Annotated in this window: 105 protein-coding genes and 3 tRNA genes (2 of these 108 cut by a window edge); 47 read left to right on the top strand and 61 right to left on the bottom strand. The window is 62.9% G+C overall.

What is annotated here, in order from left to right:
- On the top strand, nucleotides 1-560 hold the 3' end of the coding sequence (locus FHS84_RS00295; RefSeq protein ID WP_166929065.1) for a site-specific integrase. The gene continues 661 nt to the left of window position 1, outside the view; the window shows 560 of its 1221 coding nt (coding positions 662-1221); its start codon lies off the left edge, out of view; the stop codon is at nucleotides 558-560.
- A 101-nt stretch (nucleotides 561-661) separates the two neighbouring features.
- On the opposite strand, the gene FHS84_RS00300 is transcribed toward FHS84_RS00295, so the two are convergent.
- Nucleotides 662-738: transfer RNA gene (locus FHS84_RS00300), tRNA-Asp, on the bottom strand.
- 392 nt (nucleotides 739-1130) lie between these two features.
- Nucleotides 1131-1667, bottom strand: a complete 537-nt coding sequence (locus tag FHS84_RS00305; protein ID WP_166929073.1) for an EF-hand domain-containing protein — start codon at nucleotides 1665-1667, stop codon at nucleotides 1131-1133.
- Nucleotides 1668-1878: 211 nt separating this feature from the next.
- Between FHS84_RS00305 and fliK the strand changes: the two genes are divergently transcribed.
- Both fliK and FHS84_RS00315 read left to right on the top strand, forming a co-directional pair.
- A complete protein-coding gene (fliK, locus tag FHS84_RS22120; RefSeq protein ID WP_166929076.1) occupies nucleotides 1879-2796 on the top strand; it encodes a flagellar hook-length control protein FliK in 918 nt (305 codons plus the stop codon).
- The gene (locus FHS84_RS00315) at nucleotides 2793-3059 is read left to right on the top strand and encodes an EscU/YscU/HrcU family type III secretion system export apparatus switch protein (protein ID WP_166929078.1); all 267 of its coding nucleotides are present in this window, start codon (nucleotides 2793-2795) and stop codon (nucleotides 3057-3059) included. The genes fliK and FHS84_RS00315 overlap by 4 nt, the downstream gene beginning before the upstream one ends.
- A 10-nt stretch (nucleotides 3060-3069) precedes the next feature.
- Here FHS84_RS00315 and FHS84_RS00320 read toward each other — a convergent pair whose 3' ends face one another.
- Together FHS84_RS00320 and FHS84_RS00325 are read right to left on the bottom strand one after the other, a co-directional pair.
- The gene (locus tag FHS84_RS00320) at nucleotides 3070-3930 is read right to left on the bottom strand and encodes a sulfotransferase domain-containing protein (protein ID WP_166929080.1); all 861 of its coding nucleotides are present in this window, start codon (nucleotides 3928-3930) and stop codon (nucleotides 3070-3072) included.
- Nucleotides 3923-4765 (bottom strand): hypothetical protein, encoded by an 843-nt coding sequence (locus FHS84_RS00325; protein WP_166929082.1) that lies wholly within the window; start codon nucleotides 4763-4765, stop codon nucleotides 3923-3925. Before FHS84_RS00325 ends, FHS84_RS00320 begins: the two co-directional genes overlap by 8 nt.
- A gap of 172 nt (nucleotides 4766-4937) precedes the next feature.
- Here FHS84_RS00325 and FHS84_RS00330 point away from each other — a divergent pair, with 172 nt between their 5' ends.
- The 4 genes from FHS84_RS00330 to FHS84_RS00345 all read left to right on the top strand — a co-directional run bounded on the left by FHS84_RS00330 (nucleotide 4938) and on the right by FHS84_RS00345 (nucleotide 7180).
- Nucleotides 4938-5468, top strand: a complete 531-nt coding sequence (locus tag FHS84_RS00330; RefSeq protein WP_166929084.1) for a phage tail protein — start codon at nucleotides 4938-4940, stop codon at nucleotides 5466-5468.
- Between the two features lie 15 nt (nucleotides 5469-5483).
- Nucleotides 5484-6038, top strand: a complete 555-nt coding sequence (locus FHS84_RS00335) for a phage tail protein (RefSeq protein WP_166929086.1) — start codon at nucleotides 5484-5486, stop codon at nucleotides 6036-6038.
- A gap of 13 nt (nucleotides 6039-6051) precedes the next feature.
- Nucleotides 6052-6606: a phage tail protein gene (locus FHS84_RS00340; RefSeq protein ID WP_166929088.1), complete on the top strand. Its 555-nt coding sequence runs from the start codon at nucleotides 6052-6054 to the stop codon at nucleotides 6604-6606.
- A 106-nt stretch (nucleotides 6607-6712) separates the two neighbouring features.
- Nucleotides 6713-7180: a GNAT family N-acetyltransferase gene (locus FHS84_RS00345; RefSeq protein WP_166929090.1), complete on the top strand. Its 468-nt coding sequence runs from the start codon at nucleotides 6713-6715 to the stop codon at nucleotides 7178-7180.
- On the opposite strand, the gene FHS84_RS00350 is transcribed toward FHS84_RS00345, so the two are convergent.
- A complete protein-coding gene (locus tag FHS84_RS00350) occupies nucleotides 7159-7452 on the bottom strand; it encodes a DUF6916 family protein (RefSeq protein WP_166929092.1) in 294 nt (97 codons plus the stop codon). The two genes, FHS84_RS00345 and FHS84_RS00350, sit on opposite strands and share 22 nt — an antisense overlap.
- Nucleotides 7453-7723: 271 nt before the next feature.
- Between FHS84_RS00350 and FHS84_RS00355 the strand changes: the two genes are divergently transcribed.
- Nucleotides 7724-8146: a lasso peptide biosynthesis B2 protein gene (locus tag FHS84_RS00355; protein WP_166929094.1), complete on the top strand. Its 423-nt coding sequence runs from the start codon at nucleotides 7724-7726 to the stop codon at nucleotides 8144-8146.
- Nucleotides 8143-9882, top strand: a complete 1740-nt coding sequence (locus FHS84_RS22125; protein ID WP_166929096.1) for an ATP-binding cassette domain-containing protein — start codon at nucleotides 8143-8145, stop codon at nucleotides 9880-9882. The genes FHS84_RS00355 and FHS84_RS22125 overlap by 4 nt, the downstream gene beginning before the upstream one ends.
- Nucleotides 9883-9891: 9 nt before the next feature.
- Here FHS84_RS22125 and FHS84_RS00365 read toward each other — a convergent pair whose 3' ends face one another.
- Nucleotides 9892-11019, bottom strand: a complete 1128-nt coding sequence (locus FHS84_RS00365) for a nucleotidyltransferase domain-containing protein (protein ID WP_166929097.1) — start codon at nucleotides 11017-11019, stop codon at nucleotides 9892-9894.
- Nucleotides 11020-11085: 66 nt separating this feature from the next.
- Entirely contained in the window at nucleotides 11086-12186 is a 1101-nt protein-coding gene (locus FHS84_RS00370) for a DMT family transporter (protein WP_208393587.1), read from the bottom strand.
- 99 nt (nucleotides 12187-12285) lie between these two features.
- Here FHS84_RS00370 and FHS84_RS00375 point away from each other — a divergent pair.
- Nucleotides 12286-12360, top strand: a tRNA-Val gene (locus FHS84_RS00375).
- A gap of 35 nt (nucleotides 12361-12395) precedes the next feature.
- Here the strand turns inward: FHS84_RS00375 and FHS84_RS00380 are convergent.
- The 7 genes from FHS84_RS00380 to FHS84_RS00410 form a co-directional block, all read right to left on the bottom strand.
- Nucleotides 12396-13550 (bottom strand): aminotransferase class V-fold PLP-dependent enzyme, encoded by a 1155-nt coding sequence (locus tag FHS84_RS00380; RefSeq protein ID WP_166929099.1) that lies wholly within the window; start codon nucleotides 13548-13550, stop codon nucleotides 12396-12398.
- Between the two features lie 150 nt (nucleotides 13551-13700).
- Nucleotides 13701-13973, bottom strand: a complete 273-nt coding sequence (locus FHS84_RS00385; RefSeq protein ID WP_166929101.1) for an HU family DNA-binding protein — start codon at nucleotides 13971-13973, stop codon at nucleotides 13701-13703.
- A 247-nt stretch (nucleotides 13974-14220) separates the two neighbouring features.
- Entirely contained in the window at nucleotides 14221-16641 is a 2421-nt protein-coding gene (gene lon / locus FHS84_RS00390; protein WP_166929103.1) for an endopeptidase La, read from the bottom strand.
- A 286-nt stretch (nucleotides 16642-16927) separates the two neighbouring features.
- On the bottom strand, nucleotides 16928-18196 hold the full coding sequence (clpX, locus tag FHS84_RS00395; protein WP_166929105.1) for an ATP-dependent Clp protease ATP-binding subunit ClpX: 1269 nt from the start codon (nucleotides 18194-18196) through the stop codon (nucleotides 16928-16930).
- Between the two features lie 188 nt (nucleotides 18197-18384).
- The gene (locus tag FHS84_RS00400) at nucleotides 18385-19014 is read right to left on the bottom strand and encodes an ATP-dependent Clp protease proteolytic subunit (RefSeq protein WP_166929107.1); all 630 of its coding nucleotides are present in this window, start codon (nucleotides 19012-19014) and stop codon (nucleotides 18385-18387) included.
- 158 nt (nucleotides 19015-19172) lie between these two features.
- Nucleotides 19173-19463, bottom strand: coding sequence for a NadS family protein (gene nadS / locus FHS84_RS00405; protein WP_166929109.1), 291 nt, complete (start codon nucleotides 19461-19463; stop codon nucleotides 19173-19175).
- Entirely contained in the window at nucleotides 19460-19816 is a 357-nt protein-coding gene (locus FHS84_RS00410; protein WP_208393591.1) for a type II toxin-antitoxin system RelE/ParE family toxin, read from the bottom strand. Before FHS84_RS00410 ends, nadS begins: the two co-directional genes overlap by 4 nt.
- A 130-nt stretch (nucleotides 19817-19946) precedes the next feature.
- Here FHS84_RS00410 and FHS84_RS00415 point away from each other — a divergent pair, with 130 nt between their 5' ends.
- Nucleotides 19947-20897 carry an SAM-dependent methyltransferase gene (locus FHS84_RS00415; RefSeq protein ID WP_166929111.1) on the top strand — a complete coding sequence of 317 codons (951 nt, stop codon included), beginning with the start codon at nucleotides 19947-19949 and terminating at the stop codon, nucleotides 20895-20897.
- On the opposite strand, the gene FHS84_RS00420 is transcribed toward FHS84_RS00415, so the two are convergent.
- From FHS84_RS00420 to FHS84_RS00435, 4 genes are read right to left on the bottom strand one after another with little or no spacing between them, the layout of a single operon-like run.
- On the bottom strand, nucleotides 20894-22183 hold the full coding sequence (locus FHS84_RS00420) for a hypothetical protein (RefSeq protein WP_208393593.1): 1290 nt from the start codon (nucleotides 22181-22183) through the stop codon (nucleotides 20894-20896). The two genes, FHS84_RS00415 and FHS84_RS00420, sit on opposite strands and share 4 nt — an antisense overlap.
- On the bottom strand, nucleotides 22176-22409 hold the full coding sequence (locus tag FHS84_RS00425) for a helix-turn-helix domain-containing protein (RefSeq protein WP_166929113.1): 234 nt from the start codon (nucleotides 22407-22409) through the stop codon (nucleotides 22176-22178). Before FHS84_RS00425 ends, FHS84_RS00420 begins: the two co-directional genes overlap by 8 nt.
- Before the next feature lie 2 nt (nucleotides 22410-22411).
- Nucleotides 22412-23080 (bottom strand): DUF2975 domain-containing protein, encoded by a 669-nt coding sequence (locus tag FHS84_RS00430; protein WP_166929114.1) that lies wholly within the window; start codon nucleotides 23078-23080, stop codon nucleotides 22412-22414.
- Between the two features lie 9 nt (nucleotides 23081-23089).
- On the bottom strand, nucleotides 23090-23335 hold the full coding sequence (locus tag FHS84_RS00435) for a hypothetical protein (RefSeq protein WP_166929116.1): 246 nt from the start codon (nucleotides 23333-23335) through the stop codon (nucleotides 23090-23092).
- A 200-nt stretch (nucleotides 23336-23535) separates the two neighbouring features.
- On the opposite strand from FHS84_RS00435, the gene FHS84_RS00440 reads away from it, so the two are divergent.
- Complete coding sequence (locus FHS84_RS00440) at nucleotides 23536-24621, top strand: alpha/beta hydrolase fold domain-containing protein (protein ID WP_166929118.1); 1086 nt, start codon at nucleotides 23536-23538, stop codon at nucleotides 24619-24621.
- Nucleotides 24622-24754: 133 nt separating this feature from the next.
- Entirely contained in the window at nucleotides 24755-25297 is a 543-nt protein-coding gene (locus FHS84_RS00445) for an aldo/keto reductase (RefSeq protein ID WP_166929122.1), read from the top strand.
- Here FHS84_RS00445 and FHS84_RS00450 read toward each other — a convergent pair.
- From FHS84_RS00450 to FHS84_RS00485, 8 genes are all read right to left on the bottom strand, one after another.
- Nucleotides 25266-26651 carry a M1 family metallopeptidase gene (locus FHS84_RS00450; protein ID WP_166929125.1) on the bottom strand — a complete coding sequence of 462 codons (1386 nt, stop codon included), beginning with the start codon at nucleotides 26649-26651 and terminating at the stop codon, nucleotides 25266-25268. The genes FHS84_RS00445 and FHS84_RS00450 overlap by 32 nt on opposite strands.
- A gap of 122 nt (nucleotides 26652-26773) precedes the next feature.
- Entirely contained in the window at nucleotides 26774-27127 is a 354-nt protein-coding gene (locus tag FHS84_RS00455) for a UrcA family protein (RefSeq protein WP_208393595.1), read from the bottom strand.
- A 292-nt stretch (nucleotides 27128-27419) separates the two neighbouring features.
- Nucleotides 27420-27788 carry a UrcA family protein gene (locus FHS84_RS00460; protein WP_166929127.1) on the bottom strand — a complete coding sequence of 123 codons (369 nt, stop codon included), beginning with the start codon at nucleotides 27786-27788 and terminating at the stop codon, nucleotides 27420-27422.
- A 330-nt stretch (nucleotides 27789-28118) separates the two neighbouring features.
- A complete protein-coding gene (locus tag FHS84_RS00465) occupies nucleotides 28119-28556 on the bottom strand; it encodes a hypothetical protein (RefSeq protein WP_166929130.1) in 438 nt (145 codons plus the stop codon).
- Between the two features lie 178 nt (nucleotides 28557-28734).
- On the bottom strand, nucleotides 28735-30168 hold the full coding sequence (gene tig, locus FHS84_RS00470) for a trigger factor (RefSeq protein ID WP_166929141.1): 1434 nt from the start codon (nucleotides 30166-30168) through the stop codon (nucleotides 28735-28737).
- Between the two features lie 140 nt (nucleotides 30169-30308).
- Nucleotides 30309-30393, bottom strand: a tRNA-Leu gene (locus FHS84_RS00475).
- A 145-nt stretch (nucleotides 30394-30538) separates the two neighbouring features.
- The gene (locus tag FHS84_RS00480) at nucleotides 30539-31204 is read right to left on the bottom strand and encodes a bactofilin family protein (protein ID WP_166929144.1); all 666 of its coding nucleotides are present in this window, start codon (nucleotides 31202-31204) and stop codon (nucleotides 30539-30541) included.
- Between the two features lie 89 nt (nucleotides 31205-31293).
- Nucleotides 31294-31794: a GNAT family N-acetyltransferase gene (locus tag FHS84_RS00485; RefSeq protein WP_166929147.1), complete on the bottom strand. Its 501-nt coding sequence runs from the start codon at nucleotides 31792-31794 to the stop codon at nucleotides 31294-31296.
- Nucleotides 31795-31850: 56 nt separating this feature from the next.
- On the opposite strand from FHS84_RS00485, the gene FHS84_RS00490 reads away from it, so the two are divergent.
- Nucleotides 31851-32279: a hypothetical protein gene (locus FHS84_RS00490; protein ID WP_166929150.1), complete on the top strand. Its 429-nt coding sequence runs from the start codon at nucleotides 31851-31853 to the stop codon at nucleotides 32277-32279.
- Here FHS84_RS00490 and FHS84_RS00495 read toward each other — a convergent pair.
- Both FHS84_RS00495 and FHS84_RS00500 read right to left on the bottom strand, forming a co-directional pair.
- Entirely contained in the window at nucleotides 32270-32908 is a 639-nt protein-coding gene (locus FHS84_RS00495; protein ID WP_166929152.1) for an NUDIX hydrolase, read from the bottom strand. The two genes, FHS84_RS00490 and FHS84_RS00495, sit on opposite strands and share 10 nt — an antisense overlap.
- A gap of 4 nt (nucleotides 32909-32912) precedes the next feature.
- Nucleotides 32913-34403: an NAD(P)H-hydrate dehydratase gene (locus FHS84_RS00500; RefSeq protein WP_166929154.1), complete on the bottom strand. Its 1491-nt coding sequence runs from the start codon at nucleotides 34401-34403 to the stop codon at nucleotides 32913-32915.
- 342 nt (nucleotides 34404-34745) lie between these two features.
- Here FHS84_RS00500 and FHS84_RS00505 point away from each other — a divergent pair, with 342 nt between their 5' ends.
- The 3 genes from FHS84_RS00505 to FHS84_RS00515 all read left to right on the top strand — a co-directional run bounded on the left by FHS84_RS00505 (nucleotide 34746) and on the right by FHS84_RS00515 (nucleotide 37412).
- A complete protein-coding gene (locus FHS84_RS00505) occupies nucleotides 34746-35084 on the top strand; it encodes a P-II family nitrogen regulator (RefSeq protein WP_166929156.1) in 339 nt (112 codons plus the stop codon).
- A 50-nt stretch (nucleotides 35085-35134) separates the two neighbouring features.
- Nucleotides 35135-36544: a type I glutamate--ammonia ligase gene (gene glnA, locus FHS84_RS00510; protein WP_166929158.1), complete on the top strand. Its 1410-nt coding sequence runs from the start codon at nucleotides 35135-35137 to the stop codon at nucleotides 36542-36544.
- Nucleotides 36545-36764: 220 nt separating this feature from the next.
- Nucleotides 36765-37412 (top strand): DUF1349 domain-containing protein, encoded by a 648-nt coding sequence (locus FHS84_RS00515; RefSeq protein ID WP_166929160.1) that lies wholly within the window; start codon nucleotides 36765-36767, stop codon nucleotides 37410-37412.
- Nucleotides 37413-37418: 6 nt separating this feature from the next.
- Here the strand turns inward: FHS84_RS00515 and FHS84_RS00520 are convergent, their stop codons facing one another.
- From FHS84_RS00520 to FHS84_RS00535, 4 genes are all read right to left on the bottom strand, one after another.
- The gene (locus FHS84_RS00520) at nucleotides 37419-37910 is read right to left on the bottom strand and encodes an HXXEE domain-containing protein (RefSeq protein WP_166929162.1); all 492 of its coding nucleotides are present in this window, start codon (nucleotides 37908-37910) and stop codon (nucleotides 37419-37421) included.
- Nucleotides 37911-38025: 115 nt separating this feature from the next.
- Complete coding sequence (locus tag FHS84_RS00525) at nucleotides 38026-38277, bottom strand: carboxymuconolactone decarboxylase family protein (protein WP_166929164.1); 252 nt, start codon at nucleotides 38275-38277, stop codon at nucleotides 38026-38028.
- Complete coding sequence (locus FHS84_RS00530; protein ID WP_166929166.1) at nucleotides 38274-38876, bottom strand: RNA polymerase sigma factor; 603 nt, start codon at nucleotides 38874-38876, stop codon at nucleotides 38274-38276. The genes FHS84_RS00525 and FHS84_RS00530 overlap by 4 nt, the downstream gene beginning before the upstream one ends.
- Nucleotides 38877-39000: 124 nt before the next feature.
- Complete coding sequence (locus FHS84_RS00535) at nucleotides 39001-39705, bottom strand: epoxyqueuosine reductase (RefSeq protein ID WP_166929169.1); 705 nt, start codon at nucleotides 39703-39705, stop codon at nucleotides 39001-39003.
- A gap of 85 nt (nucleotides 39706-39790) precedes the next feature.
- On the opposite strand from FHS84_RS00535, the gene FHS84_RS00540 reads away from it, so the two are divergent.
- Together FHS84_RS00540 and FHS84_RS00545 are read left to right on the top strand one after the other, a co-directional pair.
- Nucleotides 39791-40372 (top strand): TetR/AcrR family transcriptional regulator, encoded by a 582-nt coding sequence (locus FHS84_RS00540; RefSeq protein WP_166929173.1) that lies wholly within the window; start codon nucleotides 39791-39793, stop codon nucleotides 40370-40372.
- A 155-nt stretch (nucleotides 40373-40527) separates the two neighbouring features.
- Complete coding sequence (locus FHS84_RS00545) at nucleotides 40528-41661, top strand: radical SAM protein (protein ID WP_166929176.1); 1134 nt, start codon at nucleotides 40528-40530, stop codon at nucleotides 41659-41661.
- A 140-nt stretch (nucleotides 41662-41801) separates the two neighbouring features.
- Here the strand turns inward: FHS84_RS00545 and FHS84_RS00550 are convergent, their stop codons facing one another.
- The 5 genes from FHS84_RS00550 to FHS84_RS00570 form a co-directional block, all read right to left on the bottom strand.
- Complete coding sequence (locus FHS84_RS00550) at nucleotides 41802-42494, bottom strand: NYN domain-containing protein (RefSeq protein ID WP_166929180.1); 693 nt, start codon at nucleotides 42492-42494, stop codon at nucleotides 41802-41804.
- A gap of 188 nt (nucleotides 42495-42682) precedes the next feature.
- Nucleotides 42683-42835, bottom strand: a complete 153-nt coding sequence (locus FHS84_RS00555) for a hypothetical protein (protein WP_166929182.1) — start codon at nucleotides 42833-42835, stop codon at nucleotides 42683-42685.
- Nucleotides 42836-42869: 34 nt separating this feature from the next.
- Nucleotides 42870-43055, bottom strand: a complete 186-nt coding sequence (locus FHS84_RS00560; RefSeq protein ID WP_166929183.1) for a hypothetical protein — start codon at nucleotides 43053-43055, stop codon at nucleotides 42870-42872.
- Between the two features lie 24 nt (nucleotides 43056-43079).
- Nucleotides 43080-44510, bottom strand: a complete 1431-nt coding sequence (locus FHS84_RS22130) for an ATP-binding protein (protein WP_166929185.1) — start codon at nucleotides 44508-44510, stop codon at nucleotides 43080-43082.
- 81 nt (nucleotides 44511-44591) lie between these two features.
- Nucleotides 44592-46037: a sensor histidine kinase gene (locus tag FHS84_RS00570; protein WP_166929187.1), complete on the bottom strand. Its 1446-nt coding sequence runs from the start codon at nucleotides 46035-46037 to the stop codon at nucleotides 44592-44594.
- A 142-nt stretch (nucleotides 46038-46179) separates the two neighbouring features.
- On the opposite strand from FHS84_RS00570, the gene parE reads away from it, so the two are divergent.
- Together parE and FHS84_RS00580 are read left to right on the top strand one after the other, a co-directional pair.
- Nucleotides 46180-48141 (top strand): DNA topoisomerase IV subunit B, encoded by a 1962-nt coding sequence (gene parE, locus FHS84_RS00575; RefSeq protein WP_166929189.1) that lies wholly within the window; start codon nucleotides 46180-46182, stop codon nucleotides 48139-48141.
- Nucleotides 48142-48221: 80 nt separating this feature from the next.
- Entirely contained in the window at nucleotides 48222-48425 is a 204-nt protein-coding gene (locus FHS84_RS00580) for a hypothetical protein (RefSeq protein WP_166929192.1), read from the top strand.
- 6 nt (nucleotides 48426-48431) lie between these two features.
- Here the strand turns inward: FHS84_RS00580 and FHS84_RS00585 are convergent, their stop codons facing one another.
- The 4 genes from FHS84_RS00585 to FHS84_RS00600 form a co-directional block, all read right to left on the bottom strand.
- Nucleotides 48432-49130: a hypothetical protein gene (locus tag FHS84_RS00585; protein ID WP_166929194.1), complete on the bottom strand. Its 699-nt coding sequence runs from the start codon at nucleotides 49128-49130 to the stop codon at nucleotides 48432-48434.
- 66 nt (nucleotides 49131-49196) lie between these two features.
- Complete coding sequence (locus FHS84_RS00590; RefSeq protein ID WP_166929204.1) at nucleotides 49197-51155, bottom strand: DEAD/DEAH box helicase; 1959 nt, start codon at nucleotides 51153-51155, stop codon at nucleotides 49197-49199.
- A 131-nt stretch (nucleotides 51156-51286) separates the two neighbouring features.
- On the bottom strand, nucleotides 51287-53176 hold the full coding sequence (locus FHS84_RS00595; protein ID WP_166929206.1) for an NPCBM/NEW2 domain-containing protein: 1890 nt from the start codon (nucleotides 53174-53176) through the stop codon (nucleotides 51287-51289).
- 34 nt (nucleotides 53177-53210) lie between these two features.
- A complete protein-coding gene (locus tag FHS84_RS00600; protein ID WP_208393597.1) occupies nucleotides 53211-55817 on the bottom strand; it encodes a glycoside hydrolase family 31 protein in 2607 nt (868 codons plus the stop codon).
- Between the two features lie 149 nt (nucleotides 55818-55966).
- Between FHS84_RS00600 and FHS84_RS00605 the strand changes: the two genes are divergently transcribed.
- From FHS84_RS00605 to FHS84_RS00640, 8 genes are all read left to right on the top strand, one after another.
- Nucleotides 55967-56452 carry a hypothetical protein gene (locus tag FHS84_RS00605; RefSeq protein ID WP_166929208.1) on the top strand — a complete coding sequence of 162 codons (486 nt, stop codon included), beginning with the start codon at nucleotides 55967-55969 and terminating at the stop codon, nucleotides 56450-56452.
- A gap of 420 nt (nucleotides 56453-56872) precedes the next feature.
- Nucleotides 56873-58594, top strand: coding sequence for a DEAD/DEAH box helicase (locus FHS84_RS00610; protein ID WP_344470343.1), 1722 nt, complete (start codon nucleotides 56873-56875; stop codon nucleotides 58592-58594).
- A gap of 35 nt (nucleotides 58595-58629) precedes the next feature.
- Nucleotides 58630-58839: a hypothetical protein gene (locus FHS84_RS00615; RefSeq protein WP_166929212.1), complete on the top strand. Its 210-nt coding sequence runs from the start codon at nucleotides 58630-58632 to the stop codon at nucleotides 58837-58839.
- A gap of 82 nt (nucleotides 58840-58921) precedes the next feature.
- Nucleotides 58922-59971 (top strand): diguanylate cyclase, encoded by a 1050-nt coding sequence (locus FHS84_RS22135; protein WP_166929214.1) that lies wholly within the window; start codon nucleotides 58922-58924, stop codon nucleotides 59969-59971.
- Nucleotides 59972-60111: 140 nt separating this feature from the next.
- Nucleotides 60112-62178 carry a M13 family metallopeptidase gene (locus FHS84_RS00625; RefSeq protein ID WP_166929216.1) on the top strand — a complete coding sequence of 689 codons (2067 nt, stop codon included), beginning with the start codon at nucleotides 60112-60114 and terminating at the stop codon, nucleotides 62176-62178.
- 929 nt (nucleotides 62179-63107) lie between these two features.
- A complete protein-coding gene (locus FHS84_RS00630) occupies nucleotides 63108-65168 on the top strand; it encodes a M13 family metallopeptidase (protein ID WP_166929218.1) in 2061 nt (686 codons plus the stop codon).
- Between the two features lie 92 nt (nucleotides 65169-65260).
- On the top strand, nucleotides 65261-66157 hold the full coding sequence (locus tag FHS84_RS00635; RefSeq protein WP_166929220.1) for a formylglycine-generating enzyme family protein: 897 nt from the start codon (nucleotides 65261-65263) through the stop codon (nucleotides 66155-66157).
- A 195-nt stretch (nucleotides 66158-66352) separates the two neighbouring features.
- A complete protein-coding gene (locus FHS84_RS00640) occupies nucleotides 66353-66529 on the top strand; it encodes a hypothetical protein (RefSeq protein ID WP_166929222.1) in 177 nt (58 codons plus the stop codon).
- A 3-nt stretch (nucleotides 66530-66532) separates the two neighbouring features.
- Here FHS84_RS00640 and FHS84_RS00645 read toward each other — a convergent pair whose 3' ends face one another.
- Nucleotides 66533-67294: a hypothetical protein gene (locus FHS84_RS00645; protein WP_166929224.1), complete on the bottom strand. Its 762-nt coding sequence runs from the start codon at nucleotides 67292-67294 to the stop codon at nucleotides 66533-66535.
- A gap of 75 nt (nucleotides 67295-67369) precedes the next feature.
- On the opposite strand from FHS84_RS00645, the gene FHS84_RS00650 reads away from it, so the two are divergent.
- Nucleotides 67370-68554 (top strand): MFS transporter, encoded by a 1185-nt coding sequence (locus FHS84_RS00650; RefSeq protein WP_166929226.1) that lies wholly within the window; start codon nucleotides 67370-67372, stop codon nucleotides 68552-68554.
- On the opposite strand, the gene FHS84_RS00655 is transcribed toward FHS84_RS00650, so the two are convergent.
- Genes FHS84_RS00655 through FHS84_RS00695 form a run of 9 tightly spaced genes read right to left on the bottom strand, consistent with a single transcriptional unit; the run spans nucleotide 68532 to nucleotide 75928 of the window.
- The gene (locus FHS84_RS00655) at nucleotides 68532-68894 is read right to left on the bottom strand and encodes a HesB/IscA family protein (protein ID WP_166929228.1); all 363 of its coding nucleotides are present in this window, start codon (nucleotides 68892-68894) and stop codon (nucleotides 68532-68534) included. The genes FHS84_RS00650 and FHS84_RS00655 overlap by 23 nt on opposite strands.
- Before the next feature lie 5 nt (nucleotides 68895-68899).
- Nucleotides 68900-69262 carry an SUF system Fe-S cluster assembly protein gene (locus FHS84_RS00660; RefSeq protein ID WP_166929230.1) on the bottom strand — a complete coding sequence of 121 codons (363 nt, stop codon included), beginning with the start codon at nucleotides 69260-69262 and terminating at the stop codon, nucleotides 68900-68902.
- A complete protein-coding gene (gene sufU, locus FHS84_RS00665) occupies nucleotides 69259-69723 on the bottom strand; it encodes a Fe-S cluster assembly sulfur transfer protein SufU (RefSeq protein ID WP_166929233.1) in 465 nt (154 codons plus the stop codon). Before sufU ends, FHS84_RS00660 begins: the two co-directional genes overlap by 4 nt.
- Before the next feature lies 1 nt (nucleotide 69724).
- Entirely contained in the window at nucleotides 69725-70939 is a 1215-nt protein-coding gene (locus tag FHS84_RS00670; protein ID WP_166929235.1) for a cysteine desulfurase, read from the bottom strand.
- Nucleotides 70936-72072, bottom strand: coding sequence for a Fe-S cluster assembly protein SufD (sufD, locus tag FHS84_RS00675; RefSeq protein ID WP_166929238.1), 1137 nt, complete (start codon nucleotides 72070-72072; stop codon nucleotides 70936-70938). Before sufD ends, FHS84_RS00670 begins: the two co-directional genes overlap by 4 nt.
- Nucleotides 72069-72818: a Fe-S cluster assembly ATPase SufC gene (gene sufC / locus FHS84_RS00680; RefSeq protein ID WP_166929240.1), complete on the bottom strand. Its 750-nt coding sequence runs from the start codon at nucleotides 72816-72818 to the stop codon at nucleotides 72069-72071. The genes sufD and sufC overlap by 4 nt, the downstream gene beginning before the upstream one ends.
- Nucleotides 72818-74269 (bottom strand): Fe-S cluster assembly protein SufB, encoded by a 1452-nt coding sequence (gene sufB / locus FHS84_RS00685; RefSeq protein ID WP_166929242.1) that lies wholly within the window; start codon nucleotides 74267-74269, stop codon nucleotides 72818-72820. The genes sufC and sufB overlap by 1 nt, the downstream gene beginning before the upstream one ends.
- A 9-nt stretch (nucleotides 74270-74278) precedes the next feature.
- Nucleotides 74279-75427: a cysteine desulfurase family protein gene (locus FHS84_RS00690; RefSeq protein ID WP_166929244.1), complete on the bottom strand. Its 1149-nt coding sequence runs from the start codon at nucleotides 75425-75427 to the stop codon at nucleotides 74279-74281.
- A gap of 21 nt (nucleotides 75428-75448) precedes the next feature.
- Nucleotides 75449-75928 carry an Rrf2 family transcriptional regulator gene (locus FHS84_RS00695; protein ID WP_166929246.1) on the bottom strand — a complete coding sequence of 160 codons (480 nt, stop codon included), beginning with the start codon at nucleotides 75926-75928 and terminating at the stop codon, nucleotides 75449-75451.
- Between the two features lie 282 nt (nucleotides 75929-76210).
- On the opposite strand from FHS84_RS00695, the gene FHS84_RS00700 reads away from it, so the two are divergent.
- Complete coding sequence (locus FHS84_RS00700) at nucleotides 76211-76867, top strand: alpha/beta hydrolase (RefSeq protein ID WP_166929249.1); 657 nt, start codon at nucleotides 76211-76213, stop codon at nucleotides 76865-76867.
- A 109-nt stretch (nucleotides 76868-76976) separates the two neighbouring features.
- Nucleotides 76977-78236 carry a tyrosine--tRNA ligase gene (gene tyrS, locus FHS84_RS00705; RefSeq protein WP_166929251.1) on the top strand — a complete coding sequence of 420 codons (1260 nt, stop codon included), beginning with the start codon at nucleotides 76977-76979 and terminating at the stop codon, nucleotides 78234-78236.
- A 238-nt stretch (nucleotides 78237-78474) separates the two neighbouring features.
- Here the strand turns inward: tyrS and FHS84_RS00710 are convergent, their stop codons facing one another.
- A complete protein-coding gene (locus FHS84_RS00710) occupies nucleotides 78475-78669 on the bottom strand; it encodes a Thivi_2564 family membrane protein (protein WP_166929253.1) in 195 nt (64 codons plus the stop codon).
- A 424-nt stretch (nucleotides 78670-79093) separates the two neighbouring features.
- Here FHS84_RS00710 and FHS84_RS00715 point away from each other — a divergent pair, with 424 nt between their 5' ends.
- Nucleotides 79094-79528, top strand: a complete 435-nt coding sequence (locus tag FHS84_RS00715; RefSeq protein ID WP_166929256.1) for a hypothetical protein — start codon at nucleotides 79094-79096, stop codon at nucleotides 79526-79528.
- A 26-nt stretch (nucleotides 79529-79554) separates the two neighbouring features.
- Here FHS84_RS00715 and FHS84_RS22140 read toward each other — a convergent pair whose 3' ends face one another.
- Complete coding sequence (locus FHS84_RS22140) at nucleotides 79555-82953, bottom strand: YhdP family protein (protein WP_166929258.1); 3399 nt, start codon at nucleotides 82951-82953, stop codon at nucleotides 79555-79557.
- Between the two features lie 127 nt (nucleotides 82954-83080).
- Here FHS84_RS22140 and FHS84_RS00725 point away from each other — a divergent pair, with 127 nt between their 5' ends.
- The 3 genes from FHS84_RS00725 to FHS84_RS00735 all read left to right on the top strand — a co-directional run bounded on the left by FHS84_RS00725 (nucleotide 83081) and on the right by FHS84_RS00735 (nucleotide 85654).
- Nucleotides 83081-83545 (top strand): peroxiredoxin, encoded by a 465-nt coding sequence (locus FHS84_RS00725; protein WP_166929260.1) that lies wholly within the window; start codon nucleotides 83081-83083, stop codon nucleotides 83543-83545.
- Nucleotides 83546-83694: 149 nt separating this feature from the next.
- The gene (locus FHS84_RS00730; RefSeq protein WP_166929262.1) at nucleotides 83695-85110 is read left to right on the top strand and encodes a peptidoglycan DD-metalloendopeptidase family protein; all 1416 of its coding nucleotides are present in this window, start codon (nucleotides 83695-83697) and stop codon (nucleotides 85108-85110) included.
- Complete coding sequence (locus FHS84_RS00735; RefSeq protein ID WP_166929264.1) at nucleotides 85097-85654, top strand: bactofilin family protein; 558 nt, start codon at nucleotides 85097-85099, stop codon at nucleotides 85652-85654. Before FHS84_RS00730 ends, FHS84_RS00735 begins: the two co-directional genes overlap by 14 nt.
- Nucleotides 85655-85708: 54 nt before the next feature.
- On the opposite strand, the gene prfB is transcribed toward FHS84_RS00735, so the two are convergent.
- The 5 genes from prfB to FHS84_RS00760 all read right to left on the bottom strand — a co-directional run bounded on the left by prfB (nucleotide 85709) and on the right by FHS84_RS00760 (nucleotide 95696).
- A protein-coding gene (gene prfB, locus FHS84_RS00740; protein ID WP_425061550.1) for a peptide chain release factor 2 occupies nucleotides 85709-86840 on the bottom strand; the annotation gives its coding sequence in 2 pieces (ribosomal slippage) (nucleotides 85709-86773 and nucleotides 86775-86840; 1131 coding nt in all).
- Between the two features lie 1008 nt (nucleotides 86841-87848).
- A complete protein-coding gene (locus tag FHS84_RS00745) occupies nucleotides 87849-88391 on the bottom strand; it encodes a glycine zipper family protein (RefSeq protein ID WP_166929268.1) in 543 nt (180 codons plus the stop codon).
- Nucleotides 88392-88542: 151 nt separating this feature from the next.
- On the bottom strand, nucleotides 88543-91188 hold the full coding sequence (locus FHS84_RS00750) for a penicillin-binding protein 1A (RefSeq protein WP_166929270.1): 2646 nt from the start codon (nucleotides 91186-91188) through the stop codon (nucleotides 88543-88545).
- A 30-nt stretch (nucleotides 91189-91218) separates the two neighbouring features.
- Complete coding sequence (locus FHS84_RS00755; protein WP_166929272.1) at nucleotides 91219-92526, bottom strand: N-acetylmuramoyl-L-alanine amidase; 1308 nt, start codon at nucleotides 92524-92526, stop codon at nucleotides 91219-91221.
- 134 nt (nucleotides 92527-92660) lie between these two features.
- Nucleotides 92661-95696, bottom strand: a complete 3036-nt coding sequence (locus FHS84_RS00760; protein WP_166929274.1) for a TonB-dependent receptor plug domain-containing protein — start codon at nucleotides 95694-95696, stop codon at nucleotides 92661-92663.
- Nucleotides 95697-96363: 667 nt separating this feature from the next.
- Between FHS84_RS00760 and FHS84_RS00765 the strand changes: the two genes are divergently transcribed.
- The 7 genes from FHS84_RS00765 (at nucleotide 96364) to FHS84_RS00795 (ending at nucleotide 103719) form a co-directional block, all read left to right on the top strand.
- Nucleotides 96364-99222, top strand: coding sequence for an Rne/Rng family ribonuclease (locus tag FHS84_RS00765; protein ID WP_166929276.1), 2859 nt, complete (start codon nucleotides 96364-96366; stop codon nucleotides 99220-99222).
- A 334-nt stretch (nucleotides 99223-99556) separates the two neighbouring features.
- The gene (locus tag FHS84_RS00770; RefSeq protein ID WP_166929278.1) at nucleotides 99557-100180 is read left to right on the top strand and encodes an OmpW/AlkL family protein; all 624 of its coding nucleotides are present in this window, start codon (nucleotides 99557-99559) and stop codon (nucleotides 100178-100180) included.
- A 323-nt stretch (nucleotides 100181-100503) separates the two neighbouring features.
- Nucleotides 100504-101580: a LacI family DNA-binding transcriptional regulator gene (locus tag FHS84_RS00775; RefSeq protein WP_166929280.1), complete on the top strand. Its 1077-nt coding sequence runs from the start codon at nucleotides 100504-100506 to the stop codon at nucleotides 101578-101580.
- An 11-nt stretch (nucleotides 101581-101591) separates the two neighbouring features.
- On the top strand, nucleotides 101592-101963 hold the full coding sequence (locus FHS84_RS00780; RefSeq protein ID WP_166929282.1) for a hypothetical protein: 372 nt from the start codon (nucleotides 101592-101594) through the stop codon (nucleotides 101961-101963).
- A 34-nt stretch (nucleotides 101964-101997) separates the two neighbouring features.
- A complete protein-coding gene (locus tag FHS84_RS00785; protein WP_166929284.1) occupies nucleotides 101998-102261 on the top strand; it encodes a hypothetical protein in 264 nt (87 codons plus the stop codon).
- A 78-nt stretch (nucleotides 102262-102339) separates the two neighbouring features.
- Complete coding sequence (locus tag FHS84_RS00790; RefSeq protein ID WP_166929286.1) at nucleotides 102340-103227, top strand: alpha/beta hydrolase; 888 nt, start codon at nucleotides 102340-102342, stop codon at nucleotides 103225-103227.
- A 78-nt stretch (nucleotides 103228-103305) separates the two neighbouring features.
- The gene (locus FHS84_RS00795; RefSeq protein ID WP_166929288.1) at nucleotides 103306-103719 is read left to right on the top strand and encodes a hypothetical protein; all 414 of its coding nucleotides are present in this window, start codon (nucleotides 103306-103308) and stop codon (nucleotides 103717-103719) included.
- Between the two features lie 62 nt (nucleotides 103720-103781).
- Here the strand turns inward: FHS84_RS00795 and pflA are convergent, their stop codons facing one another.
- From pflA to FHS84_RS00810, 3 genes are all read right to left on the bottom strand, one after another.
- Nucleotides 103782-104516 carry a pyruvate formate-lyase-activating protein gene (gene pflA / locus FHS84_RS00800; protein WP_166930114.1) on the bottom strand — a complete coding sequence of 245 codons (735 nt, stop codon included), beginning with the start codon at nucleotides 104514-104516 and terminating at the stop codon, nucleotides 103782-103784.
- A gap of 28 nt (nucleotides 104517-104544) precedes the next feature.
- Entirely contained in the window at nucleotides 104545-106815 is a 2271-nt protein-coding gene (gene pflB, locus FHS84_RS00805; RefSeq protein WP_166929290.1) for a formate C-acetyltransferase, read from the bottom strand.
- A 534-nt stretch (nucleotides 106816-107349) separates the two neighbouring features.
- On the bottom strand, nucleotides 107350-108006 hold the full coding sequence (locus tag FHS84_RS00810) for a class I SAM-dependent methyltransferase (protein ID WP_166929292.1): 657 nt from the start codon (nucleotides 108004-108006) through the stop codon (nucleotides 107350-107352).
- Nucleotides 108007-108187: 181 nt separating this feature from the next.
- Here FHS84_RS00810 and ahcY point away from each other — a divergent pair, with 181 nt between their 5' ends.
- From ahcY to FHS84_RS00830, 4 genes are all read left to right on the top strand, one after another.
- Complete coding sequence (gene ahcY, locus FHS84_RS00815) at nucleotides 108188-109588, top strand: adenosylhomocysteinase (protein ID WP_166929294.1); 1401 nt, start codon at nucleotides 108188-108190, stop codon at nucleotides 109586-109588.
- A gap of 233 nt (nucleotides 109589-109821) precedes the next feature.
- Complete coding sequence (locus tag FHS84_RS00820) at nucleotides 109822-110385, top strand: NADPH-dependent FMN reductase (RefSeq protein ID WP_166929296.1); 564 nt, start codon at nucleotides 109822-109824, stop codon at nucleotides 110383-110385.
- 244 nt (nucleotides 110386-110629) lie between these two features.
- Nucleotides 110630-111436, top strand: a complete 807-nt coding sequence (locus tag FHS84_RS00825; RefSeq protein ID WP_166929298.1) for a GH12 family glycosyl hydrolase domain-containing protein — start codon at nucleotides 110630-110632, stop codon at nucleotides 111434-111436.
- A 329-nt stretch (nucleotides 111437-111765) separates the two neighbouring features.
- A protein-coding gene (locus tag FHS84_RS00830; protein ID WP_166929300.1) for a PAS-domain containing protein crosses the window boundary here: on the top strand, nucleotides 111766-113578 show its 5' portion. The gene runs 593 nt beyond the window's last position; the window shows 1813 of its 2406 coding nt (coding positions 1-1813); it begins with the start codon at nucleotides 111766-111768; the stop codon falls past the right edge of the window.

A 113578-nucleotide genomic window follows, 5' to 3' on the forward strand; every position in this document is an offset into this window, starting at 1 on the left:
AGGTCGTCTATGCCTATTACGAGTTCGCCTTCTCGACCGGGCTTCGGACGAGCGAACTGATCGCCCTGCGGTGGGGGAGCATCGATTGGCATCGCAAGAAGGCGATGATCTCGCGCGCCCGGGTGCGCCACAAGGACAAGGGAACCAAGACCCATCACGCCCGCGAGATTGACCTGCACGAACGGGCCATCGCCGCACTCGTGGTGATGAAGAAGCACACGCTCCTCAAAGGCATGAATGAGCCGGTCTTCTGCCACCCCAATGGCAAGCCCTGGCCCAGCGACCGCATCCAGCGTGAGGAGTATTTCTACCCCGTCCTGAAGGATCTGGGGCTGCGCCAACGCCGGGCCTACAACACACGGCACACCTACGCCACCCTCGCCCTGATGAGCGGTGTGAACCCTGCCTACGTCGCAAAGCAACTTGGCCACACCGACACCACGATGCTTTTCAAACATTACGCAAGGTGGATTGAGGGGGCGGACAAGGGGGCCGAGGCCCGCAAAATGGACGCTGCTTTGGCTAAGAAATTAGTCCTGCCCGAAAGCGGCACGCGATGAGAAATCGAAGGGATTTGAGATCGGGACGGTGGGCAATATCCCCAGCACGTCCCCAGCGCCTATTTTACAATCGCATAAAACCAGGTTTTCCCTGGAATTTATGGCGGGAGCGACGGGGCTCGAACCCGCGACCTACGGCGTGACAGGCCGTCACTCTAACCAACTGAGCTACGCCCCCGCGGGCGTTTCGCGAGCCGGGAAAGCCGGACACCGCGAAAGGACGGCCGATGTAGGGCGCCGGCTTTGCTAAGTCAAGCCGGGCAGTTGCGGGTTTTTGTCAGGTGTCCAAAACGCCGCTACCCGGCCCTGCCGGGGGTCTGGTTGGGGCCTCCGGCGGTCCGGCGCGAAAGGCAAATTCGCCAGGGCGGCGCTGTCCGATTGGGCGGAAATCGCCCCGGAACGAAGCAGACCGCCTGCACAACTTCTTGAAGTCCGAAGGCGCGTTGGGCGCCCCCTTGGCGCAGGGCTGTGCTCACGTCTTGAAGCCGACCGGGGCAAATGCCGCTCCGGCTATCGCGCGTTCGGACGCGCCAAGCAGCCGCTGTTGGCGGGCCGTCTATCCCGAAGTCTTCAGTTGCCGCCCGGAGGTCCGCGGCGGTCGCCGTCGGGACGCCCGCCCCGCTCGCCGCCCTGGCTGGGTTGACCACCCTCGCCCTTATTGCCCGGTTCGGGACCGAGGCCGCGCGCGGCGCGCAGCCGGTTGACCGACAGCACGCCGGTGTGTTCGGGATCGAGTTCGTTGAACAAAGCCCGCGCCGCGGCGGCGTATTCGCTGAAGTCGATCACGCCGTCGCCGTTCCAGTCCTGCAGCGGCGAAACGGCGGAGCGGTCGTCGTTCCAGCGCTGCTGGTTGACGGCACGCGCCTCGTCGGGCTCGAGCACGCCGGAATGGTTGAGATCGGCGACCGCAAAGTCGCGGCGCAGGCCTGCTTCCATCTGGGTGCGTGTCAGGCGGCCGTCGGGCCCCACGTATTTCAAGAGAAGCTGCGACACCGGCGCGTGCCATTCCTCTTCGCGATGGCCGGGCATGGGAAAGTCCGGACGCCCGCCGCCGCAGGCGGTGACGATCAGGCACAAAAGCGAAACGCCGACAATGGTGACGCGCATGGTCTGGTCCTTCCCCTGACCTACCCTAACCAGAAAAAAGCCCGCGAAGATACGTTAATCGCGGTTCACCATTCGCACTGAGCGGTTGTTAAGACCGAGGCACTAGCCTTGCGGCATGGTCCTGCCTCCGGTCACCGCGATGCCCGTACCAGGCCCTGCCGCGAGTCCGGCCGGGTCTGCGACCGGCGCTGCCGCCGCAACCGCAGCCCCCGTGCCTCCGGCGACCGTCCCGGCCCCAGGGCAGGCATTGCAGGCGACGCTCGCAGCCGTCCGGCTCGAAGCCGCGGCCACGCAGGACGGTCTGGCGAGCCTCATGGCGAACGTGCTGCGCGCCACGGCGGCGGGAAATCTTCCGCCGGCGGTGCAAACCGCGATGCAGCAGTTGATGGCGCTGCACATCGCGACCGACAAAACGCCCGACGCGGCCGCGGTGAAGAACGCGATGCTCAACTCGGGTCTGTTTACCGAAGCGATGCTGGCCGCGGGAATGGCTCCGGCCGATCTCAAAGCCGCGCTCGGGCAACTGCAACAGGCCGCGCAACGCTGGCTCGGCAAGGCGCAGGCCAACGCCCAGCAGTCCGGCGCGCCCAACGTGCCGCCGCCGGTCCGGGGCGGAGCGCCGATGGCGCAATATCCGGCGCAACCGAGCCTGCCGGAGAATGCCGATCCGGCGCTGACGGCAACGCTGCTCGCCAACGGCAGCGAGGCGGCGCTGGCGCGCGAGACCCTGATGCAGATGGCGTCGCTGCCGGAGCAGAACAAGCCGGGCGAAACCCGCTGGATGTTCGACGTTCCACTGATGACGCCGCACGGCGCGGCGGTGGCGCAAATGATCGTCACCCGCGATCACAAAGGTTCGTCGCCCGACGCACCCGACCCGGTATGGCGGGTCGGTCTCGCCATCAACATCGAGCCGCTGGGACCGGTACGCGCCAACCTCGCGCTGTCGGGCGATCATGCCTGGGTGACGATCGGCGCCGACCGGCCGGAAAGTCTCGACAAGCTTGCGCGCAATTCGTCGTGGCTGACCGATGCACTGACCGCCGTGACGCTCGACGCCGACATTGCGTTCCAGTCCGGCGCAGGCACGCCGCGGGCCTATGGATCGCTGGTGGATCGCGCGTCATGACGGCACCGAAGCCCAATCCGATCGCCGTCGCGCTGAAATACGAGCGCCAGCATGCCCCGCGCGTGGTGGCGTCGGGACGCGGCGCGGTGGGTGAAGCGATCATCGCCAAGGCCAAGGAAGCCGGCGTACCGATCCAGCAGAACCCTGCGCTCGCCGAAGCGCTGGCGACGATCGAAATCGATCAGGAAATTCCCGAAGCGCTCTACAAGGCGGTAGCCCAGGTGCTCGCCTTCATCATGCGCACCGCCGGACATTTGCGCTGATGCCTGCCCGTCAAATCGGATTTCCGCCGCCGTCGAGATAGCCGAAGCGCGCCATCGCGGACCCGTGCACATCGATCAGTCTACGGACGAGATCGGGAGGCAGCTCCTCGCGCCACGATCCGATGCGTCCACGGCGAAAGAAGAGCGAGCGCGCCTGCGACGGCCGTTCGCAGAAGCCGAGGTCGCGCTCGCGCTGCTGCAGGCGCGCGAATCCGGCCACTTCGACGGCTCGCGCAATGGTCTCGCCATTGGCGGACCAGCCGAGAAATGCCAGCACATCCGCCAGCACGTGCGCGGCATCGGCGATGAGATCCTCGTAGCGCACGACCAGCAACCGAAGTCCGGATCTCTCTACCCAGCTTGCGGCGTGATCGCTCCAGCGCCCCGGCACCTGCCGCAGTCCTGGCGCCAGCGCATTGGGATCGGCCATCAACGCGAAATCCGGATCGCACAGACGGCGGACCGCTTCGGCGCAATCCACATTCCAGTGATCGGCGGCCGACGGCACCACATCGAGCACGTTGCGCACGATGTAGATCGCCCCGGTGGTGATATCGGGCGGGAACAGCGGCTCGCCCTTGGGCGTGAACCGCCAAGCGTCGTGAACCTTGAGAACCAGCGGAATCGGCACATGCGCAGCAAGCACACGGAAGATCTGCGGCCGCAGGTTTTCGTATGCGGCAACCGGCAAATTCGAAGACTTGAAGCCGCAATACTGGTCGAACACGACGCGCGAAAAGGCGCCCGACAGTCCGTATTGCGGTAGCGCGTCGATGTCGGCCTCGCCTCCGGCGCGGACATTGGCGAGCAGGATACGCAGCCAGGTGTTGCCGGATTTCGGATAGGAGGCGAGCCAGAAGATTTCAGCCATGAGACAAATCCGCGATGATGCGCTCCGCGAGATCATCCATTTCGGTCACGGCCGTTTGCGGGAAGGCGAGCGTGCGTGTCTCTCCGATCGCGTGGCGAAGGCGGGATAAGGCCGCCGGATCGCTCAGTGCCACCGCGAGTTCGGGCTGATACGGCAGCAGCGCGTCCACGCCGTTGCTCTCCGCGGCGCCTTCGAGACGTTCGGGCCGGAGCATATAAAGCCGTTTCAACGGCATCGGCTCGCGGCAATAGCGCTCGCGCGCGATCGTGCGCCGGGGGATTTCGCCGGCCGCATCGCCGAGCCATGCCGGCGCGCGACCGAACAGGATATCGACCGCTTCCTGCCACAGGATCATTTCCGGCCATACGGGATAGACGCTTACCGTTCCATCGGGATCGACAACGAGCGGAGCGGCATCGTCGGCCATCAGGCGCCAGCCGCGCTTCATCAAAGCCGCCGCCAAGGTGGACTTGCCGCTCACGGTACGTCCCATCACCACGATGGCACCGTCGGGACCGGCCAAGGCCGCTGCGCTGGTGCCGAAGCCGCCCCGCAACAGCATCAGCACCATCAAAGGCGTGCTGCGCAGATACGGCCCCAGCACCGCGGCGATGTCGTGGCCGAGCGGCTGGACCGTGAGGACATCGCGGCGAATATGAAGACGCGCAATGCCGGGCACATCGAGCAGGGCTTCGGATCTGCTGGCCTCGTACAGCACGCCGCGCACGATCGCGTCCGGCAGATAGCGCGGGACGTCGCCGTAAACGACCCGCACGTCCGCAACAACGGCGGGAAGCTCCGCGGCCAGATCACTGCCAGCACATGGCGATGTCATCGACGAAGTATCCTGCGCCGGAGGGATAGCGCCAATCCCGCTCGATGCGCCCCGAATAAGAAGTGGAATCACTCTAGTTCCTGATTTTCACTCTCATAACGCGAATCATTGGACACGATGCACGTACAGGTATATTCCGTATAGTTAATTTCCTCCTGGATGGAGCACAAGCATGAGTGATCCCTATATCGGTCAGATCCTATGTGCCGGGTTCGACTATGCCCCCACCGGATACGCGCTCTGTAACGGAGCGAGCATGCCGATAATGCAGAACCAGGCTCTCTATTCGCTACTGGGTATCGCCTACGGAGGCAGCGGGACCAACTTCAACCTTCCCGATCTGCGCGGCCGCACCTTCTTCGGCTGCGGCACGAGCCCGCTGTCGGGGGCCGTGTACGCGCGCGGACAGTCCGGCGGCGCCGAAGCGGTGACGCTGATCGACGCGCAAATGCCGGGGCATCAGCACACGGTGATTGCGTCGTCGGCAGCGGGAACGGTGGCGCCTCCGGGCAACATCTATTCCTCGGTCGGCCCGGTGCAGAGCGGATCGACGTATCCGCTGTATGCGGTACCGCAAACCGTCGTTCCGCTGGTCAATCCGGTTTCGACGTCCGGCGGAAGCCAATCCCATCCCTCCATGCAGCCGTTCCTGGTCGTGAATTTCGCCATCGCAACGAACGGCTATTACCCGCAGCGGACCTAGCCGGGAGGAAACGCCATGTCCGATCAATTCCTGGGCGAAATTCGCCTCTTCGCGTTTCAAAGAACGCCGGTCAACTGGCTTCCCTGCAACGGGCAGTCGATCAGCATCGCCACCTACAATGCGCTTTACGCTCTGCTCGGTACGACATACGGCGGCGACGGCAGCACGACCTTCGCACTGCCGAACCTGAACGGCCGCGTGCCGGTCGGCCAAGGGCAGAACACCGCCACGGTGCCCCCGCTCACCGCGCGCACGATCGGTCAGTCCGGCGGGACCGACTACGTGACACTCACCACGGCGCAAGTACCCGCACATACCCACGCGCTGCAAGCGACGACCGCCGGCGACAGCACCGGTACATTGGGTCCGACGGTGACGTTCGGGTCCGATACGACCAACACGGAGAAGCACTACCTTTATCCCGTGCCAACCGGAATTACCTTCAAAGATCTCGCGTCGACGGCCGTGGACATGCAGGGCGGCAGTGCAGCCCATCTCAACGTCATGCCGGGGCTGGGCTTGATGTATTTCATCTGCACCCTCGGCGGTGTCTATCCGACCAGGTCGTGACAGGAGAGCGGAAATGTCTGATCCCTACGTTGGTGAAATCAAGATCTTCCCGTACGACTTCGTGCCTTACGGCTTCCTGGCGTGCCAGGGTCAAAGCCTTAGCGTCAACCAGTTCCAGGCATTGTTCAGCCTGCTCGGTGCCAATTTCGGCGGCGACGGCCGGACCAATTTCAACACGCCCAACCTCGCAGGGTTGGCGCCGGTCGGTCTCGGCGTGGCGCCGAATGGTGGCACGTACAACTGGACGCTGGCCGCGGTGCACGGTCAGGAGAAAGTGGCGCTCGTCGCCAGCCAGTATCCGGCCCACAATCATACGATCTCGCAACCCGGCGGACCGACCGCCGCCGCCAACGCCTACGCTGCGCAGGCCGGTTCGCTGATGACGAACGCCAATCCGGCTCAGTACTTTGCCGCACCGCCGACAGCCGCCAATACGACGATCCATCCGGCGGCGCTGGCACCTTACGGCGGCGGAGCAAGCGCCGTACAGCCGCACGAAAACCGCCAGCCATTCCTCGTGCTGACGCCGTGCATTGCCTGGGCGGGCGTTTATCCCATCTTCACCTGATACCGTGCGTATTCCCGCCTCCCCTCAGCAGCCCCCCGCTGCTCTCTTCGCCGACCTGCCCGTCGTCATAGGGCAGGTCGCGCTTTTGCGGGAGACGGCCGAGGACGTGCCATTCCTGCGCCGCCTCTACCGCTCGACGCGCGAGGAAGAACTCGCACTGACGGGCTGGCCCGAGACGATGAAGCAATTGTTTTGCGACAATCAGTTCGATCTGCAACGCGCCCATTACCGGCGCCAGCATCCGCTGGGCGAATTCCTCGTCATACGCGCCGGCGCCGAACCGGTGGGGCGGCTTTATCTCGATGCCGGCGGCGAGACGGTCCACCTCATCGACATCGCACTTCTGCCGGCGTGGCGCGGCTGCGGCATCGGCTCCTCGCTGTTGCAGTGCCTGCAAGCGCGCGCCGCGGCGGCGGGAAAAGCGATGAGCCTGAACGTCCTCACCCGGAACCGGCGCGCCATCGCGCTCTATCGCCGTCTCGGCTTCGCCGACGAAAGTGTCGCCGCATCGCACATGAGCATGTGCTGGCGCGAAACGGCTGCCGGACAGATTCAGTTGAAGACCGCCTCGTAAACGATGCCGTCGCGGTCGCGGCTTCTGGGAACGATGAAGATCGCAAGCGTCCCCAGAGCGTCGTTTTTGAAGGAGTAGATGCGCTGAGGAAGAATGGTCTGCATGGCGCATTTGAAGATGAGGCTGAACGGATCGCGGCGCATGCCCGGATACGGATGGGGCGTGAGCCGGGCGACGTGCACCAGCCGCATGTCGATATTCGAGTCACCGAGCTCGAGCGAAAACACTTCGTTGGCGCGCGGGGCGAAAGTCTCAAACTGCAGGAGCTGCATGGTTCCGCAATCCGGTGGATTCGATCACGGCCAATGCTAATCCAAAGGAGTACCGTCAAAAAGAAAGCCACGATTTTTATTTGAACTGAACATCGTTACATTTGATCTATCTCACAGAATACTTACGCCTTGTCCGGCACCAAACCCGGCAAGACCCGGTGGATGTTTGTGCCGATTTTTGTGCGCGCTTGTCCGCCGCGCTCGGAATTCCGCCAAATCGTGTTAGGTTCCGGACACGACGGGACCTCTCCCGTTACGAAGAACGGACGGCATGATCGCAAAGATCCGATACTGGCTTGGCGCAGCGGAGACGGTTCCGACCTTGGCCATCGCATGGGCGCTGGTGTTCGTCGTTCCGTTCCGGTGGACGGCGCGCTGGTTCGGCGGAGCGGTTGCGCCGTCGATGCAAATGGCGATGTCCGAACGGCGGATCGCCAATGCCCGCTATGTCGCGCGACGCCTACAGCGGGTTGCCGCGCATATGCCGTGGCGAACGACCTGTCTGGTGCGGGCGATCGCCGGCGCACTCATGCTGAAGCGCCGCGGCATTCCCTCGACGATCCGGTTCGGCGTCAACCGAGCCGACGGCGGACTTTCCGCGCACGCCTGGCTGCTGGTCGGCGATACCATCGTGTTGGGCGGCGAAATCGCGCCCGAATACCAGCCGCTGGCCGATATGGGAGACAAATCGTGAGGTTCGCGGCCGGAGAAGGACTGGCGGCCTCGCTGACCGTTCTCGTTCGCGACGTCTCCGCCTACGCCGGCCGCAAAGGCATTCGCGCCGGTGTTCTGGTCCTGTCCGGCGCGATGCTGGAAGGCATCGGACTGGCGCTGATCGCCCCCATGCTGGCGGTCTTGTTCGGCGGCAGCAACGGCAACGGGCGGCTGCAGCGCGTCAGTGCAATGCTGTTCGACTGGACCGGCCTGACCACCCTGCCCGCACGGCTTGCGCTCCTCCTCGGCGTCTTCGTCGTCGCCATGATCGTGCGCGCGGTGGTGCTCATGGCGCGCGATGCGACGCTCGCAGAACTGCGCATCGGCTTCGTCGAACAGCAGCGCTGCCGCGTCGCCGAAGACCTCGCCGCAGCGTCGTGGAGCAAAGTGGTCCGCCTGCGCCATGCCCGCGTCATCCAGGTGATGAGCGGCGACATCCAGCAGATCGGCGTGGCAGCGTTCTTTCTCACCCAGTGCCTGACATCGGTGGTGATGCTGGCGGCACAATGCGTGCTGGCGCTTTGGCTGTCGCTGCCGCTGGCGCTGCTGTCGTTCGTGCTGCTGATCGCCAGCGGACTGGCGCTGTTTCCGACCATGCGGCGGGCAAACGCCCTGGGCAAAGTATTCACCAACGCCAGCCAGATCCTGTTGCACGGGACCTCGCAATTTCTCGGCGGCCTGAAACTGGCGGTCAGTCAAAACCTGCAAAGCGGCTATCTCGCCGAATTCCGCGCGACCATTGCCGAACAGAGCGAACAGCAGATCCGCTATCTGCGTCAGCAGACCGCCTCGCGGCTGGTGATCGCAACGGTCTCGGCCGTGGTCGGCGCGCTGCTCGTCCTGGCCGGATTGACGGTGTTCCACGTCGCGCCCGCGATGCTGGTTGCCCTGCTTCTGGTGGTGGCGCGCATGAGCGGACCATCGGGACAGATTCAGCAAGGCGCCCAGATGCTCGCCAACGCGCTGCCGGCCTACGATGCGGTTCGCAGCCTGCGGCACGATCTCGAAGACGGCGCGATGCCCATCGTAGCGGCCGACGACGCGCAGCCGGTATCGGGCGAAATCCGTTTCGATCAGGTGACGTTCGCCCATCCGCAGGACGGCGGCGGCGAAGCCCACGGCGTGCACGATCTCACGCTGACGATCGCACCCGGCACCTGCCTCGGCATCAAAGGCGCGTCCGGTGCCGGCAAAACCACCTTCGCCGATCTTCTCGCCGGACTGTATCCGCCGCAATCCGGCACCATCACGGTCGACGGCGAGCCGTTGGGTGCGATGCTCGGCCGCTGGCGCAACAGCATTGCCTACGTCGCCCAGGATCCGTTCCTGTTCTACGACACCATCCGGCGCAATCTCGCCTGGGCCGATCCGTCCGCCGACGAAAGCCGCATGTGGCAGGCGCTCGATCTGGTCGAGGCCTCCGGTTTCATCCGCGCCCTGCCCGCCGGACTCGATACGGTGGTCGGCGAACGCGGCACGCTAATTTCGGGCGGCGAACGCCAGCGCATCGCCTTGGCGCGCGCCGTGCTGCGCCGTGCAAAGCTCCTGATCCTCGACGAAGCGACCAACGCGCTCGATCCGGCCACCGAAACCGCCATCCTGGACCGCTTGCGCACGCTCGATCCGAGGCCGACGCTCGTCATCATCGCCCATCGTCCCGACAGCCTGAACGGCTGCGACCGCGTGCTGACGATGAGCGACGGTCAGCTCGCCTGACGCGCGGACCTATTCTTTTTCCAGATAGCGGCGCAGCGTATCGCGCTGGTTGATCATCGCGACGGTTTCCGGATCGCCGCGCAGCCATTTCCACAACAGCGTGCCGTACTCGCGCCGGATATCCTGCAGCCGCCGGACATAAGCGGCAGGCCGGCCCAGAAGCGTCCCCGTGAAGGTGTTTTTCCTGGCGGTGTTGCCGTGCCGCTGAAACAACCCGGCATGCAAGGCGGACAAGCGGTTCTTCAACGTCGACTGGCGCGCCAGCATCGTGACCAGCGGCGCCGTAGGCATTCTGGCATAGCGTCCGAGGTTCGAAACCACATCGGGCACACAGACCGCGAGCGACGGATCGGGCTGCCATCCGCCGAGTTGCGGCGTCGCCACGCCGAGCGATTTGTTGGCCGCATAAAGTGCGATCCGCACGCTTTCGGTCAGCCGCCATTGGCGCGCACGCTCCCAGATCACAGTCCAATCCGCCGCCAGTTTGTCGGTGCGCAGGAACTCCGCGATGTCCCAAATCTGCGAGAGCGGCGTTTCGAAAATGTGGTGCCTGAGATGCAGGCACAGGCAGAGGAAGAGATCCTCTGGCGCCATGATGAAAGCCTTCGGCGCAATCTGCGGCGCCGCAATGGCCCGCGACCAGAGACCCGCCAGAAAGGCATCGTCGGCGCCGAGATCGTCCTGCAAATGCCAATGCAGTTCGAACGGCAGCGCGTTGCCTTCGCGCCGGAACAGCACATGGTGCCCCCGGCTGGCGGTGAGATGCGGATCGGAAATGTCGTATTCGCTGGAATAGCCCTGCCGCGACAGCGCCGCGCCGAATACCAGAAGATCCTCATCATGGATCAGGAAATCGATGTCGCCCATCGGGCGGTGTCCGGGATTGCCGTAGAGCCGCTCGGCGAGATCGACGCCTTTGAGCAGCAGCGCCGGACGATCCGCATCGCGAATGACCGTCCCCAGCGCTGCGCGGCCGCCGAAGTTGCGAATGGCCAGGGCCATCATGCGCTGGTGCAGTGCGGCCGCGACCGGCGCCGGCGGTGCGATACCCGCCATCTTCATCCGCCGGTCCAGAAACGCGAAGCCCTTGCCGGCCGACAACCGCGAAAGCAGCGCCTCCCAATCCGGCCCTGACATGCTTCGCAGTCGGGCGTCGCCCTCCTCGTCCCAACGCAAGCAGCGCAGTAATGGCTCGGTCATAAGCTACTTTGTATCCGTGTGGCCATCGCTGTCGAGACCGTGATTGTGGCGGTGATGCAGGTCCGGATAATGCGGATGGGTATGCACCAGCGGCGCGTGCTTGTGCCGGTGAGTGTGAGGCTCGCCCGGCGGATCGGCATCGGTATGAGCGTGCTGATGATGCGCGTCATGGACGTGCCGGTGCTCGTGTTCCATCTCTTCGTGGGTATGTTCGTGGTCGTGGCGTTCGGTCAAATGCAGCCACAGCCCGATCCCCATCAGAACCGCGGCAATGCCCAAGCGCAGCGAGACGGGCTCGGCGAGCATCCCCACCGCCAAGGCCGCGCCGATGAACGGAGCCATCGAGAAATAGGCCCCCGTGCGGGCGCTGCCCAAATGGCGCAAAGCCAGGACGAACAGGACCAGCGATACGCCGTACCCCAGCAAGCCGATCATCGCGGCCCCGGCCAGCGGCAACACGGCCGGCAGGCTTGCCCCGCTCGCCACAGCCAGCGCGAAATTGACGGTCCCGGCAACCAGCCCTTTCACGGCCGCGATCTGCACCGGGTCGGACCCGGAGAGTTTGCGCGTCAGGTTGTTGTCGATGCCCCACGCGACGCACGCACCGGCGATGAACAGTGCGCCCCATCCGACCGGCTGCACGCCGCCGCTCCACGACAGCACGACCGCACCGGCGAGAATGGCGGCGGCTCCCACGAGCAAGCGGCGATCCACATTCTCGCGGAACACCACCCAGGCGATCGCCATGGTGGCGAGACCTTCGAGATTGAGCAGCAGAGCTGCGGACGATGCCGGCGTGCGGGTCAGACCGAGCATCAAGAGCAGCGGTCCGGCAACGCCGCCGCAAAGGATCACCAGCGCCAGCCAGGGAATATCCGCGCGCCGCAAAGGCGCCTCGGTCGAGACAGGACCGGCCGACCGGCGCAGAGAACCATACAGGCCGAGCCCTATCCCGGAGCCGAGATACAACAGACCGGCCAGCAGCCAGGGACCGATCCCGTTGCCGAGCAGCAGCTTGGCGAACGGCGTGCTGGCGCCGAACAAAACCGCCGACGAGAGCGCCAGCGGAACACCAGGCCAGGAAATATGGGAATGCTTGAACATGGCGGGAGTGTAGACGAAAACCACGGTGCCCGAGCGATCGCAGACTCCGTCTCGTTGGGAATTGCCGCCGCCCGGCTGGTGCTATATTGAGGCGCCTCCGGGCGGTTAGCTCAGCGGTAGAGCATCTCGTTTACACCGAGAGGGTCGGGAGTTCGAAACTCTCACCGCCCACCACAATTCCTTGATTTTCCTACATTTATCGAGACGATCTAGCGCAGCAGCGCCTCCAGGCTTTGCTCCAGCCGGTCCAGATCGGCCGCGTTGACGTGCAGGTGAGGAGCGAAGCGGACGGCATTGCCGCGCTGGCTGATGTAGATCCGCCGCGCCGCCAAGTCCGCGACCAGATTGCCCCGATACCGCGCCGGAAGCTGGGCGCCGAACATATGCGGACTGCGCAGCTGCTGCGGCGGCAACGCGAACCCGAACCGCTCCAGAGCCTCCGCGATCCGCGCATTGATCCGGGCCAGCGACGCCGCGATGGCCGGCACACTCCACGCCTTAAGCTGCTCCAGGGCTGCAATGGCACCGGGAAGAACCGTCGGCACGACGGTTTCGCCGACATCGAAGCGGCGCGCGCCGGGCGCGTACTTGGGCGCATACTTCACCAGCCCGGCAAAGTTCTCGGCGTTCTCGCGCTTGAGCCAGGATTCCTCCAGCGGACGCGCATCGCGCCATGCAGGCGCGACATACATCAGGCCGAACCCGTACGGACAGAGCAGCCATTTGTAGCCCGCGGCATAGACGAAATCGGGCTGAACCGCCGCGATATCGAACGGCATCGCGCCCAGCGATTGCGTCAGGTCCAACGCCAGACTCGCCCCTACGGCGCGACACGCTTCGCCGAGCACGACGAGATCGACGAATGCACCGTTGGTCCAGTGACACTGCCCGGCCGCCACGACCTTCACACCGGGCACGATCAGCGTCAGATAGGCCTTGGTCCAATCGCCGTCGGCGGGCGTCGGCACCGTGACGATCTCGGCGCCCCGTTCGCGCGCGCTGCGCTCCCACGGCAGGTAGTTGCTCGGAAACTCCTCGTCCATGACGACGATCTTGTCGCCACGCCCCAGCGTCGGTTCGACGGCGCGCGCAGCGGCGCTGCAGCCGTAGCTCGCGGCCGGAACGACGGCATAGCCGTCGGCGTCGCCACCCAATACGTCACTGGCCAAACGGCGCACGGTATCGGCATCGTCGAAGAAGCTCGCCGCCGTGCGTTCCCAGGGATGGCTCTTGCTTGCGGCACCGGCCAGCAGACGGTCGCGCGAGGCGTTCAGCAGCGGTGAATTATAGGCGGCGTTGAAATAGGCGACATCGTCCGGCACATCGAACAATGCACGCTGAGACGGCAGCTCGAGCGCAGTCATCGTCATCCTCCAAGTCCACATTCAGCAAATAATGCCTGCGGGCTCGGACGCCTCATAAACTCCACGTGAAAGCGAACGTGTCACGGAAACTACAACAGGACGGATGTGAAACCACATCCGTCCTGTCGAGAAGAAGAAAACCGGCTCGGCTTAGTTCAGCGAATCTTTGAGCTGTTTGCCGGGGCGGAAGCGCGGCTGGCGCGACGGCTTGATGGTGATTTCTTCGCCGGTCTGCGGATTGCGGCCCTTGCCGCCGGCGCGCGTGGCAACCACGAAAACGCCGAATCCGGTGAGACGGACTTCGTCGCCGGCCTTGAGAGCGGCAGCGATCAGGTCGAACACGCCGTCGACCGCCTTGGCCGCGTCGTTCTTAACGAGACCGGTGTGGTCCGCGAGTTTCTGGATCAGATCGTTCTTGTTCACGGGATTGGCTCCTTCAAACGGCGTGCGCAAAGAGTCTGCGCGATTTTGCGCGTCGTCGCCTCAAACTCAGGAATCGCCGCGGCGACGGCAGGGAATCTAGGGCCCGCGGGGCCGGCCCGGCAAGGAAAACAGGCCCCAAACTCGCGGAACTCTCACAAAAAAAGGCCGGATTCGGCCTTTTTTCCCGCGCCCTTCGGCGGCAAGAACCTTCCGGCCGAGCACTGCCCGGCCGGAAAGCCTTTATGGATTAATGGGTTATGACCGCATCGCCGTCTCCGCCGGAAACCGCGGCGGTAGCGGCAATCTCGGGCTCGACCCACTCGATCGGCTCGGGCTCGCGGGTGAGAGCCACTTTCAACACCTCGCTGACCTTGGCGACCGGCACGATCTTGAGGTTGGTCTTCACGTTATCCGGAATGTCCTCGAGATCCTTCTCGTTCTCCTGCGGGATCAGCACCGTCTTGATGCCCGCCCGCAAGGCCGCCAGCAGCTTCTCCTTCAAGCCGCCGATCGGCAGCACGCGGCCGCGCAAGGTGACTTCGCCGGTCATCGCCACGTCACGGCGCACCGGAATGCCGGTCAGCACCGAGATGATGGCAACGCTCATCGCCACGCCGGCCGACGGACCGTCCTTGGGTGTCGCGCCTTCCGGCACATGCACGTGGATGTCGCGCTGGTCGAACAGCGGCGGCTTGATGCCGAAGGTGGTCGCCTTGGAGCGGACATAGGACCGCGCCGCGTCGATCGACTCCTTCATCACGTCGCCGAGCTTGCCGGTGGTCTGCATCCGGCCCTTGCCGGGCATTTCCACCGCCTCGATCTGCAGCGTGTCGCCGCCGACTTCGGTCCAGGCCAGACCCGTCACGACGCCGACCTGATCCTCGCCTTCGACCTCGCCATACCGGAACTGACGAATGCCGGCATAGGTGTTGAGGTTTTCCGGCGTGACTTCGATCTTGGTCGCCTTGTTCGAGACCAGATCCTTGACCGCCTTGCGCGCCAGGTTGGCGATTTCGCGTTCGAGATTACGAACGCCCGCCTCCCGCGTGTAATAGCGGATCAAATCGCGCAAGCCTTCATCGGTGATCGACCACTCGCCGTCCTTCAACCCGTGGGCCTTGACGACCTTCGGGATCAGGTGGCGCTTGGAAATCTCGACCTTCTCATCCTCGGTGTAGCCGGGGATGCGGATGATCTCCATGCGGTCCATCAACGGCTGCGGCATACGCAAGGAGTTGGCCGTGGTGATGAACATCACGTCGGAAAGATCGAAATCGACTTCCAGGTAGTGATCGTTGAAGGCGTGGTTCTGCTCGGGGTCCAACACCTCCAGCAGCGCCGACGACGGATCGCCCCGCCAGTCCGCACCGAGCTTGTCGATCTCGTCGAGCAGGAACATCGGATTGGACGACTTCGCCTTCTTCATCGACTGGACGACCTTGCCGGGCATCGAGCCGATATAGGTACGACGGTGACCGCGGATTTCCGCTTCGTCCCGCACGCCACCCAAGGACATGCGCACGAACTCGCGACCCGTGGCGCGCGCGATCGACTTGCCGAGGCTGGTCTTGCCGACGCCCGGCGGACCGACGAGGCACAGGATCGGGCCTTTCATCTTGCCGGCGCGCTGCTGCACCGCGAGGTACTCAAGGATGCGCTCCTTGACCTTCTCGAGGCCGTAATGGTCCTCGTTGAGGATGTCCTCGGCGAGCTTGATGTCCTTCTTGATCTTGGACTTCTTGCCCCACGGCAGGCTGAGCAGCCAGTCGAGATAGTTGCGCACGACGGTGGCTTCGGCGCTCATCGGGCTCATCTGGCGAAGCTTGCGCATTTCGCCTTGGGCCTTCTCGCGCGCTTCCTTCGACAGCTTGGTCTTGCGGATGCGTTCTTCGAGTTCGTTGAGCTCGTCGCGGCCTTCTTCGCCTTCGCCGAGTTCCTTCTGAATGGCCTTCAACTGCTCGTTCAGATAGTACTCGCGCTGGGTCTTCTCCATCTGGCGCTTGACGCGGCTCTTGATCTTGCGCTCGACCTGCAACACGCCGATCTCACCTTCGATCAGGCTGAGGACCTTCTCCAGGCGCTCGGCCGTATCCAGCGTCTCCAGCAAGGCCTGACGGTCGCCGATCTTCACCGACAGATGCGAGGCGACGGTGTCGGCCAGCTTGGCCGGATCTTCGATCTGCGCCACCGACGCCAGCGTCTCCGCCGGCACCTTGCGGTTCAGTTTGATGTACTGCTCGAAATTGGTCTTGACCGTGCGCACCAGCGCTTCGGTCTCACGTCCCTCGCCGATGGTCTCGAACACCGGATCGATGATGCCCTGGAAGAAATCGGTGCGGGGGGTGAAGCCGCGCACGCGGGCGCGCGACTTGCCTTCGACCAGCACGCGGACGGTCTGGTCGGGCAGCTTCAACAGCTGCAGCACGGTCGCCATGGTGCCGATCTTGTGCAGACCGTCCGGCGTCGGATCGTCGTCGGCGGCGTTCTTCTGGGTGAGCAGCAGGATCTGCTTTTCCTCGCTCATCACCTCCTCGAGCGCACGCACCGACTTCTCGCGCCCGACGAACAGCGGCACGATCATGTGCGGGAATACGACAATGTCGCGGAGCGGCAGCACAGGAACGGTTTGGCCGCCAGGATCGGACTTCGCGACGACTGGATCTGACATCATGTTCTCCTCGCCGGGGTGACCGGCGGTTGCAGGCATGGCCGCCCCAGATGGGCACGGAGGACCTGTTCTGTCGCCCGGAATGGGCCGACTCCTGAGTGTAAAGTGGGCTTCCGAATTAATGGTTTCAAGGCACCGTCACACGGGAATGCCATTATCCCGTCCCGCGCGCCTTGCCGGACACAAAATCCGACGCTAACCCCCTAAAATCATAGGGACTTTCCCCAAAAACAGGAACGGCCGGCAACCTTTCGGTGCCGGCCGGATATCCTGAAAGCGCAAAAGGTTACGATGCGCTCTGCTGCTGCACCGGGGCCTTGTCGGAGTAAGTGTAGAGCGGCTGGGCCCTGCCCTCCACGACATCGGCGGTGATGACGACTTCCTGCACGCCCTGCATGGTCGGCAGTTCGTACATGGTGTTGAGCAGGATCGCTTCCATGATCGAGCGGAGGCCGCGGGCGCCGGTCCGGCGCTGGATGGCCTTCTTCGAGATGGCGTGCAACGCCTCTTCCTGGAAGCGGAGCTTGACGCCTTCCATTTCCATCAGGCGCTGATACTGCTTGGCCAACGCGTTCTTCGGGCGGGTCAGGATTTCGATCAGCGCCGGCTCGGTGAGATCGCCCAAGGTGGCGATGACCGGCAGACGGCCGATGAATTCCGGGATCAGGCCGAACTTGAGCAGATCTTCCGGTTCCACGTCGCGCAGCACTTCGCCGGTGGTGCGTTCGTCGGGCGCGCGCACAACGGCGCCGAAGCCCATCGAGGAGCCGGTGGTCCGCTGCGAGATGATCTTGTCGAGACCGGCAAACGCGCCGCCGCAGATGAACAGGATGTTCGAGGTGTCGACCTGCAGGAATTCCTGCTGCGGATGCTTGCGGCCGCCCTGCGGAGGCACGGAGGCAACGGTGCCTTCCATGATCTTCAACAGCGCCTGCTGCACGCCTTCGCCCGACACGTCGCGGGTGATCGACGGATTGTCGGACTTGCGGCTGATCTTGTCGATTTCGTCGATGTAGACGATGCCGCGCTGCGCCCGCTCGACATTGTAGTCGGCGTTCTGGAGCAGCTTGAGGATGATGTTTTCCACATCCTCGCCGACGTAACCGGCTTCGGTCAGCGTCGTAGCGTCGGCCATCGTGAAGGGCACGTCGAGGATGCGGGCGAGCGTCTGGGCCAAGAGGGTCTTGCCGCAGCCGGTCGGGCCGAGCAGCAGGATGTTCGACTTGGCGAGTTCGACGTCGGAATTCTTGCCGCCGGAATTGATGCGCTTGTAGTGGTTATGGACCGCGACCGAGAGCACCTTCTTGGCGTGCTGCTGGCCGACGACGTAATCATCCAGAACCTTGAAGATCTCGGCCGGCGAAGGCACGCCTTCGCGGCTCTTCATGAAGGAGGTCTTGTTCTCCTCCCGGATGATCTCCATGCAGAGTTCAACGCACTCGTCGCAGATAAAGACGGTCGGGCCCGCGATCAGCTTGCGAACCTCATGCTGGCTCTTGCCGCAGAAGGAACAGTAGAGCGTGTTCTTGGACTCACCGCCGGAGGATTTACTCATTCCATCGTTCCGAGCCTTCCGGCCCGCCCTTTATGACCAGCAAAACAGTTGCCTTCCCTGCACTGCCCTGCACAACCCGCGCCAACCCAAATCGGCACCGCGACGGCTCATTCGACCACGTTATCGCCAGGCGGATCAAGATTTGTTTAAGCCGCTATCATCCTGACTATTTAGGCCAAATTGCGAAGTTAGGAATTCTCCGTAGCTTCCGGGCGCTTACTCAGGACTTGGTCGATCAGGCCAAAGGATTTGGCCTCTTCCGCGGTCATATAGGTATCTCGATCCAGAGCCTTTTCAATGGCTTCCACCGACTGCCCGGTGTGGTTGGCGTAAATTTCGTTGAGCCGGCGCTTCAGTTTGACGATTTCCTGAGCATGCCGGGCAATATCGGCCGCTTGACCGTAGTAGGAGGCAGAAGGCTGGTGCACCAGGATCCGTGCATTCGGCAGGCAGAAACGCTGGCCTTTGTCGCCGGCGCACAGCAGGAGCGACGCAGCGGAAGCCGCCTGTCCCACGCAGAGAGTCTGAATAGTAGGGCGGATATACTGCATGGTGTCATAAATGGCCAAACCCGCCGTGACCACGCCGCCCGGCGAGTTGATGTACATGGAAATCTCTTTTTTGGGATTTTCGGCCTCCAAAAAGAGCAGCTGTGCCGTAATGAGACTGGCGCCATAATCTTCCACCGGCCCGGTGATGAAGATGATCCGCTCCTTCAGCAAGCGGGAGTAGATGTCGTAGGCGCGTTCGCCCCTGGAGGTCTGTTCGACGACCATCGGGACAAGCGTGTTCATGTAAACGTCGTGCGGGTCTCTCATGGCGGCTCCTGATTCGGAGAAGGAGTTGAGTAGCCTAACGGGTATGTGTCAACGGGGTGTTTCCGCCCCTGCGGCGGGGTGACTCTTCAGGCATACACGGTGAAATCTTGTATCGAAAAGGGGCACCGAAGCTAGCGCTCTCGAAAGCCTTCGAAACATCACCCAGCCACCGCCTCGGCCACTTCTTTCGGCTTCCGCGCAATCGCCCGCAGATAGGCCGCTGCCGGAGCGTCGGGCATGCGGCGCTTCTGTTCCCAGTTCTTGATAGTGGCGAGCGGAATCCGGTAGCTGGCCGCGAAGCGCTGCTGCGACATGCGCAACGAGCGGCGAATGGCTTTGACATCGGGCGCCTCGACGACGGTCACCCGCATGCCGGCGACTTTACGGCCTTCGGCATGTTTGACCGCCTGTTTCAGGCTGTCGATCAACTCGCGTCCGAACTTACTCATCGTCTCCCTTTCAAAACTGCCGTCAATTTGCGGATTTCCCGCTTTTCTTCCGGGTCTAGATTCTCCTGCCGCGCCTTGGCGTACACCATCAGCAAATAGAGCGGCCTCCGCGGATCGCAATAGTAATAGATCACCCGAACACCACCGCGTTTGCCACTGCCGGATCGCGACCATCGCACCTTCCGGACACCACCGGTCTCGGGGACGATATCCCCAACCTCGGGATGCGCGGCAATGAACGACACGAACGCTTCCCGTTCGGCATCGTCCCAAACCTCTTCCGCCTGACGCACGAACAATGCCGTCTCGGCGATGGTTATCAGTCCCCCCGACATCAGCCGAATGTACGCCATTGGCGCCCAATTGTCGAGCTGATCGATCCAAGGACTGCGCCGTTTCAGCCTCCATTTACCGTGCAGTCATTAGGCTATGATGGTTCGCGGGGGACGGCCTCTGCGGCGCCGGTTTTGCGCGGGGAAATTCATGCGGTCGGCCTCATCGATCTCACTGCCTTGGCTCGACAAGATCCGCGAGGACGTCGCGCTTCTGGCGATGCGGCTCGATCAGGACGTCGACGCATCGTTCTTCGCGCCGCTCGAAGCGCTTTATGCCGAAGGCGATGCCCTCACCCGCCGTTATTGCGGCAAGCCGCTCGCCAAATGCCGGGTGCTGGAAATCGGCTACGGCACGCGCCCGATGCGGATGCTGTGGCTTTGGCACCAGGGCGTCGACGTCCATGGCGTCGATCTCGATTATCCGCTGCTGCGGTTCTCGCCCGCACGCCTGTTCCGCATGGCCCGCACCAACGGGCTCGAACGCGCCCTCAAATCGGCCGTGCGCTATCTCGCCCTCGACCGGCGCCAGTACCGGGCGATGCGCGATGCTCTGGTCGAACGCAAAATCTTGACGCCGGATGTATCGTTTTGGGGCAATTTTGCCGACCGCCTCGCGGTGCGCAACGCCGCCGATCCGGCGTACTGGGCCGAAGCCGGACGGTTCGACTTCATCTATTCGGTCGACGTATTCGAGCACATTCCGAAACCGCAGGTGGATGCCATGGTGAAAGCCATGGCCGGCGCGCTCAATCCCAACGGCGTCGCCCTGATCCGTCCCGACCTCTTCACCGGCATCAGCGGCAGCCATCTTCCCGAATGGTACAAGGAACGGCTCGGCGAGAAATTCGTCCGCAAGGCCCAGCCCTGGGATCATCTGCGCGCCAACCGCTATCCGGCCAATTCCTATCTCAACCAGATGCGGCTCGCCGAGTACGAAGAGATTTTCGACAGGTATCTTTCCATCGCCGAGAAGGCGCCGATCGATTACGGCCTCGGCCGCGAGTACCTCACGCCCGAGGTACGCGCCGAACTCAAGGACTACAGCGAGGACGAGCTTCTCACCAACAACATCGACTACGTCCTCACTGCCAAATCCTAGTCCTTCTTCACCGTTAAGCTGCCCGGCTTGTCCGTCGGCACCAGCTTCCAGCCCGGCGCCAATGTCAGCGTCCAGCCTGCTCCCACGCGTTCCGTGCTGCTGGCAGGAGCGGATACGGTGATGCGCTGCCAATCCGGCGACAACAGCGCGCCCTCTTTGACGGCAAGCGAACCCCAGTCGTCGCTGACCGTGATGGTGGGATAGACCGTCCCTGCCTCGTCCAGCGGCACCACTTCGCGCGGATCGAAACTGACGTTGAAGTGCTGTCCCAGGTTGGGCAGAACCAGAATGGGGCCGTCGACCAGCTTGGCGCGATAGGCTTTCCGCACCGCCTCGTTTGCCGCCGCCCGTTCGGTTTCGATCACACGCAGCTCGGCCTCGCCATAGCGCTTGGCGTGTGCCACGGCGTCCACCGCCGCCCCTTTCGGCAGCGCCGCAGCCAGCACCACGGAGAGATCGGACTTGACGGTCAGTTTGGCGCGCCAGCCCGGAGCCAGATCGTCCAGCAGCAGACCGTAGGCAGGCCCCGAAACATACGGGAACGAGCGCACCCAGGTCTTTTCTTTGCTGGAAAGCAGTTTGCCCGCCGCGATCCAATGCGCCGAGGCCGTATCGGCCGATGCGACGCGCAGGCCGGTATACTCGGCCACGCCTTCGTTGAGTTCGAGACCGCGTTCATGTTCCGCCGCTCCGGGGAACAGAACAGTGCGCCGGGCGCGGAAGGCGAGCGCGTCGCGGATGGCATCGGTGCGGGCCTTGCCCGTCGAGGTCAGCGCAACCGCAAGCGCCCGCCACTCGAGCTGCAGCCACAGCCTGCCCTCCAGCGTGTCGAGATGCGGATTGGGAACATCGTTCGGATGCAGGTGCAGCGCCGGCTGAAGACGATGGAACATCTCGTGCGCCAGAAGACGCGCCTGTTCCTGCCTGTCGCCCCAGACGGGCCATTGCAGCATGGTCCAGCGCTTGCCGTGCCAATCGAGCGCCGTGTTGGCGGGCAGCATGTCCTTCGGCATGGTGCCGACGAACACGCCGTCCAGGGCTTTCAGCGTCTCGTCCGGTTCGCTGGCGATCAGCGTCCTGGTCTCGGGGTCGACCAGCATGATCGGGCCGAAGAGTTTCATGCCCCACAATGCCCCGCCGTCCTTGTCGGATACCGCCTTGGCTTCGGCGAACACCGCTTTGGCGGCTTCCGCGTTCAGCACCGATGCGGCATGCGCCGGAAGCGCCATCAGCAGCGCCGCGAAGAAACCGATCGCCGCATACCGGCGCCAGCCCGTGTCATTCATGATCGTCGTCCGTTTCGGGCTCGCCAGGAACCCATTCGATAATATCGCCGGGCTGGCAGTTCAGCGTCCGGCACAAGGCGTCGAGCGTCGAAAAGCGGATCGCCCGCGCCTTGTTGTTCTTGAGGATGGAAAGATTCGCCAGGGTGATGCCGATCCGTTCGGCCAGTTCGGTCAAACTGAACTTCCGTTCGAACATCACCCGGTCGAGATTGAGTTTGATCGCCATCGTCAAACCGTCAAATCATGCTCGTTCTTCAGCACCAACCCCTGGCGGAACACCTCCGACAACGCCAGCACCAAGAGGCCGGTCAGGAATAGCGAGTTGAAGAGACCGCCTCCGTGATCGTCGAAGGCAACCGTATTGCCCGACATCGGCACGGGCGAGCCCGCCAGGGTGGCAGTGGCGTGATGTGTCAGGAAATCGGTCACGGCGAAATAGAACCAGCCCTCCGCGGCGGCCGACACGAACGAGAACACCACCAAGGCCAGGCCGATAACCTGCACCAGCCGCAGAGTGTTGCGGGTGAAGCTGTCGCCGCGCACGACATTGCGGAACAGGCGGCGCAGGAGATCGAACAAAACCGCATAGAACAGCGTGAACATCAGCGCCAGCGGCAGGCCATGGTGTTTGATGACTTCGAACAGGCCGTTGGCGTCGTTGACCTGCACATGCACGTTGCCGCGCATCCAATCGGCCATGGCGGTCTTGTTGGTCAACGTCACGGTTCCGCCTTGGCCTAGCATGTCGAAATTGAAATTGGCGTTGCCGCCCAGCATCGACAGTTTCGGGTCGATCACCATCACAAGCACCACGGCAACCGTGCCGATGATGCAGCCAACCACGCAAACCACAAAAAGCCATTTCAGCAGCCGGGCAATCCAGCGCGTGTCTTTCATCATTTCCTCCTAGAAAACCTGTTTGGCGCAGGCCAAAAGCTCGCCCGCCGCATCGAACACCACATCCAGCACAACCGTGCCGGCGGCTTGCGCCGCATCGCGCACCGTCTCTTTGATCCCGGCGATGTCGCAAGCGGGCTGTACCGCCGACGCGTGGAGCGCCGTCGCGGCCTGGGCGCCGGACCGATCGCTATCGGCGCCGAACACCAGAAGGACTGCCAAACCCGCGCCTAGAGCTGCCTGACGAATGTTCATGGGACCCTCCTTATCGAGAGACAATGCGTATATATCGATTATCAATATGCATTTCTCGAAAAACAGCAACAGGAAAATATACTTATTCTGTCACCAAGCGGCTCGCCCAGAGGGCGGAGTATGCGTTTCGCCATCACATCGACGTGACCGGGATGGTCATTCTGCGATGGTACAAGGCTGCGTTGTCGGAAGGGGCAAACATGAGCAAGGGCATTTCGGCGCTAGCCGCCGCAATTCTGATTTCGATCACCGCGCACGCCGAGACGGTGACGGAAAAAGTCGATGCCAACGGCATTCTGCAGGTACCGGCATTCCAGCAGCCGGTGCCGGAACGGATGAGCCCGGAAGCCAAAGCGGCCCTGCTCGAGATGCTGCGCCCCAAGCCGCCCGCGCCCGCCACCGCTCAGCCCGATGGCCCGCCCGACGTCGTGAAGGGACGCGAGCAAATCCGTGCCAGATACGTGCCGATCGTCAAAAAGCTGCAGGAGCAGTTCGGCGTCGATCTCAAGGAAGAAACGATCGGCGGTATTCATGCCGTGGTGGTGACGCCGAAGGACGGAATCGCACCGCGCAATCGCCATCGCGTGCTGATCGGCCTGCACGGCGGTGCCTTCGTCGCGGGCGACGCGATCAATTTCGGCATGATGGATGTCATTCCGGTCGCCGCGAAGCTGAAGATCAAAGTGGTTGCGCTCGACTACCGGATGGGACCGGAGCACCACTTCCCCGCCGCGAGCGAAGACGTCGCCGCCGCGTACAAGGCGCTGCTCAAGACCTATCCGGCCCAAGGCATCGGCATGTACGGCTGTTCGGCCGGCGGGCTGCTCGCGGCACAAGCCACGGCGTGGTTCCAGAAAGAGAAACTGCCCCGCCCCGGCGCCATCGGCATTCTGTGTGCGGGCGCCGATGCCAAATGGGCCGGTGACTCGCTGTTTTTCGTTCCCGGTCTGTTGGGCAACACGCCGCCCGATCCGCGCAAGCCGCCGCATTACGACGAGGCGCCCTATTACGGTACCGCCGATCTCAATTCGCCGCTGATGTCGCCCATCGTGTCGCCGGAAGTGCTGAAGGCCTTCCCGCCCACGCTCCTCATCACCGGTACGCGGTCGGACGAGATGAGTGCCGCCGTCAATACGCAGCGCGAACTGGTCAAGGCCGGTGTCGAAGCCGACCTGCATGTTTGGGACGGTATGTGGCACGCATTTGTCGGCCGCTCCGACATACCCGAAGGACGGGAAGCCCAGGATGTGATCGCCAAATTCTTTGACAAACACCTGAAACCGTAGCGTTCCCGACCAAAGGCGTGCTTGCGGCTCTCGCGCCGCACTGCTACCTCGCGCTTGGTTCTTCTATTGTCGCGCTTTCGAACGGAAAACCGATTCCCACTTTTCCTGAAAGCGCTTTAGGGAGCAACGACAGATGCGATCACGTCCGTTCGGCAAAGTACCCACCGCCGTCAGCGAAATCGGCTTCGGCGCCTGGCAGATCGGTTCGGCTTGGGGCGATGTCAGCGAAGCCGACGGCCGCGCCGCACTCCACGCCGCGCTCGATGCGGGCGTGACCTTTGTCGACACCGCCGACGTCTACGGCGACGGCCGTTCCGAAACGATCATCCGCGAGGTGCTGAAAGAGCGCCAAGGCGATCACCGCGCCTTCAACCGCCACGGCGAAGCGTTCGATGTCGGCGAGACGTTTGCCGGCGTGCCGCTCGAAATCGGGCTTCAGGCGGTCGAGGAATTGAAAAAGCTCGTGCCGCAAGGTGCTGCGATGGCGCAGTTCGCGCTACGCTGGATACTGATGGACCCGGCGGTGACGGTGGTAATCCCCGGCGCGCGCAATGCCGAACAGGCCAAGTCGAACGCCAAGGCGGCGGAGATTGCGCCCCTCTCCGCCGAAACCCTGGCTGCGGCCCGGTCCGTCTACGACCGCCTCATTGCGCCGCACGTGCATCAGCGCTGGTAGGAAGCGCCGGTCCGCCTTGATCGAGCCAGGCATCCAGCCGGGTGCCGTCGACGCGCGTGCGCCAGAAGGCGCGGAACTCGGCGGTGCCGATCGGCGTGGTCTTGTAGGTCTGATAGAACTCCCGCGCGGCACTGAAGAAGGCCTCGTCGCCCATGCTGCGGCGGAAGTCGTCCAGCATCAGAGAGCCTTTGTAGTAGCGCACATAGAAGTCGCCGCCCTGCTGCGGAACCGTGGCCAGAGACGGCGCGGTGGCGGGCAGCCCGGCGACGCACTTGCGATAGTAAGCGAGAACGCCGTCGAACCGCTCCTTCGCGCCGATTTCGCGCACCGCAATCGCTGAGGAATATTCGGCAAACGCCTCGTTGACCCAATCGCCCTGCCCGGAACCGAAATGCCACCAGAAATGGGCGACCTCATGGGCGAGATCCTGCAGCAGCGAGTAGTTCGGATCGCCCATCAAGGCATCCAGCATCCGTCCTTCGGAGGTGATGATGACGCCGGCCCTGGCGATGCCCGCACGCCCCTGCCCCTTTTTCATCGGCGAATAGACATGACGGATCGTGCCGCCGGGCACATTCGCCTCTCCCAAGGCATCGGTGAACAGCGCGGTCACGGCCGCAAGCTCGGTGCTTTCGCCCGCGATCACCGTGTCGGGCATTTGGGTGTGATAGATCTCGATCTCCACGCCGGAGCTTCGGGTCTTGATGACCTTGAAGTTCGGGGCAGCAGCGAATGCCAGATCGAAATTGTCCTGCACCGACCAGTGCGTCACCGCGCGGCCGTCCGCCGAAGCTAAGTCACGCTTGGCGCCGCCACTGACGGCCGTCCATCCTTTCGGCAGCGAGATTTCCAACTCCGTCTGGAAGTGACGGCCGAACGGCGCGAATTGCGGATACCACGAGGAATAGCTTGCGAGCTGAACCATCCGGTCGTTCACCTGATCGTCCATCGCCAGCTTCGTGTCCGGCGAAGCGCCCCATTCCGGAAGCGCCTCCAGCTTGCCGTCATAGACAATGTCCATCTTCAACGTCGCGGCCGTACGCGCCGGCAGATCGACAACGACATTGCGCACCGCCGGATTGAACGGCGTGGGATCGACGGTCTGATAGGAAAATTTCGCCGGTACGCCGTCCACCAGCAGCTTGCGGATCGCAAAGCTGCGGTGCAGGACGAATGTCGTCTGGCGCGCGCCGGGCTCGAGCTGCATTCCGATCTCGCCGCGGACGGCCACGCTTCCGGTGCCGGGCTCGATCTGCGCCTTGAGATCGTAGCGCACAGGCTCCGCCGTTATGGCGGCGCTCGCCGAAACGGCGGCGACAGCAAATGCCATCATCAGCACAAGAGATCGGATCATATTGCCCCCTAACGAAATCGCCCCGGCTCACCATATCCGAGTCGGCGAGGCGTTCGATGTCTGCGGATAAAGAAAGAGCGTCCCACCGGGAGGGTTAGGGACGCTCCTTCGTTTTGGGATGTTCAGTGCGCGGCAGCGAGCTGAGTCAGCTGCGGCGCATCAACTTCTTTGATGGCGTAGTGCATCGTGCGGGCATAGCACTTCGCGAACGCCTTGGCGCGGGCCGCATTCATCGTATAGCCCTCGCGCTCGCCGCAGACCGCACGCGCGGCGACGTCGATGCGATTCAGCAGCGTTGTCGCGCCCTGGGTCGTGCCGAGATCGAGGTCGGCATATGAAACCTTCTTGGCCCACACCTGATCCACACCACCCCCCTGCAACGGCGCCGATCCCGTTACCGTGAGGCTTTGCGCCATCGCCGGCACGAACATCAAAGCAGAAATCATCACAGCGGCAGCAAACGAACTACGATGCATAGAGTGTTTCCCTTCCTTCAAGTGACGCATTCAAAGATGGGATGCCGCTACCGAGTTTAAAGGATGCAAATGCGACCGCAGGTCTCACATGCGCGTGATGAATGCGAATGCCAATGCTGTGAATTCCAACTACCGCGCTGCAAGCGTGCCGAAATGCGGATCAATCGCGATATAATGCGGATTGTCGGTTGTTGCGACAAATCTCTGCCACAGTTGGTTTAGCACTGCATCGCCGATGCAATGAAGGGCGCTTGGTATCAAATATGTAAGCGCCCCTTCTCTGCAACAGTAATCACCGTGTGGCTGCGATCTTGGCGAGATCGGGCATACCGAGAGATTCGACGGCTTGCGCGGTGGCGCGCGCACGGCACGCTGCAAACTCCTTGGCGCGTTCGCCGTTCATCAGAAATCCCGAGCGCTCGCCGCACACGATCCGCGCCGCCGCCGCGATGCGATCGAGCAGCGCCTTCGCACCGTGCGCCGTGGTGGCGTCGATATCGTCGTAGGTCACTTTGATGGTCTTGAGCTGGTAGCCGCCCGCATGCATCGGCGCGAGGCCGGACACCAAAACGGAATGTCCTTCGGCCAACGCCGGAACCGACAAAGCCGGAACGGACAGAGCAGCGGTCAGCGCGGCGGCGGCAATCGAAAAGCGTTTCATGGTGAGGTCCCTTCTGTGATGTCCACGCCCAACCAGATAGGAACACATGAAGCACTTTACAATATGAAGCTCTTCACGAACATGAGAGCACCGCCAGCACAGAATGTCGCACATTCTGGTAATATTATTGCCAAGCCCACGTTGTATGCCGGACGCCGCCAACGGCGGCCTCGAGTAGTCCCCATGCCGCCATGGCCCGGCGTTTCGGAACGTTCGCGCCGCGAAATCTGCAAACGTTGACGTCAATGGCGCACGCCACACGGCCCCGTGTATCGAACCGCGCGTCGGCGCGATGATCGATACCGGCAGGCCGCACGTGCATCGGCGGGATCAGAACTGGATACGATATTTCTTGCCGGCGTTATCGACGCCATCGCCATAGCCGATCGGCGGAGCGCCAGCTTTGATCGTCATCTTGACGTCAATCACGGTCCCTTTGTTTCCGACCAGGACGGCGGAACTCTGCGAAACGTCGCTAACCGTGGTTTCCGATGCAACGTCCTGATCGCCGAACAGCGTCGGACGCGACACTTGGCTGGACTTCGTTTCGTTGATTGCGGTGTAGATGCCGTCGAAGGTCTCGCCCGTGTCGGGATTGACGGCCTTCATGTGACCTGAGCCGTAACTGAGCTCGATCTGCATCGGCAGGATTTTACCGTCCGAGAGCGACACGATGCGGCCCGGAATGAACATTCCAAGTTGATATGGACTTTGGGCACACCCAACCAGAAGCAAACTCAACCCCAACAGGCTCGCAGCAATTTTCATAGCCCATCCCCCGATGTACGGCACAACAGTTATACCGCCGTCTGAACCTAAACGATGCGCAATGATAACGCCGCAATCTGCGACCATCTCGCACAGGTAGTATCAACTGCAGCGTGCATAGAAACAAAAAGGGCGCCCGTTTCCGGACGCCCTTCGGTATTGCTGTGACGAAAGAGGCTTACTCGGCCTTTTCGCTCTTGTCGGCCTTCTTGGCCTTCTTCGGCTTCTCAGCCTTTTCGGGCTTCTCGGCCGTTTCGCCCTTCAGCTTTTCCTGCGCCTCATCGGGGTCGAGGAACAGCGTGGCGCGATCGACCTTGGTTTCGCGGATCTGGGCGAGTTCGGCGATGAAGTCGACCACCTTGTCCTCGAAGATCGGCGCGCGGACTTCGGCCTGGGCCTGAGCATTGCGGGCGTAGAATTCGAACACCTGCTGTTCCTGGCCGGGGAACTGACGGGCGCGCATCGCAATGGCGCGCTGCACTTCCTCGTTGGAGACCGTGAGACCGTTCTGCTCGCCGATGCGGGCGAGGACCAGACCGAGGCGCACGCGGCGCTCGGCGATCTCGTGATATTCCTTCTTCAGATCCTCTTCCGACTTGCCTTCGTCTTCCGGCGCCTTGCCTTCGCGCTTCAGCTCGGCTTCGACCTGGCGCCAGATGCCGTTGAATTCGCCTTCGACCATGGTCGGCGGCAGCGAGAACGAATGCTTCTCATCGAGCGCGTCGAGGATGCGGCGCTTCAAGTGCAGGCGGCTGGCCTGGGCGTAGTCGCGCTTGAGCTGATCCTTGATGCGTTCCTTGAGGGTGCCGAGGCTGTCGAGGCCGAGCGTCTTGGCGAGCTCGTCGTCGATCTTCAGTTCGTCGGGCTTCTTGACGTCCTTCACGGTGACCGCGAACACGGCGTCCTTGGCGGCGAGCTTGGCTTCCGGATAGTCGGCCGGGAACGTGACCTTCACGTCGCGCTTCTCGTCCTTCTTGGCGCCGATGAGCTGGTCTTCGAAGCCGGGGATGAGCTGGCCCGAACCGAGCGTCAGGTTGAAGTCTTCGGCCTTGCCGCCCTGGAATTCTTCGCCGTCGACGGTGCCGACGAAATCGATCAGCACGGCGTCGTCCTTCTCGGCCGCTTCGCCTTCGGCGCGCGACGAATAGGTGCGCGACTGTTCGGCGATGCGCTTCAAGGATTCGTCGACGTCCTCGTCGGAGACATCGGCCACCAGCTTCTCGACGTCGAGCGTCGAAACGTCGGCGAGTTCGAAGTCGGGCATCAGGTCGACGATGACCTTGAATTCGAGATCGGCCTTGCCGTCGACCACGGCCTGCAGATCGCCTTCCGGCTCGACGCGCGGCGGGAACGCCACTTTGAGCGAATTGTCGGTGACCGCCTTCTGGCTGCCCTCGTTGACCGCCGCTTCGACGATCTCGCCCATCATCGACTTGCCGAAAGTCTTCTTCAGGTAGGAGACGGGCGCCTTGCCCGGACGAAAGCCCTTCAGGCTCAGCTTCGGCTTGATCTCTTCGATCTTGCCGAGAAGGCGGGTGTCCAGATCGGACGCGGCCACGACCACTTTATATTCACGGCGCAGGCCTTCGGAGACGGTCTCGGTAATCTGCATTTGTTTTCTTCCCAAACTTCCTAAACCTGCCCGCGCGGCTCGCCGAGCCGGTGCGTGCGGTAACAATAGTCCGCCTCCGCCAACATGGCTTCGGCGCGCCAGCGTATTCGGCGCCTTCGCGTGTACCCACACGCGTAGGCTGGTGCGGGCGGAGGGATTTGAACCCACAAGCCTTGCGGCGCTCGGACCTAAACCGAGTGCGTCTGCCAGTTCCGCCACGCCCGCGTGCGGGCCTCCCAACCGGACCCATCGACGATGCGGTCCGGCGGAAGGGCGCCGCTATAGCAGGGGATTTCCGGCGCCGCTAGGCCCGTTCGCAGCCTCAAGGGCATGCGCGACAACAACTTCCGGGGATTACCCCCATCCAGCCTCAGGCGGCGGGGGCCGGACTGGCTCCGGCGACGGGCCTGGGTGGGGCTGCCGGACGGGCGGGCGCCGCCGCGACGACCGGGGCCGCCGACGCGGCCGGTTTGGGCGGTTCGGCCGGTTTTGCCGCTTCGAAGGCCGGTTTGGCCGCAGCCGGCTTCTTTTCGAGCGGCAGGATGCGGCCGTCGATCTCGCCGCCGCGCTCGATTTCGAGTTCGCCATAACTGAAGGTGCCGCGGATGCGCCCGTTTTTGCGCAGAAACAGCCGCCCGCGCACAAGAAGAGTGCCTTCGAAGGCGCCTTCGATCTCGGCTTCCTCGATGTCCGCGGTGCCGGCGAAGGTGCCACCGGGACACAACACCAGCCGGCGCGCCTTGGCGATGCCTTCGTAAACGCCATCCACCCGCATCACCTCGCAGCCGGCAAGCTCGCCTTTCAGGCGAATGTTGGCGCCGATGTAAAGGTGAGCGGCATCCTCGGCTGGGACCGGCTTCGGGGCCGGCTTGGGCTTTTCGGCAAAATTGAACGCCTTCCTTGCCGGTGCCGCCGGATTGGGCGGCGTGAAGCCTTCGGGCATGGGCGGAATGTCGTCGAATTGCTCGGAAATGGGGTCGGCCGCTTTGACGCGCTCGAGTGGTTGGCCGCCCGTGGATTTCGACGATCCAAACATGACCCTCTCCCAACCCACTTTTTATTGCGAGTAAGTCGAAGATACACGCTGTGACGATTTTGGTAAACGATGCCCCGACGACAGGAGCTTCAAAATACCTTCTGGTACATGCCGATGTCCCACAGCCGGCCGAACTTGCGGCCCGACTCGCGCAACGTCCCTGCCAGTGCGAAACCGAATGCCTCGTGCAGTTTCACCGATGGCGCGTTCGGCAAGGTGATGACACCGATCGCGGAATGCACGTCTTCGCTGGCCAGCGCCGCGAACAGCGTCTCGAACAAACGCCGCCCGATGCCCTGCCCCGAAAGTCCCGGCTTCAGATAGATGCTGGTCTCGACCGTACTGTCGTACGCGGCTTTCTCGCGGAATTTGCCGGTGGAAGCCCAGCCGATCGCCTCGCCGTCCATCTCCGCGACAAAACACTGATGCCGCCCGGTGGGCGCAAACCCCTCCAGCCACCCCTGGCGCTGCTCCGGCGTCTTCGGCTCGAGATCGAAGGTGATCGCCGTGGTTTCAACGTAGTGGTTGTAGATCGCGGTCAACGCCCGAAGATCGGATTGCTGCGGGCGGCGGATGAGAAGGTTGGACATGAATGGCCTCCGGCTCTCAGCTATAGTGCCTGGGCATAGTGGGGCAAGGGGGGACAATGCCGCCGCGAATTCGCTGGTTCGTCTGGATCACGCTGCTCAATGTCGCGATCACCTGGGCGTGGGTTGCGATTTACCGCAACGACTTCGAATTAATCACGTACCTGAGGGCACCGGTATTTTCGCCGCCCGAAACTATCGATGCAGTCGCCACACGCGCCTATGTCGCCCTCGCCGTGGCGACAGGCATCCAGCTCGTGCTGATGACCATCATCGCCCTTCGGCAGGGCTGGGCGCGCTGGATACTGTTGCTGTGGTGCCTGGCATGCGACCTTCCCTGCCTCGGATGTCTCTATTGCTCCAACCCGCCGATCCCGTTCGAGGTATTGGTAAAGTGTATCGGCACCGCCCTGGATTTCATCGCGCTGTATCTGATCTTCAGCAAACCGGCGCGCGCGTGGTTCCGCAAACCAAAACCTCAGTCGTAGTCCGCCGCCATCGCCGGATTGAGGAAGTGCTCGTACATGCGCTGGACGTGCCAGGCCGACGTGCGGTCCCATGACAGTTCGGGCAAGTCGTCGATGGGAAACCATTTGGGATCGCCGGTTTCGAGGTTCGATTTCTCGCAGGTGCCGGTGACCTCGCAGAGGAAAAACAGCTTGTAGATGTGGAACGGATACGGGCTGGTGCCGCCGCGCTTGTCGCGGTCGTAGATGCCGCACAGCTTGGTGATCTTGACGATCAGCCCCGCCTCTTCCTCGACTTCGCGCACGCAGCTTTCGCTCGGGCCTTCGTTGGGATCGGAGAAGCCGCCGGGAAACGTCCACTTGCCGCCGTCGTTCAATTCGTCGACCAAGAGCACCTGGCCCTTGCCGTCCGCGTCGGTGCGATAGATGCAGCCGCGCACGTCGACCTTGGGCGTCGCATAGCCTTTCTGCTCGGCGAAGGCGCCTTTGACCAGATCGATCGGCTCGCCGGAGCCTTCCACCATCATGCGCGCCGCCAGATCGGCGAGATGCTCGTAGCGATCCTTTTCGTATTTGTTGGCGGCGTAGGTCAGTCCGGTTTGCGCCGCGGCCTGCAATTCGCGCGCGTACTTCAGCCAATTGGGAATCATGGGATCAAATCTCTTCGTATAGCCGCCGCAGGATCGCCGGCACTTGTTCGGGGAGGTCTTCGGCGATCAGGCCGGGGCCGAATTGGGTGGCGGCGAGCCCGTGCATCCACACCGCGGCCGAGGCCGCCAGGAACGGCTCCATGTGTTGCGCCAGAAGCCCGAGGATGAAGCCCGCCAGCACGTCGCCCGATCCGGCGGTGCCGAGATACGGCGGCGCATTGGTGTTGATCGACACGCGGCCGTCCGGCGCCGCGACGGTGGTATCGGGACCTTTCAGCAGCACGACGCAACCCGCTTGTGCCGCCGCCGTCCGCACCGCGTCGATGCGGCTGGAGGAGGATTTCAGCAAGCCGGGGAACAGGCGTTCGAACTCGCCTTCGTGCGGCGTCAGCACGCTTTTGCCGAGCGCCGAACCGAACAGCGCCTCGGTCTCGCCTGCGAACGAGGTCAGCGCATCGGCATCGAGTACGGCGGCCCGGTCGCTGTCGAGCACCGCATAGACCATGGCGCGCGTCGCTTCGCCGACGCCGACACCCGGCCCGATCGCCACGGCGTTGTAACGCTTGTCGGAGAGAAGCTGCGCCAATCCTTCGGCGCCGTCGAACGGCTTCACCATGATCGCAGTGAGATGTTTCGCATTCACGTCCACCGCCGCCCGCGGACTGGCGACACTCACGAGGCCCGCCCCGATCCGCAGCGCGCCGCGCGCCGCCAAACGGGCCGCACCGGTGGCATGCGCCGGTCCCGACACCACCACGGCATGGCCGTGGGCGTATTTGTGCGCCCTCGGATCGGGCTTGGGATACGCCCTGCCCCACAACCGCTTGCCGTTGACGAAGAGCGCCGGCTTGATCGCCTCGATGGCTTCATCGGGAATGCCGATCTGCGCCAGCGTCACCGGTCCGCAGGCGATCCGCCCCGGCATCAGCACATGCGCCGGCTTTTTGCGGAAGAACGTCACCGTCGCATCGGCCGCGACGCAAAGCCCGTCATAGGCACGGCCGAGATCGCCATGCAGGCCGCTCGGCACATCGATCGCCACGACTTGCGCCGTATGATTGTTGAGCGCCATCACCGTATCGCGGGCCACGCCTTCCAGCAGCCGCGACAGCCCGGCGCCGTAAAGCGCATCGACCACCAGTTCGGCCCCTGCCAGCGCGGCCGGGCTGAGCGGCACCGTCTCGCCGCTCCAGCGTCCCGCGTTGATCGCGGCATCGCCCTTGAGTGCGTCGCGGGCTCCGAGCAAAGCGACCGTCACCGGCCAGCCGCGCGCCTTGAGCAGACGCGCCACCACGAAGCCGTCGCCACCATTATTTCCCGGTCCGCACAGCACCACGACGGGACCCGGCTTCGGCTTGCGCCGCAGCACAAGATCGGCGACCGCACGGCCGGCCGCTTCCATCAGATTGAGGGTGGGAACGCCGTGTTCGGCGGCAAACCGGTCGGCCGCATACATCTGGGCAACGGTGATGATCTCGTGAGGAACGTCGTGCATGGTGGCCGACTATACGTCCGGCGGCCCCGTTTGTAGTGCCCAACCGGCCGCTCCGGCACCCTTTCCGGCAGAATTTGTGACTTGGTCTCAATGTTGGTGCGGGGTTTGCAGCACTACCGAAAGAGGTTGGGTGCGGAGGCGGAATAGGCGAAAATTCGGGCAGTGCGAGCCCTCATTGGTGCTTGTCCGTTGTGCACAAAGCGCAAATATTGTGCAATTCTGAAGGCACCAAACGAATCGGCCCGCCAAGCCATTGTTTCTGTTTGCTTTTGCTTAGCCGCAAGTTGGCATAACCCCTGCTATTTCCTTAACGGCGCGAACCACTGGCGCAAGGAGTCCTGAATGAAAAAGATCGAGGCCATCATCAAGCCGTTCAAGCTCGATGAGGTGAAAGAGGCGCTGCAGGAAGTCGGCGTCCAGGGTATCACGGTCACGGAAGCCAAAGGCTTTGGCCGGCAGAAGGGCCACACGGAACTCTACCGCGGCGCGGAATACGTCGTGGACTTCCTGCCGAAGGTGAAGATCGAAATCGTCATCAGCGAAGACCGTCTGCAGGCGTCGGTAGACGCCATCCAGAAGGCCGCGCGCACAGGCCGCATCGGCGACGGCAAGATCTTCATCCTCAATGTCGAGGAGGCCATCCGCATCCGCACCGGTGAAAGCGGCACGGACGCCATCTAACAACTCAAACGACGAACAAACACTCCCAACTGGAAGGGGAAGACCTGAACATGGCTACAGCGAAAGAAATCCTGGATCTCATCAAGACGAAAGAAGTGAAGTTCGTCGACCTGCGCTTCACCGACCCGCGCGGCAAGTGGCAGCACGTCACGTTCGACCTGTCGGCCGTCGATGAAGAATTCCTCAATGAAGGCACGATGTTCGACGGTTCGTCGATCGCCGGCTGGAAGGCGATCAACGAGTCCGACATGCTGTTGCTGCCGGACCTCGACACCTGCTTCATCGATCCGTTCTTCGCCCAGACCACGCTGGTCATCTCGGCCGACGTGATGGAGCCGACCACCGGCCAGCGCTATGGCCGTTGCCCGCGTTCTATCGCCAAGGCCGCCGAGGCCTATGTGAAGTCGCTGGGAATCGGCGATACCACCTACTTCGGCCCGGAAGCCGAATTCTTCATCTTCGACGACGTGCGCTACGAAGCGTCGATGAACAAGTCGTTCTATTCGATCGACTCGGTCGAAGCCTCGTGGAACATCGGCACCGAGTACGAGACCGGCAACCTCGGCCACCGTCCGGGCGTCAAGGGCGGCTACTTCCCGGTTCCGCCGATTGACTCGGCGCAGGACATCCGCGGCGAAATGCTGGCGATCATGGGCGACCTCGGCATCGATCCCGAGAAGCACCACCACGAAGTGGCTTCGGCCCAGCACGAGCTTGGCTGCAAGTTCAACACGCTGCTCAAGGCGGCCGACAACCTGCAGATCTACAAGTACGTCGTGCATCAGGTCGCGGCGGCCTACGGCAAGACGGCGACCTTCATGCCGAAGCCGATGGCGGGCGACAATGGTTCGGGCATGCACGTCCACCAGTCGATCTGGAAGGCCGGCAAGCCGCTGTTCGCCGGTTCGGGCTATGCCGATCTGTCGGATATGGCGCTCTACTACATCGGCGGCATCATCAAGCACGCCAAGGCGCTGAACGCGATCACCAACCCGCTGACCAACTCGTACAAGCGTCTGATCCCCGGCTTCGAAGCTCCGGTGCTGCTGGCCTATTCGGCCCGCAACCGTTCGGCCTCGTGCCGCATTCCGTTCGCGCCCGGCCCGAAGGGCAAGCGCGTCGAAGTGCGCTTCCCGGATGCCGGCGCCAATCCGTACCTCGCCTTCGCGGCGATGCTGATGGCCGGCCTCGACGGCATCGAGAACAAGATCCACCCCGGCGATCCCGCGGACAAGGACCTCTATCACCTGCCGCCGGCCGAGCTGAAGAAGATCCCGACCGTCTGCGGCTCGCTGCGCGATGCATTGAACGCGCTCGACGCCGACCGCGCCTTCTTGAAGAAGGGCGGCGTGTTCAACGACGACTTCATCGACGCTTACATCGAGCTGAAGATGGAAGAAGTCTACGCCTTCGAACACGCCCCGCACCCGGTCGAGTTCAAGATGTACTACTCCGTCTGACGTTCTCCTGAAGTCAGAAGTACCGAACCCCTCGGCGGCAACGCCGGGGGGTTTTGGTTTGTGGGGCACCGGCTTCTGTTCACACAATCTTGAAGACGATCTTTGGTGCGAAACGCGTGAATTCGACTGTGAGATGGACGGACCAACCAGACGGCGTGAATGCCGCATGCCGGCGCCGGCTAAGCGTTGTTAGCGTTCTACCGGAAATGAGGAAACCGATATGACCCGCACATTGGCTCTGGTCGCCTTGGCATTGACAGCCTTCACTGTGCCGTCCCTGGCTGCCCCCGCATTCACCGCCCTGCCCGGCCCGTTCGAGACCCGCAATCCGCCGGTGGTGTGGAACGCGACCGCGCCCGATGCCATCACCATGACCGCGGGTCCGAAGACCAACTGGTTCGTGTCGCCCTGGGATGCGACGGCCGACGATACCGCTCCGACGCTGCTGTTCCGCCCGCAGAAGGGCAATTTCGATCTCGAGGCCAAGATCAGCCTGACGCCGAAGTCGCGCTGGGATTCCGGCGCCCTCGCGCTCTACATCGACAAAGACAACTGGGCGAAGATCTGCTTCGAGAATTCGCTTGGCGATGGCCGGCTCTCGGTCGTGATGGTGACCAACCGCGGCGTCTCCGACGACAGCTACACCACGATGACGGCCGACGACAACACGATGCATCTGCGCGTCAGCCGCCAAGGGCCGGCCTTCGTGTTCTTCGCTTCGCATGACGGCAAGAACTGGACCATGCTGCGCGACTTCCGGCTCGACGGCGATCAGACCCAGGTACGCGCCGGCCTTCTGGCGCAATCGCCGACCGGCAGTGGTATCACGGTGACGTTCTCGGATATCCGCTACAGCACCACGCCCTGACAGGTGTCAGCCGCCTAGCAAAAGCCGCCCGAGCGCAAAGAGCATCGGAATCGAGGCGGCCATGGCCAGAACGGTGAGCGGCCCGGCCCAGGCGAACGCCCGCAGATCAAGGCGAGCCTCCCGCACGGCTTGCCGCAGCATCAGAAGCGACACCGGCAAAACGAGGGCAACCGCGGTGACGACGCCCGGAAGATAGGTTCTGAGCGCGATGGTGCCGATCAGATGCGGTACGAATACGTTGAGCGCCATGGCAAGCGCGTAACCGCAATGAATGATCGTCGCCATGCGATTGCGGCGCACCGACAGCCAGGCCAGCACCGGTGACGGCGCGGTCAACGCGATCAAGGCGAAGCGGAATTCCGTCGGACCAGCCGGATAATGAATCAGCGGCGCCGAAGCGAGAAATCCGGGAAGGAACAGTCCTTCTTCGAAGTTGTGCAGCACGAAAACCGCGACGAACAGCCAAGCCAACCGGTCGTATGAACCCAGCTTCGTCACGTCATATCGCCTCAACGCCCTCCTTCCCTATACATCGAGTCGAAGTCGCGGCCGGCCTGTGGGCACAGGCTGCGGCCGCGGTTGCCATTGCAGACATACTCCGATGCGTATCCGGTCAGCCGCAGCAGGCCGTCGCAGAGGCTTCCACTTCGCCGCCGGTCAACTGGGCGCACAGCTCGTCGATATGCTTTTCCGGCGTGGCGCGAACGCCGCGGCCGATGGCGGCGGCCGCCTTGATGCGCTCGTCGCTGATATTCAGTTCTCTGGCCTTGGCATAGTGATGCTTCAGGCACGGCTGGCAGGTTGCGGCCACGGCGGCAGCGATGGCGGCCAGTTCTTCCTCTTCGCGCGTCAAAACCGATTTCATGATGGCATTCCTTTCTTGGGCTTGGCGTTGGTTGGTTCGACGGGTTCGCATCTCAGTACGCCCCGTTCGTCCTGATAGAACCCGCACTGCACATGCAGCTTCGCGCGCAGTTGTTGCCGCGCCCGATGGGTCCGTACCTTCACCGCGGCCAGCGAGCAGTCCTGGATATCGGCGACGGCCTGTTCTCCCAGTCCTTCCAGATCGCGAAGGATGAGGCATTCCCGCAGCGGCGCAGACAGTTGCCGGATGGTGGAATGCATGCAGGCCGTCATTTCCGCTTCGTCGAGCTTATTTTCGACGGAGACGCCCGCGTCGATCAGCTCATTGCCGCAATCCGGCTCGTCGAGAGACGCCGTCAGGCTTCCCTGCCGGCCGGTCCGGCTGCGTTGATGATCGATTGCGACATTGCGGGCGATGCGGAAAATCCATGATGCACGGGCCTCGGCATCGCGAAGCCCGTCCATGCTCTTGTGCACACGGATGAAGGTTTCCTGAGCCAGATCGTGGGCCAGCGCCGCATCGTCGAGCATGCTTGTCAGGTACCGCACCACGCGGTCCCGATAGTCTCGAACGATGGCATCGAAGTCGCCGGTGTCCATGTCTGCCTCCGCGTGCAAAGACGAAATGCATCGGCGGAAGGTTACAGGAAAAATCGCGCGACGAAGCGGCGCCCGGCGAGGTTACAGCTATTCCAAATTGCATTTCCCCGAACGCCGCGGAGCGCTACCGGGTGTCTCCCGCCCTCTCCCGCACCGGCGGGCGCCGCAGCGCCTGCGGGCAGAGCGTACGGCAGCGGTTGCAGTTGCAGACGAACTGGCCGTGGGCATCGGTGCCGTAGACCAGTTCGCGGCAGCGGCGCTGGTTCAGCGTGATGCCGTCGAGCGCGCCTTGCGGGCAATTGTCGAGACAGATGCGGCAGCCCGGCGGACAGACGAAGCCCTTCGACAAGGGATCGGACGGCAGTTCGAGCGTGGTCAACACCGCGCCCAGCATCAGCCGGTTGCCGTAGTGCGGATTGTTGAGCAGCGTGTTCTTGCCGATATGACCGAGCCCGGCCAGCTCGCCGGCGTGTTTCATCGACAAGATGCCCTTGGCGGTCTTGGTTTCCTCGTTCCAATAATCCACCGGCGCGTCCGACGGCAGCGGCATCGCCTCGCCGCCGTGCCGTTCGATCTCGATGGCCGCCAGCAGCGACAGCCGGTCGAGTTCGGCAAGGCCTTCCAGCATCGCCTTCAGATAGGTGATCCGCCGCTCGCTTTTGAGCAGCGCGCGCGGCAACGCGATCCCGAACACGACCACGGCGCGGCACCCGGCCATCACGTCGTGGGGATGGAATCCCTCAGGCGCTTGGGCGAAGCGCTCCACCCCTGCCACGCCGGCGACGCTGGCTCCTTTTTTCTGCAGAAAGCCCTTGATATCGAGCGCCATGACTTGCCGGCCTCCCGCAAACCCTATAAATAATACGAACGTTCGTTTTATTTCTAGCACACCACCCGGCCGGAGGGAACCCGTCATGGACAAAGGACTGCAGACCAGAGCGCGCATCCTCGATACGGCGGTGAAACTGGCCAGCCGCAACGGCCTCGGCGGACTGACCATCGGCCGGCTGGCGGAGGTATTGTCGCTGTCGAAGGCGGGACTGTTCGCCCATTTCGGCTCGAAGGAAGCGCTGCAGCAGGCCGTGCTCGACCACGCCGGCAGCCTTTACCAGACGCGCGTCATCGCCCAGCTGCCGCCGAGCGCTTCACCGCAGGTCCGGCTGAGGCAACTGCTCAAGAAATGCATGGACTGGATCGACGATCCGGCGTTTCCGGGCGGCTGTCCGATCATGAGCGCCTGTTTCGAACTGACTCCGGAGGATGGCGAGCCCTGGAACAATCTCGTCGCCAAGCAGCGGCATTTCCAGACCCTGCTGACCGGCATGTTCCGCGCCGCCGGCGCGCCCCCTGCCGCTGCGGAGCAGGCCGCCTTCGAATTCCGCAGCATCACCCTCGGCTACCAGCATTCGAGCCGCGTGCTCGGCAATCCCAAGGCGCGCAAGCTGGCCCAACATGCGCTGGACGCCACGCTGGCGCACGCCGTGCCGGTTCCTTGACCCTACGCCGATTGTGACATTAACCCTGGGGTTTTCCGGCGAGTTGATTGATTGTAATTTGCGACTCCGCGACATCACGCAAGTCGACATCGTTGGCGCCGCGGCGCAAAAACGCAGACATCTGGCAAGCGCTTATTTCTGGTAGGGGATTTCTCTTGAGTGAAGCACATACGTCGGCACCGGCCGAAGGCAACGCAATGAGCCGCTGGGCGAGAAACCTGGTGCCGTCGGTCTGCGACGTTTCGGTCACCAACGTCTGCCAGGCGACCTGCAATTTCTGCTGCTTCGCCCATGACAAGCAGATCGTCACCGACCGCCGCTTCATCGACAAGGACAAGTTCGTCGAGGCGCTGCCGATCCTCTATCGCCGCGGCGTGCGCTACGTGAACTTCCAGGGCGGCGAGCCGCTCCTGCATCCCGGCATCATCGAGATGTGCGCCGCGATCGCCAAGAACGGCATGCGCCCGGCGATGATCTCGAACGGCTTCCTGCTGCCCGACAAGATCGAAAAGATGATCGCTGCGGGCCTTTCGACCCTGCTGTTCTCGCTCGACAGCCACGATCCCGCCGTGCACGAGAAGAACCGCGGCCTCAAGGGCGTCGTCGAGCGTTTGAAGAAATCCGTCGCCATCGCCAAGGCGGCCGGTCTGCCGACCGTCGCGGTCGTGACGGTGTCGAAGCTGGTCGATTTCGAACGCATGCCCGAGATCCTGAATTACGTCGGCTGCGATGCGGTCAGTTTCTCCTATCCGCGGCTGGAGCCGTTCGGATCGTCGTCGCTGGTGTTCAATCCCGACTCCGACCTCGTGAACTTCACCGACGCCGAGCTGGAAAAGGCGATCGACTCCATCCTGGCGCTGAAGAAGCGCTTCACGGTGATGAACCCGGTCGCCTCGCTCAACGACCTGCGCCGCTACGCCCGCCACGAGGAACAGCGCATCCCCTGCGTCGGCGGCAAGCGCTATTACTATCTCGACTGGAATCTACAGCTTTGGCGCTGCGAGAACTGGCACGAGCCGATGGGTTCGGTGCTCGATCTCGACAAGCTGCCCGATTACGAAGACCGCTGCACCTCGTGCAACCAGAACTGCTATCGCGACACCTCGGCGATGATGCATTTCGGCATTGCGGTGTCGGAAGCGCTGCAGGACGTGTCGAAGGGCCATCTCGGATCGGCCGCCGGCCGGTTCGGGCAATCGGGCCTCGGCGCCTCGTTCAAGGCGGTGATCGACGAAGCCGCCGTGATCAAGAAGCTGGCGCCGCGCAAGACCACGCCCGAGACGGTCTGATCTCCCCCTTGCGGAAAACTGCGTGCCTAGCTGCGCTCAAGGGTAGATCTGCAGCCCATAAAAGACGGTTCAAGCCGGCGGTTAATACCCATCTGACCATATTCAGATTCAGCATCGATCACCAGACTTCGGTGAAACCGCTACGCCTGTTCCTTTATCTGCACTTTGGCTCGCTTGGGCTCGGGAGAAGTGGAGCGTAGACCGTCGATATGCTCGAACAGATCACCGGCGATCTTGCTCCACATCGGGTCGAGAATGAAATCGATTCCCTCCCGCCGGGCGAGTTTTGCGGCGGGGACAAAGTCGGCATCGCCGGCGACCAGAACAACTTGATCAACTTGTTTTTTGTAAGCAACTGAAGCGATATCGACACCGATCCGCATATCGGTACCCTTCTGACGAACATCATATTCAAAATCGTCATCGGTAAGCTCCGCGAATAGCCGCTCACGCTTCAGCAGGACTGCCAGAATCGCGGGCTTCAGGCGCCAGCCGTCGTTGTCCTGAAGTCGTCCCAATCGTAATGCGACTTTGCGAAGGCATTTAAGCTCGTTATGAAAGGCCGTCCGGAACTTCGCCGCGTCAGTTTTCGAGAAATCGACCGCGGTCTTTGTGAGGGGCGTATGCGCTTTCTTTGTCAGCGGCGGGCAGTCGTAGACAAATATCCGATATAAGTCTCGCCGATCCGGCTCGCCGCGCTGCATCAGATGGTCCAAGCACATCTTGTGAAGCGTACGTGCAACCGCCGCGGGGTCGCCATGACCTAACCCCGGATAAACCGTATGACATCGTTTGAGAAAGAATCCTGCGTCGACGAAAATCGCTGTCGCCATGCTCCCCCCCGAAAGCAAAAAGCTCCCAGGATCGGCTCGTGGTTCATAATGGTCCACGAACGTACTGCTGGGAGCTGGATACGATCAGAGTATAGGTCGAGAGAATTGCGCGTTCAAGATCGCCTGAGGCGATTGAATTTGCGACGAATTCTCGAGCCGACACCTTGGCTGAACAGCTCAGCCTATCCTCACCGCACCGCCTTCTTCATCGGCGGAGCGAACTTGGTCGGGCAGGAATCGAACGGCAGGAAGCGCCCGGCTTTGGGCGTGAAGCTCTCGCGCAGCAGCGTGATGAGTTCGCGCAGGACGGCACGGAAGCGGCGTTCGGGATAGATCGGCATGACGAACCTCCGGCGTAACGCTACGCCGCAGACGCTAACCGTTCGTTAGCACTTGCGACGGTTCGCCGGCCGGCTCGGCAGCCGGCAATTCGTCCGGCAATTCGATCGCGGGCGGCGGCGGCGCCATCACCTTCTCGGGATGGAGCGACGTCCGCACTACGGCGACCAATTCTGCGAGCACCGACGGACGTTTGGGCGGAAACGGCTTTCTCCAGTGCATCGCGCCCTGCCCTTCTCTGCCGGTTTATGCGGCCTCGGAGGATTGCTTCGGCGGCTCGGCCGGCAGCACCACATAGGCGCGGCAGCCCTTGCCGTATTCGCTTTCGAGCCACGCGCGGCCGCCATGCAGTTCGGCAAGGCCACGCACCAGCGCCAGACCGAGACCGGTGCCGCCGGCTTGGCGGTCGTAACGGTTGTCGACCTGACTGAACGGCGTGAAGATCTTGTCGAGCTTTTCGCGCGGAATGCCGGGGCCGTTGTCTTCGCAGACGATCTGGAAGCCGCCGCCGTTGGCCGCGCCCGCGGTGACGGCGATCTTGCCGCCTTCGGGCGTGAACTTCACCGCGTTGGACACCAGATTGATGAGGATCTGCTTCAGGGCGCGTTCGTCGGCATAGAGCGGCGGCGCATCGGGCAGAACCGTGATGACGAGTTCCTGCTTCTTCTCGCGCGCCTTGGCGCCGATCAGCTTGAGCGCGATGTCAAACGTGCGATGGGCGTCGATCGGATGCGGCGCGATTTCCATCTTGCCGGCTTCGATCTTGGCGACGTCGAGCAGGTCGTTGATGAGGCTCAAGAGATGCGCGCCCGACGAATGGATGTCGCCGGCGTATTCCTTGTACCGCGCCGAACCGACCGGACCGAAGCACTCCTGCGCGATGATTTCCGAGAAGCCGAGAATGGCGTTCAGCGGCGTGCGCAACTCGTGGCTCATATTGGCGAGGAAGGCGGTCTTGGAGGCATTGGCTGTTTCGGCTTCGAAGCGCTTCCTCAGCGCGTCGTCGCGGGTTTCTTCGAGTTCGCGCGCAAGATCTTCGACCTGGAAACGCAGGCGCGAATCCTCGTCGAGGCGATGCATCAGGCGGCGGCCGTCGACCAGGAGCTGGGCGGCGAAGGCCGGCAGGATCAGCGCGATACCGAAATCGATCACGCTGGTCGAGAACATGAAGCGCACGCTCGACATCAGCGTCACCGGCACGATCGATGCCAGGAACATGTCCATGTGGCTCGAACGGCTGACGACCAGCATGGCGAGCACCGCCGCAGCGACGCCGCCGAGATAGATGTGGTTCATCGTCGACGACGGATCCCACAACAGCCACGGAGCAAGGCCCCAGGCGGCGCTGATGATCGCCTGCATCGCGACGATGCGCGAAAACCACGGACGGGTGCGTTCGTATTCGTTGGAGTCCGAGGTGTCGTACTGGTAAATGGACACGACGCTCGCCGACAGGATCATCGTCGCCGACACGATCACCGGCACGAACACCGCGACGTTGAAGCTGGCGTGCCCGAAGGCGCCGAAGCTGTCAGATCCCAGCCATGCGATCGCAAGCGCCCAGAACGGCGAAGAAAGCCGCGTCGAACGGACGGCCTGCGATGTAAGGTCCAACTGCGCCTTGAGCACGCGCACATCAGTGCTTCGTTGGCTGCGCAGTCGCTTGATGAACTCCACGGGTTTCCCCTTTAGCCCCGATCGTCAGGCCGGATGCTAGGGTTACTTCGGTTAAAATTTACTGAGAAAAATCGCACGTCTTCACATTGCGCGCTTTAGGTCGCGTTTAACCGTTGCTAACGGAAAGTAAACGAACGCGCTGGTGCCGTGGCCTTCCGAGCTTTCGATCCATGCGCGACCGCCATGCAGGCGCGCCAGTCCGTGTACCAGCGCAAGGCCGAGGCCGGTGCCGCCCTGGGCGTGGTCGAAGCGATTGTCGACCTGCGTGAAGGGCTTGAACAGCTGCTCGATCTTGTCGGCCGGAATGCCGGGTCCATCGTCGGTAACCGATACAAGCGTGCCGCCGTCATCCGCCACACGGCAATCGACGGCGATATGGCCGCCCTGCGGCGTGAACTTCACGGCGTTGGAAAGCAGATTGAGCATGATCTGCCGGAACGCCCGCTCGTCGGCCATGATCTCGTCGAGCGCCGGCGAGACCGAATAGCTGATCGTAAGCGCCTTTTCGCTGGCGCGGATCGCTATAATGCGTTCGACGCTTTCGAGCGCACTTTGGACATGCAGGGGGCGCGGCGCGATTTCCATCCGCCCGGCTTCGATCTTGGCGACGTCGAGGATTTCGTTGATCAAGGTCAACAGATGCGTGCCCGAGGTGTGAATATCGCCGGCATACTCGGGATAGCGCGGGTTGTTGACTCCCAGCGCCTGGCTCATGATGATTTCGGAGAAGCCGATGATGGCGTTGAGCGGCGTTCTCAGTTCGTGGCTCATGTTGGCCAGGAACGCCGTCTTCGATTTGTTGGCGAGTTCGGCCTCTTCGCGCTTTTGCACCGCTTCGTCGTGTGCGGCGGCGAGTTCCCGCGACAAATCCTCGTTGGCGAAGCGGGCCGCCAGCATGTCGTCGACCCGCTTGCGGGCGGACAAGCCGCTGAACAGCATGTAACACATCCATATCGGCAGCAGAGCGAGGAAGACGTACGCGGTGACGCCCGACGACGTCATAAACCGTGCGCACAGCGGCACGGCCAGCGACGCCAAGCCGGCAAAGAACACGCTGCGGACGGCGCATCGCGTCAGGGCCATCGCCCATAACGCCATCACCGCAATGATGACGGCGAAGCAGTTGTTGGCGGCGTTACCTTCGATCCATACCGCCCAGACGACGCCGCCCCAGGCGAGGCCGATCATCACCTGCAGGGCGACAAGAGCGCGCCGGACACGCGAGACGCTTTCGCACGAGACAGTAGGATAAAGCCGGAACGCGACGGCTGCCGACGCCGAGGCGACGCACTGGCACCCGACGGCCAGGGCCATCCGCCACGCCGGCAAATCGCCGAAATCGGACCGGCCGAACCACAATGCCGCACAGGCAATCGCCACCCCCACCGGATTGAACCAGATGGTGACGGGCAATGTCTCGATCAGCAGCCGCAGACGCGCCTGGCAGTAGCGCGCGTCCTCCCTTTTGGGAACCGGAATGACGGACAACAGATCGGGCATGGCGGCCATGTGGGCGAATGCGCCCATTGTGCAGACAAGAAATGCTATCTACCTGTAGCGGGAGACCCGTTAAAAAGTGCCTTTCGCTGTGGTTGCGAAGGTGCCAATAGGCGGGTTTTCTACTATTAGGATCGATTTCCCGATTCGGTGTGAGCTTAGCGTGTGAAGAATGGCTAAAGATCTGTTTGACAATGTGCCGTCCAAAGCTGGCCGGGAGTACACGGCCAAAGACATCGAGGTTCTGGAAGGGCTTGAGCCGGTCCGCCGGCGGCCGGGCATGTATATTGGCGGCACCGATGCCACCGCCCTGCACCATCTGGCGGCCGAAATCCTCGATAATTCCATGGACGAAGCGGTGGCCGGCCATGCCAGCCGCATCGAGATCGAGCTGAAGCCCGGCGATGTCCTGACCATCATCGACAACGGCCGCGGCATCCCGATCGACCCGCACCCCAAGTTCAAGAACAAGTCGGCGCTCGAAGTCATTATGACCACACTTCATGCGGGCGGTAAGTTCGACGGCAAGGTCTACGAGACCTCCGGCGGCCTGCATGGCGTCGGCGCCTCGGTGGTGAACGCGCTGTCGGAATGGATGGAAGTCGAAGTCTTCCGCGACAAGCACGGCCACAAAATGCGGTTCGAGCGCGGCAATCCGGTCGGCAAGCTCAAGGATACCGGCCCGGCGGCCCGCCGCGGCACCGCGACCACATTCAAGCCCGACAACAAGATTTTCCAGGCCGACATCCATTTCTCGCCGGCGCGGCTCTACCGCATGGCGAAATCGAAGGCGTACCTGTTCCGCGGCGTCGAGATCCGCTGGAAGTGCGATCCGTCGCTGATCGAAGCCGGCAAGATTCCGGCCGAAGACACCTTCCACTTCCCCGGCGGCCTCACCGACTACCTGACGGGCGAGATCGAAGGCAAAGCCACGGTCACCCCGCGCACCTTCTTCGGCCGCTCCGAGAACAACGGCAAGGGCACGCTGGAATGGGCGCTGGCGTGGGTGCCCGACCTCGAACCCTTTACCCTGAGCTACTGCAACACCATCCCGACTCCGGCCGGCGGGACCCACGAGCAGGGACTGCGCAATGCCCTGACCCGCTCCCTGCGCGCCCACGGCGAACGCAGCAACAACAAGAAAGTCGGCCAGATCACGCCGGAAGACGTGATGGCGTCGGCTTGCGCCGCGCTGTCGGTTTTCATCCGCGACCCCGAATTCCAGGGCCAGACCAAGGACAAGCTGTCCTCGCCCGACGCCCAGCGTCTGGTCGAGAACGTGGTGCGCGATCACTTCGATCACTGGCTGGCCGAAGACCCGGCCAGCGCCGACAAGCTCTTGGATTACGTCATCGATCAGGCCGAGTACCGTCTGAAGAAGCGCCAGGAGAAAGAAGTCGCCCGCAAGGCCGCGACGCGCAAACTGCGCCTGCCGGGCAAGCTCGCCGACTGCACCCGCGACGAAGCCGAAGGCACGGAAATCTTCCTGGTCGAAGGCGACTCCGCCGGCGGCTCGGCGAAGCAGGCGCGCGACCGCGCCACCCAGGCGATCCTTCCCCTTCGCGGCAAGATCCTGAACGTCGCCAGTGCGGCGGCGGGCAAGCTGGCGCAGAACCAGGAACTGGCCGATCTGATGCAGGCGCTCGGCTGCGGCACCGGCGCGAAATACAACGAAGACGCGCTGCGCTACGAACGCATCATCGTGATGACCGATGCCGACGTCGACGGCGCCCATATCGCGTCGCTGCTGCTGACCTTCTTCTATCGCGAGGCGCCGCAGCTCATCAAAAACGGCCACCTGTTCCTCGCCATGCCGCCGCTCTACCGTATCACCCACGGCGCCAAGTCGGTCTATGCCCGCGACGAGAAGCATCGCGATCAGCTCCTCAAGACCGAGTTCAAGGCCAACGCCAAGGTGGAAGTCTCCCGCTTCAAGGGTCTCGGCGAAATGATGCCGTCTCAGCTCAAGGAGACGACCATGAAGCCGGGCCTGCGGACCCTCATCAAGGTGATGACGCCCGACGACGAGAAGAAGCACACCGACACCATGGTCGAGCGCCTGATGGGCAAGAAGCCGGAATTGCGCTTCCAGTTCATCCAGGAAAATGCGCAATTCGCGGATGTGGACGTTTAACCGGCGTCCTCATCCCCGTTTACCGCTTGGCAATCGCACACCGGTAGATTGAAAGCGTACGGCATAAGGGGGAGGGCCGCGTGTCTGCCGATTGCGAAAACCTGGCGGGGTGCGGATTCTTTAAGAAGTACTTCCACGTCAACAAAGGCGCGTGCCGGAACTTCATCAAAACCTATTGCCGCGGCGAAATGCAGGACGAGTGCGAGCGCAAGGCATACCGCCGTGCCAACGGTGGGCCTCCCACCGACGACATGATGCCCAACGGCATCATCCTGCCGCAGTAACAGCCGTTATCCCGCCGCGCGTTTCATCTTCACCATCAGCACCACGCCCAGGCACGCCGCGGTCGACAGGCCGATGTGCCAGAGAAAATGCGTGCCGACCGGAATGGTGGGACAGACGATCAGGTCGATCGAGCGGGCGACCGCCGCCGTCAATCCCGCCGCGATGATCGCAACGCCGAGCAGTCCGGTCTTGCGGCCGTATTTCACCCAGCTTCCCGACACCATGATGATGCCCGTCAGCGTGACGGTCGCGAACATCGGCACGAACCGCAGGTTCGGCGAGATCGCCGCCAGTTCGCCTCCGAAATAGCGCACGCCGCTGGTCGCCAGGAGCATCATCGCCAGCATGCCGAGAATGCCTGCCACCCAGCCGTAAAGCTGGCGGATCCACAACACGGTCAATACCAGGAGATAGAGCACGCCCGGAATCCAATCGAGCGTCAGCGCCCATTGGGTGCGCAGGCCGTGCCACAGCGCGCTGCCGACGCCGACCGAGACGAGCAGCACCAGGAGCACGATCAGCCCGCCGGAAAATCCGACATTCGAGCGCTTGATATGACGGTAGGCCAGCCATGCCGCGATCAGGATCGCCGCATTGGTGATGGTGTTCACCGGCTCGTGCATCCCAAGCCACATATGCGGCTCGGTCGTTCCGGCGATGAAGGTGTCGCAATAAACTGGACCGATGAAACCCGGTGTCGCCATGACCCGTCCTCCCCGCGCGCGATTGCACACATATAGGGCGAACCGGGGCGATTTACAGTCCCCGCGCTAAACTTCGAATACGCCCTTCTTGTGCTTGGCAATTTTCTTGTCGCGCTTCTTCTTTTTCTTGTCGAACGGCTTTTTGGCGAACACGGGCTTGTCCTTGGGGTCGTAGCCCGGCTTGGCTTTGGGCTCGAAATCCCTCGGCTTGCGCTCGAACTTTCCCTTGGGCTTGCGCTCGAATTCACCCTTCGGCCGGTCGCCGTTGCTGAACTTCGGCTTGAAGCGCGGCTTCTCCTCGGCTTCCGCCGGCGGAGGCGCGGCGTTGTAATCCGGCTCGCCGCCATCGGCCGGGAAAATCCTCACCCCGCCCTTATTACGTTCGGCGATCTTGGCGGTGAAGGCTTCGGCCGCCGCGGCATCCAGTTCGAACCGGGTCTCGGTGTCGAAGATGCGGATGTCGCCGATCTCCTTCTTGGTCACCTCGCCCTGACGGCAGATTTCCGGCAGCAGCCATTTCGGATCGGCATTGCGTTCGCGCCCGACGCTGATGCGGAACCACACGGCGCCGTTGGGCAACCGGCTTGGGCCCGATTTGCGCTCGCGCCGTTCCGGGCGCCCTTCCCCCTCGTACGAACGCTTTTCGCGTTCGGGACGGGGACGGCGTTCGTCGCGGTCGGGGCGCGGACGGCGCTCGTCGCGCTGGGCATGGCGCGGGTCCTCGACGTATTGCTCGATGTCGAACGGTTCCGGCAGCCGCTCGCGATAGAGCTTGGCGAGCGCGGCCGCGATTTCGTACGGCGAATGACGCTCCAGCAGCGCCGACGCGATGGTGGTTTCATCCTGGCCGGCGTTGGCGAAAATCGGCGAGTCCAGCAGCCGCTCGCGGTCCTGCTTGAAGATCGCTTTCGGCGACGGCGGATCCATCCATTCGTACTGCACGCCGGCGCGCAGCAGCATCTGTTCGGCGCTGCGCCGCCGCGACGGCGGAACCAGAAGAATGCTGGTGCCCTTCTTGCCGGCCCGGCCGGTACGGCCGCTGCGATGCTGCAAAACATCGGCATCGTTCGGCAGATCGGCGTGAATGACCAGCGTCAGGTCCGGCACGTCGAGGCCGCGGGCGGCGACGTCGGTCGCGACGCAAACCCGTGCATGGCCGCCGCGCAGCGCGGTGAGCGCGCGATTGCGTTCGTTCTGGTTCATCTCGCCCGACAGCGCCACGACGTCGAAGCCGCGCGCCGCCAGCGTCTCGCCGAGTTTCTGTACGCCGATACGGGTGCCGCAGAACACCAGCGCCGAGGGCGGATCGAGATAGCGCAACAGGTTCACGACGGTACGGTCGACCTTGGCATGGGCGATGCGGATGGCGCGATAGTCGATGTCGGCGTGGCCGCCCTCGTCGGCCGCCAGTGCGATGCGCAAGGCATCGTCCTGATAGTTTTTTGCCATCATCACGATCGGCTTCGGCAACGTCGCCGAGAACAGCAGCGTGCGCCGCGTTTCGGGCGTCGCCTGCAAGAGGAATTCGAGTTCGTCGTGGAAGCCGAGATCGAGCATCTCGTCGGCCTCGTCGAGCACCAGGACTTTCAGCGCATCGAGGCGCAGCGCCCCGCGCCGCAAATGATCGCCCAGCCGGCCCGGCGTGCCGACGACGATATGCGCGCCGCGTTCGAGCGCCCGCCGTTCCTTGAACGGGTCCATGCCGCCGACGCAGGCCGCCACTTCGGCCCCGGTCTCGGCATAAAGCCAGGTGAGTTCGGTCTGGACCTGCAACGCCAGTTCGCGCGTCGGCGCCACGATCAGCGCCAGCGGCGCATCGGCGTACGGCAGATCCCCGCCTTCGAGCAGCGTCGGCGCCATGGCGAGGCCGTAGGCGACAGTCTTGCCCGACCCGGTCTTGGCCGAAACCAGGAGATCGCGCCCTTCGGTTTCCGGCGCCAGAACGGCCTCCTGGACGGGGGTCGGGTCGGTATAGCCGCGCGCCTGCAAGGCGCGGGAAATGGCGTCGGGAAGCGTAGCGAACACGGGAAATCCTTGCGCAAGACGCGAAACGGTCGGTTGACGGAAGCGAACCGTCCGGCAAAACGCGTTCACGGTCGTGACGCTATGTCGTCCAAAACCGTGTCCAAACCATGGCGGCTGCGCAAGGGCCGTGTTTACCTCGTCAACGCGGCATTGCCCCAGGTGACCACCGTGGGCTGTGCGTTGGGGGCCGTCGCGTTGCTGGCCACCAGTTCCACGATCTTCACGCCCTTGACCGAGGCCGTCAGCGTTTCCGGCTTTTCGCCATAGGCCTTGGGGGCCGACTTCGCCAGCAGCTTGCCGTCGCCGTAGACCGCGAAAGTTACCGGCCGCGAGGTGTCGAGGGTGGAATCGTCGACCCCGACCTCGGCCGTGAACGTGGTGGCGCCGTTATTGCGCACTTCCAGCCGCGAATTGGCGAGCACCCCCAGGCCGGTATCGAAGTCCTTGCCGCCGATCCGCAGCGATTGGCCGAACGGCGTGAAATCGGTCTGGGCCCCGCCCCAGCCGGCGTATTGCGGATGGGCGCCGTTGCCGCGCGTCGAACCCCAGGTCTGGAAGCGGAAGATGTAGGGATCGGGCTGGCGCGTCGTGACGCCGTCCACCGCCGGATTCACCCGGCCCGGCATTTCGGAGAGATAGAGGCCGTTCTTCAGCCGGTGCGGACCCTCGGCGGTGAAAATCAGCGTCTGGCGCGGCGCCACCTGGAACTTGGTTTCCTTTTTGATTTTCGTCTGCTGCTTGGTCCACAGATCGGTCAGCGTGATGTCGCCGTCTTCGGCGAGCTTCATCTGCTGCGCCGTGAGATCGACTTCCGCCGGAGCAATGCCGCGGTTGAAGATCGCGACCGCCTTCTTGCCGCCCGCCAGACTCTTCACGAAAATCTGCACATTGTCGGCGTCGTAGGCGAGCGTCGCCTGATTGCCGTCCTTGTCCTGATTGATCGCGATGATGTCCTGGTTCGACACGATGTCGAGCAAGGGCTTGGGCATCTTGCGCACGTCGTTGCCGAGGATCAGCGGCGCGTTGGTGATCGCCCACAGCGCGAAGTGGGACTTCGCTTCGGTCAGATGGTTCTCGTCGAACTCGCCGTAACCGACATAGAGCATGTCGGGATCGTTCCACGAACCGGGATGGGCATAGAGCGCGCGGCGCGAGGCGCTGTCGAAATTGTGCAGCATGCGCGTCCAGATCGGCCCGAGGTCGTCGCTGGTGCGCGAGATGTTGCCGACATCCTTGGCCCAGGTGCGCACGTCGGCGGCGCCCCAGACGCAGATCGAGAACAGGAAATCGTTGTTGGGCTTGTACTTTATCAACGCATCGCTGACGTCGGTGTAGAGCTTCTTCACGGCGCCCGCATCGGTGCCGTTGATCTGCCAGCCGATGATGAGCGGATCGAGCGTGCGATACTCGCCGGATTTGACTTGCGGCGCCTCGGGGAAGTAAGCGCGGATGCCGCACGCATCGACCTTGATGTAATCGAAGCCCCATTCCTGCATGTAGAGCTTGATGTCCTGATCGGTGTGCCCGTAGAGACCGATCTCGCGCTCCGCCATCGTGCCCTTGGGCAGATAGCCGTCCGGCGCCGGATAGGCCTGCGAACACGAATTGCGTCCGAGGTCCGAATAGATGCCGACCTTCAGGCCCAGCGCGTGAACCTTGTCGGTGAAGGGCTTGAAACTTGTGCCGACGCTGCCGCCGACCGCCGCCGAGGGAAACTGGTCGGTGCGGATCTGCATCCGTCCATCGGGCTGGCGCCGCTTATCCCACCAGCCATCATCCATGTTGACATAGCGATAGCCTTTGGCGGCGAGACCGGTTTTCTTCAGCGCCTCGGCAACGCCCAGTATGCGCTCTTCCGAAATGTTGGTGGCGAAGGTGTTCCACGAACTCCAGCCCATCGGCGGCGTCGCCGCGTTACCGGCCGTATAGCCGCTCCATTTTCCGGTCGGCGTGAGATCGGCGGCATAAGCGGTCCCGGCGAGAAGCACGGCCGCCAACGCGGCGAGTCTGGAAATGGGCATGGTTTCGGTCCTTCCTGTTGTTCTCGTTATCGGTTCAAAGCCTGACGCTGCGAGGCCGTCCTTCATAGGTCCCGGCGACCGGGGCCGCTTCGCCGTTGGCATCGATCAGCACGATCTGAAAACGCTGCGCCACGGGCATACCGGGATAATGTCCTTCGCGCGCTCCGAACGACAGCACGCGCGTCTTGTCGTCCCAAATCAGCGGCACGCGCGCAAACGCGCCCTTCTCGTAACCGTAATCGGTTCCGGCATCGTCGTAGAGTTCGAACACGCCGTCGGCCCCGGCATAAACGCGCAGCGTCAGTTCGCGGCCATCGGCTTCCGCCGTCGATTGCACGACCGGCCCGAGCGGCACGATCGATCCGGCGCGCACATGCACCGGAATCCGCTTCTCCGCCGGCACATCGTGGCGCTTGCCGCCGGTGCGCCGCTCGCCAGTCCAGAAATCGTACCAGCCGCCCGGCATTTCCGGCAGATAAACCGGCCACGTCACGGCCTTCGCCGCCAGGACCGGCGCCACATGCAGCGCGCGCCCGCACATGAAGCTGTGCGCTTCATCGAGCGCCGCCGGATCGTGCGCGAAATCCATCACCAGCGGCCGCATCAGGCTGGTGCCGTACCGCGTGACCTCGGCCGCCGCGCTGTAGATGTACGGCAAAAGGCGATAGCGCCATTCGATCAGCGCCCGCACCTCTGCTTCCACCGCGGCGCCGTAGTGCCACGGCTCGGTGTTGGTCTGATAGCCGTGCACCCGCATCAGCGGCAGGAAGACGGAATACTGCATCCAGCGCAGCAGCACATCGCGATACGCGGGATCGGTGTACTGCGACGGACCGGGACGGAAGAATCCGCCGGCATCGACTGTCCAATAGGGATGGCCCGCCGCCATCACGTTAAGCCCCGCCGGAATCTGCCGCTTCAACGTATCGAAATCGCAGCCGATATCGCCCGACCACACCGCCGAGGCATAACGCTGCTGACCGGGAAAGGCGCAGCGCGTCAGGATCATCACGCGACGGCCCGGCGCATCGCGGCGCTGGCCTTCATAGACGGTCCGGCTGACCTGCAGCGGATAGAACAGGCGCACTTTTTCGCCCGGACCGGCCGCGGTCGGCCGCCCGACGAGATCGTCGTTTTCCGGTTCGGTCGCATCCTGCCACCACGCATCGATACCGAGCGGCAACAGGCGATGGCGCATCGCGCCCCAATAAAAATCGGCCGCACGCGGATTGAAGAAATCGATCCAGTCGGTATCCGGAATGAAGGCATTGCGCGCCGTGAAAGCCTGCCCCACTTCGCTTTTCTTGTCGGCCTTGGACCACACCGACAGCATGAAGCGGACATTCTCCGCATGCAGCTTGGCGGTCAGCGCGGCCGGATCGGGATAATCCTTCTCGTCGAAACGCATCGCGTTCCAGCCGTAGCGGCCCCAGTACTGCCAATCCTGCACGATGACATCGAGCGGGATTTTCCGTGACCGGAACTCCGCCGCATTGGCGAGAATTTCCTCCGACGAGTGATAGCGCTCGCGGCAATGGATGTAGCCGTAAGCCCATTTCGGCATCAGCGGCGCCTGCCCGGTCAGGCGGCGGTATTCGGCGAGAATGTCGTCGGCCTTGGGACCGGCGATGACGATGTAGTCGATCGCCTCGGCCACCGGCGAAGCCAGCACGGTTTCGGGCTTCACCTTCGACCAGCCGAGCGTGGGCTTGTCGTTGGCGCTGCCCAGAATGCGGATCTTGTGCGCCCCGGCACTGAGGTCGGCGAAAAAGCTCATGGTCGGCGGCAGCCACAGCGAGGTGATATCCACCGCCACGGCGCCGTCGATTTCGACATGGTGCTTGTGCGACATCGCCTGACCGACATCGATCTGAAAGCAGTAGCGGCCCGCTTCGGCCAGCGTCACGGTGCCTTCGAAAACGGCATCGCGGCGTTTCATGGCGGCATTGCCCGCCGTGGTGGTGACGTTGATCGTCTCGCCGCCTTCGGCATCACCGACATGAACCGGAACCATATGCTCCGTAGACGGATTAAGTTCGGCCATGCCGGTGTTGTGCCACAGAAGGCCATAGCCCTTGCTCGACAACAGGAACGGCAGGCTGATCTGGGTATTCACCTGGGTCAGACGGCGCGCCAGCCCGCGCACATTCAAGTGTCCGTCCTGGAACTGCCCGGTGCCGTAAAGCCGCTCGTCCTCCGGCGAAGCAAACGCCTGGCGCACCGCGTAGGTCGGCGTGCCTTGCACCGTCGAGGCCGTCAGCACCCGCCCCGGCTTCTCCTTGAGCAGCACCGCGCCCTTGGCATCGGTGAAGGTCAGCGTGCCGTCGTCGGCCACGTTGCAGCGGATATGCTTCAGCGTCAGCGTCTTTGCCCCGCTGCCGCGCCCGCCAGCCGGTTTGACGGTCCGCGCATCGACCAGGATCGGACTTTTCGGCAACGCCCCATCGGGCGCAAACCGCACCCGGAACGCCCGCGAACTGAGAGCATAGATCGACAACACCCCGCCGCTGATGGCGCGCGCATAACAAGCGGTGTCGGCTTCTTTGGCGTCTGCGGATACCGCGGCTGCGGCAAGACCGGTCCCGGCCAGTTGCATGGCACTGCGCCGGGTCATCCCGTGCTTGACGTCATCGCTGCTCATGTCCTGCCCCGGTCGGGTTCGGCCTCACATTAACTCGGACAAAAACCGATGCAATGCGGCAGACCCGCTGATTACCGGGAGGCGGTTTATTTCGCTAACGCTCTGATGATCCGCGCCCTACACTTGGCGAATATCATCGGGGGGCTTTCATGAAGTGGATGGTACTGGTTGGCGTGCTGATGCTTGCTCCCGCCGCCGCGCAGGACGTACCGCGTCATGTCTCGACAGCGGAGGATTGCGAAATCTTTGCGGTCGTAGCAAAGGCTCGCCTCGGCTGGACGGCGACCAAACCGCCCGAAGGCAGCTTTTCCGCGGAAATTACGGAATACGATGGCGACCCAGCTGCTACCGGCAGACCCAACCGCACCTTCGTTGCGATTTGTCCGTGGAAGGAACTCGGGCTTGCAGAGCCGTCCGGCAACTCCAAACTCAAATGGTATTCGCTAGGTCGGCCCAAATATGCCGGCAACGGCTCCGCTTCGGTGCTGGTCAGCCGCACTGAATTTCAGGATGAAACCTACAGCACCGCGCCTCGCGTGGATTTCGAGGTATGTCACCTCTCGAAACGCGATAGCCGCTGGCAGATCAAGCAGTGTGCGAAGCCAGCGGGAAGCACCACCGTCTTTCACCCCTAGCCCCCCGCAATCCCCCTCACCTTGACTTTTCGCCCTTCGTTCCCCATATGCGGTGCCATAGGACGAGCGGTGCCAATCCGGGTGCTGCTGGGCGCTTCAGAGGGCGCCCCTTGTAAACCAGGCGCGATTTTGCGCCGTCTAGGAGCGCTTTTGAGTGAAGTAACGACCGCCGGCACGGACGCCGGCCTGCTGGAAGACATCCATTCGGACCATTCCGTAAATTCTTCTCAACCGACTGAAATCATTCCCGAACCTGTACCCGCTCCGGCGCCTGTTGAGGCCGCTGTCGAGCCCCCCTCCCCGCCGCAAAAACCGGAAAGCGAACCCTCCGTTGAGGCCGCGGCCGAGGTGCCCCCTCCCTCCCTTCCGGAGGAAGTGCAGAACAATTCCGTTGCCGAAGTCGCTGCCGAACCGGCAACAATCGAACCGACGCCGGAAGCCGAGTCCGGCTTTGTCGGCTTAGGCCTGTCCGACGATTTGCTCCGGGCCGTGCACGAAGCCGGCTACCGCACCCCGACCCCGATCCAGGCCGAAGGCATCCCGCACGTCATGGCGCGCCGGGATATCATCGGCATCGCCCAGACCGGCACCGGCAAGACCGCCTCCTTCACCCTGCCGATGATCGAGATGCTGGCCCGCGGCCGCGCCAAGGCGCGGATGCCGCGCTCGCTCATTCTGGAACCGACCCGCGAGCTTGCCGCCCAGGTCGCCGAGAGTTTTGAGAAGTACGGTAAGTACAACAAACTTTCGATGGCGCTCTTGATCGGCGGCACGTCGTTCGACGAACAGGACCGCAAGATCGATCGCGGCGTCGACGTCTTGATCGCCACGCCGGGCCGCCTGCTCGACCATTTCGAACGCGGCAAGCTGATGATGACCCAGGTCCAGCTGCTCGTCATCGACGAAGCCGACCGCATGCTCGACATGGGCTTCATTCCCGACGTCGAACGCATCTGCAAGATGCTGCCGTTCACCCGCCAGACGCTGTTCTATTCGGCGACCATGCCGGCGGAAATCCGCCGCCTCACCGAACAGTTCCTGTCGAACCCGGTGCGGGTGGAAGTGGCCCGTCCCGCCACCACGGCCGACAACATCAAGCAGGAGCTGGTGCAGGTCCCCAACGACGAGTGGGCCAAGCGCGAAGCCCTGCGCACGCTGATCAAGGAAGCCGGCGAGATCACCAACGCCATCGTCTTCTGCAACAAGAAGCACACGGTCGACATCGTGGCGAAATCGCTCTCCAAGCACGGCTTCAACGCCGCGCCGCTGCATGGCGATCTCGACCAGTCGGTCCGCACCAGGACGCTCGACGGTTTCCGCTCGGGCGAAATCACCATTCTCGTCGCTTCCGACGTGGCGGCGCGCGGCCTCGACATTCCCGCCGTCAGCCATGTCTTCAATTTCGACGTGCCCTATCACTGCGACGACTACGTCCATCGCGTCGGCCGCACCGGCCGCGCCGGGCGCAGCGGCGAAGCCTATATGCTGGTCACCAGCTCCGACGGCAAATACGTCGAAGCGATCGAAAAGCTGACCAAGACGAAGCTCACCAGCCGCAGCATCGACGGCCTTGCCGAGCAGGTGCGCGAGCGGCCGCCGCGGGAGAAGTTCCGCGATGGCCGCGGCGAACGTGGCCGCGGACGCGATCGCGACCGCCGCCACGGCGATCACCGCGACCGTCCGGTCAAGCCGCATGGCCAGGTTGCATCGATGGAGCCGGTGAAGCCGGTCGAAGAGTCGAAGCCGGTGGCTCAGCAGCCGCGCCCAGAGCCGCAACATCGCGAGTCGCAACATCGCGAACCGCAGCGTCCCGCCCGCCCCGATCATCGCCAGGATTTCCGCGCCCAGCAGAACCGCCCGGAACCGGCGAAGAAGCAGGAGCCGGTGCATTACGCCCAGGCGTTCAAGAAATCCTCCGCGCCGCGCGTAGAAGTGACGCCCGTCGATGCGTCGCAACTGCCGGCCTTCCTTCTACGCCCGGTGAAACTGCCCAAGACGCCGGAAAAGAAGACGGTCGAGAAAAAGACTGCTGAAAAGCCTGTCGAAAAGCCGGTCGAAAAGGCGGCGGAGAAGACGGCGGAAAAGAAACCGCGGGCGCCGCGCAAGAAGGCGGCGAAGAAAGCGGAACCTGACGCGGTGTGAACGGTTCTTCCGGGGATGAACCCGGAGAAGCGATCATGACCGCCAAGGTAAAGCGCGATGCGGACGGCGTAACCCATTCTAAGCCGGGCTCCGTCGATCAGCAGATGGAAGACACGTTTCCGGCGAGCGATGCGCCATCCTTCGCTCCGGGCTCGGTCGGCGCGCCGGTCAATCGCGAAACTCCCGCGGTAGGCGTAAGTCACAAGGGCGATAAGAAAAAAACGCCGTCCAAACCGGCGCCGTAAGGCTGCGGCTTAACGGTTTCTTACCATCCTTCGGGCCACACTTCCTGCACGCTTCGGTGGTGGAGCGCTAGTGGGGACGACGGTGGCTGCACCTTCTCGCGAACAGGCTCTGGCGAAAACCGCGTTTGCCCTGATGGGCGACTGGAAAGTCGCGCCGACTCCCGAAAACTACGAGCTGTTCTACGTGTACGCCGCCGGCACCAATGCCGCGCTCGGCAAGATCATCGACACCATGATCCGCGAGAAGACGCCGTTCACGCAGCCGTTCCTGCAGGGCTTGTGCAACCAGTTCCTCGCCCGCGAACGAACCGCCCAGACCATGGAAGACGTCGGCGCCGGCATCAGCGGCATGCTCGACGCGGTGATGGGCCGGTTGGAGCGGGCCGGCAAGGATGCCGGGGAATACGGCCGTACCCTGTCGGCGGCCAGCGGCGAACTTGGCGGCAACCAGTCTCCTGCCGCGGTGGCGAAGATGGTGGAACGCCTCGTCGGCGCCACCCACGCGATGGAAGCGCGGACCAAGGCGCTGGAGAGCGAATTGCAGCGCTCCTCCGAGCACGTCACCGAACTCAAGACCCAGCTCGACACGGTTCGCAAGGAGAGCCGGATCGATCCTCTCACCGGGGTCGCCAACCGCAAAGCCTTCGACATCGAACTGCAAGCCGCCATCAAGGACGCGCGCCAGGACGGTTCGTCGGTGGCGTTGATGATGTGCGACATCGATCACTTCAAGCGCTTCAACGACACCTGGGGCCATCAGACCGGCGATCAGGTGCTGCGCCTCGTCGCCAATTGCCTGTCGGAAAACGTCAAGGGCCGCGATACCGCCGCCCGCTACGGCGGCGAAGAGTTCGTCGTCATCCTGCGCCAGACGCCGCTCGAGGGCGCCGCCAAGCTGGCCGAGCAGATCCGCGCCAATGTCGAGAACAAGAAGCTGGTCAAGAAGTCGACCGGCGATATCCTCGGCACCATCACGATCTCGATCGGCGTGTCCCAGCTTCGCGACAACGATACGCCCGACCTCTTTTTGCAGCGCGCCGACCGCTCGCTCTACCGGGCCAAGAATACCGGCCGCAATCGTGTCGTGACGGAAACCGACCTCGTCCGGACCGCAAGTTCGCACGCCGCCTGATCGGCTCTCCATTTTTCCCGCCAAACGGCCTATTTCTTAGGGGCTGCATCCCGATTCCGGGCAAATAGTCGCGAAACCGTGACTTGCACGTCAAACCGAGCCGTCCGCATTTTAGTGGGCTCAATTTTTGGAGTTTTTGCATGAATCGTCGCCTCACGATCGCGGCCGCGCTGTTGATAATGGCCGGCTGCTCCGCCCCCCCGCCGCCTCCACCGCCGGCGCCGCCTCCCGGCCCCAAAGCCACGCTCGGCCAGTGGGGCGTGGACTTCACCGGCATGGACCGCTCGGTGAAGCCGGGCGACGACTTCTACATGTTCGTCAACGGCAAGTGGCAGAAGGACGCCGTCATTCCGGCCGACCGTTCTTCCACGGGCTCGTTCCAGACTCTCGCGATCCTCAGCGAAAAGCGGATGAAGGAGATCGTTGCGGAGCTGGAAGCCAAGCCGGTGGACAAGCTCTCGCCGGAAGAGAAGAAGCTGCGCGATCTCTATGACGGCTTCACCGACACCAAGGCGATCGAAGCGCGCGGTCTCGAGCCGGTCAAAGCCGACCTCGCGATGATCGGCAAGCTGAAGACGTTGAAGGATGTCGCCCGCGTCATGGGCTCGCCGCGCTTGGCCGCCGGCAGCATCTTCGGCCTCGGCATCGGCGTCGACGACAAGGACTCCTCTAAGTACAGCGTCAATCTCACGCCGGAAGGTCTCGGCCTGCCGGATCGCGATTTCTACCTGCTCGACGAAGCGGGCATCGTGAAGGTGCGCGAAGCCTATAAGGCATATCTCGGCACCATGCTGTCGCTTACCGGCGCCAAGGATGCCGACGCCCGCGCCGCCAAGGTGATGGCCCTCGAAACCGGCATCGCCAAGCTGCGCTGGAGCCTCGCCCAGCAGCGCGATCCGGAGAAGATGTATCATCCGGTCGCTTTCAAGGACTTGAGGAAGCTTGCTCCCGCGTTCCCGTGGGATGCGTTCTTCTCCGAAACCGAGATTCCGCTCAACAAGGGTGCGCGCGTCGTCATCGTCGGCGAGAACTCCGCCGTCGGCCCGATCGCCAAGCTGTTCGCCAAGACGCCGGTCGGCGTGTGGCGCGATTACCTGACCATCCACTATCTGCACAGCTACGCCGCCGTACTGCCGCAGAAGATCGACGATGCCGACTTTGCCTTCTACGGCACAGCGCTGGCCGGACGGACGGCGCAGACCGAACGCGCCACCCGCGGCGTGCGCCTGCTCGATCGCACGCTCGGCGAAGCGTTCGGCAAGCTCTACGTCGCCAAGTACTTCCCGCCGGAAGCGAAAGCCAAGGTGGAGAAGCTCGTCTCCAACCTGCTCAAGGCCTATGAGGCCGACATCAAGACGCTGCCGTGGATGAGCGAAGCCACCCGTCAGAAGGCGCTCGACAAGATCCACGCCTTCACGCCGCATCTGGGCTACCCGGATGTGTGGCGCGACTACGCGGCGCTCGAGATCAGCCGCGACGACCTCGTCGGCAACATGAAGCGCGCTTCGATGTTCGAATGGCACCACGACGTCGCCCGTCTCGATCAGGCGGTGGACCGCAACGAATGGCACATGACGCCGCCGACGGTGAACGCCTATTACAATCCGTCGTTCAACTCGATCACCTTCCCGGCCGCGATCCTGCAGCCGCCGTTCTTCGATCCGAATGCGGACGATGCGGTGAACTACGGCGCCATCGGCGTGGTGATCGGCCATGAAATCAGCCACGGCTTCGACGATCAGGGTTCGAAGTACAACGGCGCCGGCAACATGGAGAACTGGTGGACCGACACCGATCTCACCAACTTCCAGGCCCGCACCAAGATGCTGACCGATCAGTACAGCGCCTTCGAGCCGCTGCCCGGCCTGCATGTCCGGGGCGATGCGACGCTCGGCGAGAACATCGCCGACCTCGCCGGCTTGTCGATCTCCTACAAAGCCTACCACATCGCGCTCGGCGGTCAGGCCGCGCCGGTGCTGGACGGCTTCACCGGCGACCAGCGCTTCTTCATGGGACTGGCGCAGGTATGGCAGTCGAAGTTCCGCGAAGGCGAACTGCGCAGCCGCATTCTCTCCGACGTGCATTCGCCGGCGGCGTTCCGGGTCATCGGTTCGACCCGCAATGTCGACGCGTGGTACGAGGCGTTCGACGTCAAGCCGGGCGACAAGTACTACCTGCCGCCGGACCAGCGCGTGAAGCTCTGGTAAGCAGCATCAAATGTCGACAGAGATGCCGACCGATATAAAGTGATTGTCTTGAACGTGCCCGCCCTCGCGACGGGCACGTTTTTTTGTGCGCCACGCGTTTCTGCCCCGCCTTCCTTTTCTGACCACGCGGACGCACCTCTCTTTTCTGCCCTCCACGGGCGCAAGGCTTTTCATGCAGGGCACTAGGACCGTGGGGGGAAGTGGCAGCCTGCGCGTAGGCGCAGGATGACAAAGGGGGGCTTACTCAGCGCGCGAGAGAGTGATGCCCGCAGTAATCCCCCCTTTGCTTCGCTACACTCAGCACTTCCCCCCGCGTTCTGAGTGCCAACGCAGAAACCGGTGCGCCCGCGTGGGGCAGAAAAGAATGGTGCGATCCAGAAACGACAGCGCACTTCCTCCGCGCCTCCGCGTCTCCGCGTGAACCAATTCCGTTCATCATTGTGACCGGTTTCATTCGTCCATCTTCCGGAAATTATTGCGGCTGCGTCTCGCGTGTAAAAACCACAATATTTTTCAGGACATCTTGAAATCGTCTGTAGCGCTTCCCATCTCGAATACCGAGGTCTGGGAGTGTCGTATCAAGAGCGGCCCCAATACGGCTGCGATAGCGGAAATTTTCCACGTGAGTCATACAGGTGAAGGGATGGCGTGTGCATCCACGTAAGCGATAGCCGAGGATATGTGCCCGAGAAGGGCCGGTTCGCCTGGGCAGGTCGCTTTTGAAACCGAGGGAGAAGACAGCGGTGCCGTCGCTGCGCGCATTAACCTGCGCGTGCCGTGCGCCAACCTCCTCGGAAAAGGCGGGCCCTCCCGCCTTTTTGCGTATTTAAAGGGGACCGCTCCTCCGGCCGGTGATCGCGAAAGCGTGACTTGCGTGTTGCCTGACACCGCCCACATTTGTCGGCAGATTCAATCCGTTGGAGCACTCCATGAAACGCCGACTGTTCGCGGCGGCCTGCCTTGTTCTGGCCGGCTGCACCACGTCCGCCCCGCCCCCGCCCGCGCCGCCGCCGGGGCCCAAGGCCGAACTCGGCGCCTGGGGCGTGGATCTGGCCGGCATGGACCGTTCCGTGAAGCCCGGCGACGACTTCTTTGCCTACGTCAACGGCAATTGGGAAAAGCAGGCGGTGATCCCGCCGGATCGTTCGAACATCGGCACCGGCCAGAACCTCGCGATCCTCAGCGAAAAGCGCATGAAGGAAATCGTCGCCGATCTCGAAGCCAAGCCGCTCGACCGGCTCACGCCCGACGAGAAGAAGCTGCGGGATCTCTACGACGGCTACATGGACGAGAAGGCCATCGAAGCCCGCGGCATCGAACCGGTCAAAGCCGATCTCGACCGCATTGCCGGTCTGAAGACGCTCAAGCAGGTGGCTCAGATGATGGGCTCGCCGAATACCGCCGCCGGCAGCCTCTACGCGTTCGGCGTCGGCATCGACGACAAGAACTCCAGCGCCTACAGCGTCAACGTTTCCGCCGCCGGCCTCGGCATGCCGGATCGCGATTATTACCTGCTCGACGATCCCGATATCGCCAAGACGCGCGAGGCCTACAAAACGTTCATCGCCACCATGCTCGAACTGACCGGCGCCAAGGATGCGACGGCGCGGGCGGAAAAGGTCCTGGCGCTCGAAACCGCCATCGCCAAGGCGCATTGGGAGTTGAAGGATCAGCGCGACGCCGACAAGATGTACGCGCCGATGAGCTTCAACGCGCTGAAAAAAGCGGCGCCGCAGTTCCCGTGGGATTCCTTCGTCGCCGACAGCGGCATTCCGCTCAAGAACGGCGAACGCCAAATCATCGTCGGCGAAAGCACCGCCATTCCCGTGCTCGCCAAGATTTTCGCCAAGACGCCCGTTGCGGTGTGGCGCGATTATCTGACGGTGCAATACCTGCACAACTACGCCGCCTATCTGCCCAAGAGGTTCGACGACGCCAATTTCGCCTTTTACGGCACGGTGCTCGGCGGCCGCACCCAGCAGAGCGACCGGCAGACCAGGGCCGTGCGCCTCCTCGACTCCACGATGGGCGAGGCTTTCGGCAAGCTCTATGTCGCCAAGTTCTTCCCGCCCGAAGCCAAGGCCAAGGTGCAGAAACTCGTTTCCAACATCCTGAAAGCCTATGAGGAAGATATCCAGTCGCTGACCTGGATGAGCGACGAAACCAGGAAGAAGGCGCTCGAAAAGATCCGCAAGTTCACGCCGTATCTCGGCTATCCCGACACGTGGCGCGATTATTCGGCCTATGACGTGAGCCGTGACGACATGGTGGGCAACATCAAGCGGTCGGCCCACTTCAACTGGACCCGCGACGTGAGCCGCCTCGACAGTCCGGTCGACAAGGCCGAATGGCAGATGACGACGCCGACGGTGAATGCCTATTTCATGCCGCCGTTCAACTCGATCACCTTCCCGGCCGCCATCCTGCAATCGCCGATCTTCGATCCCAATGCCGACGATGCGGTGAACTACGGCGCCATCGGCTCGGTCATCGGTCACGAGATCAGCCACGGCTTCGACGACCAAGGTTCGAAGTACAACGGCGACGGCGTGCTGCAGAACTGGTGGACGGAGGAAGACCGCAAGAACTTCGACGCCCGCACCAAAATGCTGGTCAAGCAATACGATGCCTACGAGCCCCTGCCCGGCCTGCACATGCGGGGCGAGCCGACGCTCGGCGAGAACATCGCGGACCTAGCCGGTCTGTCGATCACGCTGAAGGCCTATCGCATTTCGCTCGGCGGCAAGCCGGCACCGGTGCTCGACGGCTTCACCGGCGACCAGCGCGTCTTCCTCGGCTTCGGCCAGGTCTGGCGCGCCAAGTTCCGCGACAACGATCTGCGCCGTCGCATCCTGTCGGACGTGCATTCGCCCGCGCCGTTCCGGGTCCGCGGCTCAATCCGCAACATGGACGACTGGTACAAGGCATTCGACGTCAAGCCAGGCGACAAATACTATCTGCCGCCGGAAGAACGCGTAAAGCTCTGGTAATCGAGACCTTATTTGTTAATCTTCGTGCCCGTGCCGGGATGGTGCGGGCACGCTCTTTTCGGGGCGCCATGGCTGCCAAGTACGGGATTTTCATGCTGCGCCGTCTCCTTCGTCTTATCTGCGTTTCTTCTCTCGCTTTTGCCGCGTCTGCTGCCGAACCCGTCGACCGCAGTTTCAAGGAATGCCCCGAGTGCCCCGACATGATCGGCATTCCGGCGGGAAAGTTCGTGATGGGCAGTCCGGCGCGCGAGCCTGGCCGCTTCGATGCCGAAGGGCCGCAGCGCATCGTCGCCGTGAAGGCCTTCGCGCTCGCCAAGTTCAACATCACCAGCGAGGACTACCTCACCTTCCTGCGCGCCACCGGCTATGAGCCGGAGCCGTGCAACAAGCTTCTCAACATGCGCTGGCGGGTGCCCAACAAAGGCGTCGCCTATCCGCCGTACGACGAGGAGCCGGCGCGCTGGCCGGCGAGCTGCGTGTCGTGGAAGGACGCCCACGCCTATATCGACTGGCTGAACAAGAAGGTGCGCGAGGCCCGTCCGGGTCTGACCAACAAGACCGGTCCCTACCGCTTGCCCAGCGAAGCCGAATGGGAATACGCCGCCCGCGGCGGCACCACCACGGCACGCTGGTGGGGCGATGCGATCGGCAGCGGCAATGCCAACTGCAACGGCTGCGGCAGTCAATACGATTTCCGCGCATTGTCCAACATCGACAGCTTCAAGCCCAATCCGTTCGGGCTCTACGGCATGCTCGGCAATGTCTGGGAGTGGACCGCGGACTGTTGGCACAAGAGCTACATCGGTGCGCCCGCCGACGCCCGCCCGTGGACGGAAAAAGGCTGCACCCGCCATGTGTTGCGCGGCGGATCGTGGGATAACGTGCCGGTGTTCGTGCGCTCTGCGGCACGCGCCGGAGCCGAGGATACCGGCGGCGATTTCGATTATTCGACGCTGGCGGGCTTCCGGGTAGCGCGCGACCTGCCTTGATCAAGGCCGTCCGCGAAAAATATTTCCGCGATTTCGGAAGAACTCCAATCCATCGCGCAAAAGCTTGCGGCGATTCACGATTGGCGATCGTTAAGGATTTACGTCGCGGATTTGCCGAAATTCAAACCTAACGCGGACACGATCCACTACCTATCTTTATCGTATCGGAACGATAGTTCAGGGGTGGATCACCACATGCGGAAACCTTCTCCCATTACGGCTGCTGCGGAAGTCGAGGAGCGGTTCCTGTTACAGGCTTTGCACCGGTTGCGTACTGCGGAACAGCGCTACGTCTTCACGCTGATGGCGGATCTGATCAGCCACGGCATGGTGGCGCAGCAAGCGAAAGCGGCGGAAACCGGCGCGAAGTAGCGCTCATCGCAAGACGGCGCGCGTATCCAACAAAAGCGTAAAATGCATTTCCTTCGGATAATCGCCGGCGGGTAGCGCCACCGGCGACGACAGAAGTACGGCATTGCGCGCGCCGATCGCGATATCGCGGAACACCACGTCGGTCTTGGCCCGTGCCTGCTCGACGATGTCGGCCGCCACGATGCTGCCGTCGCGCTTCATCACCACGGCGATCTTGACCGTCATGGGCCGCGCGCTCGCGCGCGAGAGGTTCAGGGTCCAGCGCCGAAGGACCTGCGCCAGCACATAATCGCGAATGGCATAGGTCGCGGCATCGCCGCCGGCGCCGTTCGAGGCATCGACGTTCGAAACGCCCGCCCCATCCGCGAGCGCCAGCTTGTTGTCGGGTTGCTTCAGCCGCGCCAGCGCCTTCAGCTTGGCGTCGAGCGCATCGACCGGCTTGGTGCCGCTGGCGGAGACGCCGTGCGGATTGGGGCTGGCGGCATCGTGCGGCCGTCCCGCTTTCTGTTGCGGCACCGGCGAACGCAGATCGGCGGGCGGCGAGCGCGTCTCGTCGGCAAGGCGGATCAGTTCGACCGGCACGAACGGCGGCAGGACCGGCGGCCGGCGGACGATCTCCGCCGTATGGCGCGCCACCACAACCAGCGCCAGGAACGCCAACAGGCCGTGCAGCGCCAGCGAGCCGAGCACGCCGGCCCCGTTCGCGCCGGCGTAGCGGCGTCCGGCGGCCAGCATCTGGCGGATATCGGGCACAAGTTCGCTCACGGCCGGAGATTACACGGTTCGCCCGGCCGCGGTGTCAAATCTCGGCGACTGGTTTTTGCCGCAGTGTTGGGCTTAATGGACGTCATGAAAGGCGACTCGAACCGCATCCCCACCGTGGCCATGGCCGTGGCTGCCGGTTTCGGCGTGGCCAATCTTTATTACAATCAGCCGATGCTGGCGCTGATCGCCCAGTCGTTTCCGTTCTCCAAGATCGCCCTTCTGATCCCCAGCGCGACTCAGCTCGGCTATGTGCTCGGCCTCGTGCTGTTCCTGCCGCTCGGCGATCTGGTCGACCGCCGCAGGCTGATCGTGGTGCAGTTCGTCCTTCTGGCGCTAGCACTGATCGCGGCGGCGACGGCACCCACCGCCATCCTCCTTCTGGGCGCCTCGTTCCTGGTCGGTGCAACCTCCAGCGTCGCCCAGCAGATCGTGCCGTTCGCCGCTAGTCTCGCGAACGACTCCAACCGCGGCACCATCGTCGGCCGGGTGATGAGCGGGGTGTTATGCGGCATCCTTCTCGGCCGGACGGTCGCCGGTTTCGTCGCCACCTGGTTTGGCTGGCACGCCACCTTCTTCCTGGCCGTGCCGGCCATGCTCGCCGCCGGAGCTCTGATGGCCGCCCGGCTGCCGACCCGGCCGCCGCTCGAAACCATCCGCTATCCCAAGGCGCTCGCTTCGCTGGCCGATCTCTGGGAGGAGGAGCCGGTCCTGCGCCGCGCTGCCCTCACCCAAGGCGCCCTGTTCGGTTCGTTCTCAGTGTTCTGGACGGTGCTGTCGCTGCATTTGCAGGAGCCGATGTTCAAGCTCGGCGCCGATGCGGCCGGCTTGTTCGCGCTTCTGGGTGTCGTCGGCATCACGGCGGCGCCGTGGTCCGGGCATATCGCCGACCGACGCGGACCGACGCTAGTGGTGCAGATCGGTGTCCTGATAACCGTGCTCGCCTGGATCCCGTTCGCGCTGTGGAACAGCATTCTCGGCATGATCGTCGGCGTGATGGTGCTCGACTTCGGCGTCCAGAGCGCGGTGGTGTCGAACCAGCACAAAATCTATGCGTTACGGCCCGAGGCGCGGAGCCGCGTCAACACCATCTTCATGTCGGGTATTTTCATCGGCGGCGCCGTCGGCTCGGCGTTCGGCGGCACCGTCTACAAGCTCGCCGGCTGGTTCCCGACATGCCTGTTCGGCGCCGCGATGGCGTCGATCGCACTATGTTTGCAGACGCTGGGAAAACCGGACCCTAATCCACCTTCGCCGGCGTGAGTGACACGGACTCGCCGCAGCCGCAGGCGGCCGTCTGGTTTGGGTTCTTGAAGACGAACCGCGCGCCCATCTTCTCGTGCACGAAGTCGATTTCGGTGCCGATCAGGAACAGGATCGCCTTGGGATCGATGAACACCTTGACGCCCTTGTCCTCCACCACTTCCTCGAGCGGCAGGGCGCTTTCGGCGTAGTCCATGCCGTAGCTCATGCCGGCGCAGCCGCCGTTGCGCACACCGACGCGCAGGCCGATGTATTTACCCTCGGCGTTGGCGAGGATTTCTTTGATGCGCTCCGCTGCGGCATCGGAAAGACGGACGGCTTGGGGGCGTTGGCGAACCATTTTCCTCAATACATGTTCAGTTGCATTTTGGCTTCGTCGCTCATGCGTTCGGGCGACCAGGGCGGATCGAAGGTCATGTCGACATTCACCTTGCCGACCCCTTCGACCTTTTCCACCGCCTCGCGCACCGCGACGGGCAATTCCACTGCCACCGGGCAGCCGGGCGCCGTCAGCGTCATCTCGACGTTGACGTCCCAATTGTCGGCGACATCCACCTTGTAGATAAGGCCGAGTTCGTAGACGTCCACCGGAATTTCGGGATCGAACACGGTTTTGAGTGCCGCAATCAGCTTGCCCGTGAATTCTTCGAGCTTCTCCGGCGGCAGTCCCGGTGCCGTGACGGTAGCATTGGCTAGTTCTTCGGTCATTCGGACTTGGCGGGTGCTCCGCTCCCTTCCAGCGCCGACTTCATGGTGTGCCAGGCCAACGTCGCGCATTTGACCCGCATCGGAAACGCCGACACGCCGGCCATCACCAGCAAGATCTCGAGATCGTCGTCGGCGAGACCGGTGACACCCTCCTCGCCCTTCACCAGATGAAGAAAACCGTTCATCAGCTTTTCGGCTTCGGCGGTGGAGCGGCCTTTCAGCATGTCGGTCATCAGCGAGGCAGAGGCTTGCGAAATCGCACAACCTTTGCCTTCGAACGCGATGTCGGCGATACGTCCTTCGGCGTCGAGATTGAGATGCACGGTAATGCGGTCGCCGCATAACGGGTTGAGTCCGTCGGCGTTATGGGTGGCGTGATCCAGCGGCCCGAAGTGACGCGGGTGCTTGGAATGATCCAGGATCACTTCCTGGTAAAGCTCGCGAAGGCTCTCGTCGATCATGTCAGAGAAGAATACTCCTCGCCTTTTCCAGACCCGCAATAAGGGCATCTACGTCCTCTCGGGTGTTGTAAAGGCCGAATGACGCCCTGGTTGTGGAGGCAACGCCGAAGCGTTCCATCAACACCTGGGCGCAATGATGGCCAGCGCGCACCGCCACACCCTCGCCGTCCAGGATGGTGGCGACGTCGTGGGCGTGCATGCCCGTTGTCTCGAACGATAAGATCGCGCCCTTGTCTTCGGCCTCGCCGATGACGCGAACCCATTTGAACCGGCCGATTTCCTTGCGTGCGTACTGGTAAAGCTCGAGTTCGTGCGCCTTGATTGCCGCGCGGTCGAAGCCCTTGAGGTACTTGATCGCAGCGGCAAGCCCCACGGCCTCGATGATCGGCGGGGTCCCGGCCTCGAAGCGATGCGGCGGCTCGGCATAGGTAACCTTGTCCTCGGTGACTTCGGCGATCATCTCGCCGCCGCCGTTGAAGGGCCGCATGGTCTTCAGGTGCGCCCGCTTGCCGTAGAGCGCGCCGATGCCGGTCGGCCCGTACAACTTGTGTCCGGTGAAGGCGTAAAAGTCGGCGTCGAGATCCTGCACGTCGACCTTTTCGTGCACTGCACCCTGGCAACCGTCGACCACCACCGGAACGCCCTTCGCATGAGCGATCTGGATGATCTCCTTCAGCGGATTAACCGTGCCGAGCACGTTCGACATATGCGTGATGGCGAGAAGTTTGGTCTTGGGCGTGATCTGAGCCGCCACGGCGGACGGATTGATCGAACCGTCTTCGCGCAGCTCGACCCACTTCAGCACCGCGCGCTTGCGCTCGCGCATGAAGTGCCACGGCACGATGTTCGAATGGTGCTCCATTTTGGTGAGCACGATCTCGTCGCCGGCGGAAATGCGCGGGGACAGGAACGCATACGACACCAGGTTGAGCGCTTCGGTGCCCCCCTTGGTGAAGATGATCTCGTCCGAATGCTTGGCGTTGAGGAACTGCTGCACGGCAACGCGTGCTTCCTCGTAGCGCTGGGTCGCGGCGGCGGCAAGCCGATGCACACCACGATGGACGTTGGCGAATTCGCTGGTGGCGAACTCGGTCATCGCGTCGAGCACGAACTTCGGCTTTTGCGCCGAGGCGGCGCTATCGAGATAAGCAAGACGCCGGCCGTTGACCGGCTTCGACAGAATCGAAAAATCGCTGAGCGGCGGAACAAAACTCATTTCGCGGCCTCCATGGCACGCGGCAACGCCGCTTCGATATCGTGCCAGATGGTTTCCTTGAGCGTGTCGTTGCCAATGACGTCGACCGCTTCCTCGAGGAACGCATTGATGAGCAGGCGGCGGGCGTCCTTTTCGGGAATGCCGCGCGAGCGCAGATAGAACAGCGATTCCGGATCGAGATCGCCGACGGTGGCGCCATGGGCGCACTTCACATCGTCGTTGAAGATGATCAGTTCGGGCTTCAGGTCGGCTTCGGCGCGCGGGCTCATCAGCAAGGCACGCGCAGTCTGGCGGCTATCGGACCCCGAAGCGCCGTCACGCACGGTGATCTTGCCCTGATAGACGGCGCGCGACTTGCCGCCCGCCACGTGCTTGAAGAGCTGCGTCGACAGGGTCTTGCCGGCGGCGTGTTCGATATGGGTGGTGACATCGGAATGGGCTTCATGCCCGAGCACCGCCACCCCCGACAGATGGGCCTCGGCGCCCTCGCCACCCAACACGATATGCGCTTCGGTGCGCGACAGGCGCGAGCCGAAATTGGCGAAATGACCGTAGTACTTGGCGTGTTTCGCCAGTTCCAATGCCATCAGTTCCACGGTGAACGACCGCGGCGCAAGCGGCGCGCAGCGCACATGCTGCAGTTCAGCGCCTTCGGCCAGCGTGATCTCCACGCCGACATTGCGCAGATATCCGGCATCGTGCGCGTGCGGCTCGAACACTGTGGCCGAGGCCCCCTGTTCCAGCACGATCAGCCAGCGCAGGTTTCCCTGCCCGCCGATCTCGAGCTTGATCGGCTCGGCGATATGCTTGCCCTTCGGCACGCGAAGCGCCACGCCGCCTTCGGAGAAGGCAAGCGATGCCTCGACCATGGTGCGGCGATTGCCGACATGGCCCAAGGTCTTCATCACCCATTCGGGCGCGTCCTGCACCGAAAGGTCGAACAGTTCGACGCCTTCGGGCAAATGCTCGATGTTCCACTTGGCGGTGCCCGCTTGCGCCACCTGTCCGGCGTCCAGCACCGCGCGCAGGTCAGAATAGCGCCAGTGCTCGAAGCGGCGATGCGGCATGCCGCGGACGCGGAAGCTGTCGAGCGCCTCCGTCCGCCGCGCCTCGCGCTGCGCCGCCGCACTCATGCCGGCACCTTCACGACGTCGGCATAGCCCTTCTCTTCGAGTTCGAGAGCCAACTCCTTGCCGCCTTCCTTGACGATCTGTCCGCCCGCCAGCACATGCACGCGATCGGGCACGATGAAATCCAAGAGGCGCTGATAGTGCGTGATGACCAGCATCGAGCGGTCCGGCGCGCGCAGGGTGTTGACGCCTTCCGCCACCAATTTCAGCGCGTCGATATCAAGGCCGCTGTCGGTTTCGTCGAGGATCGCCATTTTGGGTTCGAACAGCGACATCTGCAGGATTTCGAGGCGCTTCTTCTCGCCGCCCGAGAACCCGACGTTGAGCGCCCGCTTCAGCATCTCTTCGGAGACCTGCAGGTCCTTTGCCTTGGCGCGCACCAGCTTCAGCATGCCCATGGCATCGAGTTCGGGCTCGCCACGTGCGCGCTTCTGAGCATTGAGCGCCGATTTCAGGAACATCATCGTCGTGACGCCGGGGATTTCGACCGGGTATTGCATGGCGAGGAAAATGCCCTTCGCCGCGCGTTCCTCGGTCTTCATCTTCAAGAGGTCTTCGCCGTTGTAGACGATCGAGCCGCCTGTCACCTCATAGCCGTCGCGGCCGGCCAACACGTAGGAAAGCGTCGACTTGCCCGATCCATTCGGGCCCATGATGGCGTGCACCTTGCCGGTTTCGACCTTGAGGTTGAGACCTTTGAGGATTTTCTTGCCGTCGACACTGACGTGGAGATCCTTGATTTCAAGCATCACCCGACGCTCCCTTCCAAGCTGATGCCGAGAAGCTTCTGGGCTTCCACGGCGAATTCCATAGGCAGTTGCTGCAGCACTTCCTTGCAGAAGCCATTGACGATGAGCGCCACCGCCTCTTCCTGACTGAGGCCGCGCTGCAGGCAATAGAACAATTGATCTTCGGCGATCTTCGACGTGGTCGCTTCGTGCTCCAGCCGCGCGCTCGGATTGCGGCCCTCGATATAGGGCACGGTGTGGGCGCCGCACTTGTCGCCGATCAGAAGGCTGTCGCACTGGGTGTAGTTACGGGCGTTGATCGCCTTCGCATGCACGCTGACGAGACCGCGATAAGTGTTTTGCGCCTTGCCGGCCGAAATACCCTTAGAGATGATCCGCGAGCGCGTGTTCTTGCCCAGATGGATCATCTTGGTGCCGGTGTCGGCCTGCTGGTAGTTGTTGGTCACGGCGACCGAATAGAACTCGCCGATCGTATCGTCGCCGCGCAGGATGCACGACGGATACTTCCAGGTGATCGCCGAGCCGGTTTCGACCTGCGTCCACGAAATCTTCGAACGGTGCCCGCGGCAGTCGCCGCGCTTGGTGACGAAATTGTAGATGCCGCCCTTGCCGTTCTCGTCGCCGGGATACCAGTTTTGCACCGTCGAATACTTGATCTCGGCGCCTTCGAGCGCGACCAACTCGACCACGGCGGCGTGAAGCTGGTTCTCGTCGCGCATCGGCGCGGTGCAGCCTTCGAGATAAGAGACGTAGGAGCCCTCGTCGGCAATGATCAGGGTGCGTTCGAACTGGCCGGTCTGGCTGGCGTTGATGCGGAAATAGGTCGACAGCTCCATCGGGCAGCGCACGCCCTTCGGCACGTAAACAAAGGTGCCGTCGGAAAATACCGCCGAGTTCAGGGTGGCAAAGAAGTTGTCGGTCACCGGCACCACCGACCCGAGATACTTGCGCACCAGATCGGGATAATCGCGGATCGCTTCGGAGATCGGGCAGAAGATCACGCCCGCCTCGTTCAGTTTCTCTTTGAACGTGGTGGCGACCGAAACCGAATCGAACACCGCGTCGACCGCGACACCCGCCAGCATTTTCTGCTCGGAGATCGGGATGCCGAGCTTCTTGTAGGTCTCGATCAGCTTGGGATCGACCTCATCCAGGCTCTCGTACTTTTCCTTGTCCTTCGGCGCAGCGTAGTAATAGGCGTCCTGGTATTCGATCTTGGGATAGCGCAGGCGCGCCCAGCCGGGCTCGCGCATTTCGGTCCAGCGCCGGAACGCCGCCAGACGCCAATCGAGCATCCATTCCGGCTCGTTTTTCTTGGCCGAAATGAAACGCACGATATCGGCGTTCAGGCCCTTGGGAGCCATCTCCGTTTCGATGTCGGTGACGAAGCCGTACTTGTACTTCTCACCGAGAGCGGCAACCTGGTCTTTGGTATCTGAACCGGCAGACATTCCCGCCTCTTATGCGGCGGCGCGCGAACGGACGCGCGCCACAAGGTTGGTGATCGACTTTAAAGCCGCTTCGACGTCCGCCTGGGTGGAATTCCATCCGAAGCTCGCGCGCAAAGCACACGCAGCAACATCATCGTTAACGCCCATCGCGGCAAGGACGTGCGACCGTTTGACCTTGCCTGACGAACAGGCGGACCCCGAACTTAGCATCACGGCGTCGATGTCCAAGGCCATCAACGCCGTTTCTGCGGCAATCCCAGGCAGAGCAAAATACGAGGTGTTGGCAAGCCGCGGCGTCTCCGCCCCGAAAACAGCCACGTCCGGCGCAATCTCGCGCAAAAGCGCTTCAAAGCGATCACGCAGCGCCGGATCGGCCGTCTCGGTTGCGGCGATGGCCGCAGCCGCACCGAAACCGGCGATACCTGGAACGTTTTCGGTACCAGCACGCAGGCCCCGCTCCTGACCGCCACCCGCCATCGGCGACGCAAACGGTACGCCGGGTTTGAGAATCAGGGCGCCGCAGCCTTGCGGCCCACCGATCTTGTGCGCCGACAGGGTCAGATAGTCCGCACGCGGCAGCGGAATGCGCCCGGCGGCCTGCACGGCATCGACCATCAGCAGTGCCCCGGTTTCCGCTGCCAGCGCCGCTGCCTCGGCCACCGGCTGGATGACGCCGGTCTCGTTATTGGCGGCCATCAGCGCGACCAGGGCTCGTCCCTTGCCCTCGCGCAATCCTGTTTTCAGGGCCTCCATGTCGGCGACCCCGCTCGACGTCACGGGAATGGTCTCGAGCCGCAGTCCGGCAAACCGGTCGGCGATCGCCGCCGTATTGGCGAGCACCGAAGGATGCTCGATCGCCGAGACGAACAGCCGGGTGATCCGGGCGCCACCCTTTTCCAGGCTATCGGCTGCACCCTGCACCGCGCCCCACAGAGCCAGCATATTGGCTTCGGTGGCGCCGCTGGTGAAAACCACCTCGGCAGGCGTAACGCCGGCCAGCGCAGCCACCTGGCCGCGCGCGTCCTCGATCAGCGCGCGCGCCGCGCGGCCGGCCGCGTGTACCGACGAGGCATTACCGCCGAGCGCGAAGGCGCGTTCGGCCGCAAGTCTCGACGTATCGCGCAGAGGCGCCGTCGCATTGTGATCGAGATAGGCCATCTTGCTTTCAGTGTGGTGCGTTTACGCGGCTACGCGGTCGCCGCCTTCACCCTCGCCGGGGGTCGTTCCAAGCTGGGCCCTGCCCAATACGCGCTTTTCGACAACATCGGCGAGCGAAACCGACGACAGGAACACATGAATCTGACGTCCGAGCTCTTCCCACAGATCGTGGGTAATGCAGCGTGCGCCCTGACTGGCGCAGCCCTTCGGACTGCCGGGCTTGCAGCGGGTCGCGGTAATCGGCTCGTCCACGGCCATGATGATATCGGCCACCCGGACTTCCTCCGACGGCCGGCTGAGCCGGTAACCGCCACCGGGCCCGCGTACGCTGGAAACCAGCCCGCTGCGTCGGAGCTTGGCGAACAGCTGCTCGAGATAGGACAGAGAAATTTCCTGTCGCTCCGCGATATCCGCTAGGGAAACCGGGCGGCCGGCCGCTTCGTGCTGGGCCAGATCGGCCATCGCCATCACGGCGTAACGTCCTTTGGTGCTGAGCCTCATGTCGCTACTCCAAATCTTGCGCGAACGCCTTCCCCCGAGTTCGTTTTCCTTGCGCAACAGGGGGCCGACTGGTGTAAGAACAGCGCGGCCGGGACGCATCGCGTGCTTTCACCTGTGATATAGATTTCCTGAGTGCCCAGGTCAAGAATTGTACTGGGCTTCCTTACAACGAAATCGCTATGTACATGATTTTGATCGAATTTGATTCACAGAACAAAGTTCCCCAATTCCCTAAAGCGGTAGCGGCCGCGGCTCTTATGAACCCGCCGATTCGGAGTGCCTATGCCTGACATCATCCTCCCCGGCCCAGCCGGACGCATCGAGGCCCGCTACCAGAAGCAGAAGACCCCCGGCGCGCCGATGGCGCTGGTGCTGCATTCGCATCCGCAGTTCGGCGGCACCATGAACAACCCCTTGGTGTACGACTTGTTCCACATGTTCCACGGGCTCGGCTGCACCACGGTGCGCTTCAATTTCCGCGGCGTCGGCCGCAGCCAGGGCACGTTCGATTCCGGCGCCGGCGAGTTATCGGACGCCGCGGCGGTGCTCGACTGGATGAACACGCTGTACCCGAACCCGTCCTTCGTCTGGATTTGCGGCATCAGTTTCGGCGCCTGGATCGGCATGCAGCTCCTGATGCGGCGGCCCGAGATCACCGGCTTCGTTTCGATCGCCCCGCCGGCCTCGATGTACGACTTCGCGTTCCTGGCGCCCTGCCCGGCTTCGGGCCTGATCCTGCATGGCACCAAGGACCTCGTGGTGCCGGAACCCGACGTCCAGAAGCTGGTCGACCGTCTCACCGCCCAGAAGGGCATCAAGATCACCTACGAGAAGCTCGAAGGGGCCAACCACTTCTTCGACAAGAAGGAAGCCGAGGTGGTCGAGATGGTGAAGGAATACGTCAACGAACGCATGGTCCATCCGTACGACCACCGCTGACCGTTATTGCAGCCGTCTTTGGACCCGCGGCTGCTCGCCGTTGGGCCTGACATTGCCCTGGGCGCCATAGGGTCCTAAACAGCCTTATCGGCATCAAGGGAAAAGTGTCATGGCCAACGCGCCCCAATTCAAATCCGAATTTCTTCGCACGTTCGCGGAGCGCGGTGCCTATTACGCCTCGACCGACGACGCCGGCCTCGACGAAAAGTTCTCCAAGGAACGCGTGACCGCCTACATCGGCTTCGACTGCACGGCGCCGTCGCTGCACGTCGGCAGCCTCGTCCAGATCATGACCCTGCATCGCCTCCAGCAGTGCGGGCACAAGCCGATCGTGTTGATGGGCGGCGGCACGACCAAGATCGGCGATCCGTCGGGCAAGGACGAAGCCCGTCAGCTCATCACGCCGGAGAAGATCGCCGAGAACAAGAAAGGCATCTTCCAGGTCTTCGAGAAGTTCCTGAAATTCGGCGACGGTCCGACCGATGCGATCATGGTCGACAACGCCGACTGGCTCGACAAGATCGAGTACATCCCGTTCCTGCGCGATGTCGGCCGCCACTTCTCGGTCAACCGCATGCTGACGATGGACAGCGTCAAGCTCCGGCTCGAACGCGATCAGCCGCTCAGCTTCCTCGAATTCAACTACATGATCCTGCAGAGCTACGACTTCGTGGAGCTCTACAAGCGCTTCGGCTGCTCGCTGCAATGCGGCGGCTCGGATCAGTGGGGCAATATCGTCAGCGGCACCGATCTCGGCCGCCGTCTGACAGAGGCGCAGTTGTTCGGCCTCACCTCGCCGCTGATGACGACCGCATCCGGCGCCAAGATGGGCAAGACCGCCGCGGGCGCCGTGTGGCTCAACGCCGACATGCTGAAGCCGTACGATTACTGGCAGTTCTGGCGTAATACCGAAGACGCCGACGTCGGCCGCTTCCTCAGGCTTTTCACCGACCTGCCGATGGATGAGATCGCGCGTCTCGAAGCGCTGCAAGGCGCCGAATTGAACGACGCCAAGAAAGTGCTCGCCACCGAAGCGACCGCCATGGCGCATAGCCGCGCTGTCGCCGAAGAAGCCGCCGAAACCGCGCGCCGCACCTTCGAAGAAGGGACGATGGCGGAAGGTTTGCCGACGTTCGAGATCGAGCGCGCCAAGCTGATCGGCATGCCGGTGACGACGCTCGCCAATCAGGCCGGCCTCACCTCGTCGGCCAGCGAAGCGCGCCGATTCATTCAGGGCGGCGGCCTCAAGCTGAACGATGCCGGCGTCTCCGACGTGAAAGCGGCCGTCAGCGAAAGCGACATCACCGCTCAAGGCGTGTTGAAGCTCTCGGTCGGCAAGAAGAAGCACATTCTCGTCAAGCCGGTCTAGGCGCCGCAACCACGAAGCAATTGGACAATGGCCGGGGTCACTTCCGGCCATTTGCTTTTCGCCTCGCCCGTTCAACCCCCGTTCATCGCAGCCTGTCCGCTCTGCGGCAATCGAGCGTCACGATCTCTACGCGACCTACGTCGGTACCGAATAGATGGCGTCCGACCATAACGGTGACGTTGCCGCCCGCCGGACATTCTTCAAACGCGAAGCCAGACGATGTAGCAGATTCAATCCGTCACAACTTGCCGACATGAATGTTCGAAATGCCCGCAAGCAGACCAAACACGCTCAAAAGCCAGAGCACCACGCCGATCACAACGACGGCGTTGAGGATGTTCTTGATCTTGCTGTCCATGGGAATGTAGGTGTTGACGAGCCACAGCAGCACGCCGACGACGATCAGTACGATAATAAGGGTGATGAGCGGCATAAGTATCTCCTTCGAAGTTCGCAGGATTTAATCGCGGGCCGTCTGGCGCGATCGAACTTCCGCGTCGCGCTTTCTTTGCCGCCTCTAGAGCGGTGATCGGTCCATCGCGGAACAAATAGGCCCGTAAGTTCCTGCTCGCGGCTTGGCCGCGACGCCGTTACCATTCCGGGCAACAGCATTATCTGAGAAGAGCATTGCGGCAGACAGGCTCGGAAATTACTCATGCCCATTGGGTGTGTGTGGTTTAGGCCGCCCCCATCTGTGAGTAGATTCCGGTCCTGGCACCAACGGTCGGATGATCTTAATTATATTGCTGATATAGCAGCCGGAATCGCTGTATGCGCTGAGCCGCTCCGAACGACGCTGACACCCTTAAAAAAAGCGGAAACCGGTATTCATCAGAAAATGCACGTGGAGGAGGCCTATGTCTTCCAGATCGATGCAGATAACTTCGTTGATGGTCGCCCTTGCGTTCACGCCTGGGGTGCTACGGGCGCAGACGGTCACGGAAGTCACCGCGCCGAAGAAAATTGCGGCACTAGTGTCGTCGAGTTCGGCACTCAACGTTCCGATCGAAGAAATCGCAGAGACGTTGGAGGGATGTGCCGTTCTGGACAAGGACTTTCCAGGGCTGCGTGCGCACACGATGTACTATTTCTTCAAGACTATGAGCCTCAATCAAATCGCAGCAATGTCCCACGGACAGATCACGGCCAACATGCTAGTTCAGGCACAGGCCGATTTGTCGGACTTGCCGATCAGGGTCGTCGCCCGGCCCCTCCATCAAACCGATGGCGAAAATCTGGACTTCGCGCCGCCCGACCACCGAGATGACCGCACCGATAACGTCCACAAATAGTTCCTGGCAGTGAGAAGCGCAGGCGACTAATCGCCGTCGTGCGCCGGCTTTGCTTTCGGCTTCGGCACCGGTACCGCGGTAGGCGGCAGATTGTTGGACGGCGCGTTGGCGGCATTGGGCATGCGGCCTTCGAAGATGCGGCGCAAGATGCCAGGCGCCAGCGCCGAGAGCGGATTGACGCTCACGCTCGGCTCGTCGGTGTTGCCGGTGACGCTGTAGGTCATGCCGATGATGCCCTCGCCCTCTTTCGAGGTGATGAGCGTACCGAGGAGCGGGATATTGCCGAGCACGCTGTTGATGCCGAACAGCGGCACCAGCGAGCCTTTGAGAGCAATGACGTTTTTGGGTCGGTCGATATAACCGTCCGCCGAAATGCCGATCGCGGGCCCGGTAGCGCGCACATCGTGCACCGAGATGACGCTGTTCTTGGACGAGAACGGAACTTCCAGCGTCGACACCTCGACACCTTGCCCCTGCATCAGATTGGCGAGACCAACCAGCGAGCCGACGGTGAACAGACGCGCCAGGAACGGCTGCTTGAGAACTCGGAAATCCTTCAGCGTCGCCTTGCCCTGAAAATCGGGGGCGTTGGCGGGCGTCGGCTGATCGGCGGCAGTCGGGAAAGTGGCCGCAATATCGAGCTTGCCACCCTTCATGCTGGTGAAGCCATAAAGCCCTTGCAGGAGGAGCCCCATGTCGCTGGCGGACACGGTAAGACGCCGTCCACCGTCCTGCGGCGCGATGCTCATCGAGATCGCGGCGGACTTCGACAGATTGCCCGACATCGACAGCGTAGCGGTGCGGTCGGCGATCCCCACCATGTCGAGAGCGAAGTTCGAAATCGCCACGCCGTCACGCAGCATCAGCCGGTCGAGATGGGCAGAGATGCGGAAGGGTTCGTCGAACTTGGCGTCACCGCCACCAGCCCCTTGTGCACCGATGCGCGAGCCGTCGAGCGACCGGCCGCGAATGGTGAGATCGCTGCCCGAAGCGTTGCGCGTCAACGTCAGCGAGAAATCGTTCTGCGGCCCCAGCCGGCTCGACGGCACCTGTAGTACCGCCAGATGACCACCTTCGAATTTGGCGTTGGCATTGATCGAAGTGCCCGGTCCGGAGACACGAATGCCGATGGTGTCGAGCGTGCTTTCGGCAGCGAAACCGGCGGCGAGCCGCATCGTCATCGGGAAGCCGGCAGGCTTGTTGACGCCGATATAGTTCAACGTCACCACCGCAGGCGTCAGATCGAGCGTAAGGTTGCCTTGTTGCAGTGCGCCACGACGCCCCGTCAGCGTCCCCGTAATGCCGATCGGTCCTTTCAGATAATCCTTGAGCTTGAGACCAAGCGTGGCGCGAGCGGTATCGTCGACTTGCCCCTTGATCGAAAGGCGGGTCGTGATCGGGTTCTTGGCGGAGAATTCCTCCGTCCATTCCAGCGCCAGCCGCGAAGCCGAGCCGCCCAGGCCGGACGTGCCCGTCGCCTTCAGCCGGTCGTTGGTGATGGCGAACGTCACATTGCCGTCGGAGAGCTGTGTCGCCTTGCCGAGCAGCAGACCGAAACCGGTGACCTGCGCCCTGATATCGAGACCGATGCGATCGACCGTCACCGATTTCAGCAGCGGTATTTTGATGGAGAGATCGACACTAGCCTCACCCTTGGAGCTAGCAACGTTGACCCCGAAGCGCGAAGGGTACCGCAGGTTTCCCATGTCGACCAGCGCCAGCACGTCGGGCATTGCGCCCTGGACGCGGCCGGTCACGACGCCGATCTCCTCTGCCGCACTGAAGTTCGGAATCTCGAAGCGCGCGTTCTTTATGCTCAACGGGCCGATACGGCCCGAAGCGATATCGGCAGAGAACGAATTGCCGGTCACCGTCGCGGTGCCACTGACCTCGGTCAGATGCGTGAGGCCCTTGATGTAGATCACTTCGGCGTTGCTGACGGGGAACTTTACCGCAATCGCCTCAGGCGGCAGCGCCGGCTGATCGAGTATTCCCGGAGCGAAGTGGATCGCAAAATTTACCGGCCCTGCGGTGCCGTTGGGCATGTTGGCATCGACCCAGTCGCGCCCACCCTGGGCGGCACCAAGCGGCCAATAGCGCACCAGATCGCGGACTTTCATCGCCCCGATCGTGCCCGTCAGATCGACACCGGCGGACTGACCATCTACAAGCGCAATCTGCCCCGATGCCTGAAGGCTGAACGGAGCTCCGCCGATCGCCAGCTTCTCGATGAGGAACTTGCGTGTGGCGCGCTCCCATGTCCCCTTGAGATCGACGCTATCGAAATCGACGGGTTTGGCGAATACGCCCGGCCAAGCAACGCCGATCCGGCCGATCCGCAATTCGCCGGAAAGTCCGGTAACGTCGCCCGCCGGATTGACCGCGAAGCCGAGGCGGCCACGCAGCCGAGTCTTGATCTTGTCAGCGTCGACCGTGGCCTCGTCGAGCACCACCTGCTGCTTAATGCCGTCATAATGCCCCTTGGCGGCGAGGTGGGACACATGCACGTCGCCATTGCTGACATCGGGCACAGCGAAGGTCCCGGTGCCGGCCGCAGCAAAATGAGCAGCAACGAGCTTGGGACCGTCGATCGTGAAGGTCCCGTCGAGATCAAGCTTCAGGGCCGTGTTCTTGACTGCCGCGAAAGCGTTCGAGTTGGCGGCCAGCGAATGCAGCGACAATCCGGTCACCGCGATATGTCCGGTTACCGGGCGGGCGTCGGACGGAAACACGACGTCGCCTTTGACGCGCGCCGGAAAGCCGGAGATCTCCATCTCGGCATTGAAGACCGAGGACAGATCGCTCCCCTTGCGGCGCAGGGAGAAGTCGGCGCGAGGCGCCACGATGAAGAGTTTCGTACTTTCGTCGTAAAAGGCGAGCCGCGCCCGCCGGACAGCGAAGCTGTCGAGGGTGGAAGGTCCCTTGCTTTCCTTCAGCGCGTCCTGGATGCGCTTAAGGATGTCTTCTTCCTGCCGGTCCTTGCCGACACCGAGACGCAAACCGCCGTCGGCTGTCCGCACCAGGGTCAGTTGCACGCCGACCAGGATGATCCGCCGGACTTCTATTTTCCCTCGCAAGAAGGGACCTGCGCCAATGTCGATATCGGCCTTGGGCGCCTGAGCGATGATGCGGCCGTCGCGGTCGAACACACGGGTGCCGAGAATGACGAGATTGATCTTGCCCTCGTCCCGCTCCCACTCGACCGCCGCTTGGTCGTATTTCACGGTGATGCCCGGCAGCGCGCGATCGATCGCATCGGCGAGCGATCCGGCAAACGGTCCAAGCGAAACCGGCCCGATCAGAAGCCGGATACCAGCCCCGATGACGAACAGGAGAAAAGCGGCTGCGATACCGGCGGCAACCAGTCCTGCGCGACCGAAATGGTGCGCTTTGACCTTTTGCCGCAGCAGTGCGATCGGGTTCACTAAGGTTTCCGCCCCTTCAAGATCCGCGCCGCCCGTGCCGCCGGGTATTGCGCGGAATCGCGCCGCAACGCACAGTATCGCCTATACAGCTTAACGGCCTGTTCACCACCTAAACTCTGGCACACGAATGGACCTCAAGCCCGGCGACAAAGCACCCGCATTCAAACTCGCCACCGATGGGGGCGGCGAAGTATCGCTCGCCAGCCTTAGGGGGAAGCCCTTTGTCCTCTACTTCTACCCCAAGGACAACACCACTGGTTGCACTCGGGAGGCTATCGATTTCACCCGGCTGGCCAAGAAATTCCAGGATCTCGGCGTTGAAATCATCGGTGTTTCCAAAGACAGCACAACTTCCCACGATCGTTTCAAGGATAAACACGGCCTGAAGCTCATGCTCGGGTCGGATCCCGAAACAAAGATGGCGCAGGCTTACGGTGTCTGGATCGAGAAGACGCTCTACGGCCGCAAATCCATGGGAATGGAACGGGCGACCTTCCTGATCGACAAGGCGGGCAAAATCCGGGCGGTTTGGCGGAAAGTTAAAGTTGATGGCCATGCGGAGGCCGTGCTCGCAGCGGCAGGAGAGCTTTGAGTGCGACAAACTCGCGCAAACTTTTCCCTCCGCGATTAACCGCGCGCTCCTTTTTCTGGGGCAACAGCTTGAACAAGCGCCGGGAATTCGGTGAAATGCCGTCACTTGGGGTTGGCGCTCAAAAAGACGCCCAAAAGGGAAGTGGTGACATGGCGGAGTCGCTCCTGGAGCGCGCTTGGGCGTGGCTACACGAGACTTTTCCTGAACGCCAAGTCTATATCCGCAGCGATGGGCGGGTTCAGTTCTTCACGTTCAGCCCTGTGTTTCAAGCCACGCTCGCTGGCCTCGGCCTGATTTTCCTCGGCTGGGTCGCGTTCGCCACGGTCAACGTGATCTTCAAGGACCGCATCATCGCGGCCAAGGATCATCGCTTCCAGCAAACCGTCCAGAACTACGAAATCCGCGTCGCCGACCTGCAGACTTCCTACGAAGAATCGAACGGCGCGCTGGTGACGGCGGAAGACCGCTTCAAGGAAGTGGCCGACGAGCTGCAGACCAAACAGAACATCATCTGGAACGTGCTGAGCCGCAAACGCGAGGTCGACGCGATCCTCAACCGGCGTGATACGACCGGCCAAGCGGCGCATGAAGTTTTTGACGGCGGCAAACCCGGCGATGCGCTGGACGCTGCGCCTCCCCCGCCGTCGGCGATCCAGAGCACTGCGGGATCGTCGGACTTCACCGTCACGCCGCAGCCGGTCAAGCCGCAGCCGCGTTCAGCCAAGCCGACCAAAGCCAGCATGCTCGATTTCGGCTCCACCGTCGGCCGCCTTGCCGGCGCAATCTTCGGCCGCCGCCAAACCGCCGATATCTCGCCCGAGGTGATCGCGCGCCATCCGGTGTTGCGGCAGCTCGCGTTCCAGACCGAGCGCATTCGCCGTCTCAGCGCCAGCCAAACCATGCTGATGGCGCGCACGCAGGGACAGGTGGAAGAAGGCATCACCAGCATCCGTTCCATTTTGAAACGTACCGGCATCAACCCCGATCAGTTCACACAGCGCGTGCGGGGCAGCGAAGGAGTCGGCGGACCGGAAATTCCGCTGTCGGCTGTCTCCATCGAGGGCGTCAGCGATACGGCTTTCCAGCAGGCCTATCTGAAATCGTCGGCCCAGCTCACCGAAATGACCGAGCTATTGGGCGGCCTGAAGCACGTTCCGCTGACCACCCCGGTTGCGGGCGCCGCGTTCGAACGGACCAGCGGCTTCGGCGCGCGCGTCGATCCTTTCACCGGCCGCTATGCCTTCCATCCCGGCGTCGACTGGTCGGGGCCGACCGGCGCCACGGTGCGTTCAACTGCGCCGGGCGTGGTCGTCTGGGCCGATTACCGCGGTGGCTACGGTAAGATGGTGGAAATCAATCACGGCTACGGTATTCACACGAGATACGCACATCTGTCGTCGATCCTGGTGCATGTTGGGACCAGGGTGGGAGAAAACGCACCGGTCGGAAAACTCGGATCGACCGGACGCAGCACCGGACCGCATGTCCATTATGAGATCTGGTACGACGATGTGGTGAGGAATCCGAGAAACTTCATCGAGGCAGGGCGATATGTTCTCCAGTAGGAAAGACGAAAAAGTCACGATTCCGGCGCCTCCGCCGCCGATGCAGAACCCGGCGGCCGCGCGCAACAAGCCACGGGTGCCATCGGCTCCGTCGATCATCAGCTCCGACCTTGTGGTCGTCGGCACGTTGAAGTCGACCGGCGACGTCCAGATCGATGGCCGCGTCGAAGGCGACGTCTACGCCGCCTGCCTCGTGATCGGCGAGAAGGCCCTCATCCACGGCGACGTGGCGGCCGAGGAAGTGACCGTCCGCGGCCGCGTCGAAGGTGCGATCCGCGCCCGCAAGGTGCTGCTCGCCGCCACCTGCCGCGTTCAGGGCAACATCCTGCACGAAGCATTCGCGGTGGAAACCGGCGCCTACTTCGAAGGCAATTGCCGCCACGCCGAAAACCCACTGGCCGACGTCGCCGAGAAAGCCGCCGTGCCGTCCGCCGTTTCGGCTCCGACGCCCGTGCCGCACCACGAGCCCGCGGCCCCGACGCTGGTGTCCCGTCCGGCCACCAATGCCGCTCCGGCTGCGACCTTCACGCCGCTGAAGTCGTAAGCGGCCCGTACGAGATAGAGAACCCCGCTGCGGGCGACCGCGGCGGGGTTTTGCTTATTCGAGATCTTCGATGTTCTCGGCCTTCTTGCCGCCGATGGCTTGCGCCAGGGCTGCGGCCATGAAGGGATCGAGATCGCCGTCCAGCACGTCGTCGGGCGAACGGCTTTCGACGCCGGTACGCAGGTCCTTCACCAGCTGATAGGGCTGCAAGACATACGAGCGGATCTGGTGGCCCCAGCCGATGTCGGACTTTTCGCCGACGAAGGCGCCGGTTTCGTCCTGTTTCTTCTTCAGCTCGATCTCGTACAAACGCGACCGCAACATCTCCCAGCAATTGGCGCGGTTCTGGTGCTGCGAACGTTCGGTCTGGCACGACACCGCAATGCCGGTCGGCAGATGGGTGATGCGCACCGCGCTCTCGGTCTTGTTGACGTGCTGGCCGCCCGCACCGGAGGCGCGATAGACGTCGATGCGCACGTCCTTTTCGGGAATGTCGATCTCGATCGTCTGGTCGATCACCGGATAGATCGTCACCGACGAGAACGAGGTGTGCCGCCGCGCATTGGCGTCGAACGGCGAGATGCGCACCAGCCGGTGCACGCCCTGCTCCGTCTTGAGCCAGCCGTAGGCGTTCGGGCCCTTCACCAGGAGCGTCGCCGATTTGATGCCGGCACCCTCGCCTTCGCTCTCTTCCAGCCACTCGAGCTTGTAGCCCTTGCGCTCGGCCCAGCGCGTGTACATGCGCAGCAGCATCTCGGCCCAGTCCTGGCTTTCGGTACCGCCGGCGCCGGCATGGATTTCGAGATAAGTGTCGTTGCCGTCGGCTTCGCCCGACAGCATGGATTCGAGGCGCTGCGCCTCGGCTTCCTTGGCGATGGCGGCGATCGTGGCTTCGCCGTCGGCGATCATGGCGGCGTCGCCCTCGGCTTCGGCCATTTCGATCAGGCCGCGCCCGTCGTTGAGTTCGTTTTCGAGGCGGCGAATTCCGGCAATGCCGGCTTCCAGCTTCTGCCTCTCGCGCATCATCTTCTGCGCGGCTTGAGGATCATTCCAGATCGAGGCGTCTTCGGCCTTGGCGTTCAGTTCATCGAGACGGCGGACAGCTCTGTCCCAGTCAAAGATGCCTCCTCAGCAGGGCAATCGCCTGCTGGATTTCGTCGATGGCGCGTTCGGTTTCGGGGCGCATGGTCTTCCAAATCAAAGGGTTGGGGAGCGGGATATAGGGGTTCGAGGGGCGGAGCGCAATTGCCTCATCGGGCCGTGGGTCTCAACATCTGCTCTCGTTTAAGCCGCAAACCGCAACCGCTTGATCTTTGATTTTCGGATTCGCACCGAAGGGCTCCCCCCCTCCCCCCCGGTACATTCGTTTTCACGTTTTCGGTGGGAGGGGCCTACTCAATTTTTGCAACGACCGGAATCGAATTCGAAGCCTTCTAAATCGGTACCAAACTCCTGCCCGGCCTCCAAAATCGTCTCGCTTCCGGCGCTGATATCGGAACGCATTTGCGGGCGCCGAGCCGCACCTCATTCTCAGGACCATTCACAAGACAAACAGCCGGACGGACTCGACGTAGATGTAGGCACGCGTTGCGGAACGACAAGGGCGGAGTTGATGGCGGACGGATTACAACGCGCAGATACGGGGAGCCAGTCATGGCCCGCGCAAAGGTCTTCAAGTTAGGCAAGAGGCAGGCTCTGCACATTCCCGAGAAATTTGCGCTGAAGGGACCAGAGGTAGACGGATCAAAGCGGTGCAGGCGGTGAATTGGGGAGACAGTTGGGTGCATTTACGGGCAACGTTCGCTCCGCGTCTTCGCGTGAATCTATGGTGTAACGAGCCCCCCTTGTCATCCTGCGCCTACGCGCAGGCTGACACTTCCCCCCACGGTCCTAGTGCCGGTGGATGAAATCTTGCGCCCGTGTGGGGCAGAAAAGTGGGCACGGTCTTCTGCGCTCGCGAGACAGAACTTGCGACGCAGACAAGGTGGGCGTGGGCTCACTGCCTTTAATCGCGCGTCACTGTGGCTCGCTCGGTCTCTCGATGGCGGTGGACCGTCGTTGCGCGGCTCGCTCAGTCTCTCGACGGTGGTGGACCGTCGTTGCGCGGCTCGCTCGGTCTCTCGACGGTGGCGAGCCGTCGTTGCGCGGCTCGCTTAGTCTCTCGATGGTGGCGGACCGTCGCTGCGCGGCTCGCTCAATCCCGCGACGGCGGAGGGCCGTCGTCGCGATCGTCGTAGCGGCCATGATCGTCGTAGCGGCTGCGGTCGTCGTAACGGTCGCGATCATCGTAACGGTCGTCGCGGCGGTGGCGGTAGCCGAAGGGCGGCGGGACGTCGTTGCCTTTGGCAGCCATGCATTGCGCATAGGCGATATCGTATTGGCGCTGCATGCCGTACTGCGAGCGTTCGGTCTGATTGCTGCCGTATGCGGCACCGCCGACGCCGCCGGCCGCCGCGCCGATGCCGGCGCCATTGCCGCCGCCGATGGCTCCGCCCAGCGCCGCGCCGAGACCGGCACCGAGGATGGTGGTGAGGATGGCATGGTCATTGGCGTTCTCAGCCCGGCCGGCAACGCGGCCGTCGGCGAAATCGCGGCAAACATAATCGTCGTGCTGGAACGCGTCCCACGACTTGCCGGGGCCCGGCGCGACGGCAACATCCGGCCCTTCCGGCCGGGTGGCGCACCCGGACACGATTACCGCTGCGATAACCCCGGCCACGATTGCCTGTGCTTTCATCCGACATTCTCCATCACGTCCCGAGACAGAACGCTTTCCCTGCCGAAGAGAGGAACTGCTGGAGATGAATTCCGGTTCAGGCGCGCGGCTGTGCAAAAGAAAAGCGCGCCGGGCGGCGCGCTGATCTCGCAACGTCAAGATGGCTGCCAGCCTAATACAGCCCGCCCGTTCCCTCCTCCACACCGGTCGCGCCGGAGGTCGGGGCGGTGGTGGCAGGCTGGTCGCCGCCGATCACCATCGGAGGCGGCGCACCGGGTTCGCCGGGCGCGGAGCCCTGCTTGAAGGCTTCCTGAATCGAGCCGGGCGTGCCGGGCGGAACCACGGCACCGGTCAGGCGGTCGACGTTGACGAACTCGATCCCCGGCGGCACGCGGAACGGCGTCGCCGGCTTGTCGGCGAGCGCGCCCTTCATGAAATCGCGGAAGATCGGCGCGGCAACGGTTGCGCCCTGCTCGCGCTTGCCCAGCGTGCGCGGATTGTCGAAGCCGACATAAACGCCGGCGGCGAGATCGGGCGAGAAGCCGATGAACCAGACGTCGCGGCTGTCGTTCGAGGTGCCGGTCTTGCCTGCCAACGGCTTGCCGACGCTGGCGACGGTGACGCCGGTGCCGTTCTGCACCACACCTTGCAGGAACGAGACGATCTGATAGGCGGTGCGCGGGTCCATCACCTGCTCGCGCGTATCGTCGAGCAGCGGCTCGGACTGGCTGTGCCATTCGGCATTGCAGCCGTCGCATTTGCGTTCGTCGTGACGCCAGATGGTCTTGCCGTTGCGGTCCTGGATCTGATCGACCAGCGACGGCTGGATTTTCTTGCCGCCGTTGACGAACTCGGCAAAGCCGGTGGTCATCCTGAGCAGCGTCGTGCCGGTCGAGCCGAGCGAATTGGCCAGCAGCGGATCGAGATGATTGTAGACGCCGAAGCGTTCGGCGATGGGGGCGATCTTGTCCATGCCCACCGCCTGCGCCAGGCGCACGGTCATCAGGTTCTTCGACAGAACGATGCCGCGCCGCATAGTGGCGAGCCCGATGAAGTGCTTCTCGAAGTTTTCCGGACACCACATCGGCATGCCCGGCCCCTGCTGCATGCAGAACGGCGCGTCGAGGATTTTCGCGGTCGGCGTGAAGCCGTTGTCGAGCGCGGCGGCATAGACGAACGGCTTGAAGGTCGAACCCGGCTGCCGGAGCGCCTGCATGGCGCGGTCGTATTGGCTGGAGTCGTAGGAGAAGCCGCCCGACAGCGCCAAAATGCGCCCGGTATGCGGATCGATGGCGACGATGCCGCCGTTGACTTCGGGCACCTGACGCAAGCCGTAATTGCCGCGCTTGTCGATGGCTTCGACGTAGATCACGTCGCCGACCTTGACGACGGCCTGCGGCTTGGACGGCGCGGCGCCGACTTCCATGTTGGCGAGCTGCGGCCGCGCCCACTGCAGCTCCTTGAACGGAATGATCGCCGCCTCGCCGTTCGACAGTCCGATGCGCACATCGTTGCCGCGATAGCCGAGCACGACGGCGATATCCCAGCTCTCGATGCCGGAATGATTGCCGAGGCCCGTCAACGCCGCCTTCCAGTCGCCGGTGACGTCGATGCTCTTCTTGGCGCCGCGCCAGCCGTGACGGCGGTCGTAGCGCACGAGGCCCATGCGCAGCGCGTTCACGGCGTAGTTCTGCAGCCGCGCGTCGAGCGTGGAACGGACCTGCAAGCCGCCGTCGTAAAGCTGCGAACCGCCGAACTTGGAATAAAGCTGGCGGCGCACTTCTTCGACGAAGTACTGCGCGTCCTGGGTCTGGCTGCCGAGCGGCCGGGTGTTGGCGCGCAAGGGTTCGGCCTTGGCGGCGTCGGCCTGCTCGCGGGTGATGTAGCCGTTCTCTTCCATCTGGCCGATCACCCAGTTGCGGCGATTGATGGCGGCCTCGTAATGGTAGCGCGGATCGTAATGGCTGGGCGCCTTGGGCAGCGCCGCCAGGAACGCCACTTCGGAGATCGTCAGTTCATCGAGCGATTTGCCGAAATAGTTCAACGCCGCCGCAGCGACGCCGTAGGAGTTCTGGCCGAGATTGATCTGGTTGAGATAGAGCTCGAGGATCTTGTCCTTCGAATAGGCCGAATCCAGGCGCAGCGCGAGCACGGCTTCCTGGATCTTGCGCTTGAGCTTGACGTCGGCATTGAGCTTGAAGTTCTTCGCCACCTGCTGGGTGATGGTCGAACCGCCTTCGGGACGCTTGCCCGCCGCCACGCGACCGACATCCTTGATCGCGGCACGCAGGATGCTGGACACATCGATGCCGGGATGACTGTAGAAGTTGCGGTCTTCCGCCGAGGTGAAGGCGTTGATGACGAGCTTGGGCACGAACGCGATGGGCACGAAGACGCGCCGCTCGCGGGCGTATTCGCCGATCAGGGTGCCGTCGCCGGCATAGACGCGGGTCGTCACCGGCGGCGCGTAATTCTGCAGATCCTTGACGCTGGGCAGGTCGCGCGTCACCCACCAGACATAGCCGACGGTGCCGAGGGCAACCACGCCGACCAGGACGAGCAGGCTCAGTCCGGCATAGAGCGCAATGCGATGCCCGCGGAAGCGGCCCAGCGATCCGAACGTCGGCAAACGGCGGCGGCGGCGCGGCGGTGGCGGCGGGTCGTCATCTTCGGGACCGTAACTGTCACCACCTACCTGGCGGTCGCCGAAACCATCCGGCCGCCCCAATTCCCAAGGCGCCGTCTCGCGCGAGCCGGACGGTGGCGTTGCTCCCGGTATCGAACCAGGCCGCGGAAGATCGTCGGAATCGTTGCTCATGAGAACTGCTGAAAAACCGCTTCGTTGACACTATTCATCCGAAGCGCGAACCGCTGCCGGTCCGGCTTCCGCCGCGGTCATGAACTGGCGGTCCACGGCCGCCGCAATGGCGCGGGCAACTCTAGCGCGCCAGCTGTCGGTTTGCATCTTCCTCGCTTCGTCCGAATTGGTCATGTAGCCCAGTTCGATCAGGACCGAAGGGACTTCCGGCGATTTCAGCACCAGAAACGCAGCATCGCGGTGCGGCTTGTGTGGCAAGATGTCCGTTTCGCTGCGCAGCGAGGCAATCGCCGCCTCGGCGAAACGTGAAGATTTGTTCATGGTGTCGCGCTGCGACAGGGCCAGCAGAATCGAGGCGACATCGTTGTCGCCCGCCCGCTCGGCGCCGGAGCGCTTGTCGGCTTCGTTTTCCTTTTTCGCCACGGCGCGCGCCTCGGCGTCGGAGCCCTTTTCCGACAGGGTGTAGATCGACAGCCCCGACACGCCCTCGTTGGGATGCGAATTGGCGTGGATCGAAATCAGCAAGTCGGCGTGCCAGCTCTGGGCGATGGCGCGGCGCTCCGGCAGTTCTACGGCAACATCGCTATCGCGTGTCATGTGCACGGTATAGCCCCGCGCCAGGAGCACGCGCTCGAGCTGCAACGACACCGCCAGCACCAGGTCTTTTTCGGCCTGCCCGTCATCGGAATGGGTGCCAGGATCGGTGCCGCCATGGCCGGGGTCGATGACGATCACCCGTTTGATACGGCTACGCAGCGGCGGCGGGTTCTTGGGCAGGGCGGCAAGCTGGGCCGCGGTATCGCGGGCGCGCAGGTCGGACGGCCAGCCGGCGGTGCGGTCGAATTTGGCCTGGGTGGTCGGAAACAGGTCGAACACGACGCGATAGCCGGAGCCGTTGACCGGCTCCAGCACCATCGGCTCGCCCACGGCGACGGGCTGGGCCAGATCGATCACGAAACGCGAATTGCCCTTCCGGAATGTGCCGTAGCGGTAGCTCCTCACGGCACCGAAGCCGCCGGTCCGCGGCGGGCCCTCGAGGTGCCACTTCACCGAGGGCATGTCGATCACCACCCGGTTGGGGGTGTTGAGGGTGAAGGTGCGCATCGCGATCGGTTCGGACAACTCGACCACGAACCGGGTGCGGTCGTCATGCTGGCCGACGCGGACGCCGATCACCATCGGTTCGCGCGGCTGCTGGACCGGACGGGTGTCGGCTTTGGGAGCGTCGCGCAGGACCTTGTCGATGACATCGTCGACCGTCTGGGGAGACTGGGCGGCGGCCGAGCCGATCAAAAGCACGGCCATGGCGGCAAGTACGCATTCCCGCATCAATCGCATGGCACCCGGACCGTTTTTGCCCTCGGACGTGGATAATGGACATAAACCATTTCCGGCTCGTTAGCACGGTCCCAAAAGCAAAATGGCGGGCCCGCGAGGACCCGCCATCTTCGACAAATACGCAATCCCGCCCGTCAGATCGGCATCCGGGGCAGACCGCCCTTGGTGTCGATCGTGAGGCCGAAATAGAAGAACCGCCCGAGCGGCTCGACCGGGTAGCCGGTGTAGCCGGGACCGGGCTTTTGGTAGAACAGGTTGTTCACGCCGAAATAGGCCCGGTATTCCTCGTCGAAGCGATAGCCGACTTGGATGCTGGAGACGTTCTTCGACGGCGCGTAGATATATTCCGGCGCCACGCGATCGGGCGCAGCCGCCATGACGATGTGGGTATAGCGCAGCGTGCGCGACGCCCAGTCCCAATCGTAGGTGACGTCCAAATCGCCGTAGGTCCAGGTCAGCGAGAAGGTGGTCTGCCACTTCGGCGAACCGCTTTCGGCAACCTGATATTCCGGCTTTTCGCCCGGCAGCGGCGTCAGGTACAGCGAGTTCAGATAGTTGCCCAGCAGGTGCATATCGAACTGGCCGTAGTCGGCTTCGACGCCGAAGTCCCTCGGATCGAAGTGATAGGCCAGATCGAAATCGACGCCCGCCGTCTCATACGAGGCCACGTTGATCTGCTTTTCGCTGATCAGCGTGATCTTGCCGTCGTTGGCGGAACTTGGATCGCGGGTGATGAGGCCGCAGAACGCGTTGCTGATCGAGGAAAGGTCGACGCACTTGTCGACGATCTGCTGCGCATCCGGCGCCGTGATCGCGTTGGTGATGATGACGCGATACCAGTCGGCCGAGAAGGTCAGATTGGGAATCGGCTGCACCACGAAACCCAAGGTGAGCGTGCGGGCGCTTTCCGGCTTCAGATCGGTGTTACCCGAAATGAACGTTTTGATGGTGCCCGAAGTCGCCAGGTCCGGCGGGTCCAACGGATTGTAAGGCAGCCCCAACGCCGAGAAAATCGCCTGGCAATTGGCGGCGCGGAAGCCGGTACCCGCATTGACGAAGTTCTTGTCGCAGGGGTCGTTGACAGACGAATAGAGGGTCTGCTGCGGCGCATACAATTCGCCAACATTCGGCGCGCGAACCGCATAGGCATCGGTGCCGCGCAGGCGCAGCCATTCAAACGGTGCCCAGACGCCGCCGAATTTCCAGGTCGTGGTCGTGCCCGCCGTCGAGTAGGACGAATAGCGCACGGCGCCGTCGATCGTGAGTTCCTGGGCGAACGGCTTGTTCTTCAACACAGGCAGCGAGACTTCCGCGAAGGCTTCGCCGACATTGAACGAACCCTTGGTGGCTTCCGGCTGATTGTCGAAGGTGTAGCCCGGATACCAGGCGGGATCGCCCTTGGAGGTGCTCGCCTCAAAACGGTATTCGCCGCCGATCACGACGCTGAGCGGCCCGTCGAAGATCGCTTCGGCCTGCGGGAAGTTGCCGGCCAGCGTGCCCGAAATAACCTGCTGCTGGATGAGGCCCGTCGTATGCAGGTCGGTCGTCATGAACTTCTTCGCCGCCAGCGACTGGGCGCTGAACGGATGGAACGGATCGTAGGCGATGCAGCCCGAATTGGGACCGGGCGTGAACGACTTGCCGAAATCGCTCGTCGCCAGCGGCGTGGTATCGGAGAAGATGTCCGCCCCGAACAGATCGAGCAGCGTGGCCGGCACTGCGCCGGGATTCAAATTCGAACGGCAGACCGCCTTGCCGCTGGAATCCTTCACCGAATCCATCGAGGCGAAGAACCGGTCTTCGACGCGGATGCCCATGTCGCCGTCATCGACTTCGGTCTGACCCCAGACATAGGAGATATCGTAGACGAGATCTTTGACGAAGCCGCCGGCGATGCCGGAAATGTCGCCCGTCACGTCGAGCGAGGTGCGGAAGGTATCGCGGGTCACCCGCTCGCGGCGACGAAGTCCGAGATAGTCGGTGCCGAACAGACCGTAACCGGCCTCCCCGTTGGTAATCGCCGTGCTCATGGCCGGGGTGAGGAAGGCGTTGTCGGCCTGAATCACCGTGTAGTCGTCCCACGGCGGGGTCGACATCGAATCCGAGGTCACCTTGGCGTATTTGAATTCGGCGCTGACCTTGAGCGCATCGCCGAAATCGTAATGCCCGTCGACCTGCGCGATCTTGCGCGACTGAACGGGAAGAAAATCGCCCGAGGTCACGTTGGCCGACGGCTGCCCCGAGCCGCCGATCTGTTCGAAGTCGTTCAGCCAGCGCCCAGGAACATACGGCGTGCCGTCACCATTGAAATCCGGAAACGCCTGGCTCGCGAACAGATTGTAGGCATCGGAGAAGACGACGCCGCCAGGACCGGAAAAGATGTACTGGTGCTGATAGGTCGGCACCCGCTGCGGGGTCGAGCCATCGAGATTCTTCACGAAACGAATGATGCCGCCGGGCCGCGTGAACGAGCGGTCCATATAATTGAGGCGGCCTTCTTCGGAGAATTCGAGCGCGGCGGAGACGTTACCCTTGCCGTCATCGGTATTGTAGCCGTAGGCGAGCGAGGTCAGCAGCGTATTGCCGCCGCCATCCTGCGAAAGACCGCCTTGGGCCTTTGCGTGCAGGCCTTCCAGATTGCGCTTCATGATGAAGTTCACGACGCCCGACACGCCGTCGGCGCCGTAGATGGCCGACGCGCCGCCGGTGGCGACTTCAACGCGATCGACCAGCGAGAGCGGGATCGTGTTGGTATCGACGGCGGCTTCGCCGGTCGACTGCGAAACGTGGCGCTTGCCATCAACCAGCACCAGGGTACGTCCGTAGCCGAGGCCGCGCAGGTCGAGCAGGTTCAGACCGGCGAGCGAGGAGCCGTTGTTGGACGCCGGCGTGCCGTAGCCGCTGGTGTCGTAATTACCCAGCGACGATTGGAGGGCCGGAATCTTGACCAGGTAATTCGCGATGTTGGTCGCGCCGACATTTGCCAGATCCTGGCTGCCGACCATCTGGACCGGATTGGGTGTATCGAATTCGGCGCGCTGTATACGGGTGCCCGTTACCACCACCGTCTCGGTCGCACTGCCCGATTGCTGGGCCAGCGCCCCGGTTCCCAGCGCAAGAAGAGCACCGGCGGCAACCGATGATTTCAACAAGCGATACGACTTGGTCATGCAAGAAACCCCTGCTCGAAACGCGGATACCGGCCGGACTTGTCCGGCCCTCAGGCCAGCGCGTCCGCTCAAAGGCCGCGCGACCACCATTTCTCGCGTTTAGGGCTTGGAGAAATTTTGGACTAGCTCAGTTAAGACACACTCTCATTATAAATGACCAAATTTTCACAAAAAATGTGTTTCCTCAACAGTGTAGGAATTGCCATTTGCGACTGAATCGCGTCTTTTTCCAGGCTATGGGGTGTCGGTAGAGGCTTCCCGGCAGCATCGCCGCTAAACCATTGTTAACCAAACTGGCGCGAGACTGAGGTTGAAAGGTGCGATTCCGACCTCGACCTCCTCTTGCTGTACCCCGGCGAGGTCCGTACAACACCTTCAGCTGCTTCGGCGCTGCGCTCCTCGGGGGCGGCGGACGCGGGTTTCCAGGGGGAGACCCAAAGACTTGGCCCTAGCGGGCCGTCAGGCAGCAATGAGCAGGGCGGCATCCAGCCGCTCGCGTGTGCAAGTGAACGAATGAACGACTCCGCGACCACCCTCACCATTCGGCCTGTGGCACTGCCGCAGGGGGGTGCATGCGAGTCACATCTATCTACATCCCAAACAAGGTGGCCCCGGCAGGCTGACGCATTGCGTCCGGCCCGAACGGATGCGCCGCCTGGAGATTTCGATGCCCAAACGTATGCTAATCGATGCAAGCCACCCGGAAGAGACGCGGGTCGTCGTTCTTGACGGACAACGGGTTGAAGAATTCGATTTCGAAGCCGCCTCCAAGCGGCCCCTGAAAGGCAATATCTATCTCGCCAAAGTAACGCGCGTGGAGCCGTCGCTGCAGGCGGCGTTCGTGGAATACGGCGGCAACCGCCAGGGCTTCCTGGCCTTCTCGGAAATCCATCCCGACTACTATCAAATCCCGGTCGCCGACCGGCAGGCCCTGCTCGCCGAACAGGAGCAGGAAGCCCGCTCGCGCTCCGAAGACGACATCGAGTCGTTCGATATGTCGGCCAAGAAGAAGCGCGGCAGGAAGCAGGACGCCGAAGAGGCCGAGGCCGGCGAAGAGAACGGCAGCGAAGACGCCGCCGAGCCCCGCGACGAAATCACGGCGGAAGCCGAAACCGAGACCGAAGAACAAGCCGCGGAAGCGGAAGCTGCGGCGGAAGAAGCCGAAGCCGAGACGACCGAACGCGAGGCCGAAACGGACGCCGAGACGGCCGAAGGCGAACCCGCTTCCGCCGAAGCGGTCGAAGCCGAGCCCGTTCCGGAAGGCGAAGAAAAGTCCGCCCCGAAGACCGATGCGCAGGCGCTCGAAGCCAAGCGTCCCAGCCAGCGCTGGATGCGCCGCCGTCACTACAAGATTCAGGAAGTCATCAAGCGCCGCCAAATCATCCTGGTGCAGGTGGTCAAGGAAGAGCGCGGCAACAAGGGCGCGGCCCTCACCACCTATCTGTCGCTCGCCGGCCGTTATTGCGTGCTGATGCCCAACACCCCGCGCGGCGGCGGCATCTCCCGCAAGATCACCAACGCCACCGACCGCAAGCGCCTCAAGGCGGCGGCGCAGGCCCTCGATCTGCCGGAAGGCATGGGCCTCATCATCCGCACCGCCGGCGAAAACCGCACCAAGCTCGAGATCAAGCGCGACTACGAATATCTCTTGCGGCTGTGGGACACGATCCGCGAACTGACGCTGAAATCGAACGCGCCCGCCTGCGTCTACGAGGAAGGCGATCTCGTCAAACGCGTCATCCGCGATCTCTACAATAAGGACGTGACCGAGGTCGTCGTCGAGGGCGAAGAAGGCTATCGCAACGCCAAAGACTTCATGCGCATGCTGATGCCGTCGCATGCCAAGAACGTGAAGCCGTACAAAGAGCCGGTCCCCCTCTTCCAGCGCCATCACATCGAAGCCCAGCTCGATGCGATGTTCTCGCAGACCGTGACGCTCAAGTCCGGCGGCTACATCGTCATCAACCAGACCGAAGCGCTCGTCGCCATCGACGTGAACTCGGGCCGGGCGACGCGCGAACACAATATCGAAGACACCGCGACCAAGACCAATCTCGAAGCCGCCGACGAAATCGGCCGCCAGCTCCGCCTGCGCGATCTCGCGGGCCTGATCGTGATCGACTTCATCGACATGGAGGACAGCCGCAACGACCGCGCGGTCGAGAAGCGCCTCCACAATGCGGTGAAAAACGACCGCGCCCGCATCCAGATCGGCAAGATCAGCCAGTTCGGCCTGATGGAGATGTCGCGCCAGCGTTTGCGCGCGGGCGTCATCGCCGGTTCGACCGTCCCCTGTCCCCATTGCGGCGGCCAGGGCATCGTGCGTTCGGTGGAATCCACCGCCCTGCGCGTGCTGCGCGGTCTCGAAGAGGAAGCCCAGAAGCAGCGTTGCGACAGCATGATCGTGCATGTCGCCGCCGACGTCGGCTTCTACACGCTGAATCAGAAGCGCGCCGAACTCGCCCGCCTCGAAAACGAATACGACGTGACCGTCGCCTTCGAGCCCAAGGAAAATCTCAAGGCCGGTGATTTCGAGATCGACCGCATCGGCCAGCGCGATCCTTCCACGCGTCCGAAGCTTGCCGCTCTCGAGCCGCCGCCGGAACCTGAGCCGGAAGAAGCCGAAGCCGAGGAAGAAACCGCCGTCGAAGCCGGCAGCGACACCGCCGAGGCCGCTTCGGGTGAAAACCGCGATCAGCGTGAAGGCGAAGGTGAAGGCCGTGACGGTGGCCGTCGCCGCCGCCGCCGCCGCCGCCGTGGCGGACGTGGCCGCGATCGCGATACCGGCGATTTCAGCCAGCAGAATGGCGCGCCGCAACCGGCCGTCGAAGCGAGTCCCGCCGCCGAAGGTGAAGACCGCGACGGCGACAGCGAAGGTGCCCCGGAAGCGGGAGCGGAAGCTCCGCAGGGCGAACGCCAGCCGGGCGAAAGCCAAGGCGATGGTCAGGGCGAAGGCGGACGCCGCCGTCGCCGTCGCCGTCGTGGCCGCCGCGGCGGACGCGATCGCGATTTCAACAACGGCGAGCCGCGCGAGAACACTGCCGAACCGCTGGCGGCCGATGCACCTGCACCGCTGGCCGATGTGCCTGTGCCGCCGGTGGAGGCCCCGGCTCCGCTGCAGACGTCGTTCCGCTACTACGAGGACCGCTTCGGCAACGTCGACGAGATCGACACCACACCGACCGACGAGCCGCGCGGGGTCATCCCGAATGCCGCTTCGACGCCGGTATGGACGCTCGAATCCGAGCTCGATACGACGCCAGCGGAACCGCCGAAGCCGGTCGTCTCACCTGCTCCGGCCATGACGGAGACGGCACCGGTCGAACCGGCTCCCGTCGAACCGGCCAAACCGGTCGAAACGCCGGAACCGGTAGCCGATACACAGCCCGAACCGGCTGCGACCAAACCTGCCAAGCCTGCGCCCGAGCCGGCTGCGGCCAAGCCTGCCGAGCCGGCCCCCGAACCGGCAGCGCCGGCGGGACCGCCCAAGAAGGGCTGGTGGCAGCGGACGTTCCGCACCGAGTAACCGATCCAATCTTGAAGCAGCCCGGCGCCTCACCCGCGCCGGGTTTTGCTTTGGTTGGACGCAAGCGCCGGCGGCTCCGCCCCATCGGCCGGAATTGGAACGTCTCCAAAGCTGCGGCAGATGCGCACAATTGTTTTAGCGCTACCAAGCACTTGCCGCATCAGTTTAGAATTTAGAAGCGCTGTAAAACCAACACCATAGCCCGCCCCCGCCACACTTCCCTGGCGCTTGCGGCTGCCCGCATTGGCAAGCGACTTAGACTCTCTATAATTGTAATTACAATTTCTGTAGGGTTATTCCGGACGGATCGATTTGCGCTGAGAGGGAGAGAAAAATGCGCATTGGTTCGTTTGTTTTGGGACTGGCAGCTCTGGCGTTAACGGCCACCACTGCCTCCGCCGCGCCGTACGAGGCGGGCACGGTTCTGGTACGCCTGCGGGCGGTAGAGGTCCTTCCCGACTTCGGTTCGAAGGTCAATCTCGGCCAAGCCTATCACGTGACCGGCACCGACACCGTCATTCCGGAACTGGACATCACCTATTTCCTCGATCCGCACTGGTCGCTGGAACTGATCGCCGGTACCACCAAGCACAGCCTGTACCTCAACAACTCGGTCTATATCGGCTCGGCCTGGATCCTGCCGCCGACCCTGACGGTGCAGTACCATTTCGATCTCGGCCCGGTGCAGCCCTATGTCGGTGCGGGCATCAACTACTCGCTGTTCTACGATAAGCGCGGTGCCGCGGGCCTCGGCAAGCTCAAAATGACCGACCAGTGGGGCGGCGCCTTGCAGGCCGGTTTCGACGTTCCGCTGAGCGAAGACGGCAAGTATTTCCTCAATATGGATGTGAAGAAGATATTCGTCTCCACCCATGCCTCGTTCACCGGCTCGGCCGCAGCCGCGGACGTGGACGTCAATCCTTGGCTGATCGGGGCCGGCATCGGCATCCGATTCTGACCAAGGAACACGGAGCAAGTGCGAGCCCGCCCTTGCTCCAAGGCCGGAAAAGAGACCCGGCCGGCGAAACCCGGTGCAGCCCCCCGCACCGGGTTTTGCTTGAGGAGCGTCATCGCGACAACGTGATTTCCGGCCGTTCCCCACACACTATCGTTGAACATCGAAACGCAGGCCGTTAAGGGAACCGTTCCCGTTTTGCTTGCATGCGGCAGCCGCGGCCCAGGGAGCTGGCTAAAACGCCGCAATTCACGATCCGGTGTACGGCAGGCTTGCTTGCCCGCGCGCAAGAAAAGAAAATGTCGGACTAGTCTGGGGGCGTATGGATGGCGAACAAGGTGACCCGCGGAAGCGGCAAAAAGCGGACGAGCGCCGCAACGATCTACGATGTGGCGCGCCGGGTCGGCGTTTCACCCATGACCGTTTCCCGCGTGGTCAACGGCGAATCCAACGTGCGGGAAGCGACCCGCGCGGCGGTGCAGAAGGCGATGCGCGAGCTGCAGTTCCGCCCCAACAAGGCGGCGCGAAGCTTGGCCGGCGCAACCGAGATCCGCATCGGACTGATCTATAACAATCCGTCGGTAGCCTATTTCACCGAGTTCCTCATGGGAGCCCTGGAAGGGGCGGGCCACAACGGCGCCCAGCTCGTGGTCGACAAAAGCAAGATCGGCGATCCCGCCGCCGCGCTCACCGCCGTGCATACGCTGGTCAAAGGCGGCATCAACGGCCTGATCCTCACGGCGCCGATGAGCGAGTCCGCCGAGTTGATCGCCGAACTCAAGGGCCTCGGCATCGCCATCGTCGGCATCGCCACGGGCTCGTTCACCGGCGACATCACCTGCGTCGGCATCGACGATTTCCGTGCCAGCTACGACATGACGAAATATCTCATCGGCTTGGGGCATAAACGCATCGGCTTCATCAAAGGCCATCCCTCGCATTCGTCGAGCCGTTTGAGATTCGCCGGCTTCGAAGCGGCCATCCGCGATGCCGGTGCCAAGGTCGAGAAGCCGCGCGTGGCACAAGGCTATTACAGCTATCGCTCGGGCATGATGGCCGCCGAGGAGCTGTTGTCCGGCAAGACGCTGCCGACCGCGATCTTCGCCTCCAACGACGACATGGCATCGGGCGTGATGAGTGTGGCGCACCGCAAGGGCCTCGACGTTCCCAAGGATCTTTCGGTGGTCGGCATCGACGATACCTCGGCGAGTTCGCTGTGGCCGGCCTTGACCACCGTGCGCCAGCCGATCTTCGATATCGCTTCCACTGCGGTCGAAGGCTTGACCCAGACCCTGAACGATCTGCGCGCGGGCCGCGTGTCCGAATGCCATAACACGGTCTTTCCTCACGTGCTGGTCGAACGTGAATCGGCGGCGCCTCCGCGCGACGCGCAAAAGAGTTGAAGGGAGCAAGCATGCGCGCGCTGCTGATCGTTACCGGATTGTTGAACGCCGCATTCGTGGCGTTCCATGTGTTCCTTGGACTGCAGATCGCGCATTGGCCCCTGCCCGATCTCTTCCGCGGCATGATGCAGAGCTTCAATGTCGGCGGCGCCATGGTGCTGGCCTTCCTGGCGTTCGCACTGCTGGTGCGCGGACGGGAGGTCCTGGGGACCTGGCTTGGCGCGGCGACGCTGGCGCTCGGGGCCCTGATCTACATCACCCGCGCGATCGAGGAATTCGTCTGGCTGGCGGGGAACGTCAAAATCGCGGCGGCCTGCGCTGTGCTCGGCGTTCTGCACATCGCCCTGTTCACCGGCGTCCGGGTAACCCGCCCAGTGACTTGACGGTACCAATGTACCATGGTACCAATTCGTCACCATGACTGACACCAAACCCAATGTCGTCGAGCGCGTGCAGACCGGCATCCGCCTCGAAAAGCGTATCCTCAAAGTGCTGAAGGCGATTGCCGAGCACGTGGATATCTCCCTGGGCGATCTCATCGAGGGGATCGCTCTCCACAACTTCGAGGGCAAGTGCCCTTTCACGCCTGAGATGGTCGAGAAGATCGCCAAGCTGAAAGACGTTTACGGCCTCGATCTCACCGCCGCCGACAGCCACAAGCTGGTCGAAAAAAGCTCCTGACCACCCCCACCGATAGGAACGGCTTCACCGTGCGGCGCGCCGCGGCGGCTGGTTTTTTGCGCGCCATGGAGACCCCCAATGACCTGGAAGATCGCCACCTCGGCGCTTTTCATGACGGCGAGCCTTGCGGGCGCAGCCGAACCGGCACTGCCGCTTTGGCCCGGCATCGCGCCCGGCTCGGAAAACGCACTCAAGCCGGAACTGGTCGTCACCAATGCCAATGGCGAGCGCGCCGTCTCGCAAATCGCCACTCCGACGCTGACGCCGTTCTATGCCGATCATCCGAACGGCACGGCCATCATCGTTTCGCCCGGCTCCGGCTTCCGGGCGGAAGTCTTCGATGCCGAAGGCGTTGCGGTCGCGCGCTGGCTGACCACGCTCGGCGTCGATGCCTACGTGCTGAAGTACCGCCTGCCCTCCGAAGGACATACCAACGGCGAGGACGTCATCGTGCAGGACATTCAGCGCGCCATCCGTCTGGTCCGGACGCAGACCGCGCATAAGGCGCGGCGCGTAGGAACCCTCGGCTTTTCAGCGGGCGGCAATCTGACGGCGATTTCGGCGGTCTATTACGACAGACAGGTTTATACGCCGGTCGACGCCAGCGATGCGTTGAGCGCACGCCCCGACTTCTTCGCGGTGGTTTACGGCTATGTGCCGCGACAGGAGGATCTCGGCCTGGTTCACACGCCGCCGGACAGCCCGACCGTACGCTACCTCGCAAAATACCCGTTCGAACCGGCGGTCACGGCCGACACACCGCCATGCTTCGTCGTGCACGGCGATTCCGATCGTCACGTCTCCGCCGAACACGGCATCCGCATCGCGACGGCGGTTGCGAAAGCCGGAGGCCGCTGCGAATTCCATCTGATCAAAGGCGCCGATCACGGATTCGGCCTGCATGCGATCGGCGAAGACCGCATCTGGCCGACGCTGTTCGCGAGCTGGCTGGCGAAACAGAACTAGCGATTTCCCTCCACCCTCCCACCTCCATTCGCGCTCGCGGGAATGGGGCGGGACTTCTGCACCCAAAAGGAACCCCTCATGTCTTCCCAAATTCGTTGGCTCCGCATTTCCTACTGGACCGGCGCAATCATCGATGCGCTCGCCTGCATTCCGCTGGTCAATTCCGAGGTCTGGGCCATGCTCAATCACGTCCCGAATTTCCACGCCAGCGTCGAGTTCCGGTATGCGCAGGGCTTCGCGGCCGTGTTCATGGCGGGCTGGACCGCCCTGCTCGTTTGGGCCGACCGCAATCCGCTCGATCGGCGCGGCATCCTCGTGATCACCACCTTCCCGGTGGTGGTCGGACTCAACGGCATGCGTTACCTGCTCTATGCCGGCGGATTGGTGGCGGAGCCGTTCACGGCTTTCGGCATCGTGTTGCCGGTGACTTTAAGCGTGCTGTTCCTGTTTTCCTACTTCAACAGCCTGCGGGGCGAAACGCGGACTGCATAACGCGCAAAACGAAAACGGCCGGGATCGCTCCCGGCCGTTTCCACACTACCAATTTGAATTCTTCACACCGTCTTCAGCCCGTGGGAGACGAAAATCTCCTTCACATGGGCGATCAGCTCGGGCGCCGGCGGTTGGGTGTCCTTGAGCTGATAGGGCAGCTTCAGCGCTTCCCATTTCGGCTCGCCCATTTTGTGGAACGGCAGCACCTCGACCTTTTCCATCTTGAGTTTGGCCGCATAAGCCGCCAACTCGGTGACGTGTTCGAGATTGTCGGTCCAGCCCGGCACCAGGACGTAACGCAGCCAGGTCGGCTTGCCGATCTCGGCCAGCCGCTCGGCAAAACGCAGCGTCGGCGTGAGTTCGGCACCGGTCAGGCTTTTGTAGACACCCGGATCCCACGCCTTGATGTCGAGCAGCACCAGATCGGTGGCGTCGAGCAAGGCATCGGTGGCGTGGTCGCCGAGGAAGCCGTTGGTATCGAGCGCGGTGTGCAGTCCCATGGCCTTGCAGCCCTGGAAGAACGCGGTGACGAAGTCCGGCTGCGCCAGCGGCTCGCCGCCCGTGCACGTCACGCCACCGCCGGTCCGCTTCAAGTAGTGGGCGTAGAGCAGCACCTCATTGAGGAGATGCGCCACGCCCGTCTTCTTGGCGTCCTTCATGTGCCAGGTGTCGGGGTTGTGGCAGTACAGGCAGCGTAGATGGCATCCCGACAGGAACACCACGAACCTGAGGCCCGGACCGTCTACCGCCCCGCCGGTTTCGACGGAGTGGACGTAACCTTCGACATTGACACTCATACTATGCACGACGCTTTAACCTCTCAAATCAGACGCACTGATGGAACGTCCGGTGGATGACGTCCAGTTGTTGTTCCCGCGTCAACTTGATGAAGTTCACGGCGTAGCCAGACACGCGGATGGTGAGCTGCGGATATTTCTCCGGATGGTCCATCGCATCCATCAGCATCTCGCGATCGAAGACGTTGACGTTGAGATGGTGGCCGCCGCTCATGAAGTAGCCGTCCAACAGGCCCACCAGATTGTCCTTGCGCCCGTGGTTGGTCTTGCCCAGCGCGCCGGGGATGATCGAGAAGGTGTTGGAGATGCCGTCCTGCGAATGCTGGTAGGGCAGCTTGGCGACCGAGGAGAGCGACGCGAGCGCGCCCTTCTTGTCGCGGCCGTGCATCGGGTTGGCGCCCGGTGCGAACGGCTCGCCGGCCTTGCGACCGTCCGGGGTGTCGCCCGTCTTCTTGCCGTAGACGACGTTCGAGGTGATGGTCAGCACCGACTGCGTCGGCACCGCGTTGCGATAGGTCTTGCGGGTCTTCAGCTTGCGCATGAAGCGCTCGACCAGATCGACCGCGATCGAGTCGACGCGATCGTCGTTGTTGCCGTAGGCCGGATATTCGCCTTCGATGTCGAAGCCGACCGCCAGGCCGCGCTCGTCGCGCTTCACATGCACCTTGGCGTACTTGATGGCCGACAGCGAGTCACACGCGATCGACAGGCCGGCGATGCCGCAAGCCATCGTGCGCAGGATATCGCGGTCATGCAGCGCCATCTCGATGCGCTCGTAGCAATACTTGTCGTGCATGTAGTGGATGATGTTCAGCGCATCCATGTAGGTGGACGCAAGGTAGTCCATCATCTGGTCGAGGCGCGCCAGGACTTCATCGTAGTTCAGAACGTCCGAAGTGATCGGAGCAAGCGCCGGACCGACCTGCTTGCCGCTGATCTCGTCGCGGCCGCCGTTGATCGCGTAAAGCAGCGTCTTGGCGAGGTTGGCGCGGGCACCGAAGAACTGCATCTGCTTGCCGATGCGCATGGCGGAGACGCAGCAGGCGATGCCGTAGTCGTCACCCCAATACGGACGCATCAGGTCGTCGTTCTCGTACTGGATCGCGCTCGTCGTGATCGACATGTGGGCGCAATACTTCTTGAACGCCGGCGGCAGGTTCACCGACCACAACACCGTCAGGTTCGGCTCCGGCGCCGGGCCGAGGTTGGTCAGCGTGTGCAGGAAGCGGAAGGTGGTCTTGGTCACCAGCGTGCGGCCGTCCAGGCTCATGCCGCCGAGGACTTCGGTCACCCAGGTGGGATCGCCCGAGAACAGCTCGTTGTATTCCGGCGTACGAGCGAAGCGGACCATGCGCAGCTTCATGACCAGATGGTCGATCAGCTCCTGCGCTTCGGTCTCGGTGATGAGGCCGGACTTGAGGTCACGTTCGATGTAGATGTCGAGGAAGGACGACACGCGGCCGATCGACATCGCAGCGCCGTTCTGTTCCTTCACCGCGGCGAGATAGCCGAAATACGTCCACTGGATCGCTTCCTTGGCGTTCATCGCGGGCTTGGAAATGTCGTAGCCGTAGCTGGCGGCCATTTCCTTGAGCTGGCCGAGGGCGCGGATCTGTTCGGAGATTTCCTCGCGCAGGCGGATGGTATCTTCGTTGATGACGGGTTCGAGCGCGGCGCCCTGCTCCTTGCGCTCCTGAACCAGATAATCGACGCCGTACAGCGCAACGCGGCGATAGTCGCCGATGATGCGGCCGCGGCCGTAGCCGTCCGGCAGGCCGGTGATGATGCCCGACTTGCGCGCATCGCGGATCGCCTTGGTGTAGACGTCGAAGACGCCGTCATTGTGCGTCTTGCGGTAATGCGTGAAGGCTTGATGGATTTCCGGCGATACCTTGTAGCCGTAGGCTTCGCAGGCGTGCTCGGCGACCTTGATGCCGCCGAACGGCATCAGCGCGCGCTTGAACGGCTTGTCGGTCTGCAGGCCGACGATCTGCTCGAGCGGCTTGTCGATGTAGCCCGGCGCATGGCTGACGATGGTCGACACGATGTCGGTGTCCATGTCGAGCGTGCCGCCCTTGGCATGCTCTTCGTCCATCAGCTTGCGGACTTCTTTCCACAACGACAGCGTTCGCTCGGTTGGAGGCGCCAGGAAGGCCTCATCGCCGGTGTAGGGATGAACGTTGAGCTGGATGAATTCGCGGACGTTGATCTCGTGCTTCCACGAGGTACCCGCGAACGCCGGGCCGATGTACTTCACGTCCTTGTCCGATACTTGCGCTGCAACGCGATCCACTTTCATGTCTCCTTGTTGAATTGCATCGGTCGCCTTTTCCAATCAGCGATAGCGATGCCACACGTCCGCATTCATTCGACTTCGTGTGCTCTCCTCGTGTGGCAAATAGATGCCCGAGGGAAGCCTTTTAAGAGCGTCATATTGATGCGCGGCCGACACATTTTTGACCCATTACGCTCAACGACGCCTGAGTATCCGCGTGTCCGTCGATCATGCCAGCGATGATGTCCGTATTCGTTACGAGTGCGTATTCGTAAATTCCCGCATTTCCGTCCGGGCAATCTGCCCAACGTGCGGGCAACTCGAACGAGTATTTCATCGGGGAAGTCTCTCGACACAGATTCGAACAAGGCCTGTGAGCCGCCTCGCCTCCCGCTCCGCCGAATGATGTACAGCAAATACCATTTTTAACTGCGCCCTCCTCGCGCGGCCGGGCAAGCCGCCTCGGTGTCGCAGGAGACGCGCAGTTTAAGACATCTGTCCTAATCTTTGCCACCGGTTACCGGTACCGCTATCACGAACGCGGCCGGGGCGCCCGATTCAGCGGCCAAGCAGAGTGGTGAGTCGCCCGAGGACCCGGCCAGGCAGATACCGCTTGAGGGTCTTCTTGTTGTAGCCCTGGTCCCACCAGCCATCGCCGAGCGGATCGAAGACGGGAGCATCGGTCCGGCGGAAGAACGCGGTGGTCAGCGTCACCCCCACCTTCTCGAACATCCGGTCGGCACACAAAAACTCGTAGAGGTTGTGAATGGAGCGGATTTGGATGTCGTCGATGACCAGTAACGCGCCCGGAGCGAGGTGGGGATAGACGTAATAATATTCCAGGTCGGGGAACGGATAGCCGTGCGGCCCGTCCAGAAGGGCAAAGTCGAGTGGCCCGGCGAACGGATGGACCGGCAGAGTCTTTTGCGTCGGCCCGAGCACGAACGTCGCCCTATCTGCCCGGAAATGCTCGTTTTTCTGCGTATTGGTGATGCTGCCGTTGCCGTCATCCATGGCGAACACGGTGTGGTCGCGGCTGAGGTGGGAAAGCAGCAGCGTGGTGGCGCCCGATCCGGTCTCCATCGACCGGTTGAGCGTCATGCCCTGGGTATGGCGCAGGATCGCATCGAGCACATGCGGCGAGGTCCCGCCCGCTTTGTGCAGCGACGTCGATATCCGCTTGATCGCCGTCAGTGTTCCAGGCGCCAGGCTCATGTGCTTCTCCGTGCCCTCGCCTGACGCTTATGCGATTGCGTCGCACTTGTACACGTTTCCCAAACCGCCGGTTTTGGAGAAATCGGGGAAAATACACATATGCATATTTCTTTATATGCTTCTTGCCCGGCCCTGAGGGCGCTGGTAAAGACGGCCCCGGAATTGGAAAGGACCCGCCGCCATGGCTGCAACGGAATACGTCATCAAGGACATCGCCCTCGCCGATTGGGGCCGCAAGGAATTGGCCATCGCCGAGACCGAAATGCCGGGCCTGATGGCCACGCGCGCCGAATACGGCCCCAAGCAGCCGCTCAAGGGCGCCCGCATCGCCGGCTCGCTGCATATGACGATCCAGACGGCGGCACTGATCGAGACCCTGAAGGCGCTCGGCGCCGACATCCGCTGGGCCTCGTGCAACATCTATTCGACCCAGGATCACGCCGCCGCCGCGATCGCCGCCGCCGGCATCCCGGTGTTCGCGGTCAAGGGCGAGAGCCTGACCGATTATTGGGAATACACTCACCGCATTTTCGAATGGTCGGACGGCGGCACGCCGAACATGATCCTCGACGACGGCGGCGATGCCACCCTGCTCGTCCATCTGGGCGTGCGCGCCGAAGCCGGCGACACTGCGTTCCTCGATCATCCCGACAGCGAAGAAGCCGAAGTCCTGTTCGCGTCGATCAAGAAGCGCCTCGCGTCCAAGCCGGGCTTCTACACCAACATCGCCAAGAACATTAAGGGCGTCACCGAAGAGACCACCACCGGCGTCCATCGTCTCTATCAGATGGAAAAGGACGGCACGCTGCTGTTCCCGGCGATCAACGTCAACGACAGCGTCACCAAGTCGAAGTTCGACAATCTGTACGGCTGCCGTGAATCGCTGGTCGACGGCATCCGCCGCGCCACCGACGTCATGATGTCGGGCAAGGTCGCGATGGTGTGCGGCTTCGGCGATGTCGGCAAGGGCTCGGCGGCGTCGCTGCGCCAGGCCGGCTGCCGTGTGATGGTGTCGGAAGTCGATCCGATCTGCGCCCTGCAGGCGGCGATGGAAGGCTATGAAGTCGTCACCATGGAAGACGCCGCGCCGAAGGCCGACATCTTCGTCACCTGCACCGGCAACGTCGACATCATCACCATCGACCACATGCGGGCGATGAAAGATCGCGCCATCGTCTGCAACATCGGTCACTTCGATTCCGAGATCCAGGTTTCGTCCCTGCGCAATCTCAAATGGAACAACATCAAGCCGCAGGTCGACGAGATCGAGTTCGCCGACGGTCACCGCATCATCCTGCTGGCCGAGGGCCGGCTGGTGAACCTGGGCTGCGCCACCGGCCACCCCAGCTTCGTGATGAGCGCCAGCTTCACCAACCAGTCGCTCGCGCAGATCGAACTGTTCTGCAATCAGGGCAAGTACGAGAAGAAGGTTTATGTGCTGCCCAAGACCCTCGACGAGAAGGTCGCCCAGCTCCATCTCGCCAAGGTCGGCGCCCATATGACCAAGCTCACCCCCAAGCAGGCCGCCTATATCGGCGTCGCCGAGCTGGGCCCGTTTAAGGCGGAAACCTACCGGTACTAAGCGGTTTCATTCTCCTGAAACCGGCAACGCCTCCCCTTCTCACGAGGGGGAGGCGTTTTCGTTTTCATGAGCATCCGATCTCCGTCTCGCGAGGAGGGAATTCTAAGATTTGAAGTTTTGGAAACAATGAGTTTACATAGTTTCCATTTCTTATAGCTCCATGCACGCGTATCTCAACAGCGCAGTATTCACGCCGCATCGAACCGATCGGCGAGCCAGTTTGAGGATATGCCATGTCAGAGTCGTTCAAAGTCGCCGTATTCGTCGGCAGCCTGCGCAAGGATTCGCTGAGCCGGAAATATGCCGCCGAATTGGCGCGCCTAGCGCCGCCATCGCTGAGTTTCACAACCGTCGAGATCGGCAACCTGCCCTATTACGATCCCGACGCGGATAACGAAACCGCACCGAAGTCCTGGCAGCATCTGCGCCGGCAGATCAAGGACGCCGACGCCGTCCTGTTCGTCACGCCGGAATACAATCGCTCGATCCCTGCGGCGCTCAAGAACGCGCTCGACGTTGCTTCGCGTCCCTATGGCCAAGGCGCTTGGAACGGAAAGCCGGGCCTCGTCGTATCGGTATCGCCGGGAGGCATGGGTGGTTATGGCGCGGCCCAGCATCTGCGCCAGATTCTGAGTGTCGTGAACGTGCCTGTCATGGCCCAGCCGGAAGCGTATATCGGCAATGCCGACAAGTTGCTCGGCTCCGATGGAACCGTGAACAACGATGCCACCCGCAAATTCCTCGAACTCGTTATGACCAAATTCGCCGCGTGGATCGCGGCCAACGGCAGCCGCTAAACGCCTCTTCTCCGTATTGCCTTCCGCGCCTCCTTATCCTGCAGGGCGGCGCGGCCTCACAATACCGCCTTGATCCTCTCCGCGTCCGCCGCGGAGGCCGGGTTGTAGACCACCATGTTGAGATTGATCGGCCTCTTCCAGACAGAAAACAGCCATTGAGGCACACCAAGAAGTGATGATGGCCGCGGTCTTGCAATCGCGGCCATTGCTTTAGGGTGACGTTTCTGAATCGGGGGAAATCACCATGGCGATATCGAAACAATTCCTGCGCGCTGCAGCGGCGTTGTGTTTTGCTTCGGCCGCTCAGGCCGCGACACCACCGGTGGAAGCGACGGAAGACGGCGCCCGGCTCGCCGTTCCCGGCACCGGATGCGTACTTGCCAATCATGTCTGGGACCGCAAGGCGACACCGCCCGGTTACAGTCAGGCTGTATTCTACGGCACCAAGGACGGCCGCGCCGTTCCCGGCTGGCGCTGGAACAATCCGGGCAAGAGCGCGATCGTCCTCGCGATGCCGGAGATCATTTGCGGCGACAAGCCATGGGATGCGCCCCTGAGCTGGCGCAAGGACTTCCCGTTCCGCGCCGGCGAGACGGCTCCCGTCGTCCGCTTCGATATCGACCTGGAAGCAACCGGCGTTCACAACATGGCGTTTTCATTCTGGGCGGTATCGAAGCTGCCGGCCGTACAGAAGACCATCAGTCTTGAAATCATGGTGTGGAACGTGGCGGCCGGCCAGCAACCGACCGGCGAGAAGATCGGCACCGTGGATGCCGCCGGTACGACCTTCGATCTCTATCTGAAGAAGGACCAGGGCATGGTCACCGGCCCCGATCCCTTCACGTGGCCGCTGGTGCAGTACGTGGCGCGCAAACCGGTGCTCAGCGGCACCCTCGACTTCGCGCCGTTCCTCGACGACCTGATGAAGCGACAGATCCTGGTCCGCGGCCATTATCTCACCAGCTTCGAGTTGGGAAACGAGGTCACCGACGGTTCCGGCAAAGCCGTCATCCGCAGCCTGGAGGTCAGCTTTCCCGGACCGCGTAAGTAGGTCTACGGCGACCGAGAATCACACCCGCGACGTGACTTGGTTACGTAAAGAACTCCTTAAGGGACCCCCGTCAGAATTTTTTCCACGGGTCTTCTTTCCGTAGCCTGACGTTTTAGGCGTCTGTTTTGACTCAGGATTTGGGAACTGACCCTGACGATAGGGGCGTGACCTACATCTGCGCGTTTACACTTTTTTAACCACCAGGTGTTGCGCAGAGGGTTAATGCCCTTATCATGTTGATTCCACACTGATTCGGCGCATGGGGCGTCGTCAGGTGGTAGCCGGGACAGTCCCGCATGGGACATAAAATAACACCGGAAACATGGGTAATGCGCGGGAGACTTCTCCTCTCGGTAGCGGCTTCGGCCGTGATGGCGACGGGTCCGGCTGCGGCTGGAGACTCGGCGTTACCCTTTGCCCTGCCCCTTGATGAAACAGGCGTCATCCTTACAGCCGTCACAGCGGGCGCGGTCGTTCTCGCCGTTGCCGCCGGCATGTGGGCGCTGGTGGAGCAGAAACACTCGATCAAACTGAAGCGGCAATTGAAGAGCGCGGGCGCGCGCCAGCGCGCGGCGGTGGGCGAACGCGATGCATTGCTCGATGTCTGCCGCGATGCCTTGATCGTTTGGGGCCGCGACAGCGAAGGTCCGATGTCGTATGGCGGCGCCGAAGCCCAACTCGATTCCTGTTTGAGGGGCACCGATGCGCCTGCCCTGTCGAAGGCGCTCGACGAGCTTTCCGCCCACGGCGTTCCCTTCTCGATGCCGGCGCGCGATGCGACGGGCCGCACGGTGACCTTGCGCGGACGCGCAGTCGGCGGCTTGGCTGCGGTATGGATCGAGCCGGCGCCGGAAGCGCAATCACTCGATTTTCGCGGCGTCTTGAATTCGCTGCCCGTGCCGGTATGGCTGCGCGACAAGACGCTGTCGCTGGTTTGGGGCAATCGCGCCTTCCTCGAAACCACCGGCGCGCCCGATCTCGAATCCGCCGCGCGTTCGCAGAACACCCTGGAAAAGACCGAACGCGATCTCGCCGCCACGGCGCGCGCCCAGGGCGAACCGATGGAAGCCAAGCGCTATGCCGTGATTGCCGGCCAGCGCCGCGCGCTTCAGATCACCGAGATTCCGACCGACAACGGCATCGTCGGCACCGCCACCGACGTCACCGACGTGGCGGCGAGCGAAGCCAAGCTGAAGCAGCATATCGACGCCCACACCGATACGCTCGATAAGCTGGCCACGGCGGTGGCGATCTTCGGGCCCGACCAGAAGCTGACATTTTACAATCGCGCCTATCTTTCGCTGTGGGGCCTGGCGGAGAAGTGGCTCAGCCGCGGTCCGACCGATGCCGAAATCCTCGACCGGCTGCGCGAGGAGCGCAAACTCCCCGAGCAGCGCGATTACCACGGCTGGAAACGCGAGCGCCTCGAGCTTTATCAGACCGCGCGCGATTATCCGTCCGAGGACCTCTGGCATATTCCGGGCGGCAAGACCTTGCGCGTCGTCGCCCAGCCGCATCCGTTCGGCGGCCTCACCTTCCTCTATGAGGACGTGACCGAGAAGCTGTCGCTCGCCTCCTCGTACAAGACGCTGATCCAGGTGCAGTCGGCCACCCTCAACACGCTGCAGGAAGGCGTGGCGGTGTTCGGGCCCGACGGCCGCCTCAAGCTGCACAACGCCGCTTTCGCCAAGCTGTGGAGCCTCACCGACAAGGATCTCGACGGCGAACCGCATGTGCGCGCCATCGCGACGGCCTGCGCCGAAAAGTGGGGCGAGCTGCCGCTGTGGGAACGCCTCATCCAGGCCATCGTCGCCGGTGCCGAAACCGACCGCCGCATGGGCGAAATCGAGCGCAACGACCGCTCCATCCTGACACTCGGCCTGTCACCGCTGCCGGACGGCGCGACGCTCGCCACCTTCTCCGATGTCACCGACCGCTATCGCATCGAGCATGTCCTGCGCGAACGCGCCGAGGCGTTCGAAGCCGCCGACCGGCTGAAATCGGAATTCATCAAACACGTTTCCTACGAGCTGCGCACGCCGATCACCACCATCGCCGGGTTCGCGCAACTGCTCGCGTCGGAAGAGTTCGGGCCGCTCAATCTGCGCCAGACCGGCTATGTGAAGGACATCATGCAGGCGT

Source organism: Rhizomicrobium electricum, assembly GCF_011762045.1.
GTDB classification, from domain to species: domain Bacteria; phylum Pseudomonadota; class Alphaproteobacteria; order Micropepsales; family Micropepsaceae; genus Rhizomicrobium; species Rhizomicrobium electricum.

What these genes read in the sequence shown, in the direction of transcription:
- FHS84_RS00305 (WP_166929073.1), bottom strand. Translation starts at nt 1,667, where the DNA reads ATGCGCGTCACCATTGTCGGCGTTTCGCTTTTGTGCCTGATCGTCACC.
- FHS84_RS00315 (WP_166929078.1), top strand. Translation starts at nt 2,793, where the DNA reads ATGACGGCACCGAAGCCCAATCCGATCGCCGTCGCGCTGAAATACGAG.
- FHS84_RS00320 (WP_166929080.1), bottom strand. Translation starts at nt 3,930, where the DNA reads ATGGCTGAAATCTTCTGGCTCGCCTCCTATCCGAAATCCGGCAACACC.
- FHS84_RS00325 (WP_166929082.1), bottom strand. Translation starts at nt 4,765, where the DNA reads ATGACATCGCCATGTGCTGGCAGTGATCTGGCCGCGGAGCTTCCCGCC.
- FHS84_RS00330 (WP_166929084.1), top strand. Translation starts at nt 4,938, where the DNA reads ATGAGTGATCCCTATATCGGTCAGATCCTATGTGCCGGGTTCGACTAT.
- FHS84_RS00335 (WP_166929086.1), top strand. Translation starts at nt 5,484, where the DNA reads ATGTCCGATCAATTCCTGGGCGAAATTCGCCTCTTCGCGTTTCAAAGA.
- FHS84_RS00340 (WP_166929088.1), top strand. Translation starts at nt 6,052, where the DNA reads ATGTCTGATCCCTACGTTGGTGAAATCAAGATCTTCCCGTACGACTTC.
- FHS84_RS00350 (WP_166929092.1), bottom strand. Translation starts at nt 7,452, where the DNA reads ATGCAGCTCCTGCAGTTTGAGACTTTCGCCCCGCGCGCCAACGAAGTG.
- FHS84_RS00355 (WP_166929094.1), top strand. Translation starts at nt 7,724, where the DNA reads ATGATCGCAAAGATCCGATACTGGCTTGGCGCAGCGGAGACGGTTCCG.
- FHS84_RS00365 (WP_166929097.1), bottom strand. Translation starts at nt 11,019, where the DNA reads ATGTCAGGGCCGGATTGGGAGGCGCTGCTTTCGCGGTTGTCGGCCGGC.
- FHS84_RS00370 (WP_208393587.1), bottom strand. Translation starts at nt 12,186, where the DNA reads ATGTTCAAGCATTCCCATATTTCCTGGCCTGGTGTTCCGCTGGCGCTC.
- FHS84_RS00380 (WP_166929099.1), bottom strand. Translation starts at nt 13,550, where the DNA reads ATGACTGCGCTCGAGCTGCCGTCTCAGCGTGCATTGTTCGATGTGCCG.
- lon (WP_166929103.1), bottom strand. Translation starts at nt 16,641, where the DNA reads ATGTCAGATCCAGTCGTCGCGAAGTCCGATCCTGGCGGCCAAACCGTT.
- clpX (WP_166929105.1), bottom strand. Translation starts at nt 18,196, where the DNA reads ATGAGTAAATCCTCCGGCGGTGAGTCCAAGAACACGCTCTACTGTTCC.
- FHS84_RS00400 (WP_166929107.1), bottom strand. Translation starts at nt 19,014, where the DNA reads ATGAGAGACCCGCACGACGTTTACATGAACACGCTTGTCCCGATGGTC.
- nadS (WP_166929109.1), bottom strand. Translation starts at nt 19,463, where the DNA reads ATGAGTAAGTTCGGACGCGAGTTGATCGACAGCCTGAAACAGGCGGTC.
- FHS84_RS00410 (WP_208393591.1), bottom strand. Translation starts at nt 19,816, where the DNA reads ATGGCGTACATTCGGCTGATGTCGGGGGGACTGATAACCATCGCCGAG.
- FHS84_RS00415 (WP_166929111.1), top strand. Translation starts at nt 19,947, where the DNA reads ATGCGGTCGGCCTCATCGATCTCACTGCCTTGGCTCGACAAGATCCGC.
- FHS84_RS00420 (WP_208393593.1), bottom strand. Translation starts at nt 22,183, where the DNA reads ATGAATGACACGGGCTGGCGCCGGTATGCGGCGATCGGTTTCTTCGCG.
- FHS84_RS00425 (WP_166929113.1), bottom strand. Translation starts at nt 22,409, where the DNA reads ATGGCGATCAAACTCAATCTCGACCGGGTGATGTTCGAACGGAAGTTC.
- FHS84_RS00430 (WP_166929114.1), bottom strand. Translation starts at nt 23,080, where the DNA reads ATGAAAGACACGCGCTGGATTGCCCGGCTGCTGAAATGGCTTTTTGTG.
- FHS84_RS00435 (WP_166929116.1), bottom strand. Translation starts at nt 23,335, where the DNA reads ATGAACATTCGTCAGGCAGCTCTAGGCGCGGGTTTGGCAGTCCTTCTG.
- FHS84_RS00440 (WP_166929118.1), top strand. Translation starts at nt 23,536, where the DNA reads ATGAGCAAGGGCATTTCGGCGCTAGCCGCCGCAATTCTGATTTCGATC.
- FHS84_RS00445 (WP_166929122.1), top strand. Translation starts at nt 24,755, where the DNA reads ATGCGATCACGTCCGTTCGGCAAAGTACCCACCGCCGTCAGCGAAATC.
- FHS84_RS00450 (WP_166929125.1), bottom strand. Translation starts at nt 26,651, where the DNA reads ATGATCCGATCTCTTGTGCTGATGATGGCATTTGCTGTCGCCGCCGTT.
- FHS84_RS00455 (WP_208393595.1), bottom strand. Translation starts at nt 27,127, where the DNA reads ATGCATCGTAGTTCGTTTGCTGCCGCTGTGATGATTTCTGCTTTGATG.
- FHS84_RS00460 (WP_166929127.1), bottom strand. Translation starts at nt 27,788, where the DNA reads ATGAAACGCTTTTCGATTGCCGCCGCCGCGCTGACCGCTGCTCTGTCC.
- FHS84_RS00465 (WP_166929130.1), bottom strand. Translation starts at nt 28,556, where the DNA reads ATGAAAATTGCTGCGAGCCTGTTGGGGTTGAGTTTGCTTCTGGTTGGG.
- tig (WP_166929141.1), bottom strand. Translation starts at nt 30,168, where the DNA reads ATGCAGATTACCGAGACCGTCTCCGAAGGCCTGCGCCGTGAATATAAA.
- FHS84_RS00480 (WP_166929144.1), bottom strand. Translation starts at nt 31,204, where the DNA reads ATGTTTGGATCGTCGAAATCCACGGGCGGCCAACCACTCGAGCGCGTC.
- FHS84_RS00485 (WP_166929147.1), bottom strand. Translation starts at nt 31,794, where the DNA reads ATGTCCAACCTTCTCATCCGCCGCCCGCAGCAATCCGATCTTCGGGCG.
- FHS84_RS00490 (WP_166929150.1), top strand. Translation starts at nt 31,851, where the DNA reads ATGCCGCCGCGAATTCGCTGGTTCGTCTGGATCACGCTGCTCAATGTC.
- FHS84_RS00495 (WP_166929152.1), bottom strand. Translation starts at nt 32,908, where the DNA reads ATGATTCCCAATTGGCTGAAGTACGCGCGCGAATTGCAGGCCGCGGCG.
- FHS84_RS00500 (WP_166929154.1), bottom strand. Translation starts at nt 34,403, where the DNA reads ATGCACGACGTTCCTCACGAGATCATCACCGTTGCCCAGATGTATGCG.
- FHS84_RS00505 (WP_166929156.1), top strand. Translation starts at nt 34,746, where the DNA reads ATGAAAAAGATCGAGGCCATCATCAAGCCGTTCAAGCTCGATGAGGTG.
- glnA (WP_166929158.1), top strand. Translation starts at nt 35,135, where the DNA reads ATGGCTACAGCGAAAGAAATCCTGGATCTCATCAAGACGAAAGAAGTG.
- FHS84_RS00515 (WP_166929160.1), top strand. Translation starts at nt 36,765, where the DNA reads ATGACCCGCACATTGGCTCTGGTCGCCTTGGCATTGACAGCCTTCACT.
- FHS84_RS00525 (WP_166929164.1), bottom strand. Translation starts at nt 38,277, where the DNA reads ATGAAATCGGTTTTGACGCGCGAAGAGGAAGAACTGGCCGCCATCGCT.
- FHS84_RS00530 (WP_166929166.1), bottom strand. Translation starts at nt 38,876, where the DNA reads ATGGACACCGGCGACTTCGATGCCATCGTTCGAGACTATCGGGACCGC.
- FHS84_RS00535 (WP_166929169.1), bottom strand. Translation starts at nt 39,705, where the DNA reads ATGGCGCTCGATATCAAGGGCTTTCTGCAGAAAAAAGGAGCCAGCGTC.
- FHS84_RS00540 (WP_166929173.1), top strand. Translation starts at nt 39,791, where the DNA reads ATGGACAAAGGACTGCAGACCAGAGCGCGCATCCTCGATACGGCGGTG.
- FHS84_RS00550 (WP_166929180.1), bottom strand. Translation starts at nt 42,494, where the DNA reads ATGGCGACAGCGATTTTCGTCGACGCAGGATTCTTTCTCAAACGATGT.
- FHS84_RS00555 (WP_166929182.1), bottom strand. Translation starts at nt 42,835, where the DNA reads ATGCCGATCTATCCCGAACGCCGCTTCCGTGCCGTCCTGCGCGAACTC.
- FHS84_RS00560 (WP_166929183.1), bottom strand. Translation starts at nt 43,055, where the DNA reads ATGCACTGGAGAAAGCCGTTTCCGCCCAAACGTCCGTCGGTGCTCGCA.
- FHS84_RS00570 (WP_166929187.1), bottom strand. Translation starts at nt 46,037, where the DNA reads ATGGGCGCATTCGCCCACATGGCCGCCATGCCCGATCTGTTGTCCGTC.
- parE (WP_166929189.1), top strand. Translation starts at nt 46,180, where the DNA reads ATGGCTAAAGATCTGTTTGACAATGTGCCGTCCAAAGCTGGCCGGGAG.
- FHS84_RS00585 (WP_166929194.1), bottom strand. Translation starts at nt 49,130, where the DNA reads ATGGCGACACCGGGTTTCATCGGTCCAGTTTATTGCGACACCTTCATC.
- FHS84_RS00595 (WP_166929206.1), bottom strand. Translation starts at nt 53,176, where the DNA reads ATGCCCATTTCCAGACTCGCCGCGTTGGCGGCCGTGCTTCTCGCCGGG.
- FHS84_RS00600 (WP_208393597.1), bottom strand. Translation starts at nt 55,817, where the DNA reads ATGAGCAGCGATGACGTCAAGCACGGGATGACCCGGCGCAGTGCCATG.
- FHS84_RS00605 (WP_166929208.1), top strand. Translation starts at nt 55,967, where the DNA reads ATGAAGTGGATGGTACTGGTTGGCGTGCTGATGCTTGCTCCCGCCGCC.
- FHS84_RS00615 (WP_166929212.1), top strand. Translation starts at nt 58,630, where the DNA reads ATGACCGCCAAGGTAAAGCGCGATGCGGACGGCGTAACCCATTCTAAG.
- FHS84_RS00625 (WP_166929216.1), top strand. Translation starts at nt 60,112, where the DNA reads ATGAATCGTCGCCTCACGATCGCGGCCGCGCTGTTGATAATGGCCGGC.
- FHS84_RS00630 (WP_166929218.1), top strand. Translation starts at nt 63,108, where the DNA reads ATGAAACGCCGACTGTTCGCGGCGGCCTGCCTTGTTCTGGCCGGCTGC.
- FHS84_RS00635 (WP_166929220.1), top strand. Translation starts at nt 65,261, where the DNA reads ATGCTGCGCCGTCTCCTTCGTCTTATCTGCGTTTCTTCTCTCGCTTTT.
- FHS84_RS00640 (WP_166929222.1), top strand. Translation starts at nt 66,353, where the DNA reads ATGCGGAAACCTTCTCCCATTACGGCTGCTGCGGAAGTCGAGGAGCGG.
- FHS84_RS00650 (WP_166929226.1), top strand. Translation starts at nt 67,370, where the DNA reads ATGGACGTCATGAAAGGCGACTCGAACCGCATCCCCACCGTGGCCATG.
- FHS84_RS00655 (WP_166929228.1), bottom strand. Translation starts at nt 68,894, where the DNA reads ATGGTTCGCCAACGCCCCCAAGCCGTCCGTCTTTCCGATGCCGCAGCG.
- FHS84_RS00660 (WP_166929230.1), bottom strand. Translation starts at nt 69,262, where the DNA reads ATGACCGAAGAACTAGCCAATGCTACCGTCACGGCACCGGGACTGCCG.
- sufU (WP_166929233.1), bottom strand. Translation starts at nt 69,723, where the DNA reads ATGATCGACGAGAGCCTTCGCGAGCTTTACCAGGAAGTGATCCTGGAT.
- FHS84_RS00670 (WP_166929235.1), bottom strand. Translation starts at nt 70,939, where the DNA reads ATGAGTTTTGTTCCGCCGCTCAGCGATTTTTCGATTCTGTCGAAGCCG.
- sufD (WP_166929238.1), bottom strand. Translation starts at nt 72,072, where the DNA reads ATGAGTGCGGCGGCGCAGCGCGAGGCGCGGCGGACGGAGGCGCTCGAC.
- sufC (WP_166929240.1), bottom strand. Translation starts at nt 72,818, where the DNA reads ATGCTTGAAATCAAGGATCTCCACGTCAGTGTCGACGGCAAGAAAATC.
- sufB (WP_166929242.1), bottom strand. Translation starts at nt 74,269, where the DNA reads ATGTCTGCCGGTTCAGATACCAAAGACCAGGTTGCCGCTCTCGGTGAG.
- FHS84_RS00690 (WP_166929244.1), bottom strand. Translation starts at nt 75,427, where the DNA reads ATGGCCTATCTCGATCACAATGCGACGGCGCCTCTGCGCGATACGTCG.
- FHS84_RS00695 (WP_166929246.1), bottom strand. Translation starts at nt 75,928, where the DNA reads ATGAGGCTCAGCACCAAAGGACGTTACGCCGTGATGGCGATGGCCGAT.
- FHS84_RS00700 (WP_166929249.1), top strand. Translation starts at nt 76,211, where the DNA reads ATGCCTGACATCATCCTCCCCGGCCCAGCCGGACGCATCGAGGCCCGC.
- tyrS (WP_166929251.1), top strand. Translation starts at nt 76,977, where the DNA reads ATGGCCAACGCGCCCCAATTCAAATCCGAATTTCTTCGCACGTTCGCG.
- FHS84_RS00710 (WP_166929253.1), bottom strand. Translation starts at nt 78,669, where the DNA reads ATGCCGCTCATCACCCTTATTATCGTACTGATCGTCGTCGGCGTGCTG.
- FHS84_RS00715 (WP_166929256.1), top strand. Translation starts at nt 79,094, where the DNA reads ATGTCTTCCAGATCGATGCAGATAACTTCGTTGATGGTCGCCCTTGCG.
- FHS84_RS00725 (WP_166929260.1), top strand. Translation starts at nt 83,081, where the DNA reads ATGGACCTCAAGCCCGGCGACAAAGCACCCGCATTCAAACTCGCCACC.
- FHS84_RS00730 (WP_166929262.1), top strand. Translation starts at nt 83,695, where the DNA reads ATGGCGGAGTCGCTCCTGGAGCGCGCTTGGGCGTGGCTACACGAGACT.
- FHS84_RS00735 (WP_166929264.1), top strand. Translation starts at nt 85,097, where the DNA reads ATGTTCTCCAGTAGGAAAGACGAAAAAGTCACGATTCCGGCGCCTCCG.
- FHS84_RS00745 (WP_166929268.1), bottom strand. Translation starts at nt 88,391, where the DNA reads ATGAAAGCACAGGCAATCGTGGCCGGGGTTATCGCAGCGGTAATCGTG.
- FHS84_RS00750 (WP_166929270.1), bottom strand. Translation starts at nt 91,188, where the DNA reads ATGAGCAACGATTCCGACGATCTTCCGCGGCCTGGTTCGATACCGGGA.
- FHS84_RS00755 (WP_166929272.1), bottom strand. Translation starts at nt 92,526, where the DNA reads ATGCGATTGATGCGGGAATGCGTACTTGCCGCCATGGCCGTGCTTTTG.
- FHS84_RS00760 (WP_166929274.1), bottom strand. Translation starts at nt 95,696, where the DNA reads ATGACCAAGTCGTATCGCTTGTTGAAATCATCGGTTGCCGCCGGTGCT.
- FHS84_RS00765 (WP_166929276.1), top strand. Translation starts at nt 96,364, where the DNA reads ATGCCCAAACGTATGCTAATCGATGCAAGCCACCCGGAAGAGACGCGG.
- FHS84_RS00770 (WP_166929278.1), top strand. Translation starts at nt 99,557, where the DNA reads ATGCGCATTGGTTCGTTTGTTTTGGGACTGGCAGCTCTGGCGTTAACG.
- FHS84_RS00775 (WP_166929280.1), top strand. Translation starts at nt 100,504, where the DNA reads ATGGCGAACAAGGTGACCCGCGGAAGCGGCAAAAAGCGGACGAGCGCC.
- FHS84_RS00780 (WP_166929282.1), top strand. Translation starts at nt 101,592, where the DNA reads ATGCGCGCGCTGCTGATCGTTACCGGATTGTTGAACGCCGCATTCGTG.
- FHS84_RS00785 (WP_166929284.1), top strand. Translation starts at nt 101,998, where the DNA reads ATGACTGACACCAAACCCAATGTCGTCGAGCGCGTGCAGACCGGCATC.
- FHS84_RS00790 (WP_166929286.1), top strand. Translation starts at nt 102,340, where the DNA reads ATGACCTGGAAGATCGCCACCTCGGCGCTTTTCATGACGGCGAGCCTT.
- FHS84_RS00795 (WP_166929288.1), top strand. Translation starts at nt 103,306, where the DNA reads ATGTCTTCCCAAATTCGTTGGCTCCGCATTTCCTACTGGACCGGCGCA.
- pflA (WP_166930114.1), bottom strand. Translation starts at nt 104,516, where the DNA reads ATGAGTGTCAATGTCGAAGGTTACGTCCACTCCGTCGAAACCGGCGGG.
- pflB (WP_166929290.1), bottom strand. Translation starts at nt 106,815, where the DNA reads ATGAAAGTGGATCGCGTTGCAGCGCAAGTATCGGACAAGGACGTGAAG.
- FHS84_RS00810 (WP_166929292.1), bottom strand. Translation starts at nt 108,006, where the DNA reads ATGAGCCTGGCGCCTGGAACACTGACGGCGATCAAGCGGATATCGACG.
- ahcY (WP_166929294.1), top strand. Translation starts at nt 108,188, where the DNA reads ATGGCTGCAACGGAATACGTCATCAAGGACATCGCCCTCGCCGATTGG.
- FHS84_RS00820 (WP_166929296.1), top strand. Translation starts at nt 109,822, where the DNA reads ATGTCAGAGTCGTTCAAAGTCGCCGTATTCGTCGGCAGCCTGCGCAAG.
- FHS84_RS00825 (WP_166929298.1), top strand. Translation starts at nt 110,630, where the DNA reads ATGGCGATATCGAAACAATTCCTGCGCGCTGCAGCGGCGTTGTGTTTT.